Below are 115,343 nucleotides of genomic sequence, written 5' to 3'. Positions count from 1 at the left end.
CTTTCTATCCAGTCTGATTCTTGAACAACTAAAATTTTCATATTATCTAATTAATTCTTATATTTAAAATAATTATCTAATACAATATCTAATATAATCTTAATATTTAAAATATTTAAAATAGATATCCAGTTTAATATCTAAAAAATATCTGAAATATTAAAAAATATAAAAATAAATAAAAATAAATAAAAATATATAAAAAATTACAAAAAATACATAATTTAAAAAAAATTAAAATATTTACAATATCTTAATGATTTGCTATTTAAATATTTGAAAATTTGAAGATTTAAATATATTAAAGTTTAAATGATTTAAAAATGAAAATAATAAAAATATTGAAAATATTCAAAATATTGAAAAATATAAAATATTAAAACTCAATTATTTCTTTAGGAAGCAAGTTTGTTTCCATAGTCCAGAAATGAGCTTTTCCATGGTGAATTCTAAATAAAAATAGCTCATCACTCTCAGCAGTTAAACCTAAGTCTTTTAAAAATGGCCTATCTTCTAAACATTTCTTTTTCATTCCAATATCCTTGATAATTTCTGCTTTTCCTTCAACTCTAAGCATTTTACCAGTACCTTCATCTGGTCTAAAAAATGCTATTTCAATTTTAGGATTTTCCTTAATTTGATTAACTAATTCTTTCACAGTAGATGCTTGAAAATAAAAGCCAGTTTCAGCAGCAAACCACATACCCATAGCTCTCACATGAGGTTGATCTTTATCAGAAGTAGCTAACCAAGCTACAGGATTTTCATTAGCAAAGTCAATACATTCTTTATAATTCATTTTAAACCTCCAAATTATATTAATTAAAAATTTAATTAAAAATCTATAATAAAATAATATATTTTAAATTAACAAACAATAGTTCACTAATTTAAATAAAAATAATCCATTAATAATAAATTAATAACTAATAATTCACTAAATAACTAATAAACAATAAATTAGTAATTTAAAAACTAATAATAAATAATAAAAAGATAATTAGAAATTATTTAATTAAATAAATTCTAATAATCAAATTCTGCACTTTCTTCAATATTTTCCCAATTATCAACAAACCATTTATGAGTATATTTTAACCCTTCATCAAATGAAACGGAAGGTTTATAATCAAGAATATCCTTAGCTTTTTCAATAGAAGACAAAAGTTTAGTTTTAGCATCCCAATTACGTCTTGCTCTGTAAGCTATTCCTTCTTTATTTCCAGTAAGAGTGTTAACTTTGTTAGCCATGTCAATAACTTGATTATCTTTACCAGAACCTAAATTTATAGCTTCACCAATAGCTTTTTCTTCAATACCCATAGCTAAGAGACCATTAACAATATCCCCAACAAAAGTCCAATCTCTAGTTTCACTTCCATCTCCTGTTATAGGAAGTGCCTGATTTGTCATAGACCAATAGAAAAAGTTTGGAATTACATTTCTATATTTACCTGGAACTTCACCAGGTCCAAAAACATTGAAAAATCTTGCATTTACTATTGGCATTTCATAAAGATTATTGAAATAGTTTGTATATAGCTCTCCAAGTAATTTTGTAACTTGATAAGGAGTGTGGAGAGAAATAGAAATATCATGTTCTTCAAAAGGCATTTTAGAATCAAGACCATAAACTCCACAACCAGAAGATGAATAAACAAAACGATCCACACCAACTAACTGTGCATTTTGTAAAACTTTAAGAATACCAATGCCATTAACCATTAAATCCTTTTCAGGATTATCTACACTATTTTGATTAGCAAAGTGTGCAGCTAAATGAAATACATGAGAAGGCCTCTCTTTAAAGACTCTTTTTAAAGCAGCTTCATCAAGAATATCTCCCTTAACAAACTCAATATTTTCTTCTATAGGCAGATTCCATTCATATGCAGAAGACATATTATCAAGGATAATAACTTTCTCAGCACCAATATTAGCTATTCTTTTTGATAAATTACTACCAACACACCCTGCTCCTCCAGTAACAAGAACTGTCTTATCTTGATATTCATTAAATTTACTCATATTAAACTCCTTTTCATAAGATTATTTTCTAGCTTTTCCTATTTTTCTAGCTATTACTAACTCACCAACAGCAATTAAACCAACAAAGAATTTTTCAAGCCCACCAGTAGCCCAAATTGCTTCTCCAAAAGTTGAACTTTTAATTCTTCTTTCATAATCTTCTGGCTTAATACGTTTACCAGTAGTTCTACGACTAATAATAGCAGATGCTTCCATTAATTCATCCCATGTAACACCTTTAAGCTCTTCTTGCATAGCTTCATAAAGTTTAGAAACTTTTACATCATAAAGAGAAGATAAAGTTTCCACAATATCAAAAGAGCGAATAACTCCTGTAACAACTTCATCATCATTAAGAATAGGAATACTAATTAACTTATTATCAGAAGTTTCAATAACCGCTAGTCTAGAAGGATCATTTTCATGCAAATATTTAATTTTTTCTTTAGAATGCATAATTTCAGATACTTTATTCACTCCATCTCTCAAACCACGAGTAATATCTAAAGAAGTTAACCATCCCTGAAGTTTCAAATCTTGACTCACAACTGGTGTAGTAAATCTTCTTGATTTCTCCATCTTTATAGAAACATCTACAATTGTGTCTTCTGGATATACATAGATGAAATCTTTATCCATCATTTCTTTTACTTTCATAAAAATTCCTCAAATAACTGTAATATATAAACTTTATATAATTTTAATAAAAATCTTAATAAAATCTTAATATAACCTTAATATAACCTTAAAATAGCCTAATATAGACTTAATATAGCCATTATTATAACCTTAAATATAACATTAATCATTAATTGCAATTAATTAACTTCACTATTAATATTATCAATCAGTAGATAAATTTTTTAAACTTAATGCATTTACAGGACATTTACTAGAACAAACATTGCACTTAATACATTTTTCATCGTCTAAAATCACTTTATCTCCTTCTAGCTTGATTGCATCGACAGGACATGTTTCTTCACATAAAAAACATTGCACACAAGCATCTTGATCAATACAAAGACTTTTAGTTACAAAAATAGGTCCTAAAACCCTTTCTAAAGTTATACCATTATTGGGACAAAGGTTTGCACAAGACCCACAACCTACACAGAGTTTTTCTTCTATATAAGGATATTTTTCATTTTCAAGATAAGGATAACTAGTGTTATCAGCTGCTTCAATTATTGATTTGTCTTTAAGAGTAATAGCATTAGTTGGACAGAATTTAATGCAATTTTTACAGTTTTCACACTTAGTTCTGTCAATTAAAATACTATCCATTCTAAGAACACGATGCGGAACTTTAGTTTCTTTTAATTGATAATTAATTTCTTTTTCTTCCCCATCCATCTTTGATTTAGTTTCCATAACATAAATACAAGAAACTGGGCAAGATTGAGCACATATTTCACATTTTACACAATTATCTTCAATTTTAGCTCTTTTTACGAAAGTTGGAGGAGATACTGCATTAACAGGACATTCTTCAAAACAAAGATTACACCTAACACATCTTGGAGAAACAGTAATAAATTTATCATCTGCTTCATAAGCCCCAATATCAACTTCAAAGTCGTCAATATCATCATCTAAATCAACAGATTTGAGAATAACCTCTTTTTCAAGATTTTTCATTTGTTTTTTAAGTTTTATTTCCATAATTTCCCTCACAATCATTAACAGATAATGGATCTATTAATTGATCATAGCTTAAATCATATTTATATATATTAAATCGTAAAGTTAACATTTAAATCGTTGATGAAGATTTATTAACTAAATAAATAATATTTACTAAATAATTAATAAATAAATAATTAATTTATTAAATAATTATATTAAAAAGCATAAACTAACTTTCAATAAACCTATCTTCATTAATTAATTATATATTATTCTATTATAATTATTTTAATATTTCTAATATATATTATTATCTTATTGTTAATATTCTACAATATATTCAAAAATATTCATAATACAAAGCTATTAAATAATAAAAACATATCTAAAAATATTTAAAGATATTCATATCAAACTACTTAATTAAAACATATCTAAAAATATTTAAAGAATTTAGCTCATAAATTAATTATATTTTCATATTTCAGAATTAATATTTTTTTCAAATTCTTCTAACTCTTTTTTATAAGGAAGTCCATTAGTACCAATATTTTCCACACATTTAGAAGCTATCCAGTTTCCAATTAAACAAGATTTTTCTAGAGAATATCCTTTTAAATAAGAATATAAAAACCCAGCATTGAAAGAATCACCAGCAGCAGTTGTATCAATAACATCAGTTTCAAATATAGGAACTTTTACTTCTTCATTATTATTAATAGCATAGACACTTTTTATTCCTCTTTTAACAACAACAGTACCTATTCCATCATCAAGAATATGAACTGCTAAATCTCTAAATGTCAATTTTTCATCTGAATTAATAGCATCAATTTTAGAATAATATTCTTCAAACAGTATTTTAAGTTCAGTTTCATTAATAAGAAGGATATTAGTTCTATTTAATATTTTTTTTAGGAGATTTATTCCTTTTTTAGCGTAAAACATTCCAGGATCTAAACTTAATATCATAGAATCTGGAAGATAATCAATAAGTTCATTTTGAGTATTAAAAGAATCACCAAAAAAAGAAGAAAAATGCATTATCTTAGCTGTATTAATATGATCAATATGAATTTCATCAATCTTTATTTCATCATTAACACCAGACTCAACATATAGTGCACGTTCACCATTTTCATCAATAAAACCAATAACTTTTCCAGAGTTACCTTTTTCAGCTTCAATTAAATTATTAACAAAAACACCTTCAGAAATTAAATTCATTTCGAGTATTTCCCCTTCTTCATCATCAGCTACTTTACCAATATAGGAAGTAGAAATCCCTAAACGAGAAAGTCCAATAATAGTATTAGCAGCAGAACCTCCAGGATTTGCATCATAGTCTTTAATATAACTTTCTTCATCATGACATGCAATATCAGTTACATAATACATTTTATCAAGATTTAAAGCTCCAAATCCAATAATATCTACTTGAATATTATCATCAAAAACACTCATTAAAACACCTCTAAAGATTCTATAAAGTTATATATTTTTTATCAATAATATATTTCTTAGAAAATCAAATAAATGAGATTTAATAAAATAATTCTTAAAAAAGATCTAATAAATTAATATTATATTGACCTAATTTACCATTAAAATTCCCTGCAGAAATTTTTACAATGTCTGAAGCATAAACACTATCTAAAATAGATTCAATAGCATTTTTCATAGCTAATTTAGCTATTTCCATGTCAGTTCCATTAATAACAATTTCAGGAATATAATTAACAGAATCAGGAACTTTAGAAATTTCAGATATATCTTTCTTTAAAGAAGGACAAAATGGGTGATTAGTAGTTGGACCGATCCATGGATAGTTAGTTTCAGTCTTAGAAGCAGCTGAACAAATTCCAAAAGGAGATATTGCCCCTTCAACATCCATTATCGCATCAATAGCTAATTCACCAGCACCAAGTACAGCTTCTTTTGTTTTACACATATACCAAAAGTTAGCTCCCATAATTCCTTCATCATATACAAGTTTTGATTCAATTTGAAAGTCAGGAACAGCTATTGGAACATTAATCATCTCACGATCAAATTTATTTTCTATCCATTCATATCCATCCCCACAATGACCAACTTGTTTCATTGTCCCAATAGATCCCTTAGAATCAGACTCTTTTGGATAGCTAAACATTCGTGTAAATGGTTTTACTAAAATGTCTTGACGAATTCTATAAGATAACTCTAGTTCAAATTTTTCCAGATCATCAAGCCCAAACCAATATTGGACAATAACCCCTTTTCTACCATCAGGAGTTTCATTTTTTCCAACAAATCTTTCAACTCCTCCTTCAATTCTTCCAATAACTGCACCAGGAGTTGAAGTAGAATCATATGCAGCTTTTTTAAGAGTTTCATCATCTTCTGCAGTAATCAAAGCCCTTATATACTTTCCAGAAAAACATTCTGCAAAAGTATCTTCAATTATACCTTTATTCATTATTAAACACCATTATTACAAAATCCATAGACTATAAATTTAATTCTAAAATTAGTTAAAAATTCTTAAATTACTTTAAAATCCTAAAATTAGTTTAAAATTCTAAAATTATCCCAAAGAACCAATATTAAGCCCACGTATTTTTTTTCTCATTTCTATACTTTCATTTATGATATCATCAATATTATCTTCAGTTATAATTTCAATAATAGGTAAATCTTTATCTGAGAATATTTCATTGAATTTATCAATTAACGCAAATCCAATTCTAAAACTCTCAAAAGCTCGTTTAGGATCTGAAGAATATGATTTAACAAATTCCAAAACATAATCTTTGTTAAATTTACTATGAAGATCAATTAAAAGAGAAGTTGCTATTGTATTTTCAGATATAATAGCTATTTCAGATTCTTTCACAGCAGCTTCATTACCATTAAAAGAAACAGCGATTCCTCCATGCTCTTTTGCAAACTTTAAAGGTTCAATATCAGTATGACTATCTCCAACATACATTAAACCACTTTTCTCAAGATTAAAACTAGACAATATCTCTTCAATAGCTTTTTGTTTTTCAATTCCTCCAACACATATAATACTGTCAGTTAACTTATTTATATTCATTTTTGGGATCTCTTCAAAGAATATTTTATTCAGTTGATCAACATCCAGAGATCCTTCTTTTTTTTCTCTTTCAGCTATTTGTGAAATAATATCTTTAAATTCATATAATTTTTCAATTTCTTCATTAGAAATCTCAAAGTTATCTAAATCAATTAATGTGTAAAATGTATTTTCAAATGGAAAACTTAAATTATTACATACAGCTTCAATATATTGACCATAACTAGTACTAACTATAAAAGAATCCATAGATTTTTTAGCTAATTCAATAGTGTCTGAAGCATCATCAATGAAGAAAATATTTTCTTTAGAAAACTTGACAATATCTTCATTAGTTACACCATATGCTTTAAAAAAGGGAGCAATAAGTTTAAGTGTATTACCAGAATTATAATCTGCTTTTTTAACAATATCAACTAAATAATCATCAAATAAACTAATTATCCTAAAAAATTCATCACCTTCTGGAATAAATTCTTTAGCAAGTTCATATGCATTATCATTTAAGGATAAAGGTCCTTCACAATCAGTGACAAATAATTTTTTCAGCAAATAATTCCTCCATAACTAAAAATAATATAAAATAAATAAAATATTTGAATATAAATATTATGAATTGATATATAAATTTATATATTATATTATAAAATTAACAATAAAATTATTCATTATTTAAATCTATTTTTATAGCATTAACTGGACATAATGCTTCACATTCTCTACAAGAAATACATAAATCTTGATTTACATAGATTTCATCATTTTTTAAAGTTAATGCATCTACAGGACATTGGTTTACACAAACTCCACAGGCTTGACATAGATTCTTATGAATCTCAAATTCACCATCCCTAACATCAGTAATATTTCTTCTAATAAAGTAAATATCATCATCACGAATTTCAAAGAAGTCTTCGATTAATTCAATAGCTGTTACAGGACATCTTGGAACACATTTTCCACAGAAAACACATTTTTCATCAATGTGAATTGGAGAAGGAGCTTCGAGCCAAATAGCATTTACTGGACAAACACTAATACATTCACCACATCCAATACAAGAATATTCAAAAACCTTAATTTTACGAATTGGTGGGAAATATTCCACTAAGTCTTTCATTTCAACTACAACAATATCAGATGAAGTAGTATTATCTAATTCTTTAGTGATTCTATCAGTTACATTAATTTCAAATTGATTTTCTGTATTAGAAGATAAAACACCAACTAAATTAGCTAATAAAGAATCGATTTTAGAAATATCATTAGATAATTTTTTAATGTCTTTATCAATAATACTAGAAGCTATTTCCAATGATCTAATTTTGTTAAAGGATTCATAAGCTTTTTTACGGGAAGAATATTTAATAGCTGAGGAAGGACAAACTTCCATACATTCTTCACACCTAGCACAATATGAGGGATCAATATATGGTAATTTACTTGTTTTACCTATATTTATTGCTCCACGAGAAGGACATATTCTTGTACAGGTCATACATCCAATACAATCTTTTTGGTTCACAACAATTGCTCTTCCACCAGAAACTGTTCTTGGAAGAATTTCTCCATATTTAATTGCATCAGTAGGACAAGATCTAAAACAATATCCACATCTAACACATTTATCTTCATCTATTTCACTATGAACTTCTTCACTTCCAGAAGAAGTTAAATGAATAGCTCCAGTTTTACAAGAAGAAACACAAGCCCCACATGCCCTACAAAGTTTAGAATTAATATTAGGAATATTCTCTCTAATTGGGTCAGCTAATTTTGTTTCTATATTTATTGCATCATAAGGACAAGCTTTTCTACATAAAACACATCCAAAACATTTCTCATTAATCTTAGTAAGGTCATTTTCAGAATCTATGTAGATAGCTTCTACTGGACAAGCTTCAAGACAAGGTTTGTCTTTGCATATCTCGCACTTACTATTGTCAATTTCATAATCGACTTCAACCTCTCTTAAAGGTTTAGTGCATTTTTTAGTAGAAACCTCGATAATAATCATCTCCTAGTATAAAATTTAATAATAAACATATGAAAATACTTGATAAACAAATATAAACATGATATTTTTCATATAATAAATTTTAATTTCATGAAAATTTTATAAATTTTAAATAATTTTCCATAATTATAATTTTTAATATATTTTAATAATATGAATTTTAATATATAATTTTTAATATATTTTAATAATATGAATTTTAATATATAATTTTTAATATTATAATTTTTAATATAATAACTTTAATTTAATATAATCCAAACAATATAACATTCAAATATTAGATTTTCATCTATTAGCTAATTGAGATTCATTTAATGTTATTAAGATAACTTTTTCTCCATTAACTTCATCAAGTAAAAATTTAGCTATAAAATATCTTACAACACAGAAAGGACATGTTTGATAACAATTACTACATCTCAAACATTTTTTAGAATCTCTTTTGACTTCATTTTTCTCAGAATTATAGGTAATTGCACCAGTAGGACATTCATCAATACAAAGGTGACATTTCTTACATTTAGATTCATCCCAAGTAATTATTCTAATTTTTAATCTATCAGTAGCATTTTCGATTATTTCTAAAGCTACTTCTTCATCAGGTAAGATTTCTAAAGCTTTATCCCAAATTTCAGATAAAGGAAATTGTAACTTAAGTATCTTTTCAGGAGGTAATTCTTGTAATTCATCTTCTTTACTTTCAATGAATTTTTCAAGAGTGTTTACAACCAATCTTATTATAGCTTTTTGATCTTCAAGATTATCTATAAATACTCCTTTCATAGCTCCTTTGACAGGACAAGATTCTAAGCAATTACCACATGAAATACATTTAGCTTGATCAACTGCGATTTTATTATCTTTCTCAATTATCGCTCCTTCGACAGGACAAGACTTCATACACTTTTTACATTTGATACATAAAAAGTCATCAATTGTGTATTGTCTTTTAGAAGGAATAATATTAAATTCTTCTCTAATCAGGTGATTTTCACCACAAAGAAGAGTTTTTGGATCAGTTGGACATACTTCTGCACAAAAACCACATCTAATACAAGCTCCCTTATTAATCACAGGATAAGTAATACCTTCCCCATCATCATTATCAGCTTCCCTAACAAGTTTTATAGCGTTAGGAGAAGGACAAGACTGAGTACAGGCACCACAAGCAATGCAATATTCTTTAATAACTTCTGGAAAATCCCTGAATCTATCAGGAGTTTCTACAATATCATGTTTAGATTTTGCATTAGTAAACCCCTCTACAAAGGTTTTTCTTGCGAATTCATACAAATACCAAATTACAGAAGACATATTTTACCCTTATTATTCAAATAAATTTTATTTATTAAACTATATATACTAATTTTTTAATCAACCTTTATTAATTAAACATTATTTATTAAATCTGTGTATAAATTTTATTTACACATGTATAATAATATAATATTATAATAATTTTAAATATTACTTTAAATTAAAAATATCTTTAGTCAAAACCTCTTTTTTATCAATATCAACAATAGCAACTCTTTCAGCACAAGCAATACATGGATCTGCACTTGCATAAGTAGCTACAGCATCAGATACAGTAGCAACATCTTTAAGCATATATTTAGCACAAGAATCAATATTCATAATACTAGGAGTTCTAATAGAAATATGTTTAATCAGATTGCCATTAGTCTCAGCCATATAAGCTACTTCTCCCCTAGGAGCTTCATTTCTCCATTCAGCATATCCAGAACCAATATCTACTTTAGTTCTAATATCTCCTTCAGGTAAATTATCAATAGCTTGTCTAATTAAATCAATAGATTGAGGAATTTCATTAAATCTATTCATAGTTCGAGCATAATTATCTCCTTCTTTTCTCCAAATAGGTTTAAATTCAAAATTCTCCCTATAAGTATGATGTTGCTCTCTTAAATCATGTTTTAATCCAGAAGCTCTACCAATAGGCCCAACAGCCCTTCCTTTCAAAGCTTCATCTTTTGTCATTTTTCCAACATCTTTAGAACGAAGGCCAACTAATGGACCTTGATCAAAAATCTCTACATATCTATCTAAATCATTTTCAATAAGTTTAATCTTTTCTAGAATTTGATCAAGGTGAACTTTTTTTGCATCCATACGGACACCGCCAACAACATTCCAACCCATATTGACCCTATTTCCAGTAAGAAGTTCAATTGCATCCATTGCATGTTCTCTTAAAGATAACATATACATGAATAAAGTTTCATGTTCCATTGATTTAAAGTAAGTAGAATTAGCTAAAAAATGACTTTGAATTCTATCAAGTTCATTAGTAATAATTCTTAAAAACTGAGCTCTCATTGGAGCTCTTTCATCAGAAATTTTCTCAATTACCTCAGCAAATGTTTGAGTATGTTCATAAGAACAAATCCCACAGACTCTTTCAGCAAGATATATACATTTTTGCCAGGTTTTACCTTCCATGATTCGTTCAATTCCTCTATGAACATAACCATAATCAATTTCAGCTTTTAATACTCTTTCACCTTGTGTATGTAACTTAAGTCGAAGAGGCTCTTTTAACCCAGGATGAACTGGTCCAATAGGCAATATCATTATTTTTCTCCTCCAGTTTCTTCTTTAGCATTTTCTTTACCATTTGTTTGTCTTCCTTTAGCTGCAATAGCCCCTGGAGCCACAGCAAGAATAGCTCCTAATATTTCACTTGGTCTTGGAGGACAACCAGGAATTTCTGCATCAACTGGGATAAAATCAGAAACTGGAGCATGAACACTTCCACCTTCTTGGTTAAAAACATCTCCAGATAATGGGCAATTACCTACACAAGCAACTACCTTAGGTTCAGGAGCTTTTGTATATATCCTTCTTATTTTTTTAATCCATTGTTCAGTAACAGCTCCAGTAATTAATATAACATCAGCTTCACGAGGATTACTGTGTACATAAATACCATATTGTTCAAGATCATATCTAGGAGAAAGAAGAGCAACAATCTCAACATCACAACCATTACATCCTCCACAATTTACTAAACAAACATGGATAGAACTTTTTCTCACAACGTCTTTAAGAGTATTTAACATTTGGTGACCTCTTATAAACAATATTTTTAAATTAAATATTATTTTATAATTCAGTTTTAATTTTAATTTAACTTTAATTTAACTTTAATTTAATTTTAAATTTATTTAAATAATTTATTAGATTAATTTATAAGAATAAATTTTATATTCATTTTTATTTATTCAATCAAAAGCAAATCTAAAACTTGCTTTTTACCAATTTCTAAAGCATCAGAATATTTTTTTCCATTTATAATATCATTTACTAAATTCGTTTTGATTCTATTAGATTCTTCAACTGTGATTATTTCCATTACATCACATAACCAACAAAGTCGTAAATCAGCATGAAGTTTTTCAGCTATACATTTCGGTCTAGCTGATTCAAGTGTAGCATGAAGAGCTTCCAAACCAGACATATCTAAATGATTCATAAGAATCTTTTCAAATTCTTCATTTGTAATTTCTAATTCACTAGCTAATGGAGTAATAACATCTTCCTTCCATCTGAAACTTCGAAGGATTCTCAACTTCATCTTTTCCAAAAGCTGCTTATCTTCGTCCACATTATCACCAATAAACATTATATAAAGTATTATATTAAATATTTGCTTAAACATTATGTTGTTTTAAACATTATTTATGTTATTTTAATATTATTTATTATTTTTTTATAAATATTATTTAATTAATAAATTTTATAATTTTTAAATCATAAATTATTTTAGAAGTTTTTGAATAATTAATATTTTAAATTAATATTTTAAATCATTAAATAAACAATAACCCAAATAATAGCTGAAATAATTATTGCAATTATTGTTTCTTTTCTCCCATAACCTGGCCTCATCCCTATTACTAAAGCAATTAGGAATAATGCGATTGAAATTATGATTTCAGGATAAATAAATCCAAATAAAGATGAGAACAATCCATAGTTGAATAGAAGTATCCATCCAATAATAGCTATAATTAAAGAAATTATATCAATATTATTAAATACAAATGGTTCTCCATGTTTTTTATAGCTGATTAAAAGACCTAAAACAGACCCTATGATAAACACTAATAAATATATTAAATAGGATAATAATTCACTCATAATATCACATATTTCAATAATAACATATATCTCATATTTCATTAATCATCAGATTACATTGGTTTATAAAGCACTATAAATCCTATTATTATCACAAATAATGTTATAATAAATATTATATTCTCCAAATTTTCAGTTAAATGTACAATTTTCTTTTTAGATTGTAATAATATTAAAGGAAATATAATAATGGCAAATATAGTAACAGGAATAACTTCCCATCTTTGTAAAACTGCAGCTAATCCACTAGCTATTATAATGCCACCTGCTACAAATGATGTTAATACAATAAAGTCTTTTTCATTATCCATAATATCTCCTTTAGTTAAACTATAAACATTAGTAAAATTGATCCACCTATTCCAACAATAGCTATAGTAATTTGACTCATAACAGAATGATTCGGATTAAGAATTGGAGTAGTAGCATTTATAAGTGCTGTTATAGCTGTGATAACTACCATACCTATCAAATACCAAAGTATTGAAAGAGGTCCAAAGAAAACTGTTAAAAACACCCATAATAATATATACCATGAAATTGACTCTGAAAGCATCATATATCCTCTCAAAACACCAAAATGCTCAGTTTCAAATCCAGAAATAATATCTTTTCCTTTAGTAATTGAAAATGGAGAGTAAGGTGATTTAGAAAGTAAAAGTATGAAGAACATTAATGCTGCTAAAGGTATTGAAAATATTAAAGGACCATTAGCTGATTGATAAGCAATAATCTCACCAATATTCATAGTTCCAGTTTGAAGAAATACAATAGCTAAAACTGCAAATAATGGGATTTCAGCTGCAGCTGAAAAAACTGCTCTTACACAACTCATTTTACCATAAGGAGAACCTGAAGAAGATCCTGCATTATGTTCAACTATCTTATAAACTGCATAAATTGCAAAGATTAATAACAATGAACCATAAGTCACTGGACCAACGATAACTGCTACAATCCATATAGCGCAGTACATACTAGCTATAGCTACATAAAAAGGCATAGATGCAGTTTTAGGAAAGCTTGATTCTTTAAAGAAAAATTTCAAAGAATGGAGAAAATGTTGTATTATTGGAGGACCAGGTCTAAGCTGTATTCTAGCCATAACTTTTCTATGGAATCCTAATAGCAAACTTCCAACTAAAAAAGCTATTATAACATTTATAATGATATTAGCCATTAAATTCATAGTATCATTCAAAGAGAACAATCTCTATTATTTTATTCATATATTTTACATTCAATATATCATACATTAATTATCAAATATATATCAAATATATTTATAGAATCAAATATTCATAGAGACTTAATATCCAATAAATGGTTCTTCTCTTCTTTCCTCCTCTTCATCTTTATTAGCTTTTGCCATAGTTATTAAACCTAATGAAAGTATAAATACGGGTATGAATACAATAGCTATTCCATATACAATCCAATCAACTGGACTAAATATTAAAGCGTATAATATCAATAATATAGACACTATTAACAAGATATAGCTACTTATCATCAATTTATTCATTTTCACACCTTTTATAATTTTTTATAAAATTTATTTATTTAATTTTTAAAATTTAAAACTTAAAATTTTTACAAATCATATTAATTAATTCTATTAATATAATCTAATATAATCTTTTTAAACTTTTAATTACTTTATTTTATCTTATAAAATTTTAATTATTTTTAATTATGTTACTATCAATAATAATACTTCAATAGCTCTTATAATGACCATTAAAGAGCTTAAGTGAATGATTAATATGAAAGGAGATCCTGGAGTCCTAAACATCTCAGCTTTTGTAGCGAAAAATGGAGCTATACCAGTTTCACCTGCTATTCCAATTAACAATAATATTGCTCCAAATATCATCATAGTAGTTGGGGCCAACCCTGCAATCACAAGCAAACTAAGGCTTCCAGTAGCTGCAAGAATCATAGCTGCTCCACCAAATAATGGAAGAGATGAAAGCATAGCTATTATCCCATATTGATAAGCTGCATCAAGAACATCTATTTGTTTAACTGCAGAAACTATACCTACATTAACTATACCAATTAATGCAATGAATAGAGTTAAGTTAAAAAGATCACCAGTTATCATTGCTCCAGCAGTAGCTAATCCACAAACAATAGCCAAAAATCTTCGAATCTTAAATTCTTCTAATCCTACTGAAACTTTATTTTCTTTTAAACTTCCAAAAAGTGCTTCAACTTGAGTTTCAGTGCGACTAATAGCTATCAATACTGTGAAAATTAAGACAACTACAAACATGAATAAGTGGAATGGGGTTAAATACAATACAATATCTCCTAAAGGTATTGTTCCAAGTAAATTGCCACCTAATGATGTAATATCCATTTTAATCCTCTTTATTTTAATTATTAAATAATATTAATTGTAAATTTTTATCTTATTAATTTATATTTATTGAGTTTATATTAATTTTACTTTATATTAATTTTATATTATCCTTTTTATTATTCTCTTCTATATTCCTCTCTCATCATTGCTCCAATTAAACCTAACTTTGAAGCAACTTTTAGAACTAATCCACAAGCAGCCATGAATAAACCAAGAAGCCAAAATTGTGGTGCAATAAAGAATAAAACAAATCCAATTATCCATAAACACCATGCTATCCCAGATATTCCACCTATACCATCAATAACAGCGATTGGAAGACCTCTTGCTTTTCTAGAAAGTATATAGAATAATATTCCTCCACCAGCTACAGCACCACCAGTAAAACCAGTTAAAAATGCACCATACAATACCATTACAAGTGCAATAAATGTAGGAGCAGTAGTCATAATCTCCATATCTAAAACCATAGGTATAGGTAAAACTGATGGTTTTTGATAATTAGCTCTATCAGAAGGAGGCATATTTTCTATTTTCCTCATTTCCTTAGATATTAAAATCTCAGAAATTGCCATAATCTCAGCTAATTCTACAACTAAACCAGGAAGAATCAATGCTTCAGCCAAATCAGTTCCAACAGCTGCAACTATAATTAACATTGCCAAACCTGCAATATCAGTTAAAATAAGAACATGAATATCCTTTTTTTGAATTGCAAGACCAGTTAAGCCAATGAAAGCTACAATAATAGATACATAAATTGCAGGATTGTATAAAGATGCAGTGATAGCTGGAACAACATCTGGAACCAAAACTACCATATTATTTACCCTCCTTATTCAGATTAGAACTAACAGAATCATTAGAACTACTATTGATAGAATCATTAGAATTTTCAGCCTTTTTTGAATTTTCATCCTTTTCATGCTTTCTTCTATTCATAGTAAAGTTAATACCAAGCCATGAAGCTATAATAAAAGACATCATTAATATTGTAGATTCTAAAACTGTATCAAATCCTCTAGTGTAATAGAGAATTTCATCAATAAGTCCACCTGGAGAAGAATAAATCGAAGTTCCAAAATATGGGGAAAAAGATTTTACTAAAATTGCTTGTGGAGACATATAAGAATTAATCCATCCTAAAGCTTTTGAATTTTCAGGATATTGAGCTTTTGTAATTCCAGGTTCTTCTAAAACTACTCCCCCTCTATCATATGGAGCAATAGCTAATCCTGCATCCATTTGTTCTTGAGGAGCAGGTCTTGGATATATTTGATCTACATTTAAACCTAAAGGAACTAAAAAACCAACTAGAAGAACTATTCCAAGAATTAATGCAAATAATTTTGGAATTCTATCAGGGTTAGCTAATGCATTCCATAATCTTCCGATTCTACTCATACATCTGCCCCCATTTCTTCAAGTCTAGTTATAGCCCTAAGCAAAATTAAAGTAATAACAGCAGTAGCTGCTACAAATGTCATAACTGCTAAAGTATGATTATAAACAAGAAATATTAATGAAACTCCAACTGCAGCTATTTCAGTATTAAAAGTTCGAACAATAGGATCTTTAACACCAGGACCAGCTACAGTAGCTATAGTTCCAATTATAGCTAAAATACAACCAGCATAAAATAACATTTGAATTTCAATCAAATACATCACCTTCTTGGTTGTTTTTATTTCTATGCCTAATTTCACTAATTTTAATCATAGATAAAAGGAATACAACAGTTGAAATTGGTCCAAATAAAGCAATGACCAAAGCTACATCTAAGTATCTAAATGAAACAACAGCTAATAGAAATCCAGCTTCCATAACTGCAAACATTATGAGTTTGTCAAGAGGTTTAACAAGCCAAATAATACCTAAAGCACCAATAATCATTAGAACTATTGAAACAGTAGTTATATTAAGAAAGTCTAAAGGATTCATTAAATTCACCAATTTTAGAACAGTAATAAATATAGAATTTATTTATAATACAAATATGATTTAATAAATATGATTTATAATTATTAAATTTATAATATAAAGACCTATATTTTAAATTTGTTCCATTATCTTACGATTCACTCCAAATTATTCATTAAGGACTATTTCATTTTCTAATCTATTTAATGTGTAAGCAATAGCATTAGAACCTAAAGTAGAAGTTATAAAGAATGTAACAGCAATTATAAGACCAAATGGACTATTAACAAATAATCCAATAAGTGCTGAAACAGCAAAATCAATAACATTAATGTATAGCATTCTTTCAGCCCTATCTTTAGCTAAAAGAGCCCTTATAGCCATTATGATTATAATTATTCCAATAATCTCTTCTATCATATTCACAACTCAGTTTAATGTTATTAATGTAAATAATTTTATAATAATTATTTTTATATTTTATAATAATTTTTTATAATATTTTATTAATATTATAATATTTTTATAATTGTAATAATATATTATATAATAATATTAATATTAATTTATGATTTTTTATATTTTAAATTTGAAATTAAATTTAGATATTAAAACTAATTAAAATAATAGATATTAAATTGAAATTAATATTTAATAAATAAAATTTATTTAATTATTCTAATTTAGTGTATCTCCCCATTGCTTTAGCAATTTTACCAATTAGTTTAGAAGAACTTGGATGATATAAACCTTGAATAGTAGTTATAGCTATTACCATACCAACAACAAACATTACAGGAGTTAAACCAATGAAAGATGCAAGAGATATAATAATAGTAATAGTAATTGCACCAATAGTTCCAGCATATCCAGGATCTGCACATAAACGATTTCCAATATATACAAAGAAAGCAGCTATAATTCCACCTTCTATTCCAATTAGCATCATACCAATTGAAGCAAGAAGAGTTCCTGCAGATGCATCTGGAGAACAAAGGATATTACCTTGGAAAAATCCCCCAGCTAGATCTCCCCCTCTTTTTTGAATATCTCGACCAACATTATCAGCACCTTTAACACCTGGTGATTCAGGTAAACCAAGGTATGTATCAAGAAGAACAAAATTTAGCCAAGTTATTATAGCAGCAATAATAATTCCTAATATTTCATTCATTTAGCTAATCTCCTTGGCTTTGGATTCAGACTCTTCAAGAGAATTATTAGAATCATTATCATTAACTTCTTCAGGTGGTTTTGGGAATACAATGTCAAAGGCAAATTTAACAAATAAAGCAGAAATAATACCCCAAAATACAGCTAAAGCTAATCCATTATAAATCCAAAAGAAATTTACAGAAAAACATATAGCTAAAAATCCTATAGCAAAAATAGGAGTTGGAAATATTGCACTTTTATCAAAGGAAAATCTAATAGGTTTTTTTGGAAGTGCAGGCAAACCTAATCCTAAAGCAATAACTATAGAAACAATTGCTGCAACTAAGTAACTTAGTATTAAGTATGTTTCATTAGCATGAAGAATCATGATAAAATGTAAGAACTACACCATATATAAATGTTGTTACTTAAAGCTAGGCAAAACCATTATAAATAAAAATATTATCCTATACAATAAACAAAGTTAATTTCAACAAACTTCTAATAATAAAAATATCAATAAGTTTATTAAAAATATAAAGTAAGAATAATAAGAATAATTATATTAAATTACTTTGAATAATTAAATTATAACAATTATAACTTAATTTCATCAATATAATAATATTTCATAATACAAAAAATTTAATAAATAAAAAAACAGGTAGTTAAAGAATATTAATAAATAAAGAAGAATAATATACATCATAAGAAAAATAAAGAACATCAAATAAAAATATTGATAAATAAAGGATTATGTAATAACAAAAAAAATAAATAATAAAATATTATATAATAAAATAATAATTAATAAAATAACAATTAGTCAATAATAAGACATTATTCAATAATAAAATATATTCAATAATAGCATATATTCAATAATTATATTCGATAATAACTTTATATTCAATAATAACTTAATTAATTTAATATTTAATAAAATAGACACTAATAGGTAATCTAATGAAAAATAAAAATATTGTTGTTACAGGAGGATTAGGATTTATTGGATCTCATATTGTGGAAGAACTATTAGATAATAATAAAATCACAATAATTGATAATGAAACATCTGGGAAAATAGAAAATTTACCTAATCCCAATCATAAAAATCTTAATTTAATAATTAATGATCTAAATAATATGGAAACATCTGATTTAAAATTAATTTTAGAAGATGTTGATTATATATTTCATTTAGCTGCCCTTGCAAGTGTTCCAAAAAGTGTTGAAGATCCAATTACTTCTAATAAAAATAATGTTGATGCAACTGTTAAGTTACTTACTGCAGCTAAAGATGCTAAAGTATTAAAAGTTATTTTTTCATCATCATCTGCTGTTTATGGAGAAAATCCAAATATTCCTCTCAAAGAAACTGAACCTCTTATGCCTACTTCTCCTTATGCTGCATCAAAAGCTTCTTGTGAATTATATTGTCAATCCTTTTGGGAGAGTTTTGGATTATCTAGTATCTCTCTTAGATATTTTAATGTTTTTGGACCTCGACAAGACGTAAATTCTCAATATGCAGCCGTGATTCCTAACTTTATTCATTCTATTATTAATGGAAAACAACCCATTATTTATGGAGATGGTGAACAAAGTAGAGACTTTATTTATGTTAAAGATATTGTAAAATCCAATATTTTAGCTGCAAAAAGTGATTACAATGGAATTATAAATATAGCTTCTGGAGAATCCATGACAATAAATCAGCTTTATGAAACTGTTAAAAATATTTTAAAATCTGAATTAACCCCAATATATGAAGAAAAACGTTTTGGAGACATAAAACATTCTTTAGCTGACGTTGAAAATATGAAAAATATTAAATTTAATATTGATTCTTCTGATTTCAAAAAACAGCTAGAAAGTACAGTTAATTGGTTTAAAAACAATAAATAATGACCAATCCTGTAAAAATTGAGAAATTTTTAATAATTTTCTAATTTAATAAATTTTAATAATTAATAATTTTAATAATATTTTAATATTTAATAATTTTAATAAATTTAAATATTATATAATTTTTAATAGTTTATAAATGTATTATAATAGTATATATGTAGTTTTTATAGTCAATTTTATCTTTTAATTTACTTATTCTAATATATGATAAAAATCTAATATTATAATAATTATACTTAAAATAATAATTGTAATTAAATTAATATCAGTAAGTTAAATTAATTATATATTAATAAATCAAGACATTAATTCCCATATATCTAATAAATCAAGTGAAAAAATGAGTTCAATAAAAGAAGTTTTTAAAAATACTAGCTGGTTACTTATTTCCCAAATAATAACTAGTATTTTTGGTTTTGTTTGGATTGTTTTATTAGCTAGATATTTAGGAGTTTCTGATTTTGGAACAATGAATTTTGCTATTTCTTTTACAACTATTATGAGTATATTCACAGATCTTGGACTTAATATTTATACTACTAGAGACCTATCAAGGTATCCAAATTTACCCCAAAAATATATTGGAAATATAATTCCATTAAAAGGTCTTTTCTCTTTAATTACATTTATAATTACCATTATAATATTACTCATAATGGACTCCACTCTGTTAACAATAGAAGTAGTCTTAATATTTACAATGCATATGATCTTTTTAAATGTTGGAAATCTTTTTAATGGAGTATTTCAAGCTTATGGTAAATTAAAATTCCAAGCTATTGGAATAATATTGAATAGTTCCCTAGTTTTAATTGGAACATTATTATTAATTTATTTCAATCTTGGATTAGCTTTTGTTGCTTTGACATATATGATTGGGAGTTTATTTACACTAAATTATTTATATTCAAAGATTCGAACAAAAATAATAGTTCCTAAACTTCAGTTTGATTTTAATTTTTGGAAGAATTCTGTAAAAACCGCGATTCCTTTTGGTATAACAACTGTATTTACTACAATATACTTTATGATTGATACTGTAATGCTTTCATTTATGATAGGGAATGTTGCAGTAGGAATTTATAGCTCAGCCTATAAAGTTATCAATGTTTTTATAACTCTTTATACAGTTTATAATTTTGTTGTTTTTCCTTTAATGTCAAAGTTCTACAAAAATTCTGAAAATCTTTTAAAAATTTCCTATGAAAAATCAGTAAAATATTTATTAATCATGATGTTACCAATTGCAATTGGAATAACAATATACTCATCTGATGTAGCAACATTAATTTTTGGTAATGACTACATTTTAGCAGGAGATGTTTTACGAATTCTTATTTGGAATGTACTTTTTGTTATGATAAATGGAGCTTCAACAAATCTTTTAAATTCATCTAATAATGAAGTTGCAGTGACTAAAATTAATGGTATTGCTTGTTTAATCAATGTATTATTTAACTTTGTTTTAATTTATTATTTAAGTTATATAGGAGCTAGTATAGCTACAGTTATTACTGGAATAATAATCTGTATATTAATGAATTATATTATAACAAGAGGTAGATTCAAACCAGATATGTCATTGATTTACGATATAATTAAAATTTCAATTTCTGGATTAATTTTAACTATAATTTTACTATTTACTCATTTAAATTTATTGATAGCTATCCCAGTAGCTATTATTATTTATATTATAGGATTAATTTTGACAAAATCTCTAGATTCAACTGATGCAGCTATTTTAAAAGAAATTATAGGGAGAAAATAATCTTATAATAATTTTATAAGCAAATATTTTAATAGGATAATATCCATAAATATATAGCTATGTCATTTATATCATTAATTTTTAAAAATCCATTTCGAAATAAAAGCAGAGCTCTTCTTGCTATTATTGGAATTGGAATAGGTATAGCTACAATCGTCGTGCTTGGAGCTATCACAGCAGGTTTGACTACAACAATGGATGATACACTTCACGCAGGAGGATCTGATTTTTCAATTAGTGGAAAAGGCGAATCAGCATCTACAACTAATCCTTTTGGAACAGTTACTTTTAGTGAAGATTGGGTTTCTATTATAAATAATGTTAGTGGAGTTAAAAATGCAGCAGGAGTTTATATTGGAATGGTCTCTCTTCCAGACTCTCCTTATTTTACATTAATAGGAATTAATTCTAATGATACGGGTTTTGCTGACTTAAAAATTACTAAAGGTAAAATATTTAATGCCGACAATGATGAAATAGTATTAGGTAAAATATCTGCAGAAAAATTAAATAAAACTGTAAATGATACTTTAGAATTAAATGGTGAAGATTATAAGATAACTGGAATTTTCGAAACTGGTGATCCAAATCAAGATGAAGGAGCATATGCACCATTAGCTAGTGTCCAAGAGTTAATGGATGATGAAGGTAATGTAAGTATGATTTATGTTAAAGTTGATAGTGGTGCTAATGTAGACCAAGTTACAAAAACAATTGAAGATAAGTATGGAAACAATATTACTACTGTAACTTCTATCTCTGATATTGAAACAATAGCTGATGCTTTAGATATGGTAAACAGTGCATCATTTGCTATTTCTCTTTTAGCAATAATTATTGGAGGAATTGGAATAATAAACACTATGATAATGTCTGTTTATGAAAGAACAAGAGAAATTGGTGTATTAAAAGCAGTAGGTTGGAAAGGGAGAAGAATTCTTGGAATGATTCTTGGAGAATCAATTGTACTGACAGTAACCTCTGGAATTGTAGGTTCAGTAATTGGAGTAATTGGAGTTGAAGTATTAGTAGCATTAGGAGTTTTAGGAGGAATGACACCCGTTTTCACCATAACTACATTTGCACAAGCATTTGGAGTAGCTATTTTAGTAGGATTAGTCGGTGGTCTATATCCAGCATGGAGAGCAAGCAGACTCCCACCAACTGAAGCATTGAGATATGAATAAAAAACAAAATTGGAGGTGAATTAAATGGATGAGAAAAATATCGTAGAAATAAAAAATTTAGAAAAAAGCTATGAAAAGGGACATATAAAAGCTTTAAATGGGATAAATCTTGAGATAAAAGAAGGAGAATTTGTTTCAATTATTGGTCCATCAGGATCTGGAAAATCAACATTGCTTAATATGCTTGGTGCATTGGATATAGCAGATAATGGAACAATAGATGTTGCAGGATATGATTTGACAAAAAATAAAAAGCTTGATGAATTTAGATCAAAAAAGATAGGATTTATATTTCAGCTTCATAATTTAATTCCAAATATTTCAGTGGTGGAAAATGTAGAAATACCAATGTTTGAAGGTAAATTATCTGGAAAAGAAAGAAGAAAACGTGCTTTAGAGCTATTAGATATTGTAGGACTAAAAGATAAAGCAAAAAATAGACCAACTAAATTATCTGGTGGAGAAAGACAGAGAGTAGCTATTGCTAGAGCTTTAGCTAACGAACCTTCTATAATCCTAGCAGATGAGCCAACAGGATCTTTAGATTCTAGAACTAGCCAAAAAATCCTTGATCAATTAAACAAACTCCACAAAGAAAAAAATGTAACATTAATAATGGTTACTCATGACATGAATGTAGCTAAATTAGCAGATAGAGTGATTGAAGTTTTAGATGGTAAAATTCTAAATTCTGCAGAAAATTCATTATTAGATGAAAGTATAAAAATATAATAATACATTTTTATTCTTTTTTTAATTCTTTTTAGTATATATTTGATTTATATTATTTTTTATATTATTCTTCTTTTTATTTATTAAATAAGTAACTATTAAATAATTATTAAATAACTATAAAATAACCAACTAAATAACCAACTAAATAACCAACTGAATAATTATCTAAATAATTATCTGAATAATCAACTAGATAGCTAATTAAATAATTTTTAAATAATTATAAAATAACAGATGAAGTATCTAATTTCATCTTTAAAAATATTATTAAAAATAAAATAAACTATTAAAATCAACAAATCAATTTATAATAATGAAATATTAATATCTAAAAGTTTTAGAAATAATATCAACATATGAAAAATTATCAAAAGATATTAGTGGTTTACAGACCATATTTTCACAAATAGAAACCATATTTTCACTAAATCCTTCATTATTTTTATTAAAAACAGACATTGTTAAAAATGGGTTCCAAAAATCGATTTTATTTTTAGTTGCTTTTAAATCACTATCTTTTAAAGGATCTATATATAAATTTATATGAATTCCTCCAGTTTTATTATAAATAAAACTTGAGAGAAGTGTTATAAAAGCAAGTGGGTTTCTTTCTATATCTTGTTTTAAATTAGATAAAATGTTTTCAAAAATATTTTTATAAAAATTATTGTTTGTAATAAAATACAAATTCATAAGGTTTATAATAGCTATATTATTTCCTGAAGGAATAGCTCCATCATAAGCATTTTTAGTTCTAATTGGAAGATCATGAACTTCAGATGTTGAGAGATAAAGATTTCCATCCTCAAAAAAAAGATTGATCATATTATTAGTTATCTCCTCTGCAGCAGATAACCATTTTTTATTAAATGTTGTTTTATATAGCTCAATCAATCCCCAAACAACATAGGAGTAATCATCAAGAACTCCTTTGTTTCCTAATTTCCCATCTTTATAGCTAGTATATATCATTCCATTATGATATAATTTATTGAGAATAAAATCTCCAATTTCTTCAGCTCTTGATATATATTCATTATTATGTAAAACATTCCCAGCAAGAGATAATGTTGCTATCATCAAACCATTAACAAAACTTAAATTCTTCTCATCTTTAAATGGAGGAATTCTTTTCAAACGATATTCATATAATTTTTTAGTAGACTGTTCAATAAAAGAATTAAAATCATAATCATTTATCTTTTCTTTATCATTGCCATTAAAAACTTTATTATACTCAGCCTTATTAAAATCATAAATATTAATCAGATTAGGAATATTTTTTCTTTCAAAATTGCCTTCACGAGTTATATCAAAGATTTTACAAAATTTTTCTGCATCAGAATTACCCAATGCTTTTCTAATATCATTAATAGTAAAGAGATAATATTTACCTTCTTTACCTTCACTATCTGCATCTTGGGCAGTATAAAATCCATTTTCTCCTAACATTTCTCTAAAACTAAAGTCTAAAATTTTTTTAGCTATTTTAAGATATTTTTTATCAAACAAAAGACCTGCTTCTAGATAAGCCATAGCAATCATCCCATTATCATACATCATTTTTTCAAAATGTGGAACTAACCATTGCCCATCTACAGAATATCGTGAAAATCCACCACCAATATGATCAAAAATTCCTCCATTAAACATGCAATTTAATGTTTTCTCAACCATATTCTTTGCTTCATTATCTTCTTTATAAATATAATATCTATTTAAAAAAAGAATATTTTGTACAGAAGGAAATTTAGGAGAATAACCGAATCCACCATATTGTGGGTCAAATCTTTCCTTGAGATTTTCAAAACCTTTTTCAATAATAGAATAATCAAAAATATCAGAATTAAGACTTTTATTTTCATTTTTATCTCTATTTTGACTTTTATTCTGATCTTTATTCTGATCTTTATTCTTATTTGAATTATTAAGGTTATTTAAGTCATTTATTATCTCACTAGCTATATTTTTGAGTTTATTAGGATTATTCTTCCAAGTATCAGAAATATCATTTAATATTTTAATAAGGGATATTTTAGGATAATATGTTCCTGCAAAAAAAGGTTTTTTATCATTATCAATTATAACAGTTAATGGCCATCCCCCACTACCTGTAAATATCATAGCCGAATCCATATACATAGAATCAACTGCAGGCATTTCTTCTCTATCAACTTTTATACTAATAAAGTTATCATTAAGAATTTTAGCTATTTCTTCATCTTCAAAAGATTCTTTTTCCATAACATGACACCAATGACATGTTGAATAACCAATACTTAAAAAAATAGGTTTATTTTCTTTTTTAGCTAAATCAAATGCTTTTTCATCCCAAGGGTACCAATCTACGGGATTATAAGCATGCTGCAAAAGATAGGGAGAAGTTTCATTTATCAAATTATTTGGTTTTTTAGCATTTTTTTCTTTATAAATATTGTTTAAATTCATTCAAATCCCTTTTTATATTTTAAATACTATTTAATTAATTTAAATAAAAAATAAATAAAATTTTTATTAGATTGTGATTTTTTATCCTCATTTCTATTAACATTATCCATAATTATCTCATTTATCTATAATTATATTATTTATTAACCATTTCATATCCACAAAGATTATTATTCTGTGAGAATTTATTATATATATTTATATTCTTAATATTAGATATTATTATCGATATTTTCTTATCTTATTTTCTAAATCAATATTTTAAAATACTAGTTCAAATAAAATTATTAATATATGTTTAGATCAAAGAATGCCTACCTAAAAAAATTAACTGATAAAATACAGATGAAGTCTGTTAAAGTAGGTAAAGATTTAGATGGTAGTACACCACCTTCAGTATTCATTGGTAGATGGAGTTATCCTAAGGTATATGCTGGACCAATGATGGTAGCTGAAACTGGAGATACCTCTATTATGGATTCACCAGAATCATGGATTGGTGAAAATAAAACACAAGATGATATTATTAATTATCGTTTAAACCTTGTTAGAGGAAAACAGCTAATAAAAATCGATGATCTTGAAAATCCATACATTGAAAAATTACAAGATATTTCATTGTCTTCTAAATCAACTGACAGTGAAGCTACATTTGGCAAAAAACCCATAGGATCTTCATTCAATGAAGATAGTACTCCACATGGTCCCAGTGCAATTATTGAAAAATTTAATATTGATAGTGTCAGATGGGATCGGCAACTTGAAAAAACTTATTATGATACAGATTTAAAAGCTACTGAAGCTGTTATGAACTTACATGATAAAGATGTACCATTTTCTGCTATGCAAAAAGCATTTTCTGTAGGAGCCATTGGAACAGGAAAAAAAAGAAAATTAGTTCCAACAAGATGGTCTATTACAGCATGTGACAGCTCTATAGCTAATACACTTCTAAAAGAAGTCAGACATTACCCAATTCTAGATACTGCAAGAGTTTATGAATTTGCAAGTCTTAAAAATTACTATGCAATTATTCTTCTTCCAATAGAATGGCAATATGAATGGATGGAAGCATTTATACAAATTTTAGGAAAAGAAGAGATGATTTTCTCTGATTATGAAAATAATACTGATAAAAAAGAATATTCTAGTGTTGGAGGGTGTTACTACACTTGTAAAATGGCAGTTCTCGATGCATTAGCTAAACAAAAGAAACAAGCTGGAGTAATAGTCCTTAGAGAAGCTTATTCTGGTTATGTTCCTCTTGGAGTATTTAATGTAAGAGAGAATGTTAAATATGCTATGGAACAACCTTACAAAGAATTTGAAGGACTTAAACAATCTCTTGAATATGTAGGAACAAAATTAAAAATTCCTATTAATAAATATGTAAAAACTAGTAATCTTCTAAAAGAATTATTACAATCAAAACAAACAACATTAGATAATTTCTTTAAAAAGGACACTAGGTATCAGAATTAGAAAAAATAAAAAAATAAAAATAAAAAACAGAAACAATAAGGAAATTTATCATGAAACTCACCTATAAAGAGCCTGCAAAAAAAACAAAAGAAACAATGGCTAAAATAGCTAAAAATCCAGAAATAGCTAATGAAAATGATTATGATAAAGAAGTAAATTCTAAAATATTATCTAAAACAAAACATATTGATTGTAAATTAGTAAATAGTGGAAATGCAGCTATAATGGTGAGTATGAATGCTATTGAAGGACCTATATTGATTCCAGATCAAGGAGCTTGGCACGGCTTTAAGCAAATAGCTAAATTTCTTAATAAAAAAATAATTCCAATCAAAACAGAACTTGGGATAATAAATGAAGAAGTTTTAAATAATTTTTCTAAAGAAAATCCTTCAGTTTTAAAAAATAATCAGGAAAATAATAAGAATAATAAGGATAATAAAGATAATAATTATGAGAAAGATAATAATAATTATAATTTAGCTTTATTTTTAACTAGTTTTGCAGGATATAGTGCAGAACAACCTATAAAGGAGATAGCTAACTGGTGTAAAGAAAACAATATAGTTCTTGTTGAAGATGCTTCTGGAGGAATATGCGATCCAAAGCAAAAATTAGCTAATGGAAAATATTCTGATATTATATTAGCTTCAACTTCATCACCCAAAGTAATCAATGTTGGAGATGGTGGATTTATAACTACAAATAAAAAAGAAATATTTGAAAAATCAAATATTTTGCTTAAAATAGCTAAATCCAACATTATAACTAAGTGTGGAATTTTAACTGAATTAGATTTTGCAGAAAATAATCTAAAAAAAACACTTGAAGCTACAGAATATATCAAAAATAATATTGATAATGTTATTCACCAAGATAAAAGAGGAACAAATGTTATAATTAAAAGTAATGATAATCATTCTTTAGCTAATAGTTTAAAAGATGAATTTGATTTAGGTGGAAAATCTATTATAACTAAATGTCCTAACTATAATAGACTAAAAATTAAGGGAGTAGCTATTGAAATCAAAAATATAGATACAAAATCCCTTACAAAAGAAAATTTAGATGAAATTATTGATATTATTAACAAACATTAAATTATTTTTTAAAAATAATATCTTAACTCTAAATTAAAAAATATTTTTTTATAAAAATTATATTAAATTGCTAATTTTCATAAATACAAAAATTATTTTTAATAGAAAAATATAATAGTAATAAAAATAATATAAAACATAATACCAAATTCTAAAAAATAGAGTTAGTAATCTAATCTTAAAAAATTTTATATAAAAAAATAAACACAATCATTAAAAAAAATTAAAAAATCAGAAGTTAGGAAGTTTAAAAAAACTTCCAAACATCAAATTCAACACGCTAATTATATATTATTTCTTATATTATATAAATTTAACTAAGATAATCAAAAAGAGTCCGTGGATTATTAATCTCCGAAGTAAAAGAAACGACACAATATAGTCGAATAAAATAGTAGTAATACTATTTTATAAATCTGGAAGTTCAGACATCAAATTCAACACCAAAATTTATGTCTGACTTACTAAACTTTGGAGGTGATATTTTATGCTAATATCCGAACTTATTAGTGCAATTTTATCTATTGTGTTAATAATTTGGAACATCATACTAATTATCACCACATTGAAATGTGAATAAGACATACTTCGGAGTTATAATCCACGTTATAATTTATTATAAAATTTTTTTGATATATGAATCTTTTTACTATATTTTAATTGAAATGAACATATAAAATCACAACTCAACAATTAACTCAGAAGTTTTATCAATTAATATATTCTCTATTTCCATAACATCTAGTTCTTCATCAGAAATATTATAAATATTCTTTAAAATAGAAGAATCTGGTGTAAAAACACTATCATCCCTATTGAAAATATTAGACAATTCATTAATAAAGTAATCAGGACAGTTGATTAAAATAGCTACTATTTCCATTTCTCCTTCTTTTAATCCTAAAATCTCTAATGCTTTTGATATTTGTCTTTGAGCTGATATTCTAACGCAAATTTCAATACCCAAATCTTTAGCTAAATTTTCATTCCTTTTGAAAGCTAAAATTCCATGAATGATTCCATGCAGAAGATGTTTTTCCCCCGCTATTGCTTTAGAATCTATTAATTGGATTATACAACCATCACAACAATTAGATTTTATCGAATCAACTTTTTTAAGAATATCTGGAATACTATCTATATTACCTTTAAATCCAACTATTTCAATATTATCATTAATATCTAAAGTATCCAATAGATTAAAATTTTCTACATCTATCAATATAACACCTTATAAATTTAATTAAATTAAATTAAATCATTTAAATAAGTTTATAGCTTTAAAGATTAAATTATAAATTAAAAAATAAAAATAAAAAATGAAAAAATATATAATAAAATTGCTTAAAACTATTTTTAATAAATTAATCAATCATTAGCTTCCAAAAGTCTGTTTACACCACTTAAATAAGCTTCTACACTTGCATTAATAATATCAGGTTGAGTACTTCTAGCTGAGATGATTTTATCACCAAGACGTAACTTAACAATCACATCAATCAATGCATCAGTACCACCAGTTATTGCATCTACATGATATTCTTCCAGTTCAACATCAGCAAATTCAGATATTCCTTTTTTAACAGCTACAATAGCTGCATCCACAGGACCAATACCTACACCTGCTTCTAAAATATCTTTATCATCCACTTTAAGTTTAATTGATGCTGTAGGAATAACTTTATTTCCAGAAACAATAGTAACTTCTTCAAGTTTAATTTTTTGCTCTCTTTCGAACTCTAAGACATTATCAGCTATAGCTTGAAGATCTACATCTGTAACACACTTACCCATATCACCAAGAGACTTGACTTTCTCAAATATTTCACAAAGTTGTTCTTCATTAGCTTTGATTCCAAGTTCATTAAGATTATTCTTTAAACCTTTAGTTCCAATGTGTTTTCCCATTATAAATTTACGTCTGTGACCAACAAGTTCTGGAGTAATTGGTTCATAAGTAGCTGCATTTTTTATAACCCCATCAGCATGAATTCCAGACTCATGGGCAAAAGCATTTTCACCAACAATAGCTTTATTTGGTTGGAGATAAACACCAGTAAGTCTAGCTACGAGTTTTGAAGTAGAATAAAGTTCTTGAATATTTATGTCAGTTTCAAAGTTATAGTTATCTTCCTCAGGTTTAGATAGAAAACTATTTTCCTCACCATAGAGTGTATTTAATGAAACAATGATTTCCTCCATAGCAGCATTTCCAGCTCTCTCACCTATACCATTAACAGTACAATGAAATTCAGTTGCTCCAGCACGAATTGCACTAAGAGTATTAGCTACAGCTAATCCAAAATCATTGTGACAATGAACACTTAAAGGAGCTCCAAGAGTAGCTAACTTTGAATAAAAGTCATATGATTTTTCAGGAGTTAACATTCCAACAGTATCACATGCACAAATCCTATTTGCTCCAACAGATATCCCTTCAGAAAATACTTTCTTTAAAAAGTTTATATCACTTCTTGTTGCATCTTCAGCAGAAAGTTCAACAATTAGACCATGATCAACAGCATATTGACATGCATCAATAGCTTGAGATAAAACTTCTTCTCTTGTTTTTTTAAGTTTATATTCAATATGGAGATCAGATGTAGGAACTACCAAATGAACACTATCTACACCACATTCTAAAGCAGCATCAACATCTACTCTAACAGCTCTAGCAAAGCTAGCAATTTCAGCATTTAGACCTGCACCTGTAACTGCTTTAATAGCTTCTCTCTCACCGTGAGAAGTAATAGCAGAACCAGCTTCAATAATATTGACTCCAATTTCATCTAATTTAGTAGCTATTCTTAACTTTTCACTGGCTGTAAGTGATATTCCTGGAGTTTGCTCTCCATCTCTAAGTGTAGTGTCTAATACTCTTAATTTCATCTTATCTCCTAACTAATTAATATTTGAAAAATGAAATAATACAATCAATTCATTTATAAAATATATTTCTAGATTTATATAAAAATTATATATAAAAATCATAATTTAAAATCATGAAATAAAATGATTTAAAATTATATTTTAAAATAAATTATATTTGAAAATTATTATTCATTTACAATAATTATATCTAGTAATTCAAAATTAATATAGTTATTTATAAAATATTATAAAATAAAAAGATAAAATGATAAAATGAAATAAAAAATATATAGATTATGTATAAAAACAATATAAAAATTAAAATATTAAAAATATTATTATTTAATCTTACGAATGACAGAAATAATCCTTGTTAGGCTTTTATGCATTTTAATCCTATGCCTTTCCAATAATTCAAAATCAAGATCTTCTAACATAGGATCAATATCCAAGTAATGAGGATGAGCTATACATAAATATGCATTTTCTTTCATGTTATAGTCAATTGATTCTAGAAACTGGTGGAAAATTTTCCCATCTTTTACTCCCCCAGTTGAAGTAGAAATGCCATATGGAGGATCAGTTACTACTGCATCTACTTTTTCATATAATTTTAGTTCTCTAACATCAATATGGTGAGCTTCATAATCAGATTCTTCCATATCACAGTAATCAAGATTGCTACAATATTCTAAATTGACTATTGTTCCATTTTTCATATTCCAATTGATATCAGAACCAATTAATTTAGCTCCAATCATTCCACCTTCAATTAAGATACCACCAGTTCCACAGAAAGGATCTAACATTAGCTGCCCTTCTTTTATATGAGACAAATTAACCATACATCTGGCTAATTTTGGACTCATAGACCCGGGATAGAAAAATGGTCGTTTATGAGGTTTAATTTTTTGAAAATGTTTTTTGTTTAATTTAAATTTTTCATAAGCAACAAAAATCTCGTTTTTAGTAGCTAATACCCTAATAAAAGAATTAGGATCTTTTAAATTAACTTTAAAATGATTTTCAGTTGTTGGACTCTCATAATTCTCATAATTCTCATTATTCTCATTATTTTGATTATTTTGATTATTCTCACCAATATTGTAATTTAAAATCAAATGTCCTAGTTGTCGCTCCATAATTGGAGTATCAATTTCAACCTTATCAAATCTTTTAATTCTAACAACAAAATCATCAGATATATAATTATCCCATTTTATATCTTTAAATTGATCTTCAAGATGTGAACTATCAGTTCTTAAAATAAGTTCATGTATTTCATGAGTATATGCTAATCTTCTAACTAACAATTTGTAATTTTTATAAAAATCTTCTTTATTTAAAGATTTTAATAAAACTAAACCATTTGTTACAATTTCGATATTACAATCGATTTTTTCAGTAGCTAAAACCGCTTTTAACTCAGCTAAAGGCAAAGTTTCATGTTCTTGAGATTGAATAAGTAATAAATCCATTAATATAACCAACTATAGATAAAAGAATAAAACAAGGTGAAAATAAAAAAATAAAAGATAAACTAAAAGATAAAATTAAATAATCATCTTAAATTAAATGATTAAACTATATAATTAAACTCCACTCATCGAACCTAATATACTTGCAAAAATTATTAAAATATAATAAAATACCCAAATAATTGCTCCTAAAGCCATTACAACGATTTCAGAACTACTGAATTCTCTTCTAATTGGAAGATTAGATTCTTTAATTCTCCAAAATTCATTGATAGATTCTTGAACATTAATATAAACCCAAAATCCTGCAAAAGGTATGAAAAACCAGATTAAAATATTTAAACCTGAAGAATAAGTTTCAATTCTTTCTTGTTTAATAAATTGGTTCATATCCTCTAATGTTTGATAAAAAATTATTATATTAGCTATAGGAATTATCATTAAAAATGTTCTTAATCCAGGACTAACATCTTTTCCAAGATCATCTTTTAAATAGCAATTAGTTTTATAAATCCAATAAAGAGAGTATACTCCTAATGTTAGTAACATCAATAGCAAAAGTCTTCTTATTGGGAGAATTTTTGAATATTCAGTGACAGCTCCTTTATTATTCATGTTAGCGTTATTAGAGTTATTTGAAGGATTTACAGAATTATCTCCAACATTTTCGTTAGGAACATCCCCTAAATCTTTATTTTCTTCATCCATTACCCTTTGTGAAGTATATCTATATGAAGTGTGATTTCTAGATACTGAATTCTCTTTTAACCATTCCCCACAATGTACACATTTTTCAGCATCTGCAGAAACTTTTTCCCCACAATGAACACAATATTTTGTCTTTTCAAATTCCATTTTAATCCTCGGATTATTTTATTTAATTATATAATTATTAATATATCCTTTATTAAAACTTATTATCTATTTAATTATCAATTTAATTATTTAATTATTTAATTAATTATATATTTATTAATATATTATTTATTAAAATTTTATTAACTTTAATAATATTAAGTTTAAGCAAATTCAATAGTACTAGGTGGTTTATCACTTATAGACAAAGAAACATGAGTAATTTCAGAGACTTCAGAAGTAATTCTCTTTGAAATAGTCCTAATAACAGCCCAAGGTAATTCGGGAACATAAGCAGTCATAGCATCTACAGATGCGACCATTCTAAGTACGACTAAATAACCAAAGTCCCTTTGATCTCCTTTAACACCAGTGACCTTAGTATCAGTAAGTACTGCGAAATACTGCCACAATTCTTTATCAACATTATTTTTAATAATTTCTTCCCTTACAATAGCATCAGCTTTTCTACAAATTTCTAATTTTTCTTTTGAAAGTTGCCCTATAACCCTAACTGCAAGACCTGGACCTGGGAAAGGTTGTCTATAAATAAGAGTATCTGGAAGATCTAATTCAAGCCCAATTTCTCTAACTTCATCTTTATATAACTCCCTAACAGGTTCAACTAATTCTAAAACCATCCCTCCTGGTAGAGCAAGATTATGATGAGATTTGATTTTTCCTTCACTTTCAATCCAATCAGGAGCTATTGTTCCTTGAACTAAGAATTTAGCTTGGATTTTTTCTGCTTCTCTTTCAAAAACATCTATAAATATTTTTCCAATGATTTTTCTTTTTTCTTCTGGATCTTCTACACCAGAAAGTGCCTCAAGAAATTCATCACTCGCATCTACATAAATAAAGTTTAATCTATTCTCAAAAGTTTCACAAACTTCTTCTACCTCTCCTTCTCGAAGAAGACCATGATTAACAAAAACAGCTACTAAATTATCACCTATAGCTTCTTTTACAAGAACAGAGCATACTGAACTGTCAACTCCTCCAGAAAGAGCAATAATAGCTTTTTCATCACCAATTTCATTTTTGATATTTTTAACAGATTCCTTTATAAATTCAGATGGATTCAACATAAAATGACACCTATAATTAAAATTTGAAAAGATTTAAATTTGAAATAATTAGATTTAAAATGATTAAATTTAAAATAATTAAATTTAATGATTAAAGTTAATGATTAAATTTAAAAAGATTTATATTATTTAAAATATAATAACAATTATGATTACATTAGGAAATATACTAGTTGTTCTTGTTTGCCTAGTATTGGCATACATTGCATATAAAATTTTAAGATGGTTAGCTCCAGTTATTATTGTAATTTTAATAGCATATTTAATTTATGTATTTTTATTCTAAATTATTTAATACAATTTATTCTAATATAATATTATTTATTATAATAGTATCATGACATACTGTAATGTAATGTTTATTATAATTTTTATTATAATATCTATTATTATAATATTTATCTAAATATTATTTAAATTATAATCTAATTATCTTTTATTTATTAATTAAATTATTATTCATCATCAGAAGGTTCAAATTCTTCTATGACTTTTTTTATAGCTACTTCTAAACTGTCGTCTCTTTCAAGTTCTGCAGCTTCAATCATATCCTCATATTTAATAAATTTTTCTATTTTAACAGCTTTTTCACCAATTCCAGAAATTCTAAAATCTTCTTCAGAATCTCCTATTAAAAGAGTCAAGCCTTCTCTTTTTATCTCTTGTTTACAATCTACTGCTTTTGTTTTTAATTCTTCAACATTATCAATCATAGTAATCACTCTTTTATATTATATCATTATATATTTTTTATATAGATTATCATTTTATTTAATAATATCCATAAAATTTAAATCAAGTAATAACATATGTAAAAAAATTATTAAATAAATGAGTATTGCTCCTTTTAATTAATTATAAATAAAAAAATAAAAAAAATATAAAAAATAGTAAAAATATAAAAAATAAAGAATGAACTAAAGAATAAAGAAAATTAAAGAAAAATAAAGAAAAATACAACAAAATAAATTAGAATAAATAAAAATACATTATAAAATAATAAATATAAAAAATATTATTTTTAATTTTTAAATTTTTATATTTATTTTTGATTATTTAAACAAATTTCATAGAAATTTTTAAATATGAGTTCACCATCTGGAGTGTGATGAACCTCAGGATGGAATTGAATTCCATAAATATTCTTTTTTTTATGCTTCATAGCTTCAATATCACATATATTTGATTTAGCTAATATTTCAAAATCATCAGGAAGAGTTTTAACTTCATCTTTATGAGAAGTCCAAACTTTCATAGGAGACTCAATTCCATTGAATAAAATATCATCTTTTATAATATCAATTTCAATTTGAGCATAGCTTTCAGTAGAAGAAGTTGAAACTTCACCACCAAAAGATTTAGCTATCAATTGATGTCCCAAACATATACCTAAAATAGGAATATCCAATTCATCAATATTAGTTATATATTCTATACTATTTCCAGATTCATCAAGTGATGGACCTCCACCTAAAATAATTCCAATAGGATCTTTTTCTTTTATTTCTTCAGGAGATAATTCATTTGAAACTAAATCAGAGGGAATGTCTAAATATCTTAAACTTCTTCCAATTCTATGATTATATTGACCTTTATTGTTAATAATAAGAATTTTCATATTTTTTAACTCATAGTAAAATTTTGTAAATTTTTAATAATTTTTAAAACCCACATATTATGCTAGTAAAATTCTGATAAAAATTTATAATAAAATCTGTATTTATAAATCCATTAATAATAAATATTTTGATAGTTTATTATAATAAAATTTTTGATATTCATATATAAAATGTAGTATAAATTATTAATTAATAATTATTAGATTATTAGATAAATAATTTCAATTTAATAGTTAACTTATGATTAATTCAATATTAATAGTTAATAAATAAATTTTATTAAATATATAGGTGTATTAGTTATTTAGCTATATTAACTATATTAAATTTATTAAATTATTAGATTTATTAGATTTATAAAATTCAAATTATTTATATAGTACTTATTACATAAAATAAGACATGGAATTTCAAGATTTATTATTTATGATAGTAGCTGTTCTTATTGGAGCTGCAATAGTCTATTTATTCTTATGGTTGATACCAATTATTTTGCCTATTGTAATAGTTTTAATAATAGCATTTTTAATATATTCTTATTTAAAATCAAATAAATATAAAGAATATTAGGATATCATAAATTAAGTTTATTAAAATATATTATATGATTAATATATGATATTTTATAGTGTTATAATAATATAATAAAAAAATATAAAATTTATATTATAATAATATTATAAAAAATATAATAAATTATATTGTAGATAAATTATATAATATTTGAGTAGATTAAAATTAATCCAATTATATTAATTATTAATCTAATTATTTAAATATAAATTATTCTCTTTTTTTTGTTTGTTCTAGGTCTTGATAAGCATATGTAGCAGCTATTGCGCCTTCACCACATGCAACAACCCATTGTTTTACACCACCAGTAACATCACCAATAGCATAAACATTTTCAACATTAGTTCTTTGGGTCTTATCAGTAATTATTTGATTGTATTTATTAACATTAACCCCTAATTCTTTAGCTAGTTCACTTGATGGGACATCTCCAATAGCTATAAATATTCCTTGAACTTTCAATTCTTGTTTTGAATTATCTTTTATATTAGACAATATTACAGACTCTACCATTTGACTTCCTTTAATTTCTTCAACAACAGAATTCCAAATTACAGGTATGCCTTTTTCTTTTAGTTTATTTTGAAGATATTTTTCAGCTCTGAATTCATCACGGCGGTGAACAACAGTAACATTACAACCAACATTATTTAAGAAAATTGCTTCTTGAAGAGCACTATTTCCTCCACCAATCATTAAAATATCTTTATCTTTATAAAGTAAACCATCACAAGTAGCACAATAAGAAACTCCAAATCCATTATAATGATCTTCACCAGGAACTTCTAACTTTCTATGAGTGGCACCAGTAGCAATAATAATTGATTTAGCAAAATATTCATCTTTTGTAGTTTTTAATATAAAGCCATTATCTATTCTATCAATGGATTCAACACCTTCCATTTCATGAATTTCAGCATTTTTCTCTGTTTGAGCTTTCATTTTAGGTATTAAACTCATTCCTGCTATCAAATCAAAGCCAGGGTAATTTTCCATAGAAGGAACCATAAGGCCAGCCCCACCAGTAAGACCTTTATCTAATATTAAAGTTTTTGTTCCTTGTCTTCCAGCATACAATCCTGCTGTTAAACCTCCAGGACCTGCACCTATGATAATAATATCATATTCTTCCATTATATCCCTATCCTAAATCAATTGAAATTTTTTTATTATGAAATTTTTTATTATATAATTTTTTTATTATACTAATTTTATTATATAATAATTTACCATAATAATATAATGAATTTTAGATTAAATTAACTTTTCTATTTCTTCTTTAAGAATCTTGTTAACAATTTTTCCATCTGCTTTTCCTTTAAGTTCTTTCATCGAAACTCCCATAAGAGGTCCCAAAGCACCTAATTTTCTTTCTTCTATCATAGAAGAATTTTTAGCTACAATTTCCCCAATGATCTTTTGAACATCTGATTCATCAAGAACCAATAAATTTTTATCCTTAGCTATTTCTTCAGGTTCCTTGTTTGGGTATTCACAGATTCCAATAATAATCTCTCTTAATGCATCTTTTGAAACTTTTGAATCTGCAAGTAATTTGAATACATCAATCAATCTATTTTGATTAATCTTAGATATATCATGACCCTCTCTTTTGATTTCTCTTAAATCATAAGCTAAAACAGAAGCAATAGTAGTAGAATCAACATTATTACTACCGATTTCAGAAATTATTACTTCAAAATCATCAGCTTTTAGTCTTCTAACTAATTGATTAGCTAAATCTTCACTTAAAGCATATTGTGAAATTATTCTATCTTTCTTAACATCAGGTAATTCTGGTAAATTATTTTTAATGTTTTCAATTGATTCTTGGTCAATTTTAAATAAAGGAATGTCAGTTTCAAGATACATTCTACTAGAAGTTGGAAGTGGTCTCATATATTCAGTATTACCATCATCAAGGGATTTCCTTGTTTCTTCAATAACACCCTCAAAAGCCATATTAGCCCTTCTTATAACTTCTTCTAGAGCAGATACAGTTATATTCTCATTATGAGCTACAATAATAATAGCATCTTCTTTATCAACTGAAAGATATTCTCTCATAGATTGAACTTCTTCATTAGTTATACCATATGCAGGTAACTCATCAGTATGGAAAATTCCAGATACTCCTCTTTTTTTAGCATAGCTAGCAATTTCAGTTCCAAATCTTCTACCTTTTTGAATTTCTTCGCCAATCAATCCTGCAAAACCTTTTAATACAACACCTTTTACTGATTCTGCAGAAGAAATAATTTTTGAAGAACTATTTTCAAAAACAGAGCTAAGATCATGAATTTCATCTAAAACTTTTGCATTTCTTTTTTTAAGCTCATTTTTAATTTCAATTAGTTTCAATTGCCTTTGAACTTCACGTTCAACAATTTCACCCATTAAATCAAGATTTTGAACACCTTTTATTTCACATCTAGCACCTTTTGCTATAGAAATATTCAGATCTTGTCTTATAGTACCAAGACCTCTTTTAACATTAGTACTTCTTAAAACTTGACCAAGAGCATATGCCACTTCTCTTACTTGTTCGGGATGGTGAATTGAAGGATCAGTTGTGATTTCAACAAGAGGAATCCCTAACCTATCCAATCTAAAGTGTGTATGATCTTTTGTTTCAGAGTTTAGACATTTTTTACTATTAATATCTATTCTTTTTGAAGCATCTTCTTCTAAACAAAGATTTTCAATAGCTACTCTCCCATAAGGTGTTTCAAGATACCCATCAGTTGCAACTAGACCTGTACGTTGAAAACCTCCAGTATTACTTCCATCAATAACTTGTTTTCTCATTGTATGGAATTCATCAACAATATTCATATTAAGTAAAGTAGCTATAACCATAGAAAGCTCCAAAGCTTTTTGATTTAGATCATGAGGAGGTTCATCATCTGTTTCAACTAAACAAGTATGATAATCATAAGATTCATAATTAAATTTCATTTTTCTAAGAGATTCTTGAAGTGCAGCTCTGTCAATTTGGCCTAATTCACTTTGTGTAGGCCTTAAATTTCTTCTTATTTCTTCATCGAACTCTTCATCCACGAGTTCAGTAGCACATGGGCAAAATAGCTTACTCTTTGTATTTAGTTGCTGATGAATCTCTAAACCCATCTTTAAACCTAATTCATCCCAATTATTCATATTCATAAAAATCATACCTTCATAAAAATCATGTAATTAATTACATATAATACAATTATAGTTATAAATAAATTCAAATTATCTGAAATAACTCAATAATTTAAAAAACCATCAATCAGTTTAAAAAATGTTTTATTGAAGATTTTTCAGAAAATTCACCAGCAATATTTGTTTTCATGAGTTTTTCAACTTCTTCCAAATTATCATTTTGACCTAAAGCCCAGCATAGTTTAACATAAGCCACTTCAGGAGTCATGTCCCCACCAGATATAACATTAGCATTTAGTAACTTTCTTCCAGTACTATATACATTCATATTAACTTTTCCATAAAGACATTGAGAAGTCATTACAACAGCTATATTTTCATCATTAGCTCTTCTGATAGATTCAACCATATAATCCGGTACATGACCAAGACCAGTTCCTTCAATAAGAATACCTTTAAAACCTTTATCAATATGATAATCAATTAATTCATTGGTGATTCCTGGAAAACTTTTTATAAGTGCTACTTTAGATTCAAGATTATCTCGAATTTTTAACTCATTAACTCCTCTTTTAATATATCCAAGATTTGAATTAATTTTAGCCAATTCTCCATCTTTTAAAGTAGCTATTGGTTCACTATTAATACTTCTAAAAGTATCTCTCCTACTAGTATGCATTTTACGAACTTTTGTTCCTCTATGAAGATAACAATAGTCATCATCTAAATCAGCATGCATACAAACAGTGACTTCTGCAATATCAGATTTTGCAACTCCTACAGAATTGATTAAATTAAGATATGCATCAGTAGATGGCCTATCTGAACTTCTTTGAGCTCCAGTAACAACAATTGGAACTGGGGTTTCCAATATAAAACTTAGTGCAGCTGAAGTATAATGCATAGTATCAGTTCCATGAGCTACAACTACACCATCAGCACCATCCGAAATATCATTAGCTATGGAATTAGCTGCTTCAACCCAATATTTAGGTTTCATATTTTCACTAAGAATATTATAAAGAGCTTTAACTTTGTAATTAGCTAATTCAAGAAGTTCAGGATTAGCTCTAAGCAAATCATCAGCTGTAAAAGCAGGATGAACAGCACCAGTTTTATAATCAATTATAGATGAAACAGTCCCTCCAGTAGAAACAATTGAAATATCCATCTTATTTTTATCTTTTTTAGTGCCAATAGAATCATACTGAATTTTAGGCTTATCTCCTTTTTCAATCAACTCAATAATAGCATTATTAATATTTATACCTAAATTATACCCACTATCAAGTTTTAACACAATATATTCATCATCAGCATCTTCTGATCTATCAAGTAATATTCCTTTATAAGATACATTTTCTTTTTCAATCTTTATAGTATCTCCAATAGAAACATTAGCTGAATCTAAAAATTCTTTAGCTAATTTTTTATAAGTCATTTAATCACATTATAGTAAATTTTCAAATTTAAAAAATCAATATTATATAGAAAATTCTATTAAATAAACAATAATTATATAAACAATAATTTTATTACATCTATAATTTTATTTATATAATAATTTTACATAGTAATAATTCACCATATATTAATAATTCATCATATATGATTTATTTATAATTATTTTTTATCCAATTAGCTCCAGCTTCTAAAACATCTATATTAAGCTGAATCAATTTTGGTTTTGAGGAAAATATCTCTTTTATTCCTTGTTTATAAGCATCGGGCGAAATTACTTTTCCAATTCCCATTAATACTCCAAGAATAGCTGTATTAAAAGCTTTAGCATTACCTATTGATTTAGCTATATCTAATGCTGGAACTGGAATGATTTTTAGATCTTCATTTTTAACATTCTCTATATTAATCAATTCATCAATATCAATATCTCCAACACGAGAATCATATAATATTAAGCCATCTTTTTTAACATCAAGAGCAAACTTCTCTAAAGCTGGTTTATTAAGTGCAATAAGAACATCACATTTATCTACAACTGGAGAACCAATAGTATCCCCAGATATAACTACAGAACAATTAGAAGTTCCACCCCTTTGTTCTGGACCATAACTAGGATACCAAGAAACATGCCTACCTTCACTACAAGCAGCTTGAGCAAGTGTAAGACCTGCACTTAAAACACCCTGTCCTCCGAACCCAGCTATCTTTATATTTACTGGTTTAAATTCTAAATCAATTTCAGTTTCAATGGCATTATTACGATCAATATTAAATATTTTATCTAAACTTTCAATTTTAAAGTCAGATACTCCTCTTTCAATCTTTTCTCTTTCTTTTGATTTATCTCTAAATCTTTTTACAGGAAATTCTTTTTCCATTTGTTCTTTAATGAATTTTTTTGCACCTTCAGCATCTTGTCTCAAATTCGTAGGACAAGGAGAAAGAACTTCAACAAATGTATAACCTTTACCTTCTTTTTGAATCTTTAAAGCTTTTTTAACAGATATTTTTGCTTTTCTAATAGATTTTGCATCAGCAAGAGAAACTCTTTCAATAAAAACTGGAGCATCAAGATTATCAAGAAGTTCACACATATGCATAGGATAACCAGTATAATTTGGATCCCTTCCAGTTTGAGAAGTAATAGTTACTTCACCAATAAGGGTAGTTGGAGCCATTTGTCCACCAGTCATACCATAAACAGTATTATTTATAAAAAATACTGATAATTTTTCTCCACGATTAGCAGCTTGAATAGTTTCATTTAAACCAATAGAAGCCAGATCACCGTCACCTTGATAAGACATTACAATAGCATCTTCTTCAGCTCGAGAAATTCCAGTTCCAACTGCAGGAGCTCTTCCATGAGCAGTTTGAACATTACCACAATCGAAGTAATAATACCCAAATACAGCACAACCAACTGGAGAAATCATAACAGCCCTATCTTGAATTTCAAGCTCATCCATTGCTTCACCAATTAATTTATGTAGAATTCCATGGCCACAACCGGCACAATAATGAGTTACACTAGGAAAACTTCCACCCTTACGTGAAAACTCATCATATAATGAATCAGGTTTTTTAATGATTTTTGTTTCAAATTCTCCTTCATGATTATTTGATTTTTTAATTGTTTTTATATCCTTATTATTTTCAGATCCCATTTTTTCACCTCCAAAAAATTTATTTAATCAATAATTTGATATTTAACATCATCTTCATCAATCATACCATCTTTATAATTAGAATCAATATATGGTTCATCATGCTGATCATCATCTTTATCCCTATGAGGATAATCTTTAGCTAAGTCTATTTTACATTGCTCACATTCAGCTAAATCATATATTTTTTCAAGAATATCTTTAACCTCAATTAAGTTACCACCCATTCTATTAACCAGATGAATATCTTTACAATCAGAAATTGCACAGTTAGCAGCTAACTTAATATCTTCCCTCATTTGACCATTACTCATTTCAACAGAAATAAATTCGCAACCTTTCTTAGCATATTTTGCAATTCTTTTACTTGGAAATGGGAAAAGAGATATTGGTCTAAGTAATCCTATTTTAATCCCCATTTCTTCCCTTGCAATATCAACTGCAGACCTAGCTAATCTACTACTAATTCCATAAGCTACAAGGATAATTTCAGCATCTTCAATATCATTTCCTGAAATCATATATTCTTCAAAATCTACTTCTTTTTCCTCAATTTCATTATATTTAACTTGAAGTTCTTCATTAAAATCTTCAAGTTGATCAAAATCAAGAAAAATTGAAGTGACAAGATTTTTCATAGTTTCTTTATTTCCTCGAACTGCCCATGAGTCATCAGGTTTATGATCAATAGCAACCTCAGGAAAACGAAGAGGTTCAGCCATTTGTCCAAGAACAGCATCAGCTAAAACAACAACAGGCGTTCTATATTTATCAGCTAGTGTAAAAGCTTTCATTGTGAGATCACACATTTCTTGAACACTATTTGGAGCAAGAACTATACTTTTATAATTACCATGACCTCCACCTTTAACAATCTGATTATAATCCCCTTGTTCAGGACCTATGTTTCCAAGACCTGGACCTGCTCTCATAATATCAACAATAACAGATGGAAGTTCTGTTCCCGCTAAAAATGTAATTCCCTCCTGTTTTAAACTAATACCTGGTCCGGAAGAAGCTGTCATTACCCTATGCCCTGCTGAAGCACCACCATAAACCATATTTATAGCCGCTTCCTCACTTTCAGCTTGTACAAATTTTCTCCCAACTTTTGGGAAATATTTTGAAGCTTCATGGAGAATTTCACTAGCTGGAGTAATAGGATAACCAAAGAAACAATCACAACCTGCATACATAGCCCCAATAATAACTGCAGTATTCCCTTTGATCATTTGAGTACCTGTACTCACTGAAAATTCGGCATGAGTTGGAGCATCCTTATTTTCTTTAATCATTTGATTAACCATTTAATTTCCCTCCTTATCATTGTTTTCAATATTTGATTTTTTCCTTTTACGTTTTGGGATGTGGATTTCAATAGCTAAAGGTTCTGGACAAGTATAATAACAGTCTCCACAACCATTACATCCCTCACCTTTAAACTCTGCATAATTATAACCACTATCATTAAGATCTTCACTTATTTCAAGAGCATTATTTTTACAAGTGATAACACATCTATTACATCCTTTACACTGATTTTTATGAATAACTGGAAAAGGTTGTGGTCTTTCTTTAGATTTTGTCAATTTTATCCCTTCATATAATAAATTTAGTAATAAATAATATTTAATAAGATAATAATATAAATAATAAATAAAAATAAGCTTATAAAATAAAAGCTATTTCTAAAAAACTATTTTTCATCATCTATTCTAATTTCTTTTCTTTTAATTTTACCACTAATAGTTTTTGGTAATTCATCTACAAACTCAACAATTCTTGGGTATTTATAAGGAGCAGTAACCTTTTTTACATGATTTTGTATTTCTTTTTTAAGTTCTTCAGAAGGTTCATATCCTTTTGCAAGAACAATTGTAGATTTAACAACTTGTCCCCTAATTGAATCTGGGTAGCCTGTAATAGCGCATTCTAAAACACTAGGATGAGATACTAATGCACTTTCAACTTCAAAAGGACCGATTCTATAACCAGAACTTTTAATAATATCATCAGTTCTTCCAATGAACCAAAGATAATCATCTTCATCAACCCATGCAGTATCTCCACTATGGTAATGTCCATTATACCAGGTTTCTGCATTTTTTTCGTCATTTTTATAATATTCTTTAAATAATCCTGTAGGAACACCATCTTCGACATTTATAGTTATTTCTCCTTCTTCACCAATATCAACAATTTTTTCTTCACTATCAAGAAGTTCAATATTAAATGTTGGAGCGATTTTTCCCATAGATCCTGGACGGGGTTCTAACCAGAGAAAATTAGCTATAATAACTACAGTTTCACTTTGACCAAAACCTTCTCTTATTTTTAGACCAGATATTTCATGAAATTTATTGAAAACTTCAGGATTTAATGGTTCTCCTGCAGTTGTTGCATAAGTCCAATTACTGAAATCATGATCAGATAAATCTTCTTTAATAAGGAATCTATATATCGTGGGAGGAGCACAGAATGTATTAACTTTATATTCTGCAACTTTATCAAGAAGATTTAATGCATCAAATCTATCATAATCATATATAAACAACCCAGTTCCAGCTATCCATTGACCATATAAAGATCCCCAGCTAGTTTTAGCCCAACCAGTATCAGCAGAAGTATGATGTATTCCATCTTCTACTACATTATGCCAATATTGAGCAGTGATGATATGTCCTATAGGATAAGTAAAATCATGTAAAACCATTTTAGGTTGTCCACAAGTCCCAGAAGAGAAATAAATTAAAAATTTATCTTCATTTGTTGTAGCTTCTTCTCCAGTTGGTCTAGGGAAACTATCAGAAGCATTACTTATTTCTTTAGTAAAATTTAACCAACCATCGATTTGTTTTTCACCTGTTTTATCTCCAACAAAAATTTTTTTAAGTGGTGGATTAATGTCCAAGTCTTTTTCAGCTTTTTCAAAGTCTTTGATTAAATCTCCCTCATCTACAGATAATATAGCATCTACCGAAGCACTTTCAATTCTATAAACCATATCTTTAACTTTCAACATATGAGTAGCTGGAATAGGTATTGCTCCAATTTTATGAAGAGCCATCATAGAAAACCAAAATTCAAAACGGTTTTTCACAGTAAGCATCACAGAGTCTCCTTTATTTATTCCAAGATTTTTAAAGAAGTTAGCTGTTTTATTACTGTATTTTTTCATATCAGAAAATGTGAATATTTCTTCATCCCCATAATCATTACACCAAATAAGAGCAATCTTTTCTGGATCTTCTTCAGCATATCTATCTACAACATCAAAAGCAAAATTAAAGTTTTCTGGAATTTTAAACTTAAAATTTTCCTTAAAGTCTTCATAAGATTCAAATTCAACTCTATTAACAAATTCTTTAGTTAATGATGACATTAAATACCTCTAGTAAATCTGATTGTTAGTTAATAATTATAATATTATTATATTATATTTAATAAATTTAATAAACTTAATTAATATAATTAATTAATAATCTAATTATTTAATAATCTAATTAATAAAGTTAATTAATTTATTTTATTCATTGTACAATTACAGCTAAAAATTTAGCCTTTTTATTGTTTAAAGCCTTCATTGCATGTTCATAATTTGAATCAAAGAAAATTGAATCGCCTTCATTGAGAATTATTTCACGATTATGTATATATAACATCAATGACCCCTCTAATACATAATTAAACTCTTGACCTGGATGAGAATTTAAAGGTGGTTTATCATTACTAGGTTCTACTTTTACTGTCATAGTTTCCAATTTTTTATGAACAAATCTATCAGCTAAATTTTCACATTCATAACCTTCTCTTTGTTCAATTGGAACTCCTTTTCCAGAACGAGTGATATTAAATATATGCATCCTAGTTTCTTCACCAGAAACTAAAAGTCCCATATCTACATTTAATATTTGAGATATTTCATATAGAATACTTACAGGAATATCTTTTTCACCATTTTCATAAAGAACATAATCTTCATTATTAATATTAAGTTCTTTAGCTATTTTTTCTATAGAAATATCAGAAAGTTCTCGAAGTTCTTTAACTCTAAATCCAATATCTCTCACAATATCCTTCAATATAAACACCCATTCATTTAATAATAATATCTAATAATAATATTTAATAATATCTAATAATATTTAATAATAACATTATTTTTATAATTAAGATTTAATTTTATCCTCATTTCTTATTTTAACTCGTCTAATTTTGCCACTAATAGTTTTCGGAAGTTCATCTACAAATTTAATAACACGAGGATATTTATAAGGAGCTGTAATAAGTTTAACATGATCTTGAAGTTCTTTTTTAAGTTCATCTGTTGGTTCATAACCTTTTGAAAGAACAATTGTAGCTTTAACAATCTGACCACGTATAGGATCAGGAGTTCCAGTAATAGCACATTCTAAAACACTACGATGAGAAATCAGAGCACTTTCAACTTCAAAAGGACCGATTCTATAACCAGAACTTTTAATAATATCATCATTTCTACCAACAAACCATAAGAACCCATCTTCATCTTTCCAAGCTGTATCTCCACTATGATAATAATTATCATACCATACTTCATTAGTTTTTTCTTCATCCCTATAATAACCTTTGAAAAGGCCAGGAGGCATATTAGAAGTTTCTATAGAAATTTCACCTTCATCCCCAACATCAACTTCTTTATCATCATCATTTAACAAACTCACATTAAAGCAAGGAGCAGGTTTACCCATTGATCCTGGTTTTGGATCCATCCACACAAAGTTAGCTACGCTAATTACAGTTTCAGTTTGACCAAATCCTTCTTTTAGCTTCAATCCAAATATATCTTGGACTTTATTATAGACTTCTGGATTTAGTGGTTCACCAGCAGTTGTACAATAACTTAAGCTACTAAAATCATATTTAGATAAATCTTCTTTAATAAGGAATCTATATATAGTAGGAGGTGCACAAAAAGTGTTAATTTGGTATTTTTCAATTTTTTCAATTAGATTTACTGGATTAAATCTATCATAATCATAAATAAAAACACCAGTGCCTACAATCCATTGCCCATAAAGACCTCCCCAAACAGCTTTCATCCATCCAGTATCAGCAGAAGTATGGTGAAGTCCATTTTCAATAGCATTGTGCCAATATTTAGATGTTATAATATGAGCTAAGGGATATCTGAAATCATGTCCTACCATCTTAGGTTGACCAGAAGTTCCAGAAGAGAAGTAAAGAATCATAATATCTTCATTTTTAGTAGCTTCATCATCAGTAGGCCTATTAAAATCAGCACCTACATTTTCAAGAGATTCTTTAAAATCATCCCAACCCTCAAAAGATTTCTTATTAGCAGAAACTACTAATTTTTTCAATTTAATTCCTAAATCTAACTCAGCTTTGTCAAATTCAGCCAAAAGCTCAGAATCATCAACAGATATTACCATATCAATAGTAGCTTTTTCAATTCTATAAACAATATCTTTCTTCTTGAGCATGTGGGTAGCTGGAACAGGAATAGCTCCAATTTTATGAAGAGCTATGATTGAAAACCAAAATTCGTAACGATTTTTTAAAGTAAGCATTACTTTATTGCCTTTTTTGATTCCATAACTTTTTATTAAATTTGCTGCCTTATCAGAATACCTCTTCATATCCGCAAATGTGAATTTTTCTTCTTCACCTTCATCATTACACCATAAAAGTGCTAACTTTTCAGGGTCTTCTTTAGCATATCTATCAACAACATCATATGCAAAGTTAAAGTTTTCTGGAACTTTAAATTCGAAATTATTTTTAAAATCTTCATAAGAGTCAAATTCAACTCTATTAACAAAATCTTTAATTAAGGATGACATTTAATTGCCTCATAAATATGATTTATTTTTTAATTAATATAAAATCTTTAGATAAATTAGTTTATTATTAGTTTATTGATGTTTAATTACTATAAATAGATTATTTATTTAATAATTTAATCTTTATATAAATGTAAAAAACTTAATTATAATATAACTGCTAAAAATTTAGCGGGTTTATTATTTAACGCTTTCATTGCATGTTCATAAGTTGAATCAAAGAAAATTGAATCTCCTTCGTTTAAAACTAGCTCATTATTATGAATAAACAATTTTAATGAACCTTCCAAAATATAATTAAATTCTTGACCTGGATGAGTATTAGTACTAGGTTTATCAATATCTTTTGGCTCAACAGTTACAATGAAGGTTTCACCTTTCTTATGAATAAACTTTTCTCCGAGATTTTCATATTTATATTGTTTTCTACGCTCTACTGAAACTCCATCACCCTTTCTAGTAACGTTAAATATATGCATTCGAGTTTCTTCCCCAGTAAGAAGTAATCCCATATCCACTTTAAACTTATGAGCTATTTCATAGAGAACACTTGCAGGAATATCTTTTTCACCATTTTCATACTCAATATATTCTATTTCACTAATTTTACATTCTTCAGCCATTTCTTTTGTTGTAAAATCAGATAATTCTCTAAGTTCTTTTACTCTAGCACCAATATCTTTGATAGTTTCCTTCAAAACCAACACCTCTCCCAAAATTAAATAATTCAATAAGTACTTTTAAGTATTTATACATATTAATAAACATTATTTCATGAATAAAATTTAACACTGATTATTATGATTATTATTATGATTATTCTTATAAACTTTAAAAAATTTTATTTTAACTTTAAAATATAAGTTTTTTAACATGAAATATTATGTTTTTTTAACAATATAAATCTTATTATAATTATCATTATTAATAATGATTATTAGAAATAATCTAAAAATTATAAAAAATATAAAAAATACAATGAATTTTTTTAAAAAAAATATAAAAAGTTATAAAAATATAAAAAATTATAGAAATAAAATTAATTTAATGAAAATTAGATATGAATAAAATTGTAAATAGAATTATAATAAAAATAAATGAAAAAATAGTGAAAATAAGAAAAATATAAGAAAAATTAATTAGTAAGCAATGCTAAATTATATAATAATATAATATATCATAGTGAATAATATATTTATTGTATATTTATTAATAAATAAGTAGAATTAATAAGTATATTAATAAGTATATTAATAGTTATATTAAATAATTGAAAAAACACTATATTAAAAAGGGAAAAGGCGAAAATATGTCTGAAATATCTGAAAATATCATTTTTAAAAGAGATTCTGGTGAAAAAATAGAAGTTCCTGAAAAATTTGTAGGATTAAAAGCCAGACAAGAAGGAATATTGACTGTAAATTTTAGAACTCCTCAAGAAAATATAGAAGAAATAAAAAATTTTTTTGAAGGGTTTAAAAGTTCTCAACCATTAACATACGATATTGGTAATACAGGAGAAGTTCAATGCTATTTTAAAGGAGTGGCTCCTTTACTTCAACAAAAAGATGAAGCTGGATTTGAATATTATTTTTTATCAGTAACATTGCAAGAACTAAAAAACAATGATGCAGATGATGATCTTCCAAGCTGTGGAGGATGTGTATAATTAAAGGATTTAAAATGGTTTAAAAGGATTTGATTCTTATTTTTTTATTAATTAGATGAATAAACATTTTAATTGATTTAATTTTTGTTCTCATATTAATATTACATATATTTTATTAATAATTCTATTAATATTATTTTAACAGAAATACAATCCCATTATATCATTTTTAGAATCTTTAAAATCTTTATAATCATTAAATCTTTATATATTATTTTTTATATTTTATGTTTTATATGTTATGTTTTTATTCTTTTATCAATTATTATTTAACATATTTTTCAAATACATCATATATTTTATCAGTAGCTTCAAATACATGAGTATTTTTCATTTTAGATACCTTTCTAACGCAATCAATATCCTCTTCAGTTAATTCAAGGATTAAATCATCACCGTTAGGAATTTTAGTAACAGTAACTCCTTCTTTAAAATCAACAGGCATTATGTGAATAGGAACTCTAGATTTTTGTCCCATAATAACCGCGTTAGTTATCATAGTATCACCAATTCTACTTGCAAGTTTAGCTACTGTGTTAGAAGTACAAGGGGCAATTAGTAAGAATTCATACTTATGTAACTGAACATCTCCTGCTAAAAATGGAGCATTTGAGTTTACTTCAAAAGAAACATGCTGAAAATTTTCTTGGATTTTTTTGTATAATCTATAAAACTTTAAAACCTGTTTTCCAGCATTTGAAACAAAAACCCTTATATCAACTTGGTCTCTATATTTTTCTTGAATATCAACCATTGTTTCATAAGTTTTTTCTATTTTTTCTCCAGCTCCAGTAATTCCCCAAGCTATCTTTTTTGGTTTCATACTTATATTTATATCATTTATACATATATTATTCTTTCTAAATTCTTTCTAAATAATAAAAACACTTTGGTTTTAAACCTATAAAAATAAAAAAATTTATTAAAAATAAAAAAGTTTGATTTTTAAATTTATAAAAATAAATAATTTTAAAAAAATAATAAAAAACTTTGGTTTTAAACCTATAAAAATAAAAAATTTATAAAAATAATAAAAAATTTAAAGAAATATAAAAAATTTAAATAAATTTAAAGAATTTATTTTAATAAAATAATAAATTATAATTTTAATAAATTATAATTAATATAATAATATCCAGTTACATTAAATATGATTAAAACTATTAAATAGACCATATATTTATTAATTTTCTGAAAAAAACTTTTGGAATGATTGAAAAAATTAACCCTCTCTTTATGAATTCTTTTACTAATACAGACTGTTTATCCATATCTCCATATTTAGAGATAATTTCTTCAGCATTTTTATCCTTAAGTTTAGTGAACATATAATCTAAATCTTCATCAGAAAGTATTTCAATCGTTTTTTGAACTTTAAGTTGATAACTAAGCTCTTTAGAATATTTTTTCTTGAAATTTTTTTCATAATCTTTTAATAAATCTAAATTATTATTTTCATTTTTATTATTATCCTCATTAGTTTTATCTAAAAATTTTATAATAGCATCTTTAGCTATATTACAAGTATCAAAACCAATAATGAGTCCTCCCCCAGTAGTAGGTTTTAGTTGTGATGCTGCATCACCAATAAGAATAATCCTTTCATTAACAAGTTTTTTATTCTTTTCAAAAATAGGAATTTTTCCATGATATCTTTCAAGAACAGTACAGTTATTAAATCTATTATCATTATCTAAAAATTCATTTAATACCTTTTTTTGATCTTTATAATTATTATTTGAAAATAATCCTATCCTATACCTATTTTTTGAAGTTGGAATACACCATAGGAAACCAGGTAAAATCTTTGAAATAGCAAAAATATCTACAAAATCGATTCGTGGATTATTATTATAATTATTATCACTATTACTACAATTATTTTTATTATTAGTATTATTAGTACTATTACCCCTTCTAATATCATTATTATTAAAATCAAAAGAAGTATCAGTCTTAATCAAATATTGTGAAGCATTGAAATATTTAAATTCTTTATTAAATAATCCAGAAATGAATGATTTAGAACCATCAGCACCAACAATAACTTTTGCATGAATTTCTTCGTTATTTTGGCATTTAACTAGCCCAGTTTTAGAATTAACTTCAATAACCTTATATTTATTAAACAATTTAGCCCCTGCATCTATAGCTTTTTTAACTAAAAATTGATCATAAGCTACCCTATCAATTATTAAAGCTTCAGTTTCATCTTTTTCAACCTTTAAAGAGTGATTAACTGAGTATAAATAGGCTCCTTTAGCTTCATTTAAAATTAATTCATCAGGAATTTCATTAAAATCTCTTAACTTTTTACTAACAATTCCTGCACATTGAAGAGGAACTCCAACTTTTTTTTTCTTCTCCAACATTACAACGCTATATCCACAATTAGCAATTTTATAGGCCAATGTTGAACCAATTGGCCCTGCACCAACAATAGCTACATCATAATCAAAAGTCATTATTACACCTAGTACTCAGATAATTAAAAATTTAAAGATTAGAATTTATGATATATTATAAAACAGATTATTAATGAAATATAATATTTAAGAATAGATTGTTTAATAAATATATTAATATTTTCATAAATATTCTATTTTAAATATTTATATAATAATATTTAATATTTAACATTTTAATGGATTTAATAAGGTAATTTTAGATAATATATATTACATAAGTTCATTAATAGATATAGAAATGAAATACAATATAAAAAATATATTAATATTGATATAAATATATAAAAATATAGAATATAAAATATAAAAAATATATAAAAATTTAGATAATATAAAATTATACAAGAAATAAATAAATCCTATTTCTTAAATTTCTTAAAATGTCTTTCTAAGACAGCACGAGATTTATCTTCTTTTGTTTCAGGTTTTTTATAATTAACATTTTTATTCTGATTTTCATTCTGATTAACATATTGTTGTTGATTATAATTCTGATTTTTCTGGTAATTTTGAGGATTATAGTTCTGTTTAACATTTTGTTGAGCATTATTTTGATTAAACTCATCATTTTTATTATTATACTGTTGATTATTATATTGATTATCAAATTGATCGTTATTATACTGGTTATTATTATATTGATCATTTTTATTATATTCAGTAGCATATTGATCATTATTTTGTTGATTACTATTATATTGATTATTATTGTATTGATCGTTATTGTATTGATTATTATTGTTATTATTATGTTGATCAGAACTATATTGATTATCATATTGGTTTCTTTGTTGATTAATGTTTTTTTGATTATAATCATCATGATTATTGTTTATATTATCGTTTTTATTATTATTATTATTATTATTATGCATAAACTTCAAACCATCATCTAAATTATTCATAGCTCGGTTCATAGTTTGATCAAAATAATCGTTTTCATCAACAATATAGCCATCATCAATTGTAGAATTCTTATTATTTAAATTATTTCTGTTATCCCTATAATTCCTATCATCATTATTCTCATCAATATTATCATTAGTATTGCCATTATTATTATCAGATGTTGATTGAACGTTATTCTCTTTATTATCAGAGTTATTTCCTAAAAATGTTGAAGAATTCCTATATTCTTCAGGATTTTCAACATAATCATTTACATTATTTTTATCTTTATTCAAAAATGGAAAATCATTATTATTAATTGGACCATAAACTTTTTTATGTTCTGCATCATTTCCATTCTGTGATAAATAATTGTCTTTTATTCTAGCATTAGGGTTTCTGTTAGAATCATTTGGATATCCAAAATTTACTTCATTTCTGATGTTATTGTTTTGATTATTGTTATTTTGATAGTTTTCATCAAAAAGATTATTGAAATTATTTTTAGGATATCTAGGATCATTATTAAAGTTATTTCTAGGATAATTATTATTATAATTATTATAATTATTAAATCCATTATGATCATCATAATATTCATGATTATCATAAATACCTTGATTATCATTAGTATGAGAAATATTATTAAAATTAGGACCGTTAAATCCTTGGTTCATTGGAATACCTTGACCAGGATAAGGATAATTCAATTTATTTATTTCTTCAAAAATAGTTTCTTCAACATTGTAAGGTTTAGAAATATTTTTCAGTTCTAATTTAGAATCATCAAAGCCACTGAAAGCAGTGACTGTTCCAACTGAGGCAATTTTACCTAAAATTCCTTGAGATACAATAATATCCTGAATTTTAGCATAAGGCATATGAATCGTTTTTTTTAAGATAATTCCAGATTTATAAGTTATTCTATGATCAGAAATAATATATTCCTTAGCTGTCCAAGAGACCAATGTCCAGATAATCCAAATAATAATTAAAAATGTCAATAAAAATGTAATAATTGTAGCAAGTCCAGTCAATGGTAAGTTCACAACTCTAACTAACTGAACTTGCATCTCACTAATATAATTTATTACAATAGGAGCTGTATAAGACAGAGCCCCTAAAATAATAAGTAAAACAAAAACCTTTTTACAACTAAGAAAAAGATTTGGTCTTCCTTTAATGATTATATTTTCATTAGTTATTTTTTCATCGCCTCTATTAAACATCACTTTGTATATTTGTTTTATCATTTAAATAAGTTTTTTGTAAAAACAAAATTAATAGGGATAATTATTATAAATCTTATTATAATAATGAATAAATTTTAATATAATGGGTAGAAATTTATATCTAAAAAGATAATATTATTAATTAATGAGTATCGATACATTATTTAAAAATATGTTATATAAAAAACGAATAGAAATTGAAGAAACTAAAATAAATCTAGTTTCAGATATCAATACTGGAAATAGTAATTATAATGAGAAAGAAAAGTCAAATAACAAAAAAATATTAGATAATGGGAAAATTATAGATAATAATGGAATATTAGAAAATAAAGAAAGTTTAGAAAATTTCATAATCAAAGAAAGAAATCATGTGAAACAATATATTAAAAACAATCCATTATTTGCAAAGACTTTAAAACCTTACAAAATCAAAAAAGATGAAAACATAGATGAAATCCCTGAAATTATCAAACTAATGGTAAATGGATCAAAAATTGCTAATGTAGGGCCAACAGCTACATTAGCTGGAACAATAGCTGAACTTTCACTTGATTATTTAGTTGAAAAAGGATCTAATTATTCAATCATAGATAATGGAGGAGACATAGCTTTTTTAAATAATTATAATAAAGAAAAAGTTATTTTTGGTATTTATGCAGGAAAGTCTCCCCTAAGTGGTAAAATTGGTTTTGAATTTGATTTTAAGAAAAAGAATCAAAAATTTGGAGTATGTTCTTCATCTGGTTCTGTAGGATATTCTCTTAGCTATGGAAGGTCTGATAGTGTGACAATAATATCTAACCAAGCTAGTATATCTGATGGATTAGCTACATCAATAGGCAATGAAGTTAATGGAAAAAAAGACGAAGATGCTGTTGAAAATGGATTAATCGCAGCAGAAAAATTCAAAGAACATTATACAGGAGCTTTAATTATTGTGGGAGAATCAGTCGGTACTATAGGAAAACTTCCAAAAATAGTTGAAACTGAAAATAAGATGAATTTAAATGATTTTGAAGGCGAATAAATTATTTTTTAAATAGTAAAATAAAATTAAAAAATAAATACTATTCCAAAGATAAATAAAATAATTAAATAAAAAATAAGAAAGAATTAGCCTCAGTTCGCCCATCATTCATCACATATCAGAGCTCATAGGGTTCATCATTGGCTAATATTAAGATATTTAATAAAAAATGATTATTAAAAAATCTTTATGAATTTAAAAAATAAATAATGAAATAAAAATAAAATATAAAAAATAAATTAAAGAAAAATTAAAGATAATAATTAGTTAATAAATTAACCAAACATTACTCCAGCTTCTTTTTTGTATTCTTCATCGTGTTCAACGCCCATGATTTTATCAACAGCGTCCATGAAGTCAGCTACAAGAACTTCATCTCTTTCTTCCCTTATTGCGAACATTCCAGCTTCAGTACAAATAGCTTTTAAATCTGCACCAGAAACACCTTCAGTAAGGGTTGCAAGAAGATCAATATCAGCTTCTTCAGATAAAGACATTTTAGAAGTATGGATTTTTAAAATTTCTTTTCTACCATCCTCGTTTGGAATAGGAACTTCAATGAACCTATCAAATCTTCCTGGTCTTAAAAGTGCAGGATCAAGAATATCTGGCCTATTTGTAGCACCTACAATACCAATATCTCCTCTAGATTCAAATCCATCAAGTTCTGCAAGTAATTGCATCAAAGTACGTTGTACTTCCCTATCACCACTAGTAGAACTTTTAAGTCTTTTTGCAGCAACAGCATCAATTTCATCGATGAAAATAATACTTGGAGCTTTTTCTTTAGCTAAATCAAAGACTTCTCTAACCATCCTCGCTCCTTCACCAATGTATTTTTTAACAAATTCAGAAGCAACAATTTTAATAAATGTTGCATTTGTTTCACTAGCAACAGCTTTAGCAAGTAATGTTTTACCAGTTCCAGGAGGTCCATAAAGAAGGACTCCTTTTGGTGGTTCAATACCAATTTTTTCAAATAATTCTGGCTTTTTAAGAGGAAGTTCAACAGTTTCTTTAACTTCCATTACTTGTTCTTCAAGTCCACCAATAGAATCATATGTAACATTTGGTTTTTCTTCGATTTCCATACCAGATACATTTGGATCTTTTTCAGCAGGAAGCACATCAACAACACTAAATGTTTGTTGATTTAATGCAACTCTTGAACCTGGTACCAATAACTTTTCATCTAAGAATTTTGAATAATTAATTACGAAATGAGGACCAGTACTACTTTTTACAGTCATTCTATTTTCATCAAGAATTTCCATAATAGTAGCTAGGACTAATGGAGGAGACCTAAATCTTTCAACTTCTCCTCTGAGAGACTTTGTCTCTCTTTCAAGACGAATTTTTTCGTTTTCAGTTAGAACTTTATCTTTTTCAAGTTTTCTAACCTTCCACATAAGATTCCTCTTAGTTTTTGTATTTTCTTCTTTTAGCATTCTTACTTCTTTTTTAAGATCTTCAATCTTATTAAGAAGGGATTGAGAATTTTCCATGTTCTTAGAACTCTCCTATAAATTTTTTAGATAATAATAATAATTTAAGTCAAAATACACAATTAATCAAATATAATCAATATTAATCATCTTTAAATCAAATCTAAATAGATTAAATAAACTTTAAATCAGATTTAAATAGATTAAATAAATTTTGAATCAATTGAATAAAATTTAAATATATTTTATATAATTTAAATATAAACATTGAATTTATGATTATTTATAATTTAAATTTAACATATCAAATTATAATTTAATAAATTAAAACCCAGATATCATACCTACATTATTATATAATAGACTTAATACTTAATATAAATTTCTATTAATTTTATTAATTTTAAAATAAAAAACAAATTTAACAAATTAAAAATTTCATTAAATTACTCATAATTAAAATTTATGACAATATAAAAAGTTAATGACAATAATAGAATAAATTAGGATATTTTTCAATAATAAAATGATATAAATGCATATTATTTGTAAATTCATTAATAATATGATTTATAGAAACGTAAATGATATTAATTACAAAATCTAAGTGATCAATGTTTTCTAATTCAATGTTTTCTAATTTTAATTTGTATATATAGATATTGTTTTTACTAATATATATAGTTTAGCTTTTTATGAACATGAAAATAATTTTATTAAATTTTTCTTAAAATAATTTTTGATTATTTTTAAAAATTAAAAAATATAAAATTTCAGAATTTTGAAAATAGATTTTCAAAAAAAATAAGTAAAATATAAAAATAATTAAAATAAATTAATAATTATGAGATGCGAAATTTGTGGTCAATCCATAGAGGAAGGTAAATCAAAAAGAACAAAAATAGATGGTTCTATAATGGAAGTCTGTCCGGATTGCTCTAAATTTGGTGTAATACAAAAAACTCCAAAACCAAAATTTACTCAAAGTAAATCTAAAGAAAAATCTGGATCTAATGGAATTAATCGCCCTAAAAGAACTCCAAGACCTATGTATTCTCTTGATGAACCTACAGAAGAATTAGTTGAAGATTTTGAAACAATTGTCCGAAAATCTCGTGAAGTTAAAGGATTATCACGAGAAGAGCTCGGTGAAAAAATATATGAAAAAGTATCTGTTATAAATAGAATTGAATCAGGTAAAATGGTTCCTGATATAAAGTTAGCTAAAAAACTTGAAAAAACTTTAAATATTACACTTATTGAAAAAATATCTGATATGGATCTAGAAGATTTCAAAAATAGAACTTCTGGCGGACCAACACTGGGAGATATAGTTAAAATCAAAAAAAAATGAATTAATCATTTTATATGCTTAATCTTTTAGTTAAAACTCAATATCAATGATAAGTTATATAAAAATAATAATTCAAAATCCTTATTTTATAAAATCATCTAATTTTTTATTTTTATTTTATTTTTATTCTCTTATTTTACTATAATAATATAATTAAATAAACTTACCAAACAAATAATAAACATTTAATAGAACTAAATAAACATACCAAACAAATAATAAACATTTAATAGAACTAAATAAATATCCATTATAATAATAAATATTAATCAAGTAATACAAATCTATTTATTATAATCTACTTTATAATTACATTTATTGAATATTTTATTACTATTAATCAATTAACATTAATAAATAATAATAAAATATTTTTTAAATAAATAATATTATTTCACTTTATAATCTTTACGTTCTGTTCCTTTTGTTGACTTATTAGAGTAATATCCTCTAAAAACAGGAGCATCTTCTAATTTTTTATTTAATACTTCAAATTCTTTATATTCATCACTAACAACAATAACATGAGCAGGAGGATGAATTTTTTTAATTTGCATAATAGCTAATGTAATATCTTCATTTACGAAAAATGCAGTAGCTACTTTAGATTTGTTTCTCAAAGGAGCATTTAAAATACTTTCAACAATAGAATCTGCAAATTCTGCATCTATCTTTTGAGGGTTGTCTATTAAATGTAATTGAGCATGTCTTTCAATATCTGCAATTGCATTAAGCAATTTGGAATTATTATCTCCACGAATTAATATCAAGGCCATATGTATCACAATATATAATTAAATTTTATACCATAATTTATTGAATTGTATTCATTAAAATTATTGATTTGTGTTAAATGTATAATTATTAGTAATTAATCATAAACTAAACTATAATATTAAACATATCCTAAAAATCAGTAATGTATAGAAAGTATACATCCTTATCTTTTCTGGAAAGATTGTAACAATCTACTTCTAAATATAACTAAAAGTATTAAGATTATGCCAATAGCTGTTTGAATACTTCCTAATAGATCTAACACAAAGGAATTTATTGGTAAATTCCATGGAGGGGCCGTCCTTCCATTAGGTAACTGAGTATAATAAACGCCAACAGCTTTTGATCCTTGTTTTACATTAATGTCATTAGGTTCAACATAATTTACACCAACCAAAAGGCCATTTTTGATACCTTTATTTATTGAACCAGAAATAGCATTAGCATCATAGCCATATTTAGCAACAGAAGCTTGAACAACTTCATTAGTAGTTTGAGACAAACCAGGAGCATCACTTCCATAAACAGAAACACTTACTGAATTTTGTGTAACTGTTATTGCATCAGTTAGAGCATCATATGCATAAATCTCTTTTAATGGAGTTCCATCAATTGGACAAGTTTCATAATTTTCTGCAGCAGGATAACCTATAGACCATCCATCATTTGGGCAAACTTTAACATAAGGTTCATCCATTGGATAACCAGTAGTGTTAATTTGATCTGGAGTGAACATATCTCCAGTGGATATTCCTGAAACTAAATTAACAGCCCCACCACCGTATTTTTCTCCAGCATCATTAGAAACTTCTTTGAAAACTTGACCAACAATAGCTGTTGCAGGGTAACCATCACGAATCATTCTACCGATATTCAAGGCAGTTTGTCTTCTAACCGCAGTTGCCGTACCATATTGGGGATTTCCATGAGTATTTCTTAAGTGAATAATAGCTCCTTTCTCTCCAGGAGGCAATACTGCCAAACCACTAGAATATGGAGTAATTTTAATAGTATTATCACTATCCACAGTTATTAAATAAGCATCAAAAGAACCACCAACAGCGGCACCAATAGAAGGCCCACCAACCATTAATCTAATCCCACTATAGCTACTAGCAGTTGCAGCACCAACTGCTGCATCTGCCCCATTTTCTAATTTACTAATCGAAGAAACAATTGCTTTTAATCTATTACTGGCATCTCCTTCTCCACCAGAAAGAACAACAAATTGATTTTCTTTAGACATTAGAAATGTGGACTGGAACATATTTTTTGCAAATGACATACTGCCTCCAGCAGCACCATTTGGATCCTGTCCAGTTGGATCTGTAATTACTATTACATTCATTGTAGCTGAAATAGTAGCTATTAATCCAAAAAGAATCATAATTATAATCAATGGGATTAAAATTTTTCTCAATATATCATCCATTCATTTAGTTAGTTTATAACTTTAATTATTAATTTAAATTTTATTGTATAATATAAGAATACTAATAAATACTTCAACATATTTGTTATCATTATTTTTATATAAATAATTTTATAACAAATCACAGATTACAAATGTCATACTCCACATAAGTATAATTTTTCATAACCATTATAATATCATACTAAAGTATAGATATAATCCTCATAAATTATAAGATTATACCTTATTATAGATAGAATCATCATAACACAGTATAGATTTTATATCTCATTATAGATACAATCATCATAACATACTATAGATTATATCTCATTATAGATATAAATATTATATAAGCTACGATGGTGGAGTTTTAGACGTCTTATTACTCAAATCCACAGTTGAAAAGTCTTCGATTACAGTTACTGTTACAATTCCTGTACTTTTATCAACTTTCACATCAGCTGCGGCAATAGGTTGAACCGTAGTTCCAGGTATTGTCGTGTATGTTGCAAATTCTTGCGCATTTTTAATCGCCTCATTTAAAGGTAATTCACGCTTAGAAGTTATTAACATATCTCCCTTAATATAACTACCTGAACGTAATCCTGAATTAGCTATGTTAACCCTTATACTGTCAATAGGAACAATATCATTACCTTTTATAATTATTCCTGAAATAGGAACCCCATCTTCCACTTGTGTAGAAGAAGCAAAGGCAATATATGTCAGTAATCTTCCAGATAAGATTAATATAAACGCCAATAAAAGAATTATCAGTGTGTCTCTTCTTATTTTAATAAACATTTAATTCACTCTTTTTCTAAAATATACAAATTCAGTGTATTATATAAGGTATTAGTCATATTATATAATTAATATAAATTTACATTATACAGATTTATATTACCTTAAACTAATATTAATAGTTATCCATTTTATTACTAGGAATTATATGTAAAAGGTTAATAATTTATAACAATTTTTTAATAAAAAAATAACAACAATCTAAAAATTCAATCCAAAAAAGAAAGAAAATAAATCAGAATATAAAGAAAAAACAAAAAATTATTACAAAAATAACTTAAATAATATCATAAATAATATCATCACACTAAAAAGTATCTTCATCAGCAATGGATTTCAAAAGTTCTTCAGCAGGATCCATCCCTTGAGCACCAATTAATAGAATAAGGTCATTGACATTAGAAGAATTATAAACAATCTCTAATGAATCATAGAGATTTTTATAATGAGTATATTTAATATTTTTTCCATTTAAAACGTCAAAAAATATATTTTCTTCAAATTCTTCAACAAAATTTGCTTCATCAACAACATCTGCACTACTAGTTAAAATTAATTCAATTTTATTAGATAAATTTTCTTTATTGTCATTGTTAATCGAACTTAAAACATTTCCAAGAGCTTCAGCATTAATTTTATTTAATTCTTTACCTCTAGATCCTCTAATTGCACAAAGTATTTTAAGATCCCCTTTGGACAATTTAGTCACTGCATTGATTGTTGCTTTAATTCCTTCAGGGTTATGTGCAAAATCATCTATAATGAGTGGAGATTGATTAATTTTCCTAAATCTCCTTTTTAAAGATTTATAAGACTTCACACCAGTTATAATATCTGAAATTTCAATTTTCAAAGATAAACATACGGAAATTGCAGCTAAAGTATTTTGAATAAAATGGTCACTATTAAAAGGTAACTCATCAATAGTTAAGATAGATTTAGAATCATAAATAATAGATTCCTCTTTTCTATCATAATATAAACAATTATACTGATCAATATTATCATTTGATTTTTTAGCATCAATACAATCATTCATTGAAAAATAAAAAGTTTTTACATCATCATCTGCAAAATTAGCCATAAAAACTACTTTTTTATCATCATTGTTTAAAACAAGGACCCCTTTTCTTATAGCTTTAGCTACTCCTGAAGTTTCATTAAAAACTTCTTCAATAGAACTAACTAAACCAATATGATCAATAGCTACATTGGTTACAACAGCAATATCAGGATCTACAGATTTTGTCATTAAAAAAGCATGATCATGCATTAATTTACCTAACCAACCTTGAACTTCTGATGCTTCGATTACAAGATATTCTAATTCTTTTCCATTAGAAACAACATGTTCTGAGATTAATTTAGGGACCATAGGATCGATTAAAGTATTGAATTCAGATTTTGAATCAGTATTTGTTAATGTATTAGCTCCAGTAGATTTTAAAATATGATAAACCATATGAGAAGTTGTTGATTTACCATTTGTACCACTAATAACAACACGTTTAGAATTTGGAGCAAAACTTTTTATAGTCCAATTTAATGCAACAGCATTAGCTTCTTCAATCTTTTCAACTACAATCAAAGGGATTTTTAAATCAATAGCCATATCAACAGAATTACCACGTGGGTCTTCTGTGATTATACAAGCTACATTTTTTGTAGAAGCAATCTTAATGCCTTTTTCATCAATCCAATGCCTAATTACTATGTCTCCTTCAGTAGAATCCTTCAATATATTAAATATTCCAGTAAACCCATTAGGAGACCTGAAATTCTGAGCTCCAATAATTTTTCCTGAAATAGCTTCAGCTAAAGAATCAATAGTAATATTAGTATCTATCATCTAAAATTTACCTCGAAATAGAAATGATTATTTATAAAATTTTTAATAAATAAATGTTTTAATAATAAATTTTCATTTTGTATATTTTCTACTAAGAACAATATAATTCTTATTTTAATCAAGTAATATATTATCATATAATATATAATTAATATTTAATAAATTTTTATACTTTTTCTAAATTTTATAAACATTAATAAGATTATTAAATCAATAAACCTCTTAAACAATAATATAAACACAATCAATTATATAAACTTATCTTTTTTATTCTTATAAAATTATTCTTATAAAATAATTAAAAAATTATAATAATAAATCAAAAAGAAATAAAATATAATTCAATAAGAAATAATATAATATAACTATAATATTTATAACAATATTATATACCCCATTATATAACATTATATAATTATAATATTATAAAATTTTAATTTACCTATAAAAAGCTATTATAAAAAGATATAATATTCAGCTAACAAACCAATTAGACAAATAACAGCTGTTAAAATCCAATAGATAAAAACAATCTTTTTTTCAGAGATTCCACGATAATGAAGTGTATGATGTAATGGTTCTACTGGAAGTCTTATTATTTTTGCTCTATGAATCAAACTAACGATAACTGATCCAATAGGGACAGCTAATGATAAAACTCCAAAATAAGGAATGTTAGTTACAAGTACTGCTGTTGCAAATCCTGCACCTAAAGCAAAAGATCCTGTGTCTCCCATAAAAATAGAAGCAGGATATCGATTAAATACCAAAAATCCAAGACTTATTGCAGCTAATACTATGAAAACAGAAACAACTCCATAATCATTATTAATGAATCCAAAAATACCACATGCAATAGATGCAATTGCTATAATTCCACTAGCTAAACCATCCATTCCATCAATTAGATTAATAGCATTGATAGCTCCAATAATAGCAATTATAATTACAGGAATGGCTAAAATTCCTATAGCTACTCCTCCTAATGTTATAAAAGGCCCAAGTGAAAAACCACCCAATGTAGTAATGGTTCCAGTAACTATAAGAAATATTCCAATAACTAGTTGACCAATAATCTTTTCCATCTCACCCATTTCATTTTTAATTGGAAGTTCAGCTAAAAGTTCTAGCTTTTTTTCAGATAAAAGATTATCAACAACAGATTTTGCTTCAGGAGTAGCTGCTCTAGCTTCTTCATTAGGAGCAAGTGTGAGTTGACCAATAGTTAAAGGACCATCAGTTATATTTTTTATTAATTTCTGATATTCTTTGACTTTAAATCCGATTAAATCATCAAGAAGTCCAGCAATTCCAGCTGTAAGCATGATTAGAGAAGTAATAAGAATATATTGATTTTTAAAATAAATTGATACAATAAACAAAACAGAAAATAAGAAAGCTATTCCTCCCATTGTAGGAGTACCTGCTTTATGTCTATGTTCTGAAACAATAGGGTTATCTGAAATATCTGCTCCGATTAATATCTTTCTTATATAGTATGTGAAAGCTATAGAAGAAATAAAAGTTATTATAAATAGTACCAATAGATCAATATAGTTCATTTTATCACTTGTTAATATTATTAGAAAATGTTAAAACTTATAATTAATAATTATTAATACTTTTATCATGAATATATTTAAACTTAGCTATTATATTTAATATAATTATTAAATATTTTAATAAAAAAGGATTTAATAAAAAGGATTAGATAAAATAATAAAAAATAAATAAAAAATAAATAAAAATGAATAAAAATGAATAATAAATAGATAATAAAAATAAAATCAATTAATAAAATAAATAATTAATAAATAAAATCAATTGATAAAGTAAATAAATAAAATAATAATTAAGAATAAAAATAAATTTAATTAAAAATACTTATGATTTATCTAAATTAAAATCATCCAACTTATTTCCAAGAAGATATCTAGCTAATTCTAATGTTTTTTCTTTAGATTCACCACTAATTGTAATACGTTCATAATTTTTAGGACCATGAACCACCCAAGAATTCTTAGTAAACTTTTTTTGAGGATCTTCTTTTTTAGGACCTGAATAATTCATTATAGGTATTTCTAATGCAAAATAATCTTTTATTTCATTTTCAACAGTTTTAATATCAAAGTTACCCTGTACCATATCAATTAATTTTGTTAATGGATGAATTCCAGAAGCAGCTGCAGTTAAATATCGTGTTCCACTAGGACGTGAATTAACTTCTAATGCATATAATTTTTTATCTTTTTTTGAAAATATAAAATCAATATCAATAGTTCCTTCTGATTTTAAAGATTTAGCTATATTATAAGCTATATTTCTAACCATTTCATTATTTAACCCTTCAATTTCAGCTGGAGCAGATCTAACTTTATTTAAAGGATGAATCCCTTCAAAAGTTGTTTCACCTTTATAAACAGGAACAAGAGGTAAATATTCTCCTTTAAACCCTAAAACTTCAATAGAAATCTCACTACCTTCAATAAATTCTTCACAAAGGACTTCATCATGATAATTCATATAATCATTAGCTTCACTAGAATTTTCAGCTATAAATATATCTCTACCACCTTGACCACTTCTTTGTTTTAAAACAACAGGATATTCAAAATCAATATTATCAAAAGAAGAAATATTAGAAATATTAGAATTATCAATATTAATAAGTTTATCAGGCTCAGAAGAGATTACTTGAAATTTAGCTGTATCAATACAAAATTCATTGAAAAATTCTTTGGTCTTTATTTTATCAGAAGTAATAGAAATTGAAAAAGTATTAGAAGCTATAAAAGGAATGTTTAAGTCCTTTTCAACTTTTTGTTTAGCTATAGCTACATCCATCAAAGGATCATCAATACCAATAAGAGGAATAATCCCTTTAACAGATTTTTCTTTAGCTATTTTTAAAGGTGCATCCATTCCTCTTGGAACAATAAATTTAAAATCTGCACAGTCTAAATTAGGAGAATTAGGATTAGATTCAGTTAATACACTTTCAATATTATTTTCTTTTAAATAAAAGTCCACATCATCAAATAATCTAGCTCCAATAAATAAAATTTTCATAATATCACAAAACATTATAATACAGAAATAATCATGTCTTTAACAGATTCTAAACTTTTTAAAACTTCTTTTGATAAGTCATCCCCTAAATCCATAGTTAAAGGTTCAATACCAATAAACAAAAACTTAAAATCCATATCATTTTCTAAATATTTAATTAAAAACGATAAAGACATGGAATGTGTTGAAGTATTAATATTAGCTATATTTTCTTTATTTACAAATTTAATAGTTCCAGGATTACTACCCATTAAAGCCGCATCAATTATCAAAATATGACTAGGATTTTCTCTTTTAATCAAACCTGTGAAATTTTCAGGTGCAGAACCACCATTAATAAGAGTTACTTTTTCATTATTTAAATTATTATTTTGATCAGAATCAAGACTATTAATTATAAAAGGACCTAAAGCATCATCACCACGAAGCTCATTTCCAATTCCTAATATAATTAACTTTTCATAATCTTTTATAAAATCATCAAATTCAGATTCTAATGAAATAATATCACCAGTATTAAAATCAATTATTACACTAATTTAACACTATTTAATATAGATTTCATGATATTTAAAAGTAATATATTTAAAAATAATATAATTAAAAAATATAAATAAAAAATATAACTAAAAGATAATATAACTAAAAATAATATAATTAAAAGTAATATAATACTTTATATTAACATTGAATAATAAAAAATATCTAAATTATATTAGTCTTTATTGTTTCTACTCCTCCACCCATAATATATTCTAATTCAACTGAAATTTTTTTACAATTTATTTTTTTTTGAATATTGATTGGAATAAAAAGAGGAGGATTAAACATAGGAGTTGGACCACATATAATATTTTCATTAATCTTTGTAAATGTAGTTATTTTAATACCATTAAAAATATTATCTAAACAGATATTATCTAGACATATATCCCCTAGATATAGATCTTCAATATTAAAAGTAATTATTGTTTTGAATTTTTCTTCAATCTCATCTAAAAAGTCAAATTCAGAAAATTTAACAGCTTTCCCTAAAACTTTATATTTAGGTTTTTTTCCATGAAATTCTTCATCTTCATAATGAATATAATCTCTTTCCATAGAAATAGGTTCAGCTATATTGATTACTCCTTGAGGAATAATTTTCCCATTATCATTTAGATATTTTTTAACATTTTTAATTGCTAAAACTTCTTCTTCATCTATTAAAGCAGTATCTAACATTTCACATATAATTAAATCTGCAGACTCATTAAAATCAAAAGTTAGAGCATCTTCATTAATAAAAGTAACATTTTCAATTCCAAATTCTTTAAAAGATTTTTTTGCACAATCAATAATTTTAGAATCAATGTCAATAGCTATTATAGAATCAAAATACTCTGAAAGAAAATAAGAAAGAATTCCTGAACCACAGCCAATATCAAATGCTGTTTTTAAATTAATTGGATGTAAAGCATTATTTTTGCTATCTTTAATAGCTATATCATTTTTATTATCATTAAAAAAATCAACAATTCCTTCATAAAAAGCAGATATACGATCTTTATCTTTGATAAGGTTAGAGTGATAAGGAGTTACATAAAAATTCATAGAACCACATTAATAATCATATTAATAGGAATTAAACTTAATTTAAAGAGATATCATCCCTAAAAATAACTAAATATACTAAAATTAAAACAACTAAATTAAATACAATAAACTAACATGATTAAATTAAATTGAATTAAATAACAAAATAAACTAGCATAAAATAATAATGAATAATATAAAAAATGAAAAATATAAAAAATAGAAAAAATCAAACTCCAACTAATAAAAATATAAAATATTAATTAGTTAAAATTTGATAATGATTTACTTAATCTGGGTCGAAAGCTTCACCATTAGCTGTACTGGTGAGTTTTACGTGATCGACACCTTTAAGTCTCATCATTTTTTCAGTTAATTCTCTTATACTATTGACATCTCCATTTACAACAATAACTTCCATACAATATTTAGAAGTCATATGGATGTGCATACTGGTATTAATTTCATCCCTATAATCATGCTGGATTTCAGCTAAATTTTCCATGACCCCAGTATAATAATGGTCATAGATTACAGTTATAACACCAATTCTTTGACCTTCCATCTCATTCATCCATTGATAACGGACAATATAATCTTTTAAAGCGTCTCTAATACCTTTAGAACGAGATTGGTACCCTCTGTCTTTTAAAACATCATCAAAATCAGCGAGCAATTTTTTTGGTAGAGACATACTTATTCTCATCATTTCAAAACCTTCCTAAATTATTTTTTATATTTACATTATATGTAAATTATAACATTACACCTTAATATTTTTTATATTTCATAGATAATTTTTATAGATATTTTACAATATTCTCTAGAAAAAACATGTAGTTAATATTTAATTTTATTTAATAATATAAATTAGAGCATAGTTAAATAATAAGATTTATTATCTAAACTCTAAAATCATTTAATATAAATACATATTAAGTATTTGTATAATATCCATTCTTTAAAATAACTACAAACATAGACTAGTATTAATCAAAGCAAATATCAACTAAAACACCCTTTAAATTGATATCAATGTACTAAAATTTCATTATATATCTTTATAAAGCAATAATTCATAAGCCAAGATATCTGAAATTTATCAATGTAAGATTTAGTAAGCTACTAGTCACTAATTTAATTAAAAATTCTATTTATAAAAATTGATTTTTAAGAAATATTTCGATTTAGTACAATATATTATAGTAGTACTTAATAATATATAAATATTATCCTAAGATTTTTATTTTAGTTATTAAATATAATAAAAATACAAATCGTTGAATTTTTCTTATGAATACGAATAAAAAAGTAATACAGAAAAAAATAAATAATTGAAGATAAATTAGAAGTTTTAGTAAAATCAAATTAAAAAAAATAATTTATAGAAAAAAATATCTAAAAATAGCCAATTTATTTTTTACAAATTCACAAAATTAATATGTTTTTATTAAAACAATTCTTATAATAATAGACAAAACGAATTATTGATTAAAATTGTGAAATGGTTAAGAAATAATAAGATTAAGTTAGTATATTTATGTAATTGATATATCAATTATTAATCAATTAAGTATTATTATAATCAATATTATTATTAATAATAATATCATTATTATAGATTTTAATGATAGATTAAATTATAGATTATAATTATTATAATTTAGTTCTAATTATTAAAATAAAAACTAAAAATAAAAAAATAAAAAATTAGATATATTATAAAGATTAAATAATATATTAGATATTATAATATAACCAAATAAAATGAGCATAATACAAAAAAGTTCTATTCAAAAATAAACATAATAGGAATAGTTAAATAAAATCTCGGAAAGAATAATTTAATTAATTCACAAATAAAAACTAGACATGAATTCTAGATAAATAATAGAAATAAGGTGGAAATATGAAAATCAAAGATGTTATGAATCAACAAGTTATATCTATATCTGAAAATACAACTCCCATAGAAGCATTTGAAAAAATGTATAAAAATGGAGTCAGGAGACTCTTTGTCTTAGATCGAGAAGGAACTCCTAAAGGCGTAGTTTCTTATAGTGACCTTATTGGTGTTTTGAATCAGTTAAGTGATTTTGATAAAGAAAACAATAAAACAATGATATCTGATATTATGACAACTAACATTGTAACGGTTAATGCCCAAGAAGAAATAAAAAATGCAGCTAATTTAATGTTAAGGGCAGATATCTCTGGACTTCTAGCTTTAGATGCCAGAAAACCTGTAGGAGTTATTACTAAAACTGATATTTGTAGATTAGTAGCGGCAGGTTTGCTCATTCCAAAAAAAGAATAAAATACAATTAATAAGAGAATACTTAATCGATTTTATTAAATATATTATTAATGATTCTCAATTAATAAATAAGATATAATAAATTAAATAATAAATAATATATGAATTGAAATCAAATGAAAACTAAATATTTAGGAAAATTATATGATAACAATTACTAAAAAAGAAGAAATCGTATTTAATCAAATTAAGATATTCAACTTAGAATATGAAGAAGGTATCCCTGAAAACATAATTAAGATAGAACTCGGAATCTACGAACATGAGTTAAAAGAGATTTTAAAAGAATTAGCTAGTAAAAATCTTATAACATATTCTAATAAAAAAGTAAAATTAGCTGATTTTGAAAAGGATATTACAGCTGTTGATTCAAGACAAGAAGTTATAATGGCTGATTTAGATGTTAAAGAAAAAAAATCTCTTGAAATTATAGAAAATTTAGTAGATGAAGATAAAACAGTCCCCAAATATCTTCTTGAAGGAAATCTTTTGTATGGAGATTTAAAACTGAGTAATTTTAGAATGTACCATATAATACTATCCCTTGAAAACAAAGGAGTAATAAAACCTATTAATAAAATAGATGGAGAATATTATTTATTAATAGAATAAAATTTACTTAATTTTATTATTTTAAAAATTATAAAAAATTATAAAATATTATAAAATATTATAAAAAATATAAAAAATTAAATCATGAAAAATATCATGAAAAAATAATATTTTTAATATTTGATTAAAATTTTAATTAAATATTAAGTTTAATCTAATTTTATCCCGTTCTCAATTGGAAGTTCTCTTAGCCATTTGATATCACTTTTATAAAGCATTCTAATATCACTAATATCATAACGAATCATAGCTAGTCTTTCAATTCCAAGACCAAAAGCAAGTACTGGAACATCAATTCCCAAAGGTTTTAAAACTTCTGGTCTAAACATTCCAGAACCTCCCAGTTCTATCCAACTCTCTTTTTCTTCAAGATAAACTTCACATTCAGTTGATAGATATGTATATGGGAAATAAGCTGGTCTAAATCGAACCTCAAAACCAAGTTTTTTATAAAATTCTTTTAAAGTTCCAAGAAGATTTTGATAGCTAATATCCTTAGCTGCAACAATACCTTCTACTTGATGAAACTCAGGAAGATGTTTGTAAGTTATTGTTTCTCTTCTAAATACTCTTCCAACAGAAAACATCTTTATAGGAGGTTCATTTTCTTCCAAACATCTTGTAGAAATTCCAGTAGTGTGAGTTCGAAGAACTGCTTGTTTTGCAACTTCTTTAGACCATTTATAATTCCAGCCTTCTGATCCAGTATTTCCTCCAGTTTCATGAGTTTTAGCTACACTATCAACTAACTCTTGATCAGGAAGATGACAATCCTGAGGATTTTTAACATAGAAAGTATCTTGCATTTCACGAGCTGCATGATCTTGTGGTTGGAAAAGTGAATCAAAATTCCAAAATGCAGACTCTAAAATAGAACCATTGCTTTCTGAAAATCCAAGATTGAGAAATATTTCCCTTATTTCTTCAATGATTCTTCTAAGAGGATGCCCTTTTCCTGGAAAAATCTCTGGATATTCAGCATTAATATCATAAGGACGATATTTTAAGTTTTTCCATTCTCCTGTTTTAAGTTGTTCTGATGTAAGTTGAGTAGCTTCTTCTTGAATAGAAAATCCTTTTTTCAATATTTTTTCTCCTTTATCAAGAATTTTAAAGCTATGAGTTGTTTTTTTATCGGTTTCAATAAGATTTTTTCTTTCATTTAACTGTTTTAATCCAGAAATTAAATCTTCATCAAGATCAGTTACTAAAATTAGAAAATTTTCATTATTTTGATTATTTTCATTATTTAATAGTTTTTCCAACAAAATCTCATCATTGCCTTTTTTATCCTTAAAATCCTCTCCAAAATCAGTGATTTTAATAGTTCCTTTATCAATTTTTCCCCATTTTTTACGAACTAACCAACCAATAACAATTTTAATTTCATGATTTTCAATCCCAGTAGATTTAGCTAAATCTTTCATAGCTATTTCTTTTTCTTGACTAAGAACATTTAAAACTCTTCTTTCAGGAAGCCCAATTTCAGCATATTTTTTACCAACATCGGTTAATTTAATGGATTCAGTTACAGTTTTATCTACTTCAATAATATCTTTAGAAGCAAGTGATCCTGCTGCACTCATAACTGATTTAATATCCATGGAATTATTTCTAGCTATATTTTCAGGAGTATAATTTTCATTTTCCTCAAGAGATTTTAATAGCTTTTTTTCATAAATATGTAGCTCATTAATGACTTTGATAATGTTTTCACTCATTTAAACACCGAAAATAATCAAATGATATAGAAATATGATATATGAATGTGTTAATATAATAATTATAATATTTTTGTTATTTTATTATTTTTATATATTATTTTTATAAAATTTTAAGATTTTTTATTAATTTTATTAATAAATATTAGTTAAATAACATTAATTAATATGTTTTTATAATATAAATATTATTAGTATTAATATTTTTAAAATATATAATAATTCAAAATAGAAATAAGAAAAAGAAATAAGAAAAAATCAAATACTATAAATAATCAACTAAATAGCTAACCATTATAGAAGAAGCAGTTAAATCAGCAGTAGTTCCAGGGTTTAATTTATTTTCAAATAAATAATCATCAAATTCAGATAATTTTTTATTAAATTTATCAATATCATTATCAAGATCTAGAGAATTTAAAACTTCCATAGCTAAAATAGATACTTCTTTTGCTTTTTCATCTCCATATTTTCTTGATATAAGTGTATCTGGAATTTGTGATAAAATTGTTAGAAATGTGATAACAGTAGCTAAATTAATTGAATATTCATTTTTTATCTTTGAAAATATTGGGTATCCAATATCAAATGTAGTTGGCAATTTAGTAGTCAATTCCATAGCTAAACTATCCCAAGAAGAAGAGATATTCAAAACATCAAATATACTCAAATTATTTTCAATAAGTTCTTTAGTAGCTTCTTCGTTTGTTACACTAAATTCTTCTTGATCACCCATTCCACCAGCATCAGCTAGAGCAATAGCTTCATAAAAAGCTACAGTATCAATTACAGAAGAATTAAGAATAATTTTATGAATATTTTCCCTCAATTCATTAATATTAGAGCTAATAGCTGCAGACATAGCTATTGGAGTAAGTAACATTATAATTCCCAAGTTAGTATTGTTAGCTACCCATTTATCAGTTTCTTTAACTGATTGTAGAATAAATTTACCTAAATTTGCTTCTTTAAAAGATATTGAATTGTTAATTTCAGATGCATGTGTAGCAGCTTCTCTTATTGTATCTCCAATTACAATTCCACTAATAATAAAATCTTCAAAGACCATATCATGAAAATCACGAGTTCTGTGAACATTTCCAGGTTTTGGATAACCACTTACTTCAAGGGCAGATGATATTTGAGCTATTTTAGCTATTAAATAAGGATTCATTTTATCAGAATTCATTTTAAAAATTCCCCATAACAATTTCTTTATATAATAAAAAGAAAGTTATGAATTTAAAGTATATCTAAAAGATAAGGAGCAAAATGAGTTAAAATTAAATCAGCTCCAGCTCTTTTAATAGAAAGTACACTTTCAAGAATAGCATCTTCTGTTAGATAACCTGCATCTATTCCAGCTTTAATCATAGAATACTCTCCACTTACATTATAAGCAGCTATTGGAAGATCAAAGTTATCTTTTAAAGATTTAATGATATCTAAATAAGCAAGTGCAGGTTTAACCATTAATATATCAGAACCTTCTATTACATCAAGATCAGATTCTCTAATAGCTTCACGAGCATTAGCTGGATCCATTTGATAAGTTTTTCTATCACCCATAGATGGAGCTGATGATACAGCATCTCTAAAAGGAGTATAAAATGAAGAAGCATATTTGGCTGAATAAGACATAACTAGTGTATTTCCAAAACCATATTTTTCTAAAATTTCTCTAATAGCACCGACTCTACCATCCATCATATCTGAAGGAGCTACAATATCCGCACCTGCTCTTGCATGAGATAAAGCTACTCTAGCTAAATATTTAAGGGTTTCGTCATTTAAAATTTTGTATCTATTTTTTTTAGGAAGTATTGGATCCATAGTAATATTTAAATCATTCTCAGATTCATCAGTTTTCACATCATCGTTTCCATCATGAAAAATTCCACAATGCCCATGAGAAGTATATTGACACAAACAAACATCGGTTATGACTACTAAATTAGTTTCTTTTTTAAATCGTTTAATTGTTCTTTGAACTATTCCATCCTTTGCAAAAGCAGGAGAACCAATTTCATCTTTAGTAGCCTCTAATGGAATTCCAAAAATTATAATAGATTTTAAACCTTTTTCTTCTAGTTTTTTTCCATATTTAACAGCATCATCAATAGAATATCTATATTCTCCAGGCATAGATAGTATTTCTTCTTTTTTTCCATCTTCAAGCCCTTCTTTAACAAAGATAGGATATATCAAATCTTCTTTATTCAATTTTGTTTCTCTAAAAATATCTCTAATTTCTGGAGATCTTCGAAGACGTCTCATTCTAGTAATTGGAAAATTCATTTCTTCACCTTAATTAAATCTTTAATGTGTTTATAAAATATAAAGGCATTTAATCAATAAATTAATATTTTTAAATAATTTTTATATAATTTTATATAAGTTAATATTTATTTAATAAAATAATTTCTGTTTAATAAATTAATATTTTTATATAAATTAATATTTATTTAATAATTTATTTAATAAATCGATTTCTGTTTAATAAAATAATATCTATTTAATAAACTGATATCTGTTTAATATAATTATAAATATATAATTTAATATTATTATTTTAATGAATTTTAGTTATTTTTACTTATTAATATTTTATTATTATAGAGCAAATATGTGGAGTAAATATATGGAGTAAATTAATATGAGGTAAATATATAGTGTAAATTATATCTTAAATTCAATAAGTATTTTATCATTTACTCCAAAAGGTTTTTTTGAATAATATCTTTTAGCATGTTCAACAATCAATGCATGATATTCTTGAAACATATTTACATTACCTTTAAAATTAGCTTCAAATAAATTCTTTACCGACATATAGCTATCCTTCTCAGTAATATATCCAAGATAAGTAAAAATTCTTTTAGTATAAGCATCAACTTTGAATTGCTTTTCTTTATGAGCAAAAAGAAGAATAGAATCTGCAGTTTCATTGCCTATTCCTTTAACATTTAAAAGAGTTTTTCTTGAAGGCACTTCATTTCCAATACTTATATAAAATTCAGAAATATTTTTAAGATAATTAGCTTTTTGATTTACAAATCCTGCACATCTAATAGCATCTTTAAATTCATTTTCATTATTATTTGCAAAATTTAAAAGAGATTCTGGAGTAAATTCAATTAAATTATTTAAATTATTTAATGCTTGTTCTACTGAAGGCCAAGCAGTATTTTGAGTAAGAATAGAACCAAAAATAACCTCAAATTTTTGATGAATGTTTTTGGGAAAATCATAGTCCTCAGGATGATAACCATTTACAGATCCACTTTTTGTAGGATTTACTCCTTCATGATCCAAAAAAGGCCACCAACCTTGATAAGAATAAGTTTCAAGGAGTTTTTCATAAATAAAATTTAGATTATTTCCAATATTAATCATATAATCACATATAATCGCATATAATAGCTGAATTAAAAATATCATTAAAATTTAGACTTTAATGAGATTTCTGGATGAATAATATCAATCCCCTCATCAAGTAAAACATCGAAGGCTTCAGTATGTTCAGTATGAATAGGATATACTTTTTCAGGATTTATGTTTCTAATCATTTCCAATATTTCATTTCCACTTGCATGACCAGATACATGGAGAGGATGATATGGAAGAAGATTAAAATGATCTAACCAATTTTTAACTTTTCTAAAATCAATTTCCATTTCTTCATTAAATGGTTCTGTCATTGAATGAATATATAATCCATTTTCAGGTTTTATATCGATTAATTCTTTAAGTTCAAAGAAATCACATCTAAATATATACTTAGAAGGTTCTTCAATAAGATCTTTGTAATTGATAACATTATTATCATCTTCTAAAAATTCCCTTTCCCATATATCATATTCTTTTATTACTTCTTCATCATTAGAATCTAAAATTTTCCAATCTCCATCAAAACAAACATAATGTTCACCAGAAATCAACCCTTGTTTTTTACGAGGAAAATAAACAGTTATATTTGGATCTTTTAAATTAGGATACTTGTCTTTTTCTATTCCTTCATCATTTTCAAGTAAAACTAACATATACGCTTGTTTAGAATTAATAGCTAAAATTCTATCAGTATTTTTTGCAACATTGTAAAATGTGATTAATCTATCTAAATCTCTAATCGGATAATTAACAATAGCTAATCCTTTATGGTCTTTGATTAAATTAGTAGCTTTAGTTTCAATATCTTCTTCAGTTCCTTTACTTGTTTCATTGATTCTAGTTCCTTCACAAAGCATTATAGTAGGATTAAATTTCTGAGCTTCTTCTACAAATTTATCACTATAATTCTTATTTCTACCATGAAAACGAATATCTCCAGTATAAATAATAGCTTCATTATTATTTTCCAAAAAATAAGCAGAAGATCCCGGAAGAGAATGATCAACTGGAATTGAAGTAACTTTAAATCCATTGATTTCAAATGGAGAATAAGGATCTACAGTTACAATATTTCTTTCAACTTTACATTCTTTTCCCGTAAGTTTTTTATAGCCTTCTCCTCGTTTTTTAGGAACATAATGAAAACTCTTTTTAAGATTCATTATTTCTGTAAATGAACCCTTTCCAGTTTCTTCTAAAACCTGTAATATAATTTCAGATTCTTTTCTCATGAAAATAGGAATATCTTCTCTAAGGTGATGAATATATGCACAGTGATCCATGTGAGCATGAGATAAAAGAACTCCATCAACACTAGGTTGTTCATAGCTATTAATTCCACAGTGTTTTAAATAGTCTTCTCTATAAATCCCTTTAATTTTAGGAAGTAAACCAAGCTCAACAAAGTCCATTATTCCATTAAGTTTACGAGGTTGGAGAAATTCAGAAAAATAATTTCCTGCTTGTGAAAAACTCATACCAAAGTCTAAAAACAAGGAAGAAATATCATCTTGTAGAATAGATGAATTATTAGAAGATTCATTATTATTTAAATTGTCTATAAGAATCTTATTTCCACCGATTTCATTTACTCCACCATAAAAATTTAATGTCAATTTATCACCTTTTATAATAAGTATCCTATATTAAGTATCCTATATTAAATAGATATATTCATAGTTATTTCTGGATTTTCTGCCTATATAATTTTTGTTTTTCTTACAGTTTCATTAAAATGTTTTAAAAAATATTATCAATTTCTAAATCAGTTTTTAACTTAATTTTTCTTTTATTTATTTTTATATTTATCTAAGATTTAAATTCTTAAAAAGTTTATAAATTATTAAAAAATTTAAATTATATATTTAACATATCTTTCAAAAATTAATTAAAAAATTAATTATATTAAATCAACTAAAAAAAGAAATATAATAAAATACAAATTAAATATCAATTAAATACATTAATTAGATAAATAATTAATAACTAATTAATAACTAATTAAAAATTAATCAATTAATTTAATACATAATAATTATTTAAATTATTAATATTTTTTAAAAGGGAATTTTATGACTAATACAACCGGAAAGATATTTTCAATAACTAGCTTTGGTGCAAGTCATGGAAAAGCTATTGGAGCTGTTATTGATGGATGTCCAGCTAATCTTGAGCTTAATGAAGAAGATATTCAAAAAGAGCTTAATAGAAGAAAACCAGGGACTAGTTCAATAACAAGTCCTAGGAAAGAAGGAGACAAAGTACAGCTATTATCTGGAGTTTTTGAAGGAAAAACTGATGGAACTCCAATTACAGGAATTGTATTTAATGAAGATCAACGTTCCAAAGATTATAGCTATCTTAAAAATACCCCTAGACCAGGTCATGGGGATTTTAGTTGGATTCAAAAATATGGAAACTATGACTACAATGGAGGAGGTCGTGGTAGTGGAAGAGTTACTATTGGCCATGTAATCGGTGGAGCAATAGCTAAAAAACTCTTATCACAATTTGGAATTAAAATTATGTCACATGTTGTGCGTGTTGGAGATATTGAAGCTAAAAATGTTAATATAAATTTAATTGAAGAGATGGCTTCTCAAAATCCAGTTCATTGTGCTGATCCCAATGCAGCTAAAGAGATGGAAGAGTTGATATTAAAATATAAAAACAAAGGAGACTCTATTGGAGGAATCGTTGAAACAATAGCTATTGGAGTTCCAGTTGGTCTTGGAGAACCCATCTTTGGAAAACTTGATGGAGAGTTAGCTAAAGCACTGATGGAAATTGGTTCTGTTAAAGGAGTAGAAATTGGACTTGGTTTTGATGTAGCTACATCTACCGCATCTCAAATCAATGATGAATTTTATATAAAAGACCCTAATAATCTTAATGAAAAAACAGAAAAAACAACTATTGGAACAACTACTAACACTTCTGGAGGAATTTTAGGAGGAATTAGTAATGGAATGCCAATCGTTACAAGGATAGCTGTTAAACCAACTCCTTCAATATCCATGATGCAAAACACAGTTGATTTGTCCAAAAATGAACAAGCGAAAATTGAAATTAAAGGAAGACATGATCCTTGTATCTGTCCAAGAGTAACTGTTGTTAGTGAATCTGCAATGGCAATTGTCTTAGCTGATCATATGTTAAGGTCAGGGTTTATTCATCCTTCTAATTTAGATAAATGAATAAATAAAATAAAGATTTTAATTAAAATAAATTAATATAGATATAAATTTAATTAATTCTAGAAAATATATTAAATTTAAAAGATATATTGAAGATACAAGGTATAAAAATGGCATTAGAGAAAGTAAATAAAGCTTTAGAAGAAATAGGAGGAATTTTAAAAATAGAAAAACTTTCTAATGAAGATATAACAGCTATGATTGATATTGAATCTAATAGAGACAATGATATAATACCTGTTATTAATGAAGGGTTAAAAGAATGTTTTAGAAAAGATCATTCAATAGTTCTATTTAAAAATAGCCATTTTAGAATTCCTTCTAGTCCAACTTTGTTTCTTGTAACTGAAGATGGAAAAATACTAGGACATGATATATTTTCAAAAGAAGAAAAAGAAAAATATGAAAATGATGAAAAAGCTTATTTTTTAAGTGATGATTTTGTATTATTTAAAGAAGATATAGGAAATAAAGATTTTAAACCTAAAAAACAATACTTTATATTACCTCCAGTTGAATTTCCTGAATTAAATCATCTAGATATAGTTTCAGAAGTTATTTCATCTAGCCCTTCAACTGAAAGTGATATATATCTTAAAAGAAAGTATGGAATTCCAGAAGATCCTAAAATTGCAACCATAATTGTAAGTTTCTCTTTAAAAGATAAAACTGAAAATCAATAGAGAATAATATTTCAATAAAACAAGAACAACAATAAGAATAATAAGAATAATAATAATAATAATAAAAAAATAAAAACAAATAAAATTCTATCTAATTTTCATTAAATATCATAATATTCATTTCTAGCTTCTACCATTGCTTTAATATTCGCAATTGGAGATAATGGAGCTAAACCACAACTTGGTGCTAAAATATCTATACCATCATCTAAAGCTTTTTTAACTTCATCTTTAACATCTTCAACAGAACCAGTAAAGAGAGTTTGACTAGTAGAAATATTTCCAAGAATTACAGAAGAGCAAGATCCAGTTGTAGGTAAACATTTCCCACCTACACTTTGTGAAGAGCTTCTTTCAATTTCTTCTTTTGCTTTAACAATATCTACTTTTTCTTCAACACTTATTCCATCATAGCCAATACTAGCCATATCATGAATTATATTTTGAGTTGATCCACAGATATGAAGAACTTTTTTTTCATTAATAAATCCTGCAAGATCTTCTAACTTTGGTTTAGCAATAGATTTAAATTGTAAAGGATCTATTAACTCAGGAGATGCAGTTGGTTCAGCAACGCAAATAACATCAGGTTCAACTTCACTAAGGGCTTCTACATAATCCATACAAGCATCAAGAGAATTTTCAACAGCATCTTCAATTTCATCAGGGTCGGTTTTTAATAACCTAACCATGTTTTCAACACCAATTAAATGTCCAGTTAAAGTAAAAGGACCTGTAATTCCAACAATAATTGGAAGATCATCATAATTTTCTTTTAATATCTCAACTGCTTTTAAAACAGTTGGAATGCGGCCACTATCTAGAAAATCATCTGGAATATCAATATCATCTGCACTAGAAAATGGAGAGCTTGAAACTTGAGGAGGTTTATCTCTACCACCAAGATCTACTTGAGCACCCATTGCTTCTGCTTCAATAGTTAGACAAAATGGGATTCTTGCACATTCAAGACCTGCAAGTTCATATAAAGAGCTTCCTAACTTTGCCATTTTTTCTGGATCACTATGAGCTTCAGGCCAACTTGCCCCAGTTTTATCCATTGCTTCAGTGATTGCCAATTGTGTTACACTAACAACTGGTGTAAAGTCTACTTTTTCCCCTGAAAGTACTGATAAAAGATTTTCTTTTAGATTCACAAAATTACCTTCCTTATTTTATTAAATATCAAATATAATATTATTTATTATTTTAAATATTAGTCTATAATCATATTAAAATTTTATCATAATATAAAAATTAGTATATATTACTAAATTATACATTATTAAATTTTTCATTTAGATTTAGATAAGTTTAGAAATTTACCATAATCAAAAACTTTTTCAGGACAACCAATTACACATTTTTGACATCCTAAACCAGCACATTTATCTGTTCTAAGGAAAATTTTTCCATTTTCATCAATAGAAAGTGCATTTTCAGGACAATTCTTAATGCAATTTAAACATTTAGTGCATCCTTCAAATTGAGCTTCTAATGTTAATCCTATTTCAACTATAGATAAGCCGTTTGTACCTAGTTCAGGTATATCTCTTTCAAATATACGATGAATTTTTGGATCATTTTCTTTTGAAGGGATTGTTTGAAAACCATATTTTTCAAGCCATTGATTATATAACCAAAATGGCATTCCTTCTTCATAAACTGAAAGTTCTAAAGAATAAATTTTTTCAAATGTTTCAGATGTAGCTAGCATTATATGATTACTACGCATTTTATCAGCTATTGTTTGAAGTTCATTTAAAAGATTTGGGTCTAAAGCTATATCTTTAGCCATGTCAAGAGATGTATTTCCTACTTGAAAAATCTCTCTAGAAGAAGGAGGAATTTGTCCAATATTTAAGGATTTAATAGGATCAACATAAAATCCTGAAGCTCCAGCCATATAAACTGCATCAATATCATCTAAAAGAATATCTGCTTTTTCAGCTAATGTTAAATGAGCTGCTCTAAATGCTCCTAAAGCTTTTCCAATATTAACAATATCATCTTCAGTAAGATAAACATCATCTTGAAGATGAATTTTATGATCTTTAGTTTTTATTTTAGAATTAACAATTAATTCATCATTAAGACCAAGGCTAAAAGCAGCTATAACACCAGTACCAGTAATTCCCTTAGCTTTTACATTTTCACTTTTAGATATAATTTTACCATTAGAAGGATTTACAGTATCTCCTTCTGTAGTTATAAGATCATCATTTAAGACAATTGCCTTCCATTCATAACCCATATCTTCTAAATCGCAAATAGCTCCTGGTGAAGCAAGTCTTCCTTTGTTTATCATTTGCCCTTCAATAGCAGGGCCTGCAGCTGCAGAACACGCAAAAACTTCCCCATCAATGACTAAAGCCATTTCAGCATTGGTTCCAAAATCTGAAACTAAATAAATTCCTTCTTTTTCTAAAACACCTGTTTTATATAACATTGCAAGTGCATCAGCTCCAATTTCATGACGTATAGCTGGAGGAATAAAAATATCTGCATCTTCAGAAATTTCAAGTCCAATTTCTTTAGTATTTGTTATGGTTGCATTTCTTGAAGGGATTTCTATCTTTAGTCTTTTAGCAGCATTTTCACCCCAATAAGCTAAATCTTTAATTTCAATATTATGGAATAAAGAAAGTTGGATAGGGTTACCACATACAGCTACTCTTTTAACTCTTTCAAGATCTATATCTAAACCAGCTATTACTTTATTTATAGCTTCAATAAGAATATCGTGAGCAACTTCTCCCCCTACTTTTAATGCAAAATGGAGATGATCAACAACATTAGCACCAGGTAATGGATGTCTAAGTGTTATAGTTGTAGAAATAACTTCTAAAGAATCAATATTTAGAGCTTGAGCCCTAATTCCACTTGTACCAATGTCTATAGCAATTGCATAATTTTCATTCATTTTAAACACACAAATGTTTATTATATAAATATGCAAATTTGAATATTTAGAATAATTACATATTTACAAATTAATAATTCTAAATATAGTAAACTAATTATCAAATATACAAATAATTATCAAATATATTAAAATATATTACTAAATATATTACTAGATACATTACCAAATACTAGATATATTACCAAATATATCAAGAAAATGTATTATTAATATAATAAGCCAACTAAGATATAGCTAAGCTATTCAAAGATAAAATAACCTTTGTTTTTTATAAAAAAATAAAGGTACTCATTTAAGAGTACTCAGATACAAATTCTCCAACAATATCAGCATATTCTTTTCTAAGATCTTTCCAATCTTTTTTGTCCTTTAATATAGCATCAGCTAACTTTGGAGTATGATATGCTTCAACACCATAAACACTCATTGGGAAAGATTCAACATAATCTTTTCTTACTGCTCCACCACCACAACCAATAGGAACTTCCAAATTAGCATCTACAAGTGCTTTAACAACTTTAGGGAAAGCTGTCATAGTGGTTGTCATAAGTGCAGTTCCAGTAAGGAATATAGGATCATATTCTTTTACAGCTTCTACAACATCAATTGCAGGAACATCTCTTCCTAAATCAACAGCCTCATAGCCCCCAGCTCTTAAAAACATTACAACTAAGTTTTTGCCTATATCATGAGGATCTCCTTCAGCTACAAAAGAAACAACACTAGCTTTAGTTTCACTTTTATGTCCTAAAACTGCCTCACATTCTTTTACACTTTCCATCATTGCATCCCCAGCTAACATTAAATCTGGTAAGAAATAAATACCTTTTGTGTAAAGAACACTAACTGCATCCATTCCTTTCATCAAACCATTATTAATAATTTCAATTGGAGATATTCCATCATCTAATGATTTTTTAACTAAATTTATAGCTTCATCTCTATTTTCATGGAGAATAGTAAGTGCAATTGATTTAAAAGGATCATCTTTAGGAAGAATATCCATAACTTCCTCATCTTCTTCAGGTTTAATAGCAGGACCTTCTAACTCTACATTATATCTTAGAAAAACATTTCTTTGATTCATTCTATTTTCTAACTCTTCATAACTCATTTTATTACCTCCTTAATTATATTCCCTATAATTCATAGTTTTTAGGATCAAAATCAGCTACTTTCCGTGAGTATCTTCTAATACAGTCTTTAGTAAACTTATCAGCATCATCAGGTAGTTTTTCAAATATTTTTAGAGCACTATCTAATGAATCTCGTTCAAATCTTGTTAATTGCATTTTTTTAGCATCAACAGCCTCATTAATAATAGCTCCTGCTTCAATAGCAGCTGCTTTTGCTCTAAGGTAGTAATCATCTCCATATTCAACAATAGCTTCTCCAATTCTGTATGCATTATCATAAGCTAAAACCAATGCTTGAGGATCCCTATATTTATCTGCAAGAGTATAAAGGTCTCTTAAAGTTTTTCCTTCACCAGTTTCAATTGCAGTATTCATTAAAGCAGCTTCATATCCAGTTGCTTGTAACCAAACTTCAGGAGTAGTACCTCCCATTTCTTCCCTATGATACACAGATTCATTACTCCACATATCAGTAACTGCAGCTGCTAAATTACCCATCAAGTCAGAATGAGCACAAACTGCATCTTTACCTTCAGCAGAAATTGGAACACCACTAATAGCTTTCACTATAGGATTTTCATATCCACAATCTTTTAATGGACCCATTGCTCCACATTCAACAGCTACTAAGCTTCTTGCCCCTGCCATAGCTCTTGCAAGTGCAGCTAATGTATGAGAACAATCTTTGTCTATTAATCCACCAGCTAAAAACATTGCAGTATTAGCTTGAGAACAATCAGTATCCCCTCCAGGAATAACATTGTATTTTTTACATATAGGAACAATTTTATTCCATACATATTCCATATCTCTACTACCAAGAACACCTATACCAAAAAGAATCGCCTTAGGATCTCCTCTTGAAATACCATAATCAGATACAGACTTACCACCAGTAGTTTCAATAGATAAAATATTTGCACCACTAGCTGCACAAGCTTCCATAGATTCAAGTATTTTGTTAAAAAGGTCAGAGTCCCAAAAACCAGAATCTTTTTCTTCATCCCTAATATCTGCAGGTGTTGCTCTTAAAGCAGTTTTAACACCATATTCATCCGAATATTTTTCAAGCATTTCAACTTGAGCTTGAGTACATTCCCCTGCCCAATCAGGATTATATGTTTGTTGAGCTATATGTTCTTGTTCTAGAATAAATGCAGGTAAACCAATACTAACTGCCCTACCAGAAGCACTATGAGCAATATTTCTAGATTCTGAAATCATTTTCTCTTTAGATTCTTCTGTTCCTTCCCCCGGAGCCACATTTATCTCAGGAATTACATATCCTCCACCAATTTGCATATTTTCATTTATGGTTACTGGATATTTAGCATGCCCAAATAACATTTCATCAGGGTCTTTATACTCCATTTGAGTGAATTTTTTCATATTAATTCCTCCTTAAATAAGAACTAAGTGACTAATTATATGTTATTTATATTATTTATAATTTTAGATGGTTATTATTTAAATATAAAGATTCAATGAAAAGAAGAATATTAACCAAATATATTTATAAATAATAATAAATTTAACAAATAAAATTAGAATAAATTAAAATAAACTAAAATAAAGATAAATAAAGAGAAATAAATGAAAATAAAAGAAATTAACGGAAAATCTTATTGAAAAAATAAAAAATCTAAATTAATAAAATAAATTCATAATAAAACATGATTTATTTTTTATTAAAACGTTTACTAGATAATGTGAAGATATCATTATAGTTTCTATTAGGATTGTTGTCTATTTCTAATTTAGAAATTTTAAAGTCAATTGGATTTTTATCATTAATATTAATTTCCATTCCATCAAATGCAGCAATAGTTGGAACACCAGTTTCCTTTTTTATAAACTGTGCTTCAGAAACTGGATTCTCATTTAACATTTTAAATCCAAAATGAGTCATAATAGCTAAACTAGGATTCACTTCATTAACTAAATCCTTGAAATCTCCTGTAGACATATGACCCCTTATAGATTGATTACCCGGCCTAATAACACTAGCAATCAAAATATCTGCACCATTATGGTAATTAGATAATTTTTCAAAGTATGATGTATCTGAAGTATATGAAACAGTTAAATCTTCAGATTTCATCTGAAAACCTACACATGTAGGATCTCCATGAATAGTCTTAGTACCTTTTATCAATAAATTATCAATAATTTTGGACTTGTTAGGACCTAAAACTAATTTTTCTGATTTTCCAGTATGATATTTAGAAATTGATGGACCCCATTGTTTGTAACCATCAAAGACACTACGGCTACCCATTATAAGCCCATTTTCTTTGGTCATTCCCCGAGTCATTGCTTCTATAAGGACTTCGCCATCAGTATAATGGTCTGTATGAGCATGAGATATAAAAATACCATCTAATGAAGAAGGAGACAAACCAAATTGAAAAGACCTAACTAATGCACCAGGACCAGGATCAACATGGAAGTTTTTACCAGCCAAATCATCAATTCTAAAACCACCAGTCATTCTTTTCTGACTGATTGTAGTAAAACGTCCTCCACCGGTTCCTAAGAATGTTAATTTCATGATTCACCTAATATTATAACAAAGAATATTTAAAAATTATAATTCTTTATAATATTTTAAATAAATACTCTTAAATAATAATACACTTCTTTAAACAAAAATATTTTTATTAATTAAAAAAATAAATTCTTAATAGAAATATATATTTCAATAATACTTTATTTTACAAAGCTATAAATTTTACTGTAAATTTTTAATATTTTTTATAAAATTTAATATAATTTAATTAGCTTTTAAATAATTGTTTAACCCATAGACAAAGATTTAATTATTAAAAAATAGATAAAATGAATAAAATATTAAAATAAAAAAATAAAAGATAAAAAAGGAAAATTTAATAGAAATTTGTTAAAAAACTTTAAAGTTATTCTAAAAAATAAAAAAATTAATAGTAATATATTTTGAAATAATAAATACCAGTTCCTTCATAAGTTCCATATAAATTTACTGTTAAGCTATTTTTTCCATAACCTTTAAATGTTTTAAATTTTTGTTTTCCTGATTCCATATCATCGTAAAATGCTCTTACTGATTTTATTCTATATTTTTTACTTTTTGATGTTACTTTAAATTTCTGATATGTTATTGTAGACCATCTAATTCCAGATATCAAATATGAATAACCTTTTTGTGTTAATTTCACATTAAACTTTTTACCTTTAAGTTTTGCAGTATTTTTAAAATTACTATCTTCATTAAATTTAGTTGTTTCACTTTTAATTTTACTCTTAGTAGAATAAATTATTGTAATTTTAACAGGATCCATATCTAGAGACTTTATTATTATCCTATTTTTATTTTTAGCATTATATTTTTTAGAATAATATTTGCCCTCAAAATCAGAATATTTAATATTTACTGATTTTATTTTATATTTATTTTGATAAGATTTCTTTATATTAATTTTATAATAATTTTTATAAACATAATTTTCATAATCCTTATATGAAACTTCTTTTATAATAACAATCTTTTTATCATATACATTATCCGCCTTCTCTACACTAGAACCTCCCCAAATTTCTTCATTAGCTGCAAAACTGGTATTTAATGTAAATGCAAAAACCAGTACAAATATCCCAATTAATAAAAATAGTCTTTTATTCATTAAAACCACCATTCAAAATATATGCATTTTAATTAATAATAGTAAATTCTAAATCCACCAACCCAACTACCTTCAGAAGGCCCATATATTCTAGTAGTTAACTTAGTTTTGCCATATCCATTATAATCTTTAACTAATTCTATTCCACCAGGATTAAATAAAAAAACTTTAAAATTTTTTATTTTATATTTTATACTTTTTGTCACAATTTTAAGCTTTTGATAATTCGTTACCATATACCCACCCCAACCTGGTTCAAATTCAATATATCCCATTTCTTTAAGTGATATATTGGCATTTTTACCATAAAAATGTGAAATAGACTTCCATTTATGTTTTGTTTCTAAATTAAGAGTTTCTTTTTTAATTTTACCCTTTGTCTTATAGATAATTGCTAGTTTGTTAATAGAAACTTTTTTAATACTTAATTTCGCTTTAATCTTATTCTTTATATTATAAGTTTTATATTTAACTTCACCATTATCAATGTATTTAACCTTAATTAATTTTATCTTATATTTACTTTCATAAGCTTTTTTAACTTTGATAATCAAATAATTTTTTCCATTATAATTGTGATTCCATTCAGAAACGTGATTTAAATTTATAATCTTTTTATTGTAGCTTTCAATTTGATGAACTTTATATTTATCAATAGTTTCATTACTAGTTGCAAAACTAGTGTTCAATACAAAAGCAAAAAACAGTATAAATATACCAATTAACAAAATTACTTTTTTATTCATTAATACCACCTAAATAGGCAAATAATTACTTAATTAATAATAATATAATTTAAATGCATTAAAACTTATACCATCAAAAATTTTATTTGTTTTAACTGTGAGTACATTATTTCCATATCCTTTATATGTATTAACTCGTTCTATACTATCCATACCAAAACAAAATGCTTTTACTGTTTTAATCTTATATTTCTTATTTTTAGTTGTGATTTTGAATTCTTGATAGTTTGTCATGGGCCAAGGTCCATATAAATATGTGTTTATTGTATATCCACTTTTTTTAAGTGTTATATTAGCTTTTTTACCATAGAAATGAGTAGTGCTTTTCCATTTACTTCTTGATTCAAGATTTATAGTTTCATTTTTAATCTTACCTTTTGTATAATAACTTACAGTAAAACTATTAAGATAAACTCCAGATTTAAAGTTTAACTTTATTTTAACTTTATTTTTTATATTGTAAGTTTTATATACAGTGCCTAATTTTTCATTATAACATCTAACTCGTATTGATTTTATCTTATATTTATTTTTATAAGCAGTTTTAATATTAATATCTAAATAACTTTTTTCATCAAGTTTTTTACCCCATTCAGATACATAATCAGCCTTTATAATATTTTTATCATAGGTATTAATCTGATGAATTTTATAGTTGTTAATAGTTTCATTACTAGCTGCAAATGTAGCATTAGCTGTAAAAACAGCTATTAAAACAAATATTACTCCTATTAAAATTATCTTCTTAATTTTAAACAATTAATTCACCTAACCATAATTTTTAAATATAAAGCTATTTACTGCATACTGTTAGTAACTATATACCCATTTTTATCTGAAATAATTTGTAAACAATTATTGGACAAATCAAGATCTTTATTTTTATTTTTAATATAATCTAACATAATATATCCCCCAGAATAAGACTCTCCTTTAGATTTATGTTGAAGAATATTAATTATTTTTTTAGGTATAATTACTTTAATTGATTTTCCTTTTTTTAATGCAGGAATTTTAATCTTATATATTACTTTAGTATATTTATCTACCAAAATATAGCAAGGTAAAGTATATATAGTTCCAACATTTTTAACAGAGAGTAAATGCCCTTTACTACTTTTTCCAAGATCTTTTATAACTAAATCCCTATAAAATTGCTTATTATTTTTTAAGATATTCTTTTTACCATAAACAAATATCTTATTATGAATACCTACTTTATTACCAGTGATTTTATTACTATTACCTCTAATCTCAACTCCTTTCTTAAATGTATTAGAAATAACTTTATTTTTTCCACCAGAGATATATGATCCTGGCACATATATAGAACATCCTTTAAAAACCTTATTACTTCTAATAGTATTGTTATCTCCCTTAACCATCAAAAATCCTTTAATAGTATTTTTAACAATAATATTAGACTTACCTTTTACTAAAAAGTCTTTATTTACAATAAATCCACTTATTTTTGTATTTTTAAAAATTCGAATGCTTTTAACAGTGACTTTTCCACTAGTTTTTAGTGTGATAGATTTATTAACTTTTAAATTTAAACCATCATATTGCCCTGCCTTAAATATTACAGTATCTCCCTTAGCTAAAGGAGATACATTATTTTTAAAGAAACTATTTATACTTGATGTACTATTGTTAGTGCTTATTGTATAAGTTGCAGCATTAGCACTACCAATCATAGTAACAACCAAAATAACTACTATTCCAATCAACAATAAATAAAAAAATCCCTTTTTATTTGATTTATCAAAAATTTTAAACATTGTTAACAACTCCAATGCTATAAAAATTCCAAACATAAATGAGAATTTATATATTATAAAAATAAAAAATAAGAAAAAAGTTATTTAATTCTTATTTTTCTTAATAGTATTCTTATATCCATAGACACAAATTCTATTATTTGATATTTTACCTAATTTATTACCAGTAACTGTATTGCGATCTCCTGAAATTTTTATTCCATGAATGCTACATAAGCGGACAGAATTACTAGTAATCTTATTTTTATCGCCATTAACCTTAATTCCATGATTTTTACTTTTATTTGCTGAGTTTTTTGTGACTTTATTTGCATTTCCAAAGATTACAATACCATATTTTTTGTTATTGTTAGCTGTATTTTTGTTTATTAAATTTTGATGACCATAAACATAAATACCTAAATTTTTTGACTTGATTTTATTACTATTTATAATATTTTTAATCCCATTTGAATAAATACCTCTATTTCCACTTTTTAAATTATTACTTTTAATAGTATTTTTATCTCCTTTAACATAAACAGAGTAAAATTTGGATTTTATTGTGTTTTTAATGATTTTATTATAATTCCCTATTGCATATATACCATTTTTAGTGTTTAAAATTTTATTATTTTGAATATAATTATAATCTCCTTGAATCTTTATCCCATGTGCCTTAGATCCATTAATAATATTGTTAAATTTAACCTTGTTTTCAGCACCATTAATCCAAATACCTATATTTCCAGATTTATAAATCTTATTATAAGCTACATAATTTTGATTATATGCAAGATAAATACCAAAATAATTATTCTTCAAAAGATTATTAGTAATCCTATTGTTAGAATCATATGAGCTAATACCTGCACCAGAACAATGATGTACATAATTATTATAAACCTTATTAGAAGTTCCCGCCATTATACTAATACCATCACGATAAATTCTATAAATAGTATTATTAAAAATTTCATTACTGTCACCATAAATGTCAATACCCTCATAATGTCCATTGAGAATATTGTTGAATGAAATTTTACTATAATATACAGATTCTAACAACATAGCAATATCATGATTAAAGATTTTATTTTTTGTAATAACTAAATTTTCACCATCATTTATATAAAGACCATTACCCATTGCATTATTAAGTATTTGATTAGAACTAATAAGAGAATCTCTAATTGAATTTATGTAGACATTATTATAGCCATTACTATTTATAAAATTATTAATTACAGTAATATTATTTGCATCTTCAAGATAGACACCCTCCAGAGGATTACCAACAATTCGATTATTGCTAATTAGAACATTATACAAAGAAGATATATACAAACCATAACCCGGATTATTATTATATCCATTAAATTCTAAAATATTATTAAGTAATTTAGAATTTTCAAACCAATATAATTCCATACCACTAAGTATCGAATATCTAATAGTATTATTCTGAATTAAAGTGTTAGATAATTCATTTGCATAAATACCTACTTCATTAACCTTAAGAATAGTATTTTTGGAAATAGTTAAATTATCACCATCATATAAATAAATACCATTACCACCACAATCACTAATAGAATTATTATATAAAACCCCATTAACAAGAGTATATATGGAAATAGCAGATCCTCCAGAAGTTATTTTGTTATTAGATATATTAAAATTTGAAAAACTGTCACCATCAACACCATTTCCACCAGAGCTAATAGTATTATCAAGTAAATTGACTTTATCAACATTAACCAAATAAATACCCATATTCTCAGAGCTAATATTATTTTTAGTAATGTTAAGATTAGTTATTTCATTTACTGAAACACCAGAATAAGCACTAGAAATAGTATTATTATTGATAGAAACATCATTGGATTCATCTACAAAAATACCATCCCCATCAGAGCTAATAACATTATCATTTATATTTAATTTATTAATATTGGAAATAGAAATTCCTCTTTCTTGAGATTTTAGAACTTTATTTTTATTCACTTTAACATCATTACTGTCATAAACAGAGATACCTCCATTTGCACCATCAACAGTGTTATCACTTATTTCAACATCAGAAGCATCAATTGCGACAACACCATCGCCCGCAGCATTTTTAACCTTATTATTTTTTATCTTCAAATTTTTGGAATTGTATGTAGATATTCCAGATCCTGAAACACTATCAACATCATTATCCTCAATAGTCAAATTCTCAATAGTGTCTGTATAAACACCATCATTATCAACATTACTAATGTTATTACCATTAATCCTAGTATTATTAGATTCAGAAATATAAATACTTGAATCAACACCATCAATATTATTAGTAGAAATATTAACATTATTAGATTCATAAATTGAAATAGCATTACCTCCAACAGAAGAAGTGATACTATTATTCTCAATATTCAAACCATTAATATTATCAAAACTAATAGCTAAATCAGAATCAATGAAAGTATTATTAATAATATTGATGTTACTAATACCTGAACCAGCAACTCCCATAGCATAGTTTATAATAGTAAACCCTTTAATCAAAACATTATCTCCAAATATACTAAATGCAGTACTAGCTGGATCATCACCAAGACTACCATCCAATACAACACCCACATCTGCAACAATAGACATAGCACGATCAATCATCAGATCAATACCACTATAAACACCACCAACACTAGTAAAATTAAAATGCAAAACATCAATACTACTATCAGCATCAAGAGCATTCTGAATATCCTCATTAGTCCAAGATTCATTTATAAATAAAGAACCTGCACTAACACTAGATATTGAGAATGCCAAAACCATAAAAATGGTTATAATTATTAAAAACTTTTTATTAAACAACAATTTCATCACCTTATAAACAATATTTTATTATACTGCGTCGGCCATTTTACCTGTTTTATCACTTATTATAGTTCCGCCCAATATTTTCCCATTTTTAGGATCAATAAAGTCTACAAACCATAAACCATTTCCGTTATATTTTACATTCTTAACTACAGCATTTTTTCCATAAAATTCCCTATTTGAGTCTAATATTTTATTAGCTTCCTTAATAACATCAGATTTAGAAGTTATAGTTTTTATTTTAGAATCAGAAAATTTATTATTATCATTAGAATTTTTTGAATTTTTATTTGTAACTATGTTGTTGCTATTATGAGCAGAATTATTGTTTGTTTCTGATTCGTTTAATGACATATTATAATCATTTTCTGAAGATTTGTTGGTTAACATAAAATTATTTTCTGAAGAATTGGTATTATTATAAATCATACTGTAAATCCCAATACCTCCAATTAATAATAAAATAATTATTATCAAAAAGATTATTTTTTTATTCATAATATCACACACATTAAATATCTATTATTATATGGGGACCATGTTTAGTTTTTCTGTTACTAAAATTAACAATTTTTCCAAATGAATTTCTGCTGCTTGTTGTGTCACTTTCCACCCAATTTCCAACAAATACAGACACCCATACATGCCCATATACAGATCCACTTGAAAAAGTACAACTTTTATAGTGAATATATTTTGAAGGAATTTTTGCAGTACGAAGCATACTTATTAATAAACTAGATTGATCAACACAATTTGCTTCTTTTGATGATAATGTACCAATAGCCATTTTTTTAGTGCATTCATAAAATCTTGACTTTGGAGGATATTTTATATTATTCTTAACCCAGTTAAAAAGAGCTTCAGCTTTTTTAGTAGGCGTTAACTCACCACTAATTTCAGATATTATACTTTTTGTTAAAGATGTAATAGCTTTATTATCTGTAGGTGCCTTTTTAGAATTTACTAAATAATCGCCATAGTCCTTCAATTTTTTAGAAGAATCATCAATAAGTAAATAAATACTAGAATCTGACTTTTCATAAAAATGATATGAAACTTTAGATCCTGTCTTCTTATTAGTAAGTTCATAAGTATATCTTATATATGGAGTCAAAGACTTATGATTAATACTAGTTTTTCTTGAAGATACAAAATACATGAGTTTGTTGTCTGAAGTAGCTTTTGTGTGCTTAGATACAACATTACCTATAGAATAGCTTCCATTAGATTTTCTAGTTATACTTAGCCAATTTCCATGAGTAGTAGGAACTTTTGATAATTTTGTAGTCCATTTCAAAACACCACTACTATTTGTACCCCTATACCATCCACTATTATTCACCATATAAAAATAATCAGTTACTACATTTGAATTCTTCTTAAGGTTCCAATAGCTAATTTTTTTAGAATTAACATTATAATTACTTAAATTAATTAAACTAGCTAAATGAGCATTTTCATGGTTCAAAAAAGGAATTTTAACGTTATTTCCACTTTTAATTGTAGTAGATGATGAATTGTTCTTTGTAGATGGTTTATTAGTTGTTGATTTATTACTAACAGAAGTCCTAATAGTTGATTTAGCAGTACTACTTACTTTAACAGAGTTACTTACAGACCATGTTTTTCCACCTTGAGAATAGCTAATTTTTACAACAATATTGGATTTACTTTTTACACCTACAGAATAAGTTCTTGTAGCTACACCATTTAAATTAGAAGTAATTTTCTTGCTATTACCTGCAATCACTGTAGAAAAAGTTTTAGATGGAGTATAAGTCAAAATATTTCGCCTAGTACCATTTATATATACATTACCATTTTTATTATATATTGCCCCTCCGATATTATCTCCAGTCTTCAAAGCAAAATTGACAGTTAATCCTTTGTTTGGTTTGACTACAGTTGGAGCTTTGAGTGTAATACTAACAACTTTCGCAAGATTAGAACCCATACTTACTTTAGAAGTTCTTAAAGTACCAGCACTCTTATATATTCCACTACCACAATTAGCAGCAGTATTACTCTTAATACTACCTCCACTAATATTTAAATCTTTATTAGCATATATTCCTCCACCATTAGAACTAGCTTTATTAGATGCAAAATTTGATGAAGAAATACTCAATGGTGCATTATTATAAATTCCACCACCATTTTTAGCAGAATTATTAGTAAATTTAGAACCTGTTACAGTACTTCTACTAGTACCAGTTGTATAAAGTCCTCCACCATTATTATTTGCAGTATTTTTATTAAAAGAACTAGAGCTAATTGAAATTCTGTTATTTGAATATATTGCTCCTCCATTGCCAGTTGCTTTATTATTATTAAAAATAGATGAGCTAACAGTTAGTGTTGTTCCAGATGTTCCTGCCCATATTGCACCACCTCTTGGAGCAGAATTACCAGTGAAAGTACAACCACTTATTGTGTTATTAGTTCCAATAATAAAGTACAAAGCACCTCCACCATTAATCCCTGAATTATTAGTAAATGTACAGTTTATTATTCTTCCGTTTGAAGAGTGGGAGTCAATAGCTCCTCCTGCTCCTCCACCACCACCATTGGTATCCAGATAAGCAGCCTTATTATTTACAAAAATACAATTTTGAATTAAAGCATTAGTTGAATCTTCATGTAGAATGAGTCCACCATTAATGCCTTTATTATTAATAAATTCACAATTAATAATGGTTAAATTACTACCTGCAGCATAAACACCAGCACCATATGATGAATCAACATCTGCATTTCTAAAAATCAAATTTTCTAAACGAACATTATCTCCTGAAATACGCATAATCCTAGAATTACCACCTTGACCATCCAAAATAGCCTTAGAACTCGCAGATTGACCCCTAATAACAACATTATTTTTATTAACATTAATAGTATCAGCAGTTCCAGGAGTATACAACCCATTACCTAAATTAATAGTATTAGAACCAGAATCAATCTCATCTTGAATAATCTGAAAATCAGCAGCTGAAGTAGCTGCACACGACAGAGCTAAAGTCATAAATAACATTAATAGTCCTATAACAATTTTATCATGTTTTATTTGTTTTATCATAACATTTTCACCTCGCATTTAAAATTTTTTCACCCCCTTAGACCTTATTAAATGTAAAAAAATTCATTAAATTAGTCAAAAAAACTAAACGACTACAAATACATTAACAAATCAATTTCCAAATAATATTAATATATATTTAATTATTACTGTAATATCATACAATAATAATATAATATTAATATTATGTATGAGTAAAAGGATATATAAGCTTTTCTATCAAAATAAAGAGCATATAGATTGTATAAACTTATATATAGAACAAATAAACATTATAATAAAAAATAAAAACATGTAGATAAAATAAAATGAGAATAAAGAAAAAATAAGAAATAAAAAATAATACTCACATACAAGTATTTAATAAAAATTCACAAAAAAAGAAAAATATCAACTAATTCTAACAAATGATTATTAATAAATAAAAAATATTAAAAAGTAAATATAAAAAATAAACAAAAAAAAGACAAGATATAATAGAAATAAAAAAAGGACCATTAAATAAATAATAAAAAAAATATTAAAAAATAAATATAAAATATAAAAAATAATAAAATAAAAAGCTATAACTAAAGGTTACATAAAATTATATCACATTTAAGGCCGGTTTTTGTTCTTTTGCTACAGAGTACTTCATTTTCAATGACAATTTCGTCTCCGACTTCTATATTTTCTTTATCAGAGATCATTATTACTCTTTCTTGAGGTTTAGCTAGTTGTTTCCAATTAGTATCATAGGCTTGAACGTCTTCATTTAGAGTTACTTGTAAAATAGAACCATCTACTTCAGAAACAACACCGACTTTCCCTTCATCTATGATTTTAGTAGCTAATTGGATAGTTTCATTTTGTTCAATTAGGTCTTCTTTTAGCTTATCTCTCCATTTGCCTAAAAGTTGAACATCTCTTTTAATTGTTTCATCTAAATGAGTTTGAGCTTCATCTTTATTAAATTCAGGATGAACAATCATAACATCCGATTTTTTACCTAATGAAGGAGTTTTAGTTGAAACTTCACTTAAAACAGCTTCAAATATATCACCCATATATTTCAAACTTACATTATCTTTCCATTTCTTGCTTATTAAATCATTAGCTATAGATTTTGATATTTTATTTCCAAATAAGATTATTGCATTTTCTCCTTTTTCAGAATTAGTAATATCAGAACCTAACATTTCGATAATTTGATATCCATTGCTAGTTCCATAAATACGTTTACGTCTAGTTTCAGTAGTACTTCTTGAACTTACTTCACCTACAATAACATTTTCAATATATCGTATTTTAGTTGCATCATCACTAATTTTTAAAGTTATATCAAGTTCACTAGCTCTTTTTTTAAGATCATCATCATTTGTAATTAGCCCAGAATATAGTTCATCTTCTAATTCTTCACGTTTATCTTTTTCACCAAAATAAGCTATTCTTCTTTTGTCACTAGCCATGACACATCCTTTTTTACCTACATAAGCAATTATTAAACTCATATGACACACCTGCAGTAAATTTATAAAAAATATTTATAAGATATTAATAAAAGATAATTATAAAATTGTTCATTATCATTATAGAAACCATTATAAAGATAACATTATAATTTAAATAATAATAGTAGAATAATTATTTTTTTCTAATATATCTATCTAAAGATATCTAAGTATACAATAACTAAATATATCTAATTATACACTAATACTTTACTCATTATTAAAATTAGAATTATTAGTATTTATAATTTTATTTCAATTTAATTTATTAAAATATATAAAAATATATTAAATTATTATTAAAAATATTATTAAAAAATTATTAAATTTATTTAAAAAATACCAGAATAATTAAAAAATAAAATAATAATTAAAAAATAATTAAATAATAATAAAGTAATAATAAAATAAAAATCAAAATAAGCAAAATAAAGATCAAAAAGGATATTTCAATAATTAAAATCTAATTGAATATATTAAAAATAAAAAGAGAATAGTTAGATAAACTAACTAGACTAAAAAACTAGTTAAAGTAATCGAACAAATTAAGAATGCCATAAACCGTGAACATTACAATATTCACGAGCTCGTAAATCATCGATGTCTGCACAGACTTCGAAAACAGCTTTAGGTTCATCGCCAGCATTTAAAAACTTACGATAGATTTTGTCTCCAACAAATAGTTCAACAAAGCATATGTGGTGTTCTTCTATCATTGGATGAGGAACTTCTCCGATTTTTACAACAATTTTATCCCCGTCTTTTTCAATAATCGGAATATGTTTTTCAGGTCCAACATCTAGCTGCCTTTCTTCTAATAACTCCATATTTTCTCCACAGCAGACTAATTGACCTTCTCCTTCTTTTACTACTTCAACCATATTTCCACAGACATTACATCTGTATATTTCATTGAGTTTTGTCATTTTATCATCTCTTATTAATTAATTATAATATATAAATACATACAAATAAATTATACAAATTATAAAGACTTATAATAATGATTATAATAATGAAATTTAATAATGAACTACATATAAAGACTTATGATAATAATTTTCATCTTATATTGCAATAATAGGATAATTACAAAAATTTTATATATTAAAATGCGTATTCTAACAATATAAGATAAAAACTATAAAATAAAAATTATAATATACAAATTATATTAATTTATAAATTATAATAATTATTAATTTATAACTAATAAAATTTGTAGATAAATATTTTTATTAAATTACTTAAATCCTTGTTTAGAATTCATCACAGATGATTTCAAAGTATTTTGCAGGATGATCACATGCAGGACATTTTTCAGGAGGTTCCTTACCAACTTGTACACGTCCACATTTACGGCACATCCATTTTACTTCTTTATCTTTTTTAAGAACAGTACCATCTTCAACTATTTTAAGTAACATTTTATATCTTTCTTCATGATGAACTTCAGCTTGACCAATAGCTCTTAATCTACTAGCTATTTCTGTAAATCCTTCTTCTTGAGCTACTTTTGCAAATTCTGGGTACATTTCACTGTTTTCAAAATGTTCTCCAGCTATAGCTGATTTTAAATTAGCTACAGTATCTCCTAATACACTAGGTGCTTCTGCAACTACTTCAATATCGTCATCATTTTCTTTGATTTCATTAATAAGTCTGAACAGCCATTTAGCATGTTCTCTCTCATTTTCTGCAGTTTGGAGAAATATCTCTGATATTTGCTCATAACCATCTTTTTTCGCTTGTTTTGCATAAAAAGTATATCTGTTTCTAGCTTGGCTTTCACCAATGAAAGCTTTAGTCAAATTTTTTAGAGTCTCTGACATTCATATCACCTATGTAATAACTATTGTCTTACATTTATTATATAGTTTTTGATGTTTTTATAAAGATAATATAATAAAGATAATCTAATAAGATAATCTAATAAAAATATAATATCAAATAATTAAATAATAAACAAAGATAATTAATATAAACTAATTAATAATCAAGCTAAAATAATCCATATAAAATATATATAAAAAATATAAAAAATATAATTAAATCAATGAATTTTTTAAAAAAAAGTTCAATTTTAGTAATAATTTTTAATAAGATTTATATTTTATAATAAACATAATATCCATGATGAATAAAAAGACTATTATTGTGATTGCAGTATTACTAGCTACTGTTTCAGTTAGTGGGTGTATAAAAACCCCAATGGACAATATAAATGATATAATACCTAATTTAAGTCAAAGTATTGAATATGGTGATTTAAACTATAATGAAGCCGTGAAATATTCCAATAGTAAAAATTATGTTGCTGCTGAACAAAAAGTTCAAAATGCTAGTACTAATTTTCTTGATGCTCAAAACAAGATTTTAGAGATTGAAAAATATAAAGAAAATATTAATGATACTGTATATATTCAATATATTAATTTAATTGAACAAGAATTAGTTTTAAAACAAAATGCGACTGCATACCTTCAATTAGGCATACAAGCATTTAAAAATGGAGATAAAAAATTAGCTAATGGATATATAAGTTCAGCTAATAGCATTATGAGAGAAGCAGTAAGCATTCAAAATCAAAGAGAAAATCTTGTTAAGAATAATCCTAATAAATTTAAATAATATACAAATAGTACATAATTAGTAAAAACCTCTAAAAGAAATATCAAATAATCGAAATAGAATATATAAATAATTAATATATAACTAGCTTTTATTGTAAAATATGCTTATAAAATCCTTATTAAAAGTTGAATTAAAACTATAACAACTTAAATAACTTATAAATAAATATAAATAAGTATAAATTATTTATAACTTACTTAAAATTACTTATAAATACTTAAAAATTACTATTTTTATTAAATTAAATCGAATTATTTTAAATTATTTATTTCTAAAATAAAAATTAAAAAAATTTAAAGATAATAAAATTAGATAAAGATAGCTATAGATAGATAAAGAAAAATAGATAGAAATTAAGAGAAATAAATAGAAAAAAATTGAAATAAATAATAGATAAATAATAGAAAATCTAAAATATAATCCTAATTGAGGCAAAAAATGAAAAAATCATGTCCTAATTGTAAAGGTGAAGGATCCTCAAAAATTGATCAAAAAATTTGTGAATCCTGTAATGGAACTGGTTTTCAAGAAAGTTTTGAAACCAAAAATCATTTTAAAGGTGTTAATAACAATGCCAAAGCAAAATTTGACTTAGAAATGGATCAAGATATCCCTTGTGAAACTTGCAAAGGAAAAGGAGTAATTGATGTTCTGGAAGAATGTGATACTTGCAAAGGAACTGGGGAAATTAACAGCTGTGAATCTTGTGGTAAAATCATAGGAGAAGGTAAAAATTATTGTGATAGCTGTAAAGTCAAATTAAAAGAAGAAAAAGAAAGAAAAGAAAAAGAAAAAGAGAAAAAGGAAAAAATGAGAAAAGAAGAAATAATTAAAAATAAAGGAAAAATAACTAAAGTTTTTGAACTTGATCCACTCTGTGAAATGGAAGACCTTGAAATAGGTTCAATATATAAAGGTAAAATCACTAGAGTTGAAAAATATGGAGTCTTTGTTAGCTTAAATAATCAAGTTTGGGGATTAATGAGAACTGGAAATCCTGATCATTCTGTAGGTGATGAGATATTTGTAAGAATAACTGAGATTAAAGCTCATAAACGTGAAGTAGATATGGGTCCAGCTAGTATTATAGGAAATGTTCAGATAGAAAAAGTTAAAAAGAACATAGCTAGAACAACTATTGTTTCTTTAGATAATAAAATGGGTAAAGTTGTTAGAATAGAAGGAGAAGTTATACAAGTACAACAAACTTCAGGCCCTACCATATTCACTATTACAGATGAAACAGGTATTACTTGGGCTGCTGCATTTGATGAAGCCGGAGTAAGAGCTTATCCACATATTGAAACTGGAGATATAATAGAAGTGATGGGAGAAGTCAACCAACATAGTGGTAAAGTCCAAATTGAATCAGAAATAATTGAAAAATTAGAAGGAGAAAAAGAAGATTCAATTCGTGAAATGATTGACAAAGCATTAGATGAGAAAGCAGAACCAGAAGAAGTTCCAACACTTATCAAAAGCCCAATACTTGATAAACTCCAGCCAAAAATGAGAAAAGCTGCAAAAACCATAAGACGAGCTATTATGGATGGTAGAACAGTTTTACTAAGACATCATGCAGATGCCGATGGAATATCTGCAGGAGTAGCTGTGGAAAAAGCTATTCTCCCATTACTTAGAGAAATAAGTCCAAGTAGTGATGCAGAATGGCATTATTTCAGAAGATCACCAAGTAAAGCTCCTTTCTATGAACTTGAAGATGTTATAAAAGATCTTTCATTTGCATTAGAAGATTTAGAAAGACATGGGCAAAAATTACCTCTCATTGTACTTCTCGATAATGGATCAACAGAAGAAGATGTTCTTGCTCTTATGAAAGCAAAGATATATGATATTGAGATAGTTGTAATAGACCATCACTTCCCTGGAGAAGTAATAGATGGAAAAGTTGAAGTAGATGAATTTGTAGATGTTCATGTAAATCCTTATCTTGTAGGTGGAGATTCACAGATTACAGCTGGAGCATTAGCTGTAGAAGTAGCTAATATAATAAATCCTGAAATTAAAGATCTTATACTTCACCTTCCAGGAGTAGCTGCTCTTGGAGACCATGCAGACTCAGATGAGGCAAAGGAATATGTAAAACTTGCAGGTGAAAAAGGATATAGTAGAGAAGATTTAGATAAGATAGCTGCATGTGTTGACTTTGAAGCTTATTTCCTTAGATTTATGAATGGAAGAGGAATTATGGATACAATTTTAGGTGTTGATAATCTTGATAAACACCAAAAATTAGTAGATGCTTTATACAAAGAATATAATAAGAGAATTGCTATACAGATGAAAGCTACACTTCCAAATGTTAAAGAAGAAATTCTTCCAAATGGAATCCATTTTAATGTATTAGATGTTGAAAAGTATGCTCATAAGTTTACTTTCCCGGCCCCAGGAAAAACATGTGGATTTGTTCATGACAAATATGTAAAAGAACTTGGTGAGGAAACACCAATTATAACTCTTTCATATGGTCCTGATTTCGGTGTTATAAGAGCTACTGAGGTTATTAATAAGAAATTTGGATTTAATCTCAATGAAATCATATGGAAACTTCAAGATAAAATACCTGAAGCAGGAATCGATGGTGGAGGCCATGAAGTAGCAGGATCTATTAAATTTGTGGAAGGTTTATCAAAAGAAGTTTTAAGTAGTTTTGCAAAAGAAATAGCTACACTTTCACCAAAATAAATAAAAAAATATCTATTAATCAAATCAAAAATAAACATCAGCGACATAAATCAATTAACAATAATTAAATAAATAATTAATAATAAATGAGTGGGGGTTAAAATGGATAAAAACCGATTAGAATCCTTTAGTGATGGAGTTTTAGCAATCATCATTACAATTATGGTGTTGCAATTAGGTGTTCCAAATAGTTCGGAAATGACAGCATTATATCCAGTTATACCGGTATTTCTTGGTTATGTACTTAGCTTTATATATGTGGGAATTTACTGGAATAATCATCATCATCTTTTAAAAACTCTTCATCAAGTTTCAGGAAGTATTCTGTGGGCAAATCTTATTTTACTCTTTTGGATATCTCTTTTTCCATTTACTACTGCTTGGATGGCTGAAAATCACTTTACAACATGGCCAACAATTTTATATGGAATAGTACTCTTAATGGCAGCAATAGCTTATAATATTTTAGAAAAACTTATTATTAAAAATGAAGGAGAAGAATCTGAACTTAAACAAGCAGTAGGGAAAGATAGAAAAGGAAAAATATCTATATTATTATATCTTATTGGTATTTTTACTGCATTTTTTTGGCCACATCTCTCTCAAATATTTTATGTTATAGTTGCAATTATTTGGTTAGTTCCAGATCGTAGAATTGAAAGAATTTTAGACTAAAAATAATTAAAACAAAAAATTATAATCAGTACAGAATATATAGTAATTATAGAATATTTTCCTTATAATAATCACATAAATCAGTAAGAGGGCATTGATCACAAAGTGGATGAAGTGGTCTGCAAATAGTCTGGCCAAACTGAACAATTAAGTCATTCATTTCAATCCAAAGATGTTTTGGAACTATTTTCATCAATTCTATTTCGGTTTTTTCTGGAGTTTTTGTATGAACAATTCCCCATCTATTTGGAATCCTATGAACATGAGTATCTACAGGGATAGCTGGCTTTTGAAATGCAAAAACAAGAACACAATTAGCTGTTTTTTGACCAACACCAGGTAATTCAAGAAGTTCTTTTAAATTATCAGGTACAACTCCTCCATAATGATCAAGTAAAAGTAAAGAAACTTCTTTAATCCTGCTAGATTTAACTCTAAAAAAACCTGCACTTTTAACAAGTTTTTCAATATCTTCAATTGGAGCATCAGCTATTTCATGAATATCTTTATATTTAGCAAATAACTGACTAGTAGCTTTATCAGTATTAGCATCTTTTGTTCTTTGAGATAAAATTGTTCTAATAAGTACTCTATAAGGATCCCTATCTTCAAAAACACGAAGAGTATAAAGATTATTTAACTCTCTCATTATTTTTTCTATCCTTTCAGAGATATCAAAACTTTTAATTTTGTTTTTACTCTTATTCTTGCTTTTATTTTTGCTTTTATTTTTGTTTTTATTTTTGTTTTTATTTTTGTTTTTGTTTTTAGAATTTGATTTAGAAATGTAAATCACCTATTCTAAGGTTAATTATTTATTAATATCTTAAACACGGCATTCATCAAATAATCCTAATTCTATACCAATTTCAGCCATGGTTTCAATAAAGTTAGGGAAAGAAACATTGAAAACATTTCCATTTTCAATAAGAATATCATGTTTTAAACCGATTAAGCTAAAAGCCATAGCTAATCTATGATCATTGTGAGATGTAACTCTATTAGAAGATGAATTTTCTAGATTAATCCCACTGAGGATTTCCATTCCATCCTCATTTTCCTTAATTTCACAGCCTAATTTAGATAATTCTTCAGCACATTTAGCTATTCGATCAGTTTCCTTAAATCTAGCATGCCTGACTCCAAAAATTTTTGTTTTACCATTAGCTAAAGCTCCTAAAGTAGAAACTGTAGGTAAAAGGTCAGGAGCATTATGTAAATCAACCTCAAATCCATTTAAATTTCCATCAGAAGATAATGTAACAGAAGCTGAATCAATTTCTATTTTCATTCCCATTTTTTCTAGAATAGTAAGAATTAACTTATCTCCCTGTTTAGAATCATTAAATAGATTTTTAACAGTTATTTTTCCACCTAAAATAGCTATTGCCCCTAGTAAATATGAGGCAGATGAATAATCCCCTTCAATTGTATAATCAATACCTATGTATTTCTGTGGTTTAATTGAGAAAAAAGTTGAAGAACATTTTTTATCAATCATATCACAATCATCATGCTTAGTATATAAATCTGTTTCTATTTCAATACCAAATTTTTCCATAACATCAAGAGTCATAGCTACATATGATTTTGAAATGAAATCTCCTTTAACATTTAAATCAATACCTTTTTCAGAGATAGCTCCAGCTATTAAAAGAGATGAGATAAATTGAGAACTTACACTTCCATCAATTGAAGTTTTTCCCCCAACAAAGCCAGGTTCTATTTCAATAGGAGGTTTTCCATTGCCAAGAATAGACTTTGCATTAACTCCTAAAGGTTTTAAAGCTTCCAGTAACATATCCATAGGACGTGTTTTAAGAGAATCATCTCCAGTGAACACAGATCCATTTTTAGATAAACCTGCAACTGAAGTCATTATCCTAAGAGTAGTTCCAGAATTTTTCAAATCAATAGGACCTTGAGAAGAGTTTTCAATCTCTTGTACTCCATTTACCCCATTTATTTTCCAAAAACTTTTTATATTAGGATTATTCCCAAGAGAATTAAAATTAGATGTGTCAATATTAGCACCAAAAGTCCTACAAACATTAACTGAGGCAAGAGTATCTTCAGAAGCAAGAGGATCATACAATTTAGAAACACCATTAGCAAGAGAAGCTATAATAACAGCTCTATGAGTATAACTTTTAGAAGGAGGTGCCTTGACAATTCCTCCAACATCTGAAACTTTATTTACCTTTAAAATCATTTTTAAGTCCCTAATTAATTTTAATATTTATTTAATTGATATTTTATTTTATATTTTATTTATAATAATTTAAATCAATAGTTTATATAACTTCAATAGTTATCTGACCATTTTTATCTAACTATTTCAAATATAATATCTAAATTTTCCCCTTGAACAACATCAACTTTTTTACCACTTTTTCCGAGAACTTCTTTTTTCATATTAACATGTTTTTCAGTGATAATATTATCATCAATAGCTATTTCACCATCTTTCTCAAATAATTTAGCTATTTCATCAGGATCAGTTGAACTTATATATTGTATAATTTTTGGAGCTTCTCCTTTAAATTCAGGCCCAATTTTATCCATTGCTGGAGTAATTTCAACTACTTTTTCATGAACATCTGGTTTTCCTTCACTTAATTTAAGCTCATTTATTTTCAAAGTACCTTTAATATCATCAATATACTCTTCAAAAGTAGATTTTAATTTATCATTTGTATAAATATTAACTTCTGCTAAAGGAACATTTAACGGAATTTTAGAAGAAGATTTAAATCGTCTTATTTCACCAATAACTCCAATAACTAATTGACCGGTTTCTTCAGAGTTTTCATTAATTAAATCATTATTAATTTCAGGCCAATTACTTGTATTTATACTATTATCCATAGAATTTCCATTATCATTTTCAAAGTATTGATATACTTCATCAGCAAAGTGAGGAGTTATAGGAGCAAGAAGTTTCAAAGATGTTTCAACGACTGTTTTTAAGGTATATTTAGCAGCCATTCTTGATTTTTCACAAATATCCTCATTGTAAAGCCTATATTTGACAGCTTCGATATATTCATCACAAAAATCATGCCAAACAAATTTTTCAATGGAGTTAATAGCTGTTGCAAAGTTATAAGTCTCATAACTTTCAGTAACAAGTTTATTAAGACTATTTAATTTTGAAAGTATCCATTTATCTAGAGGCATGAGATTTTCTTTTATTTTCTTCTCATCTTCTTTATTTGTAGGTATTCCATCAGCTAAAATATGCATACTAATAAACCTAAATGCATTCCAGAATTTTCTAATGAATTTATAACCATATTTAATATCTTTCCAATCAAATGGAACATCAGACCCCGGAACACTGTTAGCTGCCCAAGTTCTAAGAGCATCTGCACCATATTCATCTATAACTTCTTCAGGACCAATAACATTGCCCCTAGATTTACTCATCTTATAACCATCTTCACCAAATACCATACCATTAATAACTATCTCATCAAATGGTTTTTTTCCTTCAAGAGCCAAGGTTCTAATAGTAGTATAAAATGCCCATGTACGAATAATATCATGCCCCTGTGGACGTAAATTAGCTGGGAAATTATCATGGAAAGATGGTTCAGGCCATCCTGCTATATTAAGTGGTGAAATTGAACTATCCATCCAAGTATCTAATACATCATCTTCTCCTCTAAAACTAGTACAACCACATTCACATGCTTCAATAGATGGATTAGTTTGAGTTGGATCAATTGGTAACTCTTCTGGAGATGGAAGATGAATTTTACCACAATCATCACAGAACCAAACAGGAATCGGAGTTGCAAATATTCTTTGTCTTGAAATACACCAATCCCATTCCATAGAATCTGCCCAATTTAAAAGTCTACTTTTCATATGTTCTGGAACCCAATTCATAGAATTAACTGCAGATTTAACATCATCTATAAGTTTACTAACAGCTACAAACCATTGTTTCTTAACAAGAATTTCAATAGGTGTTTTACATCTCCAACATTGTCCAACATTTTGATCAACTTTTTCTTGTTTAACTATACATCCTTCTGATTTTAAATCTTCGATAGTAGCTATTTTACATTCTTTGAGAGGGATTCCTTCATATTTACCAGCAGCTTTAGTCATTATTCCTTTCTCATCAATAGCTTCAATAATATCTAAATTATGCTTGTTTACCCAAGATACATCAGTTTTATCCCCAAAGGTACAAACCATAACTGCACCAGTACCAAATTCAGGATCAACTTCTTCATCAGCTATAACTTTAACTTTTTGTCCAGAAAGAGGAACTTCAACTTCAGAACCTAAAATATCACTATATCTTGGATCTTCAGGACTAACTACAACAGCTACACACGCAGACATAAGTTCAGGCCTAGTTGTAGCTATTAAAATTCCATTATCTTCATCATTACTATTATTATTACTATTATCTTCAGTTTCATTAGCTAATGGGAAATTAACATAATTCAGGAAAGTTTCATTACTATTATACTCAACTTCTGCAAAAGCTATAGCTGTTTCACACCTAGGACACCAGTTTACAGGATGAATTCCTTGATAAATAAGACCTTCCTCATACATTTTAAGGAAAGAAAGCTGTGTTTTCCTCATATATTCAGGAGTCATAGTAATATATTCTCTTGACCAATCTTGAGAATATCCAAGAGCCTGCATTTGATTTTTCATTAGAGAAATGTTTTCTTTAGTAAGATCTACACACATTTTACGAAATTCTGCTCTTGAAACATCATTTTTCTTAATATTATGAGTTTCTTCAACTTTTACTTCTGTTGGAAGACCATGACAATCCCATCCTTGAGGGAATAAAACATCATATCCATTAAGACGTTTAAATCTAGCTATTATATCAATATAAACCCAATTTAAAACATGCCCCATATGAATAGAACCTGTTGGATAAGGAGGTGGAGTATCTATTATATATCTTGGTTTAGTTCCATCACCTATGAATTTGTAAATTTGATTATCAGACCACTTTTTCTGCCAATCCTTTTCTTTTTTGTATTCATAATCTTTAGGAATGTTATCTGCTTTCATGAATTTTCTCCATTATTAATAATATCTTAAATAATATTTCAATGAGGATTTTAATAAGTATTTTAATAATATTTAAATGATATTTTAAATAATACTATATATAATATTTTAATGATTATTTTTCTTTAATAATTTTTTTAATAAATTATTTTTAAATAAAACTTAAACAAAATTTAAATAAATGAACATTAAGCTTTCTATTTAATTTTTCTAATACAAAATATTATATTATAAATTGTATGTATCAAATAGTTTATATATTTTAAATAAAAATAACACAAATAAAAAAATATTTTTCAAGTATATTCTAATTTTTTTTATAAATAATTTTAATCTAAGTTTAATTTCTATTTAATTCCAATTCTGATATTATTTACTTTTTATTACATTTATTCATAATTTATTTTATTATTCATAAATATTTTATTTAAAAAAATTAATATTATAGATAACTATTTATTCAATAATTAATATAATAAAATTATTATGAATGATATAGATATTTATCTATATATTTCTATTTATAACTAATTATAAAGATATTTGATAATAAAAAATAATAAAAATTATTAAAAAATAAAAAATAATAATCAAATGAATATAAAATAATAATCAAACAAAAAAATATATATAAAATATATATAATTACTAATGATTAATATACTAATGATGGTGAAATAATGGAATTGTTGTGGTTCTATATAGCTATTATGCTTGCTATAAGCGACGAAATACATAGTTTGCTTATGTGGAATTTCCTTCGTGATTTTTACACAATATTTGGAGGATTAGTTCAAGAAATGGTTTATTCCAACTTACAAGCATGGCTTGTTCATGAAAGTTTAGAGGCATTATTCCATTTTGTGATACTATCTATAGTGTTTTTTTCCATAGAAATAGGGATTTTAGCAGGTTTAGTTCATTTTGTTATAGATGTAATTCATTCTCTTACTATAAAACATATGAGCCATCTAGAACATAGAGCTTTGCATTTTGTTTTTGAGTCCATTTTCTTTATAATGATTTTTGGATTTTAAATCAATCCAATATTAAATATAATTTAATGAATAGATTATAAATTAAATAATTATAAATTAAAGTTAATTAAATAGATTATAAATTAATTTAATTAAATTAAGTTAATAAATTGCTTATAAATTTCAGGAGAATAATTAATGCCAGTAATTACATTTAAATATCAAGATTTGAAAGAACTTGGAATAGATATGGAAGATGATAAGCTCATTGATATTTTACCTATGCTTGGAAGCGATATAGAAGATTTTGATGATGAAACAATTAAAGTAGAATTTTTCCCTAATCGTCCAGATCAACTGTCTGTTGAAGGAGTTTCTCGTAGCTTAAAAGGATTTATTTCACAAGAAACTGGACTTCCAGAATATGAAGTTGAAGAATCTGGAGAAAGTGTCTTTGTAGATAAAGAAATCGAAAATATTCGCCCATATATAGCTTTCGCATTAATTAAAGATGTTGATTTTACTGGTGATAAATTAAAACAAATAATGGACTTTCAAGAAAACCTACACTGGGTTATTGGAAGAGATCGTAAAAAAGTAGCTATTGGTATTCATAACCTCGATGTTATTAATGGAGATTACAAATATATTGCAAGTTCTCCAGATGAAAATAGTTTTGTTCCTCTTGAACATTCAAATGAGCTGAATCCTCAAGAAATATTAAATGAACATGAAAAAGGATCCAAATATGCAAAACTTATTTCAGAATTTGATAAATATCCATTGATTCTTGATAAAGATGATAATATTCTATCTATGCCACCAATTATTAATGGTGAATTAACTAAACTTACAGAAGATACAAAAAATATTCTTGTTGATGTTACTGGAACCGATTATCGTGGAGTTAATCAAACATTAAATATCATTTGTAGTTCCTTTGGAGAAGTTGGGGGGAAAATAGAAAGTTTAAATATTGTTTATGAAGATAAAACTATTACAACCCCCGATTTGTCTCCAAAAGTAAGAACAGTTCGAGTTGATGTTTGTAATGAACTTATAGGTGGAGTCAGATTAGATGCTAATGATGTTGTTAAGTTTATGTTAAAAGCAAGAATGGATGCTGAAGTAATTGATGAAAATGAAGTTATGGTAAAAGTTCCATCTTATAGAATTGATATCCTTCATGAAGTAGATTTAGTTGAAAATGTAGCTATTCAATACTGCATAAATAAAATAGAAGCTAAACTTCCTGATGTTTCAACAATAGCTTATGAAAATAACTGGTTTAAAAGTGAAAAAATTATTAGAGAACTTTTAGTAGGACTTGGTTTCCAAGAAGTCATGAGTTTAATGTTAACCAGTGAAGAAAGTCACTATGAAAAAATGAAACAAAAAGAAGACGAACATGTCCAAGTAGCTAAACCTATTACAATAGATAGGACAATGATTAGAAAAAGTTTAATCAACAGTTTAATGGAATTTTTAGAAGATAATAAACATGAAGATCTTCCACAAAAGATATTTGAAATTGGAGACACTTTATACCTTGATGAAGAAAAAGAGACTAAGGTTAACAGTGTAAAAAAACTAGCTGGTGCTATTTGTCATTCAACAGCTAATTTTACTGAGATTAAATCCACAGTAGCTAGTGTATTAGCTAATTTAGGTTATAATATGGAGATTTCATCTTCAGAAAACCCTACTTTTATTGAAGGTAGAGTAGCTGATGTTAAGGGAACAAGCCCCAATGGAAAGGTAAAAGGATTCTTTGGTGAAGTTTCTCCAGAAGTTATTACTAATTTTGAATTAGAATATCCGGTAATAGCTTTTGAAATAGAATTTGAATAAAAAGATATTTTATTCATTATAATGATGCATTCATAAGAATATTATCAAAATTAATAAAAATTATTCCCCAATAACAGTAACTTCAACAGTTCTTTTTCTTGGACCATCTAATTCTATAAAAAATAGTGATTGCCAAGTTCCGAAAGCTAATTTTTTATCTGAAAAAGGAATTGTTTCACTTGGACCTAAAAACAAAGCCCTTAAATGAGAATCAGCATTATTGTCAATAATATCATGTTTATAGCTATTATCTTCAGAAACAATATCTTTTAAAATAATTTCAAAATCATCTAATAATCCTGATTCATTTTCATTAACTACAATAGCTGAAGTAGAATGCTTTGAATATATATTAACAATCCCATTAACTATTTTACTTTCATTAATAGCTTTTTCTACTTCTAAAGTAATATCTAAAATATCAGTTCTTTTAGAAGTATCTAAATATATTTTGTCTTTAAAAATAACCACATTATCACTTATTTTTTCTAAATGATATATACTCTTTTTTTAGTATAGAATAAAATAATCTATCTAAATATTCTCCATCAACAAAAAAATAATCTCTTAAAGTTCCTTCATATGTCAAATTACATTTTTTAATAATAGATTTAGAATATAAATTATTTTCTGCATGACATATCTGAATTTTATGTAAATCGACTTTATTAAAACCAAAATCTAATATTGATTTAGTAGCTTCTGTTATATAACCTCTTTTTTGAAATTTAGTACCAACACAATATTCAATTTCAGCAAAATGATTATCAGTATCTATCAAGAAAAAAGCTATCTGACCTATACATAAATTTGAATCTTTTTCTATAATAGCCCACCTATAATAATCATTATCATCATATGAAGAAATATATTCATCTAAAAGCTTTTTAACTTCTTCATAAGTAGTATATATAGGTTCAAAATATAAAAATTGAACATTAGGATCACTAACCCAATAATCTAACATATCCTTATTATCTTCATATTGAAATTTTCTAAGAATTAACCTATCAGTTTCAATTGTTTGAGTACCACAATGAAAAATTGTATAACCCCCTTAAAAGTTATTAATTAATATTATATATGTCTAATTAAATATTAATATTTAACTCATTTTAGATTCATTTTGGATTCTTTTGGATTATATTAATTTATAAGGAGGATAATATTTTTGTAAATAATAAAAATAGTTGTTCAATGAAAATAAATATCGTTTTAAAAAAATGAAAAAGGATAAAAATAAAAATAAAGAATGAAAAATAAAAATGAAAATATTGAATAAAAAAGTTATAAATTAATAAAAATTAATCTATAAACCAAAAGATTTCTTTAAAAGATCTACGTTTACATAGCCTGCTTTAAAGAGCTCACCAGTTCTTAAATCATTAATAACAACTTCAGCAGGAGCAAACATTCCTTTATCTATTTTATAAAAATCAAATTCAGCTTCTTTGAAAACATCAAAGAAAGGCTTTCCATAACCATCAGCAGCTGATGAAGGTAATTTTTCAGCTAATGCTTTGATATCGTCGCCTTCTTCAGATTCGATGTAATAATAAGTTCTTCCACCGAAAAGTACTGCATCATTAGTTTTACCCATAGCTTTTAATCCATCTGGGTCGATTGGAGCTATTGGAGCAATACCTGCTGCATATTTGACTTTATTTACATCAAAATGAAGAGCTTCTAGCATTTTGTAGGTTCCATTTTCTACAACTCTTCCAGCGATTTGAATAGATCCAACAAGTGAAGATGTAGGAGCAACAAGTAAAGTTACATTTTTAACATCTACCCCACAATCTTTAGCTATAGCTTCTGCAACATCGTCACCAGGTAAGTTGTCAGATTCAAGAGTAAGAATAGCTATATCTGCATCATCTTCATAGTTGATTTCTTCATAAGTTTCAGCTGGTTTTTTAGCTAAAGCTCTAGCTGGGCCAGAACCTAATGCAAAGAAATCACCAACACTTACAGACCATCCTGCTTTTTGCGCACCGAGAGTGGAAATAGCCGGGAAGTCTGTTTTAATTTTTACAGAAGGAAGTGCGAATTTTTCAGATAAATCTCCAGGAATTGAAATTCCTACTTCAGCCAAACCTCCAAGACAAACTTTAGTGTACATTTCACCAGCTTTTAAGCTTCCAGCTACATCTACACCACAATCAATAATAGTTGCACCATTATTTAATTTGGAAACAGCTATATTAAGTTCATCTGCTTTTTCAATCATTACATCTACAGTTTTTTTAGCTTCTAAGTTAACACTAAGCATAATTTTACCTCATATAAAATTAAATTGAATATTATAACTTATTAAATTTATGACTTATTAAATTTCATTAGTTTATAATAAAAATAATAATAAATATAATAACAATTATTTTTTAACTATTTTTTTTAAACTATTTTATAAAATATTATATTAATATATTAATGATTATTTTTCTATATATTTAAAATTTTATAAAATATTTTCCAATAAGAATATTGATAGATATAGGAAATAATGAAAAAAATTAATTAAAACTAATAAAAAAATGAATAAAAAACTAATAAAAGAGTAAATAAAAAACTATAAAAAATGAATAAAAAACTAATAAAAGAGTAAATAAAAAACTATAAAAAATGAATAAAAAACTAATAAAAGAGTAAATAAAAAACTATAAAAAATGA

101 protein-coding genes (1 of these 101 running past the window's edge) are annotated in these 115,343 nt (G+C 26.2%); 19 read left to right on the top strand and 82 right to left on the bottom strand.

Going from position 1 to position 115,343, the window contains the following annotated elements; translation table 11 throughout:
* The 25 genes from KQY27_RS07290 to KQY27_RS07170 all read right to left on the bottom strand — a co-directional run.
* On the bottom strand, positions 1-41 hold the beginning of the coding sequence (locus tag KQY27_RS07290; RefSeq protein ID WP_224425913.1) for a glycosyltransferase. The gene continues 1,168 nt to the left of window position 1, outside the view; the window shows 41 of its 1,209 coding nt (coding positions 1-41); its start codon is at positions 39-41; its stop codon lies beyond the left edge, outside the window.
* 335 nt (positions 42-376) lie between these two features.
* Complete coding sequence (locus tag KQY27_RS07285) at positions 377-799, bottom strand: pyridoxamine 5'-phosphate oxidase family protein (RefSeq protein ID WP_224425912.1); 423 nt, start codon at positions 797-799, stop codon at positions 377-379.
* Positions 800-1,026: 227 nt separating this feature from the next.
* Positions 1,027-2,028 (bottom strand): NAD-dependent epimerase/dehydratase family protein, encoded by a 1,002-nt coding sequence (locus tag KQY27_RS07280; protein WP_224425911.1) that lies wholly within the window; start codon positions 2,026-2,028, stop codon positions 1,027-1,029.
* A 21-nt stretch (positions 2,029-2,049) separates the two neighbouring features.
* Complete coding sequence (locus KQY27_RS07275; RefSeq protein ID WP_224425910.1) at positions 2,050-2,685, bottom strand: CBS domain-containing protein; 636 nt, start codon at positions 2,683-2,685, stop codon at positions 2,050-2,052.
* A gap of 186 nt (positions 2,686-2,871) precedes the next feature.
* Positions 2,872-3,693 carry a 4Fe-4S binding protein gene (locus KQY27_RS07270; RefSeq protein ID WP_224425909.1) on the bottom strand — a complete coding sequence of 274 codons (822 nt, stop codon included), beginning with the start codon at positions 3,691-3,693 and terminating at the stop codon, positions 2,872-2,874.
* A gap of 441 nt (positions 3,694-4,134) precedes the next feature.
* Positions 4,135-5,121 carry a PfkB family carbohydrate kinase gene (locus tag KQY27_RS07265; RefSeq protein ID WP_224425908.1) on the bottom strand — a complete coding sequence of 329 codons (987 nt, stop codon included), beginning with the start codon at positions 5,119-5,121 and terminating at the stop codon, positions 4,135-4,137.
* 94 nt (positions 5,122-5,215) lie between these two features.
* Positions 5,216-6,115: a formylmethanofuran--tetrahydromethanopterin N-formyltransferase gene (locus KQY27_RS07260; RefSeq protein ID WP_224425907.1), complete on the bottom strand. Its 900-nt coding sequence runs from the start codon at positions 6,113-6,115 to the stop codon at positions 5,216-5,218.
* A gap of 108 nt (positions 6,116-6,223) precedes the next feature.
* Positions 6,224-7,288 (bottom strand): HAD hydrolase-like protein, encoded by a 1,065-nt coding sequence (locus tag KQY27_RS07255; protein ID WP_224425906.1) that lies wholly within the window; start codon positions 7,286-7,288, stop codon positions 6,224-6,226.
* 109 nt (positions 7,289-7,397) lie between these two features.
* Positions 7,398-8,753, bottom strand: coding sequence for a 4Fe-4S binding protein (locus KQY27_RS07250; RefSeq protein ID WP_224425905.1), 1,356 nt, complete (start codon positions 8,751-8,753; stop codon positions 7,398-7,400).
* A 288-nt stretch (positions 8,754-9,041) separates the two neighbouring features.
* Positions 9,042-10,070, bottom strand: coding sequence for a 4Fe-4S binding protein (locus KQY27_RS07245; protein ID WP_224425904.1), 1,029 nt, complete (start codon positions 10,068-10,070; stop codon positions 9,042-9,044).
* Between the two features lie 153 nt (positions 10,071-10,223).
* The gene (locus tag KQY27_RS07240; protein ID WP_224425903.1) at positions 10,224-11,351 is read right to left on the bottom strand and encodes a nickel-dependent hydrogenase large subunit; all 1,128 of its coding nucleotides are present in this window, start codon (positions 11,349-11,351) and stop codon (positions 10,224-10,226) included.
* On the bottom strand, positions 11,351-11,839 hold the full coding sequence (locus KQY27_RS07235) for an NADH-quinone oxidoreductase subunit B family protein (RefSeq protein ID WP_224425902.1): 489 nt from the start codon (positions 11,837-11,839) through the stop codon (positions 11,351-11,353). The genes KQY27_RS07240 and KQY27_RS07235 overlap by 1 nt, the downstream gene beginning before the upstream one ends.
* A 158-nt stretch (positions 11,840-11,997) precedes the next feature.
* The gene (locus tag KQY27_RS07230) at positions 11,998-12,384 is read right to left on the bottom strand and encodes a DUF1959 domain-containing protein (RefSeq protein ID WP_224425901.1); all 387 of its coding nucleotides are present in this window, start codon (positions 12,382-12,384) and stop codon (positions 11,998-12,000) included.
* Between the two features lie 197 nt (positions 12,385-12,581).
* Positions 12,582-12,920 (bottom strand): energy-converting hydrogenase subunit EhaL family protein, encoded by a 339-nt coding sequence (locus tag KQY27_RS07225; RefSeq protein WP_224425900.1) that lies wholly within the window; start codon positions 12,918-12,920, stop codon positions 12,582-12,584.
* Between the two features lie 53 nt (positions 12,921-12,973).
* On the bottom strand, positions 12,974-13,231 hold the full coding sequence (locus KQY27_RS07220; protein ID WP_224425899.1) for a hypothetical protein: 258 nt from the start codon (positions 13,229-13,231) through the stop codon (positions 12,974-12,976).
* Between the two features lie 14 nt (positions 13,232-13,245).
* Positions 13,246-14,109, bottom strand: a complete 864-nt coding sequence (locus KQY27_RS07215) for an NADH-quinone oxidoreductase subunit H (protein WP_224425898.1) — start codon at positions 14,107-14,109, stop codon at positions 13,246-13,248.
* 120 nt (positions 14,110-14,229) lie between these two features.
* On the bottom strand, positions 14,230-14,445 hold the full coding sequence (locus KQY27_RS07210) for a DUF788 domain-containing protein (RefSeq protein WP_224425897.1): 216 nt from the start codon (positions 14,443-14,445) through the stop codon (positions 14,230-14,232).
* 168 nt (positions 14,446-14,613) lie between these two features.
* On the bottom strand, positions 14,614-15,285 hold the full coding sequence (locus KQY27_RS07205; RefSeq protein WP_224425896.1) for a hypothetical protein: 672 nt from the start codon (positions 15,283-15,285) through the stop codon (positions 14,614-14,616).
* A 119-nt stretch (positions 15,286-15,404) separates the two neighbouring features.
* Complete coding sequence (locus KQY27_RS07200) at positions 15,405-16,109, bottom strand: EhaG family protein (protein ID WP_224425895.1); 705 nt, start codon at positions 16,107-16,109, stop codon at positions 15,405-15,407.
* Position 16,110: 1 nt separating this feature from the next.
* Positions 16,111-16,692 (bottom strand): EhaF family protein, encoded by a 582-nt coding sequence (locus KQY27_RS07195; RefSeq protein WP_224425894.1) that lies wholly within the window; start codon positions 16,690-16,692, stop codon positions 16,111-16,113.
* Positions 16,689-16,949, bottom strand: a complete 261-nt coding sequence (locus tag KQY27_RS07190; protein ID WP_224425893.1) for an EhaE family protein — start codon at positions 16,947-16,949, stop codon at positions 16,689-16,691. The genes KQY27_RS07195 and KQY27_RS07190 overlap by 4 nt, the downstream gene beginning before the upstream one ends.
* Positions 16,942-17,229, bottom strand: a complete 288-nt coding sequence (locus tag KQY27_RS07185; RefSeq protein ID WP_224425892.1) for an EhaD family protein — start codon at positions 17,227-17,229, stop codon at positions 16,942-16,944. The genes KQY27_RS07190 and KQY27_RS07185 overlap by 8 nt, the downstream gene beginning before the upstream one ends.
* A gap of 147 nt (positions 17,230-17,376) precedes the next feature.
* The gene (locus KQY27_RS07180; protein ID WP_224425891.1) at positions 17,377-17,628 is read right to left on the bottom strand and encodes a DUF2109 domain-containing protein; all 252 of its coding nucleotides are present in this window, start codon (positions 17,626-17,628) and stop codon (positions 17,377-17,379) included.
* A gap of 253 nt (positions 17,629-17,881) precedes the next feature.
* Entirely contained in the window at positions 17,882-18,382 is a 501-nt protein-coding gene (locus tag KQY27_RS07175; RefSeq protein ID WP_224425890.1) for a hypothetical protein, read from the bottom strand.
* Positions 18,383-18,751, bottom strand: a complete 369-nt coding sequence (locus KQY27_RS07170) for an energy-converting hydrogenase A subunit A EhaA (RefSeq protein ID WP_224425889.1) — start codon at positions 18,749-18,751, stop codon at positions 18,383-18,385.
* Between the two features lie 578 nt (positions 18,752-19,329).
* On the opposite strand from KQY27_RS07170, the gene KQY27_RS07165 reads away from it, so the two are divergent.
* The 4 genes from KQY27_RS07165 to KQY27_RS07150 all read left to right on the top strand — a co-directional run bounded on the left by KQY27_RS07165 (position 19,330) and on the right by KQY27_RS07150 (position 23,964).
* On the top strand, positions 19,330-20,271 hold the full coding sequence (locus KQY27_RS07165; RefSeq protein ID WP_224425888.1) for an NAD-dependent epimerase/dehydratase family protein: 942 nt from the start codon (positions 19,330-19,332) through the stop codon (positions 20,269-20,271).
* 343 nt (positions 20,272-20,614) lie between these two features.
* The gene (locus tag KQY27_RS07160) at positions 20,615-22,045 is read left to right on the top strand and encodes a flippase (protein ID WP_224425887.1); all 1,431 of its coding nucleotides are present in this window, start codon (positions 20,615-20,617) and stop codon (positions 22,043-22,045) included.
* Positions 22,046-22,104: 59 nt separating this feature from the next.
* A complete protein-coding gene (locus KQY27_RS07155) occupies positions 22,105-23,232 on the top strand; it encodes an ABC transporter permease (protein WP_224425886.1) in 1,128 nt (375 codons plus the stop codon).
* Positions 23,233-23,256: 24 nt separating this feature from the next.
* Positions 23,257-23,964 carry an ABC transporter ATP-binding protein gene (locus tag KQY27_RS07150; protein ID WP_224425885.1) on the top strand — a complete coding sequence of 236 codons (708 nt, stop codon included), beginning with the start codon at positions 23,257-23,259 and terminating at the stop codon, positions 23,962-23,964.
* 324 nt (positions 23,965-24,288) lie between these two features.
* Here KQY27_RS07150 and KQY27_RS07145 read toward each other — a convergent pair whose 3' ends face one another.
* Positions 24,289-26,415 (bottom strand): thioredoxin domain-containing protein, encoded by a 2,127-nt coding sequence (locus KQY27_RS07145; RefSeq protein WP_224425884.1) that lies wholly within the window; start codon positions 26,413-26,415, stop codon positions 24,289-24,291.
* A 294-nt stretch (positions 26,416-26,709) separates the two neighbouring features.
* Here KQY27_RS07145 and KQY27_RS07140 point away from each other — a divergent pair, with 294 nt between their 5' ends.
* Together KQY27_RS07140 and KQY27_RS07135 are read left to right on the top strand one after the other, a co-directional pair.
* A complete protein-coding gene (locus tag KQY27_RS07140) occupies positions 26,710-27,897 on the top strand; it encodes an Nre family DNA repair protein (protein ID WP_224425883.1) in 1,188 nt (395 codons plus the stop codon).
* Between the two features lie 50 nt (positions 27,898-27,947).
* The gene (locus tag KQY27_RS07135) at positions 27,948-28,997 is read left to right on the top strand and encodes a DegT/DnrJ/EryC1/StrS family aminotransferase (RefSeq protein ID WP_224425882.1); all 1,050 of its coding nucleotides are present in this window, start codon (positions 27,948-27,950) and stop codon (positions 28,995-28,997) included.
* 679 nt (positions 28,998-29,676) lie between these two features.
* Here the strand turns inward: KQY27_RS07135 and cgi121 are convergent.
* The 7 genes from cgi121 to KQY27_RS07100 all read right to left on the bottom strand — a co-directional run bounded on the left by cgi121 (position 29,677) and on the right by KQY27_RS07100 (position 36,910).
* The gene (gene cgi121 / locus KQY27_RS07130; RefSeq protein WP_224425881.1) at positions 29,677-30,219 is read right to left on the bottom strand and encodes a KEOPS complex subunit Cgi121; all 543 of its coding nucleotides are present in this window, start codon (positions 30,217-30,219) and stop codon (positions 29,677-29,679) included.
* A 146-nt stretch (positions 30,220-30,365) separates the two neighbouring features.
* Positions 30,366-31,886, bottom strand: a complete 1,521-nt coding sequence (locus tag KQY27_RS07125) for a (R)-citramalate synthase (RefSeq protein WP_224425880.1) — start codon at positions 31,884-31,886, stop codon at positions 30,366-30,368.
* A 320-nt stretch (positions 31,887-32,206) separates the two neighbouring features.
* On the bottom strand, positions 32,207-33,346 hold the full coding sequence (locus KQY27_RS07120; protein WP_224425879.1) for a DNA methyltransferase: 1,140 nt from the start codon (positions 33,344-33,346) through the stop codon (positions 32,207-32,209).
* Between the two features lie 114 nt (positions 33,347-33,460).
* Positions 33,461-34,201 (bottom strand): zinc ribbon domain-containing protein, encoded by a 741-nt coding sequence (locus KQY27_RS07115; RefSeq protein WP_224425878.1) that lies wholly within the window; start codon positions 34,199-34,201, stop codon positions 33,461-33,463.
* A 164-nt stretch (positions 34,202-34,365) separates the two neighbouring features.
* Positions 34,366-35,292, bottom strand: a complete 927-nt coding sequence (guaA, locus tag KQY27_RS07110; protein ID WP_224425877.1) for a glutamine-hydrolyzing GMP synthase — start codon at positions 35,290-35,292, stop codon at positions 34,366-34,368.
* A 455-nt stretch (positions 35,293-35,747) separates the two neighbouring features.
* Positions 35,748-36,005, bottom strand: coding sequence for a hypothetical protein (locus KQY27_RS07105; protein WP_224425876.1), 258 nt, complete (start codon positions 36,003-36,005; stop codon positions 35,748-35,750).
* A gap of 329 nt (positions 36,006-36,334) precedes the next feature.
* Positions 36,335-36,910, bottom strand: a complete 576-nt coding sequence (locus KQY27_RS07100) for a GMP synthase subunit A (RefSeq protein WP_224425875.1) — start codon at positions 36,908-36,910, stop codon at positions 36,335-36,337.
* A 403-nt stretch (positions 36,911-37,313) separates the two neighbouring features.
* On the opposite strand from KQY27_RS07100, the gene KQY27_RS07095 reads away from it, so the two are divergent.
* A complete protein-coding gene (locus tag KQY27_RS07095; RefSeq protein ID WP_224425874.1) occupies positions 37,314-37,481 on the top strand; it encodes a hypothetical protein in 168 nt (55 codons plus the stop codon).
* Between the two features lie 213 nt (positions 37,482-37,694).
* On the opposite strand, the gene trxB is transcribed toward KQY27_RS07095, so the two are convergent.
* The 10 genes from trxB to KQY27_RS07045 form a co-directional block, all read right to left on the bottom strand.
* On the bottom strand, positions 37,695-38,618 hold the full coding sequence (gene trxB / locus KQY27_RS07090; protein WP_224425873.1) for a thioredoxin-disulfide reductase: 924 nt from the start codon (positions 38,616-38,618) through the stop codon (positions 37,695-37,697).
* A gap of 120 nt (positions 38,619-38,738) precedes the next feature.
* The gene (gatE, locus tag KQY27_RS07085; RefSeq protein WP_224425872.1) at positions 38,739-40,649 is read right to left on the bottom strand and encodes a Glu-tRNA(Gln) amidotransferase subunit GatE; all 1,911 of its coding nucleotides are present in this window, start codon (positions 40,647-40,649) and stop codon (positions 38,739-38,741) included.
* Positions 40,650-40,758: 109 nt separating this feature from the next.
* A complete protein-coding gene (gatD, locus tag KQY27_RS07080) occupies positions 40,759-42,072 on the bottom strand; it encodes a Glu-tRNA(Gln) amidotransferase subunit GatD (RefSeq protein ID WP_224425871.1) in 1,314 nt (437 codons plus the stop codon).
* 172 nt (positions 42,073-42,244) lie between these two features.
* Entirely contained in the window at positions 42,245-43,762 is a 1,518-nt protein-coding gene (locus KQY27_RS07075; protein ID WP_224425870.1) for a 2-oxoacid:acceptor oxidoreductase family protein, read from the bottom strand.
* 23 nt (positions 43,763-43,785) lie between these two features.
* Entirely contained in the window at positions 43,786-44,994 is a 1,209-nt protein-coding gene (locus tag KQY27_RS07070) for a 3-methyl-2-oxobutanoate dehydrogenase subunit VorB (RefSeq protein ID WP_224425942.1), read from the bottom strand.
* Positions 44,995-45,069: 75 nt separating this feature from the next.
* Positions 45,070-45,351, bottom strand: a complete 282-nt coding sequence (locus KQY27_RS07065) for a 4Fe-4S dicluster domain-containing protein (RefSeq protein ID WP_224425869.1) — start codon at positions 45,349-45,351, stop codon at positions 45,070-45,072.
* Between the two features lie 107 nt (positions 45,352-45,458).
* Positions 45,459-47,144, bottom strand: coding sequence for an AMP-binding protein (locus KQY27_RS07060; protein WP_224425868.1), 1,686 nt, complete (start codon positions 47,142-47,144; stop codon positions 45,459-45,461).
* Positions 47,145-47,292: 148 nt separating this feature from the next.
* Positions 47,293-47,853: a cupin domain-containing protein gene (locus tag KQY27_RS07055; RefSeq protein WP_224425867.1), complete on the bottom strand. Its 561-nt coding sequence runs from the start codon at positions 47,851-47,853 to the stop codon at positions 47,293-47,295.
* A gap of 78 nt (positions 47,854-47,931) precedes the next feature.
* A complete protein-coding gene (locus KQY27_RS07050) occupies positions 47,932-49,608 on the bottom strand; it encodes an AMP-binding protein (protein ID WP_224425866.1) in 1,677 nt (558 codons plus the stop codon).
* A 146-nt stretch (positions 49,609-49,754) separates the two neighbouring features.
* A complete protein-coding gene (locus KQY27_RS07045; RefSeq protein WP_224425865.1) occupies positions 49,755-50,306 on the bottom strand; it encodes a cupin domain-containing protein in 552 nt (183 codons plus the stop codon).
* 611 nt (positions 50,307-50,917) lie between these two features.
* Between KQY27_RS07045 and KQY27_RS07040 the strand changes: the two genes are divergently transcribed.
* Complete coding sequence (locus KQY27_RS07040; RefSeq protein WP_224425864.1) at positions 50,918-51,277, top strand: hypothetical protein; 360 nt, start codon at positions 50,918-50,920, stop codon at positions 51,275-51,277.
* Positions 51,278-51,542: 265 nt separating this feature from the next.
* On the opposite strand, the gene afpA is transcribed toward KQY27_RS07040, so the two are convergent.
* The 3 genes from afpA to KQY27_RS07025 form a co-directional block, all read right to left on the bottom strand.
* Positions 51,543-52,100: an archaeoflavoprotein AfpA gene (gene afpA, locus KQY27_RS07035; RefSeq protein ID WP_224425863.1), complete on the bottom strand. Its 558-nt coding sequence runs from the start codon at positions 52,098-52,100 to the stop codon at positions 51,543-51,545.
* Positions 52,101-52,440: 340 nt separating this feature from the next.
* Positions 52,441-53,742: an FAD-dependent monooxygenase gene (locus KQY27_RS07030; protein WP_224425862.1), complete on the bottom strand. Its 1,302-nt coding sequence runs from the start codon at positions 53,740-53,742 to the stop codon at positions 52,441-52,443.
* A gap of 362 nt (positions 53,743-54,104) precedes the next feature.
* Positions 54,105-55,862: a PH domain-containing protein gene (locus tag KQY27_RS07025; RefSeq protein ID WP_224425861.1), complete on the bottom strand. Its 1,758-nt coding sequence runs from the start codon at positions 55,860-55,862 to the stop codon at positions 54,105-54,107.
* A gap of 148 nt (positions 55,863-56,010) precedes the next feature.
* Here KQY27_RS07025 and KQY27_RS07020 point away from each other — a divergent pair, with 148 nt between their 5' ends.
* The gene (locus tag KQY27_RS07020; RefSeq protein WP_224425860.1) at positions 56,011-56,895 is read left to right on the top strand and encodes a UPF0280 family protein; all 885 of its coding nucleotides are present in this window, start codon (positions 56,011-56,013) and stop codon (positions 56,893-56,895) included.
* 275 nt (positions 56,896-57,170) lie between these two features.
* Here KQY27_RS07020 and KQY27_RS07015 read toward each other — a convergent pair whose 3' ends face one another.
* On the bottom strand, positions 57,171-58,400 hold the full coding sequence (locus tag KQY27_RS07015) for a proteasome-activating nucleotidase (RefSeq protein ID WP_224425859.1): 1,230 nt from the start codon (positions 58,398-58,400) through the stop codon (positions 57,171-57,173).
* A 784-nt stretch (positions 58,401-59,184) separates the two neighbouring features.
* On the opposite strand from KQY27_RS07015, the gene KQY27_RS07010 reads away from it, so the two are divergent.
* A complete protein-coding gene (locus tag KQY27_RS07010) occupies positions 59,185-59,694 on the top strand; it encodes a multiprotein bridging factor aMBF1 (RefSeq protein ID WP_224425858.1) in 510 nt (169 codons plus the stop codon).
* A 389-nt stretch (positions 59,695-60,083) separates the two neighbouring features.
* Here KQY27_RS07010 and KQY27_RS07005 read toward each other — a convergent pair whose 3' ends face one another.
* From KQY27_RS07005 to nikR, 9 genes are all read right to left on the bottom strand, one after another.
* Positions 60,084-60,470: a DUF356 domain-containing protein gene (locus KQY27_RS07005; RefSeq protein ID WP_224425857.1), complete on the bottom strand. Its 387-nt coding sequence runs from the start codon at positions 60,468-60,470 to the stop codon at positions 60,084-60,086.
* Positions 60,471-60,634: 164 nt separating this feature from the next.
* Positions 60,635-61,858, bottom strand: a complete 1,224-nt coding sequence (locus tag KQY27_RS07000; protein WP_224425941.1) for a hypothetical protein — start codon at positions 61,856-61,858, stop codon at positions 60,635-60,637.
* A 384-nt stretch (positions 61,859-62,242) separates the two neighbouring features.
* Positions 62,243-62,692, bottom strand: a complete 450-nt coding sequence (locus KQY27_RS06995; protein WP_224425856.1) for a hypothetical protein — start codon at positions 62,690-62,692, stop codon at positions 62,243-62,245.
* Between the two features lie 307 nt (positions 62,693-62,999).
* Complete coding sequence (locus tag KQY27_RS06990) at positions 63,000-64,541, bottom strand: Mur ligase family protein (protein ID WP_224425855.1); 1,542 nt, start codon at positions 64,539-64,541, stop codon at positions 63,000-63,002.
* Between the two features lie 455 nt (positions 64,542-64,996).
* Positions 64,997-66,103, bottom strand: a complete 1,107-nt coding sequence (locus KQY27_RS06985) for a phospho-N-acetylmuramoyl-pentapeptide-transferase (RefSeq protein ID WP_224425854.1) — start codon at positions 66,101-66,103, stop codon at positions 64,997-64,999.
* 322 nt (positions 66,104-66,425) lie between these two features.
* On the bottom strand, positions 66,426-67,610 hold the full coding sequence (locus tag KQY27_RS06980; protein WP_224425853.1) for an ATP-grasp domain-containing protein: 1,185 nt from the start codon (positions 67,608-67,610) through the stop codon (positions 66,426-66,428).
* Positions 67,611-67,624: 14 nt separating this feature from the next.
* A complete protein-coding gene (hycI, locus tag KQY27_RS06975) occupies positions 67,625-68,059 on the bottom strand; it encodes a hydrogenase maturation peptidase HycI (RefSeq protein ID WP_342765750.1) in 435 nt (144 codons plus the stop codon).
* A 256-nt stretch (positions 68,060-68,315) separates the two neighbouring features.
* Positions 68,316-69,203, bottom strand: coding sequence for a methyltransferase domain-containing protein (locus tag KQY27_RS06970; protein WP_224425852.1), 888 nt, complete (start codon positions 69,201-69,203; stop codon positions 68,316-68,318).
* 271 nt (positions 69,204-69,474) lie between these two features.
* A complete protein-coding gene (nikR, locus tag KQY27_RS06965) occupies positions 69,475-69,894 on the bottom strand; it encodes a nickel-responsive transcriptional regulator NikR (protein ID WP_224425851.1) in 420 nt (139 codons plus the stop codon).
* 1,200 nt (positions 69,895-71,094) lie between these two features.
* Between nikR and KQY27_RS06960 the strand changes: the two genes are divergently transcribed.
* Complete coding sequence (locus KQY27_RS06960) at positions 71,095-71,502, top strand: CBS domain-containing protein (RefSeq protein ID WP_224425850.1); 408 nt, start codon at positions 71,095-71,097, stop codon at positions 71,500-71,502.
* A 144-nt stretch (positions 71,503-71,646) separates the two neighbouring features.
* Positions 71,647-72,114, top strand: coding sequence for a hypothetical protein (locus KQY27_RS06955; protein WP_224425849.1), 468 nt, complete (start codon positions 71,647-71,649; stop codon positions 72,112-72,114).
* A gap of 149 nt (positions 72,115-72,263) precedes the next feature.
* On the opposite strand, the gene KQY27_RS06950 is transcribed toward KQY27_RS06955, so the two are convergent.
* The 5 genes from KQY27_RS06950 to KQY27_RS06930 all read right to left on the bottom strand — a co-directional run bounded on the left by KQY27_RS06950 (position 72,264) and on the right by KQY27_RS06930 (position 78,841).
* Positions 72,264-73,835, bottom strand: coding sequence for a phenylalanine--tRNA ligase subunit alpha (locus KQY27_RS06950; RefSeq protein WP_224425848.1), 1,572 nt, complete (start codon positions 73,833-73,835; stop codon positions 72,264-72,266).
* A 265-nt stretch (positions 73,836-74,100) separates the two neighbouring features.
* On the bottom strand, positions 74,101-75,009 hold the full coding sequence (locus tag KQY27_RS06945) for a triphosphoribosyl-dephospho-CoA synthase (protein ID WP_224425939.1): 909 nt from the start codon (positions 75,007-75,009) through the stop codon (positions 74,101-74,103).
* A 68-nt stretch (positions 75,010-75,077) separates the two neighbouring features.
* On the bottom strand, positions 75,078-76,133 hold the full coding sequence (hemB, locus tag KQY27_RS06940) for a porphobilinogen synthase (protein WP_224425847.1): 1,056 nt from the start codon (positions 76,131-76,133) through the stop codon (positions 75,078-75,080).
* 381 nt (positions 76,134-76,514) lie between these two features.
* The gene (locus KQY27_RS06935) at positions 76,515-77,231 is read right to left on the bottom strand and encodes an endonuclease III domain-containing protein (protein ID WP_224425846.1); all 717 of its coding nucleotides are present in this window, start codon (positions 77,229-77,231) and stop codon (positions 76,515-76,517) included.
* Between the two features lie 44 nt (positions 77,232-77,275).
* Entirely contained in the window at positions 77,276-78,841 is a 1,566-nt protein-coding gene (locus tag KQY27_RS06930; protein ID WP_224425845.1) for an MBL fold metallo-hydrolase, read from the bottom strand.
* A 456-nt stretch (positions 78,842-79,297) separates the two neighbouring features.
* Here KQY27_RS06930 and aroC point away from each other — a divergent pair, with 456 nt between their 5' ends.
* Positions 79,298-80,422, top strand: a complete 1,125-nt coding sequence (aroC, locus tag KQY27_RS06925; protein WP_224425844.1) for a chorismate synthase — start codon at positions 79,298-79,300, stop codon at positions 80,420-80,422.
* Positions 80,423-80,532: 110 nt separating this feature from the next.
* Positions 80,533-81,105 carry a hypothetical protein gene (locus KQY27_RS06920; RefSeq protein WP_224425843.1) on the top strand — a complete coding sequence of 191 codons (573 nt, stop codon included), beginning with the start codon at positions 80,533-80,535 and terminating at the stop codon, positions 81,103-81,105.
* A 101-nt stretch (positions 81,106-81,206) separates the two neighbouring features.
* Here KQY27_RS06920 and mtaA read toward each other — a convergent pair whose 3' ends face one another.
* The 15 genes from mtaA to rbr all read right to left on the bottom strand — a co-directional run bounded on the left by mtaA (position 81,207) and on the right by rbr (position 100,604).
* Positions 81,207-82,262, bottom strand: a complete 1,056-nt coding sequence (gene mtaA / locus KQY27_RS06915; protein WP_224425842.1) for a methylcobamide:CoM methyltransferase MtaA — start codon at positions 82,260-82,262, stop codon at positions 81,207-81,209.
* 137 nt (positions 82,263-82,399) lie between these two features.
* A complete protein-coding gene (locus tag KQY27_RS06910; protein WP_224425841.1) occupies positions 82,400-84,028 on the bottom strand; it encodes a methylamine methyltransferase corrinoid protein reductive activase in 1,629 nt (542 codons plus the stop codon).
* A gap of 295 nt (positions 84,029-84,323) precedes the next feature.
* Positions 84,324-85,145, bottom strand: a complete 822-nt coding sequence (gene mtaC / locus KQY27_RS06905) for a methanol--corrinoid protein MtaC (protein WP_224425840.1) — start codon at positions 85,143-85,145, stop codon at positions 84,324-84,326.
* A gap of 25 nt (positions 85,146-85,170) precedes the next feature.
* Entirely contained in the window at positions 85,171-86,556 is a 1,386-nt protein-coding gene (gene mtaB, locus KQY27_RS06900) for a methanol--corrinoid protein co-methyltransferase MtaB (RefSeq protein WP_224425839.1), read from the bottom strand.
* Positions 86,557-86,845: 289 nt separating this feature from the next.
* A complete protein-coding gene (locus KQY27_RS06895) occupies positions 86,846-87,718 on the bottom strand; it encodes an MBL fold metallo-hydrolase (protein ID WP_224425838.1) in 873 nt (290 codons plus the stop codon).
* A gap of 385 nt (positions 87,719-88,103) precedes the next feature.
* A complete protein-coding gene (locus KQY27_RS06890; protein WP_224425837.1) occupies positions 88,104-88,826 on the bottom strand; it encodes a hypothetical protein in 723 nt (240 codons plus the stop codon).
* Between the two features lie 32 nt (positions 88,827-88,858).
* Positions 88,859-89,572, bottom strand: coding sequence for a hypothetical protein (locus KQY27_RS06885; RefSeq protein WP_224425836.1), 714 nt, complete (start codon positions 89,570-89,572; stop codon positions 88,859-88,861).
* A gap of 33 nt (positions 89,573-89,605) precedes the next feature.
* Positions 89,606-90,331, bottom strand: a complete 726-nt coding sequence (locus tag KQY27_RS06880; protein WP_224425835.1) for a hypothetical protein — start codon at positions 90,329-90,331, stop codon at positions 89,606-89,608.
* A gap of 38 nt (positions 90,332-90,369) precedes the next feature.
* On the bottom strand, positions 90,370-91,353 hold the full coding sequence (locus KQY27_RS06875) for a hypothetical protein (RefSeq protein ID WP_224425834.1): 984 nt from the start codon (positions 91,351-91,353) through the stop codon (positions 90,370-90,372).
* An 84-nt stretch (positions 91,354-91,437) separates the two neighbouring features.
* Entirely contained in the window at positions 91,438-94,206 is a 2,769-nt protein-coding gene (locus KQY27_RS06870) for a right-handed parallel beta-helix repeat-containing protein (RefSeq protein ID WP_224425833.1), read from the bottom strand.
* Positions 94,207-94,227: 21 nt separating this feature from the next.
* Positions 94,228-94,701 (bottom strand): hypothetical protein, encoded by a 474-nt coding sequence (locus KQY27_RS06865; RefSeq protein WP_224425832.1) that lies wholly within the window; start codon positions 94,699-94,701, stop codon positions 94,228-94,230.
* Positions 94,702-94,714: 13 nt separating this feature from the next.
* Positions 94,715-97,300, bottom strand: a complete 2,586-nt coding sequence (locus KQY27_RS06860) for a transglutaminase domain-containing protein (protein ID WP_224425831.1) — start codon at positions 97,298-97,300, stop codon at positions 94,715-94,717.
* A 551-nt stretch (positions 97,301-97,851) separates the two neighbouring features.
* On the bottom strand, positions 97,852-98,772 hold the full coding sequence (locus KQY27_RS06855; RefSeq protein ID WP_224425830.1) for a DUF2121 domain-containing protein: 921 nt from the start codon (positions 98,770-98,772) through the stop codon (positions 97,852-97,854).
* A gap of 545 nt (positions 98,773-99,317) precedes the next feature.
* Complete coding sequence (locus tag KQY27_RS06850) at positions 99,318-99,698, bottom strand: desulfoferrodoxin (protein ID WP_224425829.1); 381 nt, start codon at positions 99,696-99,698, stop codon at positions 99,318-99,320.
* 333 nt (positions 99,699-100,031) lie between these two features.
* Positions 100,032-100,604, bottom strand: coding sequence for a rubrerythrin (rbr, locus tag KQY27_RS06845; RefSeq protein ID WP_224425828.1), 573 nt, complete (start codon positions 100,602-100,604; stop codon positions 100,032-100,034).
* Positions 100,605-100,905: 301 nt separating this feature from the next.
* Between rbr and KQY27_RS06840 the strand changes: the two genes are divergently transcribed.
* The 3 genes from KQY27_RS06840 (at position 100,906) to KQY27_RS06830 (ending at position 104,787) form a co-directional block, all read left to right on the top strand.
* The gene (locus KQY27_RS06840; RefSeq protein WP_224425827.1) at positions 100,906-101,403 is read left to right on the top strand and encodes a hypothetical protein; all 498 of its coding nucleotides are present in this window, start codon (positions 100,906-100,908) and stop codon (positions 101,401-101,403) included.
* A gap of 441 nt (positions 101,404-101,844) precedes the next feature.
* Positions 101,845-104,112, top strand: a complete 2,268-nt coding sequence (locus tag KQY27_RS06835; protein WP_224425826.1) for a DHH family phosphoesterase — start codon at positions 101,845-101,847, stop codon at positions 104,110-104,112.
* 102 nt (positions 104,113-104,214) lie between these two features.
* Complete coding sequence (locus KQY27_RS06830) at positions 104,215-104,787, top strand: TMEM175 family protein (protein ID WP_224425825.1); 573 nt, start codon at positions 104,215-104,217, stop codon at positions 104,785-104,787.
* A 46-nt stretch (positions 104,788-104,833) separates the two neighbouring features.
* On the opposite strand, the gene nth is transcribed toward KQY27_RS06830, so the two are convergent.
* The 3 genes from nth to KQY27_RS06815 form a co-directional block, all read right to left on the bottom strand.
* Positions 104,834-105,436 (bottom strand): endonuclease III, encoded by a 603-nt coding sequence (gene nth, locus KQY27_RS06825; RefSeq protein ID WP_224425938.1) that lies wholly within the window; start codon positions 105,434-105,436, stop codon positions 104,834-104,836.
* Positions 105,437-105,613: 177 nt separating this feature from the next.
* The gene (gene aroA / locus KQY27_RS06820) at positions 105,614-106,999 is read right to left on the bottom strand and encodes a 3-phosphoshikimate 1-carboxyvinyltransferase (protein ID WP_224425824.1); all 1,386 of its coding nucleotides are present in this window, start codon (positions 106,997-106,999) and stop codon (positions 105,614-105,616) included.
* Positions 107,000-107,112: 113 nt separating this feature from the next.
* Complete coding sequence (locus tag KQY27_RS06815; RefSeq protein ID WP_224425823.1) at positions 107,113-109,842, bottom strand: valine--tRNA ligase; 2,730 nt, start codon at positions 109,840-109,842, stop codon at positions 107,113-107,115.
* 680 nt (positions 109,843-110,522) lie between these two features.
* Between KQY27_RS06815 and KQY27_RS06810 the strand changes: the two genes are divergently transcribed.
* Together KQY27_RS06810 and pheT are read left to right on the top strand one after the other, a co-directional pair.
* On the top strand, positions 110,523-110,879 hold the full coding sequence (locus KQY27_RS06810; RefSeq protein WP_224425822.1) for a hypothetical protein: 357 nt from the start codon (positions 110,523-110,525) through the stop codon (positions 110,877-110,879).
* A 138-nt stretch (positions 110,880-111,017) separates the two neighbouring features.
* The gene (gene pheT / locus KQY27_RS06805; protein WP_224425821.1) at positions 111,018-112,670 is read left to right on the top strand and encodes a phenylalanine--tRNA ligase subunit beta; all 1,653 of its coding nucleotides are present in this window, start codon (positions 111,018-111,020) and stop codon (positions 112,668-112,670) included.
* A 60-nt stretch (positions 112,671-112,730) separates the two neighbouring features.
* Here the strand turns inward: pheT and KQY27_RS06800 are convergent, their stop codons facing one another.
* From KQY27_RS06800 to mch, 3 genes are all read right to left on the bottom strand, one after another.
* Complete coding sequence (locus KQY27_RS06800) at positions 112,731-113,141, bottom strand: secondary thiamine-phosphate synthase enzyme YjbQ (protein ID WP_224425820.1); 411 nt, start codon at positions 113,139-113,141, stop codon at positions 112,731-112,733.
* A gap of 4 nt (positions 113,142-113,145) precedes the next feature.
* Positions 113,146-113,673 carry a GNAT family protein gene (locus KQY27_RS06795; RefSeq protein ID WP_224425937.1) on the bottom strand — a complete coding sequence of 176 codons (528 nt, stop codon included), beginning with the start codon at positions 113,671-113,673 and terminating at the stop codon, positions 113,146-113,148.
* A gap of 306 nt (positions 113,674-113,979) precedes the next feature.
* Positions 113,980-114,942 (bottom strand): methenyltetrahydromethanopterin cyclohydrolase, encoded by a 963-nt coding sequence (mch, locus tag KQY27_RS06790; protein ID WP_224425819.1) that lies wholly within the window; start codon positions 114,940-114,942, stop codon positions 113,980-113,982.
* Positions 114,943-115,343: the final 401 nt, after the last annotated feature.

The sequence above is a fragment of the Methanobrevibacter sp. TMH8 genome (genome assembly GCF_020148105.1).
Taxonomy (GTDB): domain Archaea; phylum Methanobacteriota; class Methanobacteria; order Methanobacteriales; family Methanobacteriaceae; genus Methanobinarius.
This window is presented reverse-complemented; position numbering and strand designations above follow the sequence as displayed.

Coding starts and splice junctions, on each gene's coding strand:
- KQY27_RS07285 (WP_224425912.1), bottom strand. CDS start 799: ATGAATTATAAAGAATGTATTGACTTTGCTAATGAAAATCCTGTAGCT.
- KQY27_RS07280 (WP_224425911.1), bottom strand. CDS start 2,028: ATGAGTAAATTTAATGAATATCAAGATAAGACAGTTCTTGTTACTGGA.
- KQY27_RS07275 (WP_224425910.1), bottom strand. CDS start 2,685: ATGAAAGTAAAAGAAATGATGGATAAAGATTTCATCTATGTATATCCA.
- KQY27_RS07270 (WP_224425909.1), bottom strand. CDS start 3,693: ATGGAAATAAAACTTAAAAAACAAATGAAAAATCTTGAAAAAGAGGTT.
- KQY27_RS07265 (WP_224425908.1), bottom strand. CDS start 5,121: ATGAGTGTTTTTGATGATAATATTCAAGTAGATATTATTGGATTTGGA.
- KQY27_RS07260 (WP_224425907.1), bottom strand. CDS start 6,115: ATGAATAAAGGTATAATTGAAGATACTTTTGCAGAATGTTTTTCTGGA.
- KQY27_RS07250 (WP_224425905.1), bottom strand. CDS start 8,753: ATGATTATTATCGAGGTTTCTACTAAAAAATGCACTAAACCTTTAAGA.
- KQY27_RS07245 (WP_224425904.1), bottom strand. CDS start 10,070: ATGTCTTCTGTAATTTGGTATTTGTATGAATTCGCAAGAAAAACCTTT.
- KQY27_RS07240 (WP_224425903.1), bottom strand. CDS start 11,351: ATGATATTGCCTATTGGACCAGTTCATCCTGGGTTAAAAGAGCCTCTT.
- KQY27_RS07235 (WP_224425902.1), bottom strand. CDS start 11,839: ATGTTAAATACTCTTAAAGACGTTGTGAGAAAAAGTTCTATCCATGTT.
- KQY27_RS07225 (WP_224425900.1), bottom strand. CDS start 12,920: ATGAGTGAATTATTATCCTATTTAATATATTTATTAGTGTTTATCATA.
- KQY27_RS07220 (WP_224425899.1), bottom strand. CDS start 13,231: ATGGATAATGAAAAAGACTTTATTGTATTAACATCATTTGTAGCAGGT.
- KQY27_RS07215 (WP_224425898.1), bottom strand. CDS start 14,109: ATGAATTTAATGGCTAATATCATTATAAATGTTATAATAGCTTTTTTA.
- KQY27_RS07210 (WP_224425897.1), bottom strand. CDS start 14,445: ATGAATAAATTGATGATAAGTAGCTATATCTTGTTAATAGTGTCTATA.
- KQY27_RS07205 (WP_224425896.1), bottom strand. CDS start 15,285: ATGGATATTACATCATTAGGTGGCAATTTACTTGGAACAATACCTTTA.
- KQY27_RS07200 (WP_224425895.1), bottom strand. CDS start 16,109: ATGGTAGTTTTGGTTCCAGATGTTGTTCCAGCTATCACTGCATCTTTA.
- KQY27_RS07195 (WP_224425894.1), bottom strand. CDS start 16,692: ATGAGTAGAATCGGAAGATTATGGAATGCATTAGCTAACCCTGATAGA.
- KQY27_RS07185 (WP_224425892.1), bottom strand. CDS start 17,229: ATGAATCCTTTAGACTTTCTTAATATAACTACTGTTTCAATAGTTCTA.
- KQY27_RS07180 (WP_224425891.1), bottom strand. CDS start 17,628: ATGATAGAAGAGATTATTGGAATAATTATAATCATAATGGCTATAAGG.
- KQY27_RS07175 (WP_224425890.1), bottom strand. CDS start 18,382: ATGAATGAAATATTAGGAATTATTATTGCTGCTATAATAACTTGGCTA.
- KQY27_RS07170 (WP_224425889.1), bottom strand. CDS start 18,751: ATGATTCTTCATGCTAATGAAACATACTTAATACTAAGTTACTTAGTT.
- KQY27_RS07165 (WP_224425888.1), top strand. CDS start 19,330: ATGAAAAATAAAAATATTGTTGTTACAGGAGGATTAGGATTTATTGGA.
- KQY27_RS07160 (WP_224425887.1), top strand. CDS start 20,615: ATGAGTTCAATAAAAGAAGTTTTTAAAAATACTAGCTGGTTACTTATT.
- KQY27_RS07155 (WP_224425886.1), top strand. CDS start 22,105: ATGTCATTTATATCATTAATTTTTAAAAATCCATTTCGAAATAAAAGC.
- KQY27_RS07150 (WP_224425885.1), top strand. CDS start 23,257: ATGGATGAGAAAAATATCGTAGAAATAAAAAATTTAGAAAAAAGCTAT.
- KQY27_RS07145 (WP_224425884.1), bottom strand. CDS start 26,415: ATGAATTTAAACAATATTTATAAAGAAAAAAATGCTAAAAAACCAAAT.
- KQY27_RS07140 (WP_224425883.1), top strand. CDS start 26,710: ATGTTTAGATCAAAGAATGCCTACCTAAAAAAATTAACTGATAAAATA.
- KQY27_RS07135 (WP_224425882.1), top strand. CDS start 27,948: ATGAAACTCACCTATAAAGAGCCTGCAAAAAAAACAAAAGAAACAATG.
- KQY27_RS07125 (WP_224425880.1), bottom strand. CDS start 31,886: ATGAAATTAAGAGTATTAGACACTACACTTAGAGATGGAGAGCAAACT.
- KQY27_RS07120 (WP_224425879.1), bottom strand. CDS start 33,346: ATGGATTTATTACTTATTCAATCTCAAGAACATGAAACTTTGCCTTTA.
- KQY27_RS07115 (WP_224425878.1), bottom strand. CDS start 34,201: ATGGAATTTGAAAAGACAAAATATTGTGTTCATTGTGGGGAAAAAGTT.
- guaA (WP_224425877.1), bottom strand. CDS start 35,292: ATGTTGAATCCATCTGAATTTATAAAGGAATCTGTTAAAAATATCAAA.
- KQY27_RS07105 (WP_224425876.1), bottom strand. CDS start 36,005: ATGATTGATAATGTTGAAGAATTAAAAACAAAAGCAGTAGATTGTAAA.
- KQY27_RS07100 (WP_224425875.1), bottom strand. CDS start 36,910: ATGAAAATTCTTATTATTAACAATAAAGGTCAATATAATCATAGAATT.
- KQY27_RS07095 (WP_224425874.1), top strand. CDS start 37,314: ATGGAATTTCAAGATTTATTATTTATGATAGTAGCTGTTCTTATTGGA.
- trxB (WP_224425873.1), bottom strand. CDS start 38,618: ATGGAAGAATATGATATTATTATCATAGGTGCAGGTCCTGGAGGTTTA.
- gatE (WP_224425872.1), bottom strand. CDS start 40,649: ATGAATATGAATAATTGGGATGAATTAGGTTTAAAGATGGGTTTAGAG.
- gatD (WP_224425871.1), bottom strand. CDS start 42,072: ATGACTTATAAAAAATTAGCTAAAGAATTTTTAGATTCAGCTAATGTT.
- KQY27_RS07075 (WP_224425870.1), bottom strand. CDS start 43,762: ATGGGATCTGAAAATAATAAGGATATAAAAACAATTAAAAAATCAAAT.
- KQY27_RS07070 (WP_224425942.1), bottom strand. CDS start 44,994: ATGATCAAAGGGAATACTGCAGTTATTATTGGGGCTATGTATGCAGGT.
- KQY27_RS07060 (WP_224425868.1), bottom strand. CDS start 47,144: ATGTCATCATTAACTAAAGAATTTGTTAATAGAGTTGAATTTGAATCT.
- KQY27_RS07050 (WP_224425866.1), bottom strand. CDS start 49,608: ATGTCATCCTTAATTAAAGATTTTGTTAATAGAGTTGAATTTGACTCT.
- KQY27_RS07040 (WP_224425864.1), top strand. CDS start 50,918: ATGTCTGAAATATCTGAAAATATCATTTTTAAAAGAGATTCTGGTGAA.
- afpA (WP_224425863.1), bottom strand. CDS start 52,100: ATGAAACCAAAAAAGATAGCTTGGGGAATTACTGGAGCTGGAGAAAAA.
- KQY27_RS07030 (WP_224425862.1), bottom strand. CDS start 53,742: ATGACTTTTGATTATGATGTAGCTATTGTTGGTGCAGGGCCAATTGGT.
- KQY27_RS07025 (WP_224425861.1), bottom strand. CDS start 55,862: ATGTTTAATAGAGGCGATGAAAAAATAACTAATGAAAATATAATCATT.
- KQY27_RS07020 (WP_224425860.1), top strand. CDS start 56,011: ATGAGTATCGATACATTATTTAAAAATATGTTATATAAAAAACGAATA.
- KQY27_RS07015 (WP_224425859.1), bottom strand. CDS start 58,400: ATGGAAAATTCTCAATCCCTTCTTAATAAGATTGAAGATCTTAAAAAA.
- KQY27_RS07010 (WP_224425858.1), top strand. CDS start 59,185: ATGAGATGCGAAATTTGTGGTCAATCCATAGAGGAAGGTAAATCAAAA.
- KQY27_RS07005 (WP_224425857.1), bottom strand. CDS start 60,470: ATGGCCTTGATATTAATTCGTGGAGATAATAATTCCAAATTGCTTAAT.
- KQY27_RS07000 (WP_224425941.1), bottom strand. CDS start 61,858: ATGATTCTTTTTGGATTAATAGCTACTATTTCAGCTACAATGAATGTA.
- KQY27_RS06995 (WP_224425856.1), bottom strand. CDS start 62,692: ATGTTTATTAAAATAAGAAGAGACACACTGATAATTCTTTTATTGGCG.
- KQY27_RS06990 (WP_224425855.1), bottom strand. CDS start 64,541: ATGATAGATACTAATATTACTATTGATTCTTTAGCTGAAGCTATTTCA.
- KQY27_RS06985 (WP_224425854.1), bottom strand. CDS start 66,103: ATGAACTATATTGATCTATTGGTACTATTTATAATAACTTTTATTTCT.
- KQY27_RS06980 (WP_224425853.1), bottom strand. CDS start 67,610: ATGAAAATTTTATTTATTGGAGCTAGATTATTTGATGATGTGGACTTT.
- KQY27_RS06970 (WP_224425852.1), bottom strand. CDS start 69,203: ATGAATTTTTATGTAACTCCTTATCACTCTAACCTTATCAAAGATAAA.
- nikR (WP_224425851.1), bottom strand. CDS start 69,894: ATGATGAGAATAAGTATGTCTCTACCAAAAAAATTGCTCGCTGATTTT.
- KQY27_RS06960 (WP_224425850.1), top strand. CDS start 71,095: ATGAAAATCAAAGATGTTATGAATCAACAAGTTATATCTATATCTGAA.
- KQY27_RS06955 (WP_224425849.1), top strand. CDS start 71,647: ATGATAACAATTACTAAAAAAGAAGAAATCGTATTTAATCAAATTAAG.
- KQY27_RS06950 (WP_224425848.1), bottom strand. CDS start 73,835: ATGAGTGAAAACATTATCAAAGTCATTAATGAGCTACATATTTATGAA.
- KQY27_RS06945 (WP_224425939.1), bottom strand. CDS start 75,009: ATGAATCCTTATTTAATAGCTAAAATAGCTCAAATATCATCTGCCCTT.
- hemB (WP_224425847.1), bottom strand. CDS start 76,133: ATGAATTTTCCAATTACTAGAATGAGACGTCTTCGAAGATCTCCAGAA.
- KQY27_RS06935 (WP_224425846.1), bottom strand. CDS start 77,231: ATGATTAATATTGGAAATAATCTAAATTTTATTTATGAAAAACTCCTT.
- aroC (WP_224425844.1), top strand. CDS start 79,298: ATGACTAATACAACCGGAAAGATATTTTCAATAACTAGCTTTGGTGCA.
- KQY27_RS06920 (WP_224425843.1), top strand. CDS start 80,533: ATGGCATTAGAGAAAGTAAATAAAGCTTTAGAAGAAATAGGAGGAATT.
- KQY27_RS06910 (WP_224425841.1), bottom strand. CDS start 84,028: ATGAATGAAAATTATGCAATTGCTATAGACATTGGTACAAGTGGAATT.
- mtaC (WP_224425840.1), bottom strand. CDS start 85,145: ATGAGTTATGAAGAGTTAGAAAATAGAATGAATCAAAGAAATGTTTTT.
- mtaB (WP_224425839.1), bottom strand. CDS start 86,556: ATGAAAAAATTCACTCAAATGGAGTATAAAGACCCTGATGAAATGTTA.
- KQY27_RS06895 (WP_224425838.1), bottom strand. CDS start 87,718: ATGAAATTAACATTCTTAGGAACCGGTGGAGGACGTTTTACTACAATC.
- KQY27_RS06890 (WP_224425837.1), bottom strand. CDS start 88,826: ATGAATAAAAGACTATTTTTATTAATTGGGATATTTGTACTGGTTTTT.
- KQY27_RS06885 (WP_224425836.1), bottom strand. CDS start 89,572: ATGAATAAAAAAGTAATTTTGTTAATTGGTATATTTATACTGTTTTTT.
- KQY27_RS06875 (WP_224425834.1), bottom strand. CDS start 91,353: ATGTTTAAAATTTTTGATAAATCAAATAAAAAGGGATTTTTTTATTTA.
- KQY27_RS06870 (WP_224425833.1), bottom strand. CDS start 94,206: ATGAAATTGTTGTTTAATAAAAAGTTTTTAATAATTATAACCATTTTT.
- KQY27_RS06865 (WP_224425832.1), bottom strand. CDS start 94,701: ATGAATAAAAAAATAATCTTTTTGATAATAATTATTTTATTATTAATT.
- KQY27_RS06860 (WP_224425831.1), bottom strand. CDS start 97,300: ATGCGAGGTGAAAATGTTATGATAAAACAAATAAAACATGATAAAATT.
- KQY27_RS06855 (WP_224425830.1), bottom strand. CDS start 98,772: ATGAGTTTAATAATTGCTTATGTAGGTAAAAAAGGATGTGTCATGGCT.
- KQY27_RS06850 (WP_224425829.1), bottom strand. CDS start 99,698: ATGACAAAACTCAATGAAATATACAGATGTAATGTCTGTGGAAATATG.
- rbr (WP_224425828.1), bottom strand. CDS start 100,604: ATGTCAGAGACTCTAAAAAATTTGACTAAAGCTTTCATTGGTGAAAGC.
- KQY27_RS06840 (WP_224425827.1), top strand. CDS start 100,906: ATGATGAATAAAAAGACTATTATTGTGATTGCAGTATTACTAGCTACT.
- KQY27_RS06835 (WP_224425826.1), top strand. CDS start 101,845: ATGAAAAAATCATGTCCTAATTGTAAAGGTGAAGGATCCTCAAAAATT.
- KQY27_RS06830 (WP_224425825.1), top strand. CDS start 104,215: ATGGATAAAAACCGATTAGAATCCTTTAGTGATGGAGTTTTAGCAATC.
- nth (WP_224425938.1), bottom strand. CDS start 105,436: ATGAGAGAGTTAAATAATCTTTATACTCTTCGTGTTTTTGAAGATAGG.
- aroA (WP_224425824.1), bottom strand. CDS start 106,999: ATGATTTTAAAGGTAAATAAAGTTTCAGATGTTGGAGGAATTGTCAAG.
- KQY27_RS06815 (WP_224425823.1), bottom strand. CDS start 109,842: ATGAAAGCAGATAACATTCCTAAAGATTATGAATACAAAAAAGAAAAG.
- KQY27_RS06810 (WP_224425822.1), top strand. CDS start 110,523: ATGGAATTGTTGTGGTTCTATATAGCTATTATGCTTGCTATAAGCGAC.
- pheT (WP_224425821.1), top strand. CDS start 111,018: ATGCCAGTAATTACATTTAAATATCAAGATTTGAAAGAACTTGGAATA.
- mch (WP_224425819.1), bottom strand. CDS start 114,942: ATGCTTAGTGTTAACTTAGAAGCTAAAAAAACTGTAGATGTAATGATT.